Genomic DNA, 102962 nt, shown 5'->3' on the forward strand with positions numbered 1-102962 from the left:
GCCCTGGAGCACGCGGGCCGGGGGGGGGGCCCCCCCCCCCCCCCCCCCCGCCCCCCCCCCCCCCCCCCCCCCCGCACCGAGCGCCCCCCCGCGGGGGGGGGGGGAGCCCGCCCCCGGGCCCCCCCCCCCCGCTGGCGGCGCCCGTATAGACGATCGTCTCCGGGCGCCGGCTGCTGTGCGGTACGGGTCAGGCCGCCAGGGCGGGCTCGGCGGGCAGCAGGACGAGGGGTTCGGTGGAGCCGATGATGCGCAGTTCCTGGCTCCACAGCTCGTGCACCAGCAGCGCCCACACGGCGCTCGCGCCCTCGGGGGTGGAGGCGCGCACCTGGTCGGCCAGGAGCCGCCGCACCGCCGCCGGATCCAGCCGGCCGTCGTAGGGCTGCTCCGAGGAGAGGGTGTCGTAGGCCAGTTGCAGCAGCGGGGTGCCGGGGGCGAGGAGCATCTGTGCGGGCGTGAGCCCGTCCGGCCGCGGCTCCGACCGCGGTCCGGCGGGTACCGGGGCCTTGCCGGCACGGATCTGCCTGGCGTACGCCAGCACCCCGGAGCGCAGATACGGCATACGGGCCTGCACGGCCCAGGCGGCGCTGAGGTGGTCGACCGGGCGCAGCCGGTGGGCGGGCAGCCGGTGGCGGGTCTCGAAGTCGGCGAGCGTCTCGCGGCGCCCGCCGTCGGCTGCGAGCAGGGACGCGGCGACCCGGTCGGACTCGGAGCCCTGGGTGCGCAGATGGGCCCGGTAGTCCTCCGCGTACAGGCTCTCGCGCAGCCACTGGGGTACGGCCGCGACGGCGTCGACGTACGGGGCGATCCAGCCGTTGCCGCGCGGGTCCTGTTCGGCGCGGACGACGCGCGGGTGGCCGGCGAAGATCTCGCTGCCGCCCTCGCCGGACAGGGCGACGGAGAACCCGGCGCCGCGCACCTCCCGGAACAGCGCGTACATGCTGAGGGCGGCCGGGTCGGCGTTGGGCTGGCCCAGGTGCCAGACGGTGCGGGGCAGCAGGTCGGCCAACTCGGCGCCGTCGAGGGCGATCTCATGGTGTGTGGTGCCGCTGCGGCGGGCCGCGGCGCGGGCCGATCCCTGTCGGCCGCCCGGCCTGCGGCCCCGGTAGGAGACGTGGAAGGTGTGCAGCGGCGGCTCCCCCGCCTCCCTCAGCTGCCGGGCGGCCAGCGCGGTGACGAGCTGGGAGTCGGTGCCCTCGGTCATGACGGCGCAGACCCGGGCGTCCGTCCCGGTCAGCCGCAGGACCTCCCGCTGGAGCGGGGTGTCGCCGTCCGGCCCGTCGGGATCCGGTGCGGCCTCGGGGGTGCGCTCGGCGCGGCGGCGTACGACGAGTCCCTGGCTGCCGGTGGCCGACGCGGTGGTGGCGGGAGGCAGGACCCGGATGCCTTCGAGGAGCGTCCGGTTGCCGAGGCAGGCACCGTTGGTCAGGTAGTCGTCGAGGCCCGTGTCGCGCCGCACGGCGGGGACCTGGGAGAAGGCGAGCAGCGCGGACAGCTCGGAGGCGAAGCGGACGGCCCCCGACGGCGCTGTGTGGCAGTACAGGGTCTTGATGCCGTACTCGTCCGTGGCGAGGACGAGTGAGGGCTCGGCCGTCCGCTGGTCGATCACGGCGATCGCGAACATGCCGTCCAGGTGCCGGGCGAAGCCCAGCCCGTACTCGGCGTAGAGGGCCGGCAGCAGGGAGCCGTCGGAGCGGTCGGGGAAGACGTACCCGCGGGCCCGCAGGCGGCGGCGGAGTTCGCGGTGGTTGTACAGCTCGCCGTCGAGAGCGGCGACGACACCTGGGACCTGCGGCGACCGGTAGGGCTGGCCCGCGTGTGCGGCCTCCGTCACGGCGAGCCGGTTGCATCCGAGGGACCAGCCGGGCCCCCGCAGCACCCCCCGCCCGTCGCGCCCTCCGTGGGCCTGGCGGCTGGCGGCTGCGGCCAGTTCCGCGCTGGTCACCTCGCCGGCGAGAGAACCGAACAGTCGGGACACGGACAACACCCCCAGAACCGTCCGCCGCCGAGGAGGCGAGCCGCACCGTGCCCGGCCGGGTGACGGTGGTGCGCGTGTGCCGGGGCGGCGGTCATTTCCCGCCCTCCGTGCCACTCGCGGCCGCGAGGGCGCCGGCCAGTGCCGTGCGGATCTCCGCCACGGACAGGTCCACGTCCTCGGCGGTGGTCCGCCAGGAGGTGACGGAGATCCGCATCGCGGCCCGGCCGCCCCAGGTCGTCCCGCCGAACCAGCAGGTGCCGCAGTCCTGGAGGCGGGCGATCACGTCCCGGGTGACGGCGTCGTCGTCGCCGAACCGGACGAGCACCTGGTTCAGCACGGCCTCGTTGAGCACCTCGACGCCCTCGCAGCCGCCGAGCAGCTCGGCGAAGCGGCCGGCATGGGCGCAGCAGCCGTCGATCATGTCGGCGACGCCGGACCGGCCGAGGCTGCGCAGCGCCGCCCAGACCGGCAGGCTGCGCGCCCGGCGGGACAGCTCGGGCACCCACTCGATGGCGTCGCGCTCACCGGGGGTACCGGCGGGCAGGTAGTCGGTGCGGGTCCGCAGCATCGCGGAGCTGTGGGCCTCGGGGCGTGAGACGAAGACGAGTCCGCAGTCGTAGGGCACGTTCAGCCATTTGTGGGCGTCGGTGGCCCAGGAGTCGGCCTTCTCGACCCCGGCGACCAGGTGGCGCAGCGTGGGGCTGACCGCGGCCCAGAGCCCGAAGGCGCCGTCCACATGGACCCAGGCGGAGCGCCGGTGGGCGAGGTCGCAGATCTCGGAGACCGGGTCGACGGCACCGGAGTTGACGTCCCCGATCTGGGCGCAGACGATCGTGGGTCCCTCGCACGCGTCGAGCACCTCCGCCAGCGCCTCGACCCGCATCCGGCCCTCGCCGTCGGCGGGTACGACGCGGAGCTGGTCGGAGCCGAACCCGAGGTAGCGCAGGGCCAGGTCGATGGTGAGGTGGCGTTGTTCGCCGACCACCACCTGGACCGTGGGCGCGCCCTGGAGTCCCTGCCGCTCGACGTCCCAGCCGGCCTCGGCGAGGACGTGGTGGCGGGCGGCGGCCAGCGCGGTCAGGTGGGCCATGGCGCAGCCGGTCGGGAAGCCGACCGAGGTGCCCGCGGGCAGTCCGAACAGGTCCAGGAGCCAGCCGGCGGCGATGTGTTCCGCGGTGGCGACCGCGGGCCCGAGGTCGAAGATGCCGCTGTTCTGGTCCCAGGCGGTGGCGATCCAGTCGGTGGCGACCGCCACGGGCAGGGTGCCCCCGACGACGTATCCGAAGTAACGGGGGCCGGAGCTGGCGACGACTCCGCCCTCGGCGGCGGCCCGGCCGAGCAGGTCGATCGTCTCGGTGGGCTCGGTGGGCCCGGCGGGCATCGGTCCGCCGAGCAGTTTCATCAGTTCGTCGGCTCCGGCGGTGGCCCCGGCCGGGCGCTCGCAGACCCCGGCGACATAGTCGGCGGCCTGGCCGGCCGCGTGCGCGAGAAATTCCCTTTCCGCAAGATTCATTTCACCGAAGGTAAGGCACGTTGCTGACTCCACGCTGACATCCATAACCGTCGGACACAGGTGTTTCGAGGGTCAGTTGAGTGTCAGCAGGACGTCAGTCGAGTGCTGACATACTCGATTTTCGTCGGCGACAGCCTCACATCCATGGCTACACCGTTCTAGGAGGTACAGCGATGCGATTCCTGGCTTCTGCACGCGCCGCGTCCGAGAAGTTCCATCCGGGTCTGATCGCGGCTCTCGAAGCCATTCCACTGACCGAACGCGAATCGGCCGACAGCCAGGTCGTGGAGATCTTCCGCGCCCATGCGGGCGCCGGTCTGCTCGTCCCGGAGGAATTCGGCGGTCACGGCTCGGGACCCCTCGACGCCGTGCGCGTGCAGCGTGCCCTGGGCGCGCTGTCCCCCTCCCTGGGCGTGGCGACGGTCATGCACCACTTCACGGTCGCGATGCTCTTCAGCCTCGCGGCCTCCGCCGACCGTCTCACCTCGGCACAGTCGAAGCTGCTCTCCTCGGTCGCGACGGACGGGCTGCTGCTCTCGTCGGCCTGGGCGGAGGGCAGGACGGACCAGAACATCCTGCTGCCGGCGGTCGTCGCGGAGCGCGACGGCGACGGCTACCTGGTCAACGGCGAGAAGAAGCCGTGCAGTCTGTCCCGCTCGATGGACCTGCTGACCGCGAGTGTCACGGTCACCGACGACGCGGGCCGTCCGAGTCTCGCGCTGCTGCTGATCCCGGCCGACTCGCCCGGGATCAGCGTCGAGCCGTTCTGGTCCACGCCCGTGCTCGCCGCCGCGCAGAGCGATCTGGTGCGGCTGGAGAACGTACGGGTGCCCCAGGAGCTGGTCATCAGCAGTACGCCGGAGGACCAGCAGCGTCTGGACGACCTCCAGACCTCCGGTTTCACCTGGTTCGAGCTGCTGGTCACGTCCGCCTACACGGGCGTCGCCGCGCAGCTGGTCGGTCAGGTGCTGGAGCGCAAGCGCGGCAGTGTGAGCGACCGGGCGGCGCTGTCGGTGCGGCTCCAGGCCGCCGTGGACCTCCAGGAGGGCGCGGCGCGCGCCATCGCGGACGGGGTCGAGGGCGACGAGGCGGTGGCCCTGGTGCTGGTGGCCCGGTACGCGACCCAGGACCTGCTCGCCGCCGCGGTGGACGCGGCTACGGAGATGCTCGGCGGAATGTCGTTCGTCGGCTCGCCGGACGTGGCCTATCTGGCGTCGGCGGTCCGTGCGCTGGCCTTTCACCCCCCGTCGCGCGGAAGTCTCGCAACGGAATTGGTCGACTATTTCGAGGGAGGTCCGCTCCACCTGTCCTGACCCACCTGTGCACGGGCCGCACGACCCATTCTGCGGAGGAAATCGTGGACCAGAAGAACCCGTTCGAGACGCCCAACACATTCAAGCTGCACCGGGCCGAATATCTCGTGGGCTTCGTACTCTCGATCGTACTGATCATCATCCACTTCGGCGAGATCCGGTGGATCCCGTTCATCGCGCTGTTCGCCTACATCGACCTGATCGGCTACATACCCGGGGCGATCGCCTTCCGTCGGAGCTCCGACGGGCGCATCCCCAAGGTGTTCTACGTGCTCTACAACAGCATGCACAGCCTGATCACCCAGGCCGCCGTCGTCGGACTGTGGCTCTGGCTGATCGGCCCCGAGTGGGCGCTGCTCGCCATCCCGTTCCACGTCCTCGGTGACCGCGGGGTGTTCGGGAACTTCCTCAAGCCCTTCGGTCTGCCCTTCGAGCCGGTCTCCGAGCCGCTCTACCAGCGTCTGGTGGACCACGTGCGGGCCCGGGCGGGGGCGGCCGGGCTGTCCGAGCGCGTGCCCGCGGTCCCGGTGCCCGACGACGCGTCGCACATCACGCAGGGAGCCGGGCTTTGACCTCCCTCTCCTCAGGTACGGCGGCGGCCTCTCAGGAGGAGCTGGGCTCCGAGAGCGGCCGTCGCGCCCTGCGGCGGGTGGCCGCCGGCGTCACCGTACTGACCGTCAACAACGACGGCCTGCGGCACGGCACGACAGTGAGCGCCGTGGTGGCGCTCTCCCGCACGCCTCTGGTGGTCGGTGTGTGCCTGCGGGCCTCGTCCACGTTTACCGCGATGGTGCGCAAGGCAGGCGTGTTTTCGGTCAACGTGCTCAGCGACCAACAGGGGCACCTGGCGCGGCAGTTCGCCGCTCCGGGCCGGGGCCATGGCGACGCCCAGTTCGAGGGCGTCGAGTGGACGGCCGATGCCCTGACCGGGGCGCCGCTGATCGGCGGCAGCCTCGCCCACCTGGCCTGCGCGCTCTCCGACTGCCGGCAGATCGGCGACCACGACCTGCTGACGGCGGACGTGCTCGACGGGGAGCCGGGGAGCGGAAGCCCGCTGCTCACCTTCGCCGGACGTCTGCACCCCGAGGGCGTACCCGACCTCGGCGCGAGTACCCGGGCCGGCCAGTCCGCCCGGACCACCAACTAGACATGGAGTGATCCGAGATGGCCGTTGACATACCGATCGAGGCCGACTGGGAGAACGCGCCGGGGCTGCTGGACGGAGCCGGTTCGCTGTCCCTGACGGTCGACCAGTGCGACCTGGCGTACTGGTTCTCGGCGGTGGCCCAGGGCACCCTGCGGGGGCGTCCGCTGGGGTACGCCCCCGAGGTGACCACGCCCGCCCACATGCGCGAGCCCGGCCCGCTGCGGGAGGCGCTGAGCCTGGAGCTGGCCTACCGTGCGCTGGACGAGGAGGCGGCCACCCGTGTGCTGGCCGACTACGTCGCCACCGCGCCCGGCATCCCCGAGCTGGAGTTCTTCTCCACCCAGCTGCTGGACGAGGCCCGCCACCACATGATCTTCCGCAACCACATCCTCGACCTGGAGGTGGTGTCCGCCGACCGGCTGATGCCGTGGGTCCGGGAGGTCGGCGGGGAGTACGAGAAGACGGTCCTCACCCCGATCAAGGAGTTCGCGCAGACGGTGACGCGCGAGGAGGGCGACTTCATCGGCGGGGTCGTGGCGTTCGCCGTCATCATCGAGGGCGTGCTCGCCGCCTCCACCGAGCTCAGCGAGCGCAAGTGGGGGGTCCTGGACCCGGTCGCCGGCGAGATCGCCCGGGGTGCGGCGATCGACGAGATCCGCCACCTCGCGGTCGGCAGCTCGATCGTCAGGGAACACCTGATCAGCCACCCCGAGGACCGTGCGCACGTGCTGCACATCCTGGGCCGCGGACGCGAGCTGTGGGGCGAGATCAACGACCGTGAATTCGTCATGCACCGCGAGGAGCTGTTCCAGGAGGGCATGCTCCAGCACCGGGATCTGCTCACCGATTTCGAGCTGTTCCCCGGCTGCCGAATGCTCGACACCACTCCGCAGTCCCGATGGGATCTCGCGGCCCGGTGGAACGACGAACTGGCCGAATCTCGCCTGAGGTACATGGGCATCCCGGAGGCAATCGATCTTCTGCGTGCACGGGCACCCCGAATCCTGTAGAACTGTCCGTCGGGTTACGCGCCGTCAGAAATAGCGGCGTTCGCACATTTCGCACCAGGAGGAATACATGGCCGTCTCCATCGGCAACGTATGCATCGACACGAACGACCTGAAGAAGGCGTCGAAATTCTGGCAGGAGGTGACCGGATACACGGTCTCGTCCTCCGACGAGAGCACCATGTACTTCGAGGCCCCGCAGAAGGACGCGGTCGGTTTCTCGCTGCAGCTCGTCCCGGAGAAGCTGGAAGGGAAGAACCGCCTGCACCTGGACCTCTTCACGGGTGACCTGGAGGGTGAGACCAAGCGGGCCAAGAGCCTCGGCGCCACCGAGGTCGCGTCCTACGACGGCTGGGTCGTCCTGAAGGACCTGGACGGCAACGAGTTCTGTATCTGCGCGTCCTGATTTCGGGCGCCTGAACGACAGCGGGGGCGGGTCGGCACTCATGCCGGCCCGCCCCCGCCGCCCGTTGCGGGCATGAGGCAGAGGTGAGAGAGAACGGTGGACGGATGAACCCTGGATTCGCGTTGTTCGACTCGGCCGTGGGCCGGTGCGGGATCGCGTGGAGCGACCGCGGCGTCACCTGCGTGCAGTTGCCCGAGCCGGACGAGGAGGGCACCCGGGCCCGCCTGGCACTGGCGGCGCCCGACGGGGTGGAGGGGGAACCGCCGCCCGCCGTGCGGACCGCCGTCGACGCACTCGTACGGCACTTCGGCGGGGCGTCGGCGGACCTCGGCTCGATCGTGCTGGACCTGTCCGCGGTGCCGCCCTTCCGCCGGCGGGTGTACGAGGAGGCGCGGCGGATCCCCGCAGGTACGACCCTCACCTACGGGCTGCTGGCGGAGCGGCTCGGGCAGCCCGGCGGCGCGCGGGCCGTGGGGCAGGCGCTCGCGCGCAATCCGTTCGCGTTGGTGGTGCCCTGTCACCGGGTGGTCGCGGCGGGCGGGAAGCCGGGCGGTTTCTCGGCGAACGGCGGGGTGACCACCAAGCTGGGGCTGCTGGCCGTCGAGCGCGCGGCCGGGACCGGCGGGACACGGCCCGTGGGCGGCCACGCCTTTCCCTTCGACCCGGACACGGCCCTCGCCTATCTGCGCGGGTCCGACCCGGGTCTCGGTGCCCTCATCGACGAGATCGGCCCGTTCGCCATGCGGGTGAACGAGGCGGCCACCGTCTTCGGGGCGCTCGCCGAGGCGGTCGTCTACCAGCAGCTGTCCAACAAGGCCGCGGCCACCATCTTCGGCCGGCTGCGTGCGCTGTTCCCCGAGACGAGCGAGGGACTGCTCCCCGAGCAGATCCTGAGCGCCTCCGAGGAACGGCTGCGCTCGGCGGGCCTCTCCCGGGCCAAGGCGGCCTCGCTCCACGACCTGGCCGCCCGGGTGGAGTCGGGCCGGCTGCCGGAGCTGGACGTCATCGCGGGCATGGCCGACGAGGACGTCGTGGACTGCCTCGCCGCCGTACGGGGCATCGGGCGGTGGACCGCGCAGATGTTCCTCATGTTCCGGCTGGGCCGCCCCGACGTGCTGCCCCTGGACGACTACGGCGTCCGCAACGGCTTCTCGCTGGCCTTCGGCCTGCGGGAGCTGGCCGGGCGCGCCGAGATCGAGGAGCGGGGTGTCCTGTGGCGCCCGTACCGCACGGTGGCCTGCTGGTACCTGTGGGAAGCGGTGGAACGCGCGAAGCAGGGGCCGTCGGCCTGAGCTGAGCCCGAGCCGACGGCCCCTGCCGGATGACGTGTCCGGTGGGGGTGTCCCTCACCGGTCCCCGGCCGGGCCGCCCGCCTCGACCAGCAGCGCTTCGAGTGCGGCCAGCGCGGCGTCGGCCTCCTGGCCCGCCGCCACGTCGTCCGGGGCGCCGGCGACGGCGCCGAACATCTCGAAGACCCGCTGCCCCGCCGCGTCGATCTGTTCCGACATCTGCGTTCCTCCTGATTTCTGTCCGGGTGGACGTCCAGGGCCTCGTCCGGATCGCCCGATCCGGACGAGGGCTCCTAGACGGCGTTGCAGGCGCGGAAGATGTGGACCAGTCCCGGGATGCTCGCCCCGTCCTGGAAGGCCAGGTACTCGGGCGTGATGCGGTCGGGGGCCCACTTCTCCTTGTACGCCAGCTGCGTCTGGGCCGGGTAGACACCCTCGCCGTGCTTCCACAGGTGGCCCATGAACCAGTGGAACGCGCGGTTGTGCCCCGGCAGCGGCGGCCTGGCCTCCAGCGCGGTGAACGGCGTGAAGCCGAAGTGGAGCCAGTGCACGCCCTCCGCCTTGAAGGTGTCGATGGCGGCCTTGTTGATCGCCTCCATCACCCCGGGCGGGGAGTCGGGGTGGCGCCGGGTCAGGTCGTGGAGCCAGCCGGCCTGCTGCCCGTAGACCGGGGAGTACGTGATGTAGCCGGTGAGCCGGCCGTCCAGGACGCCGACGAACAGCCGCCGCAGGTGCTGGTAGCGGCCGCCGTACTGGCCTATGAGGAACTCCAGCTGCTTGACCTCCTCGCCCTTGGTGCCCAGCCAGAGCTTGTCCAGCGCGCGCATCTCCTCGTACCAGGAGTCGAGCGGGACTTCCTTGATCTCCAGGCCGCTGCGCAGCGACCGGGAGATCTTGTTGCGCAGCTGCATGAACGCGGTGCCGCGCAGGGTGAAGTCGTCGAGGCCGACCGCGAACGACGACCCCATCTGGTTGATCGTGAATCCCTGCTCCACGTACGGGGCGGTGTCGCCGGCCTGGACCTGCACCGCGACGATCTTCCGGTCCTGTGCGCGGGCGAACTCGGTGAACTCCCGCAGCAGCCGCGAGCGGGTCTCCTCAGGGGCGAAAGGCCCGGCGAACTGCACCAGATACCGGCCGGTGGTGCGATAGACGATCACACCCGGGGAGTTCTCGGATGTGAAATAGCTGTTGCCGCTGTTCAGTGCGAGAAATGCGCTGGGATTATCCGCGACCGTATACCGCTGGATCGCATCCAGCACGCTGTCGGTTTCTTCCATGACGTCAGTCATGTTCACTTCCGTTCACGCCGGATCAACACCTTCAGTTTTCCATCAGTTATCGCACAGCCGCGGATACGCTCGCAAGACTTTCCGGTCCCGAACATGGTCAGGTATGCGTCAGCGGCATGTCAGGCCGCGACGCCTATTGTTGGTGCCTGCCGACCGGATCGAAATCAGGTGTGAATATCACCCGGACCGGCCGGTTTCACGTACGAAAAAGACCTGCGAAATGCACGGCATCCCGCAGAAGGCAGGAGTACATGAGCCCGGACGCGTTCGATCCCACCTCCGCACACCCCGCGGACCTCGACCCGGTGGTGCTGGCGGCCGAGGCCCGGCAGATCGCGGGGGTGGACGAGGACACTCCGCTGCGTTTCCTGACGGACCTGGCGGAGCTCACCGCCGGCATCGACGCCGAGGCCCGGCTGCACGAGGCGGGCCGGGTCCGCACCCGGGCGGCGCTCAGATCGGCCCTGGTGACCCAGCTCCGGGTCGGCCGGATGACCGCCGCCGACCCCGCCGTACGCGAGGTCCCGGTGCGGCCGGTCTTCATCACCGGTCTGCTGCGCACCGGGACGACGTTCCTCCAGCACCTGCTGGCCCAGCACCCGGATCTGCGCGCGCCCCGGCTGTGGGAGACCATGGCGCCGGCCTCGGAAGCCGCGCCCGAGCAGCTGGTCCGGGAGTGCGAGACGTACATCGAGGAGTACTACCGGGCGGCCCCCGAATTCCGGTCGATCCATCTGCTGAAGGCCGAACTGCCGGAGGAGTGCCACCGGTTGACCGCCAACTCCTTCCGGCACTCGATCTACGCGCTGCGCTACCGGATACCGGGCTACGCCCGCCGGCTCGACGGGCTCTCGATGCGCGAGTCCTACGCCTTCCACCGGGAGCAGCTGCAGTGCGTGCTGCGCCGCGACCCGGGCGCCCCCGTGCTGCTGAAGTGCCCCTCGCACCTGTGGCACGCCGAGGACCTGGCCGCGGTGTATCCGGACGCCAAGGTCGTCCGGCTGCACCGCTCCCCGACGGTGGCGGTGCCCAGCGTGTGCAGCCTGACCGCCGCCGTACGCTCCGCCCGGTCCGACCGGGTGGACCGGGAGGAGATCGGCCGGTACTGGCTGGACCACGCCTCCCGGGCGCTCAACGGGCTGCGGCCCGGCGCCGGTCCGATGTCCACGCCTCCGCTCGACCTCGGCTTCCGCGAGGTCGTCAAGGATCCGCTCGGTGCCGCGGAGAAGGTGTGCGACTACATCGGTGTACCCCTGACCGCCGAGGCCCGTGCGCGCATGACCGCGTTCATGGCGGCCGAGAACGACGCGACGACCGGCCACCACGCGTACACGCCGGAGAGCTTCGGCCTGACCGAACGTCTCATCGAGGAGCGTTTCGCCCCCTATCTCGCCACGTTCGAACTCTGAATGCGCCATCTATCAGGAGGAGCTGCGATGACCACCGCCCCGACCACCTTCGAAGAGCGCGCCCGGGCCGGCGTCGACGAGGTCAACAAGCTGGCGGGCGAGAACCCCGTCCGCATCGGCATCGTCACCCCGCTGAACGAGCCCGGCGACCCCACGGCCGGTGAGCTGGTGACCCGGGGCGCCTGCCTGGGTGCCGAGTACGTCCGTGAGCGCGGCGGGATCCGTGGCGGCCGGCAGGTCGAGTTCGTGCTCTACGACGACCAGGCGACGGCGAAGCAGGAGGGCATGGCCCGGTCCTCGGCCGCCCAGATGGTCAAGCTGGCCCTCGTGGACGACGTGGTGGCGGCCATCGGCCAGTGGCACCTGCGCACCACCCCTTCGGTGGTGGACGTCGCGACCCGGTACGGCGTACCGATCTTCGTGGAGAACGGGCACAGCCTGATCACCGCGGAGAAGCGGCGCAACGTCTTCCGCTCCTACTTCTCGATCGCCGACCGGGTGCCGGTGATGCTCGACTTCGCCGAGTCCGCCGGGATGCGCCGCATCGGGCTGATCGCCGCCGACACCGTCTTCGGCCAGCAGATGGCCGACACCCTCGTCGAGTACGGCACCCAGCGGTACGGCATGGAGTTCCTGCGCTTCGACTTCCCGCAGGACGACACCACCGACTTCCGCGAACAGCTCAGCGCCATCCGGGACTTCGAGCCGGACCTGTTCATCAACGGCGCCGTCATCAAGACCAACTACATGATCGTCGAGCAGGCGGCGGAGGTCGGGCTGCGGCCGCACACGCCGATGATGGTCACCTTCGGATTCCCGCTGCGCTCCGACGACTTCTGGCGGCTGTCGGGCAAGGACGGCGTCGGCACGATGTGGCCGGGCATGCGCTACCGGCCGTCGTGGGAGGGCCTGACCGACACCGGCCGCTGGTTCATCGACCGCTACGTGGAGCGCTACGGCACCTTCCCGCCGGACACCGCGCTGACCCACTTCACCGATGTCACCATCATCGCCGCCGCCCTGGACGCGGCCCGCTCGGACAGCCGGGAGGACCTGCTGGACGCGCTGGAGGCCATGGAGTTCGACACCTGGTGCGGTCCGCTGCGCTTCGGCCGCGGCCCGGCCCACTGGCACCACAACACCCCGGAGCTGGCACTCCTGCAGTACCAGGAGTACCAGCAGAGCTTCGACGACTCGGCGATCATCTACCCGCCGCAGACCGCCACCGCCGCCTATCTGCCGCCGTCGTCCGCCTCCGCGGGCTGACCGACCCTCTGCTGCCGAGGAGACTCAGCGTGTCGACAGTGACCACAGGCCCCCTGGGCCGGCCCCCGACGGTGGCGCACACCGTGGTGGCGAGCCTGCGCGGCCATGGCGTGGACCGGGTGTTCTGCGTGGCCGGGGAGAGCTATCTGCCCGCGCTCGACGCCTTGTACGACACCCCGTCGATCGATGTGGTGACCTGCCGGCACGAAGGCTCGGCGGCCTTCATGGCCCTGGCCGACGCCAAGCTGACCGGGCGGGCGGGTATCTGCCTGGTCAGCCGCGGTCCGGGTGCGGCGAACGCCGCCGTGGGCGTGCACGCGGCGGCCGAGGACGGCTCGCCACTCGTCCTGGTCGTCGGCCAGGTGCCGGTGGACGAGACGGACCGGGAGCCGTTCCAGGGCATGGACCTGGGGCGGCAGTTCGGCGGCACGGCCAAGGCGGTCTGGACGCTCCAGGACCCGTCGTCCGCCGCCGAGTTCGTCGCCCGCGCGATCCGGGTCGCCGAGTCCGGCACCCCGGGCCCGGTCGTCCTCGGGGTGCCGGAGGACGTGTGGGCGGCGGCCGACCCGGTGGGCGTGCCCTCACGGGCCCGGACCGTCGGTCCGGCCGTGCCGGACGCGGAGGGGCTCGGCAGGATCCGCGAGCTGCTGGCGGCGGCCCGCCGCCCGCTGCTGCTGGCCGGGGCGGGGCTGGAGGGCGCCGAGGGGCGCGCGTTGCTGCGGGCGGCGGCGGAGCGGCACCACCTGCCGGTCGTCACGAGCAACAAGAACCAGCACCTGCTGTCCAACCGGCATCCCTCCTACGCCGGCCATCTGCACAACTCCACCCAGGGCGCCCAGCTGGCGGCCCTGGACCGGGCGGATCTCGTCCTGGCGGTCGGCACCCGGCTGGACACCAGCACCACCAAGGGGCGGCGGTTCCCGGCGCCCGGCCCGGCGCACCGGCAGCCGCTGGTGCACATCCACCCGGACCCGGGCCGGATCGGACTCTTCCACCGGCCCGAGGCGGGCTTCGCCGCCGACCCGGTGTCCTTCCTGCGGGAGCTGGCCACCTGGCCCGCCTCCGGCGCGGACCGGACGGCCTGGCGGGACGAGCTGCACTCCATCGAGGTGCGCAAGGCGGTCTGGGAGCCGGTCGAGGCCGAGGACGGGGTGGTGTTCGGTGCCGTGCCCGCGGCCCTGGACGAGCTGACGGACGGCGACGTCACCGTGGTCGTCGACTCCGGGACCTTCACCAGCTGGGTCTACCGCTATCTGCGCTTCGGGGATCGCGGCCGGCTGCTCGGCATCAGCTCCAGCTCGATGGGCTTCTCCGTGGGGGGCGCGGTGAGCGCCGCCCTGCGGGCCGAGGGCACCCCGGTGGTGGCCGTGGTCGGCGACGGCGGCTTCCTGATGAACGGCGGTGAGCTGATGACCGCGTGCAGCCTGGAGCTGCCGGTCGTCTACATCGTCTCGAACAACGGCAGTTACGGGACCATCCGGGCCCACCAGAACCGGGCCTTCCCGGACCGGACGATCGCCACCGATCTCGCGAACCCGGACTTCGCCCGGCTGGCCGAGTCGTTCGGCGCCCTGGGGCTGACCGCCCGCACCCCGGCGGACGTACGCCCCGTACTGGCCAAGGCGTTGGCCCATGGAGGACCGGCGGTGGTGGAGGTGCGCACGAGTCTGCGGCACCTCAGCCCGTACCGCCGCCCGACGGAGAGCGAGGACCGAGCGTGACTGCGGCGACGGACGGCACCAAGGACCCCGGAGGCCCCGGAGGCCCCGGACAGTGGCACGAATCCGTCATCGATCTGATCGGTGACACCCCGATGGTGCGGCTGGGGCGGGTGGCCGAGGGCCTCGCCCCGGCCGTCGTGGCGAAGCTGGAGTACTTCAACCCGGGCGGCTCGTCCAAGGACCGCATCGCCCTGCGGATGATCATCGACGCCGAGGAGGCGGGCCTGCTGCGCCCCGGCGGCACCGTGGTGGAGCCCACCTCGGGCAACACCGGTGTCGGGCTCGCCCTGGTGGCCCAGCAGCGGGGCTACCGCTGCCTGTTCACCTGTCCGGACAAGGTGTCGACGGACAAGATCGCGGTCCTGCGGGCGTACGGCGCCGAGGTGCGGATCTGTCCCTCCTCGGTCCCGATGGACCACCCGGACTCCTACCGCAGCACGGCCGCCCGGCTGGCTGCCGAGATCCCCGGCGCCTTCTCGCCGAACCAGTACGCCAACGCGGCCAACCCCGAGTCCCACTACCGCACCACCGGTCCGGAGATCTGGTCCCGGAGCCGGGGCGGCGTCACCCACTTCGTCGCGGGCGTCGGCACGGGCGGCACCATCTCGGGCACCGGGCGCTATCTCAAGGAGGTGTCGGGCGGCCGCGTGCGGGTGATCGGCGCCGACCCGGACGGCTCGGTCTACTCCGGTGGCACCGGGCGCCCGTACGTCGTGGAGGGGGTCGGGCAGCCGTCGCTGCCGGGCTCCTACGACCCGGCGGTACCGGACCGGATCATCAAGGTCTCGGACGCCGACTCCATCGCCATGACCCGCCGGCTGGCCCGCGAGGAGGGCATCCTCACCGGGGGTTCGGGCGGCATGGCGGTGGCGGCGGCCCTGGAGGCGGCCCGTGACGCGGGCCCCGACGACGTGGTGGTCGTACTCGTTCCGGACTCCGGGCGCGGCTACCTCTCGAAGATCTTCGACGAGTCCTGGACGGAGCGCTTCGGCTTCGCCGACCAGCCGGGCGAGGGCCCCCGGGTCAGCGACCTGCTGGAGCGTCAGACAGCGCGCCGTGAACTGGTGTTCGTGGATCCGCACGAGTCCGTGACGGCCGCCGTGAAGCTGATGCGCGAGCGGGACCTGACCCATCTGCTGGTCGCCTCCGCCCCGCCGCCGGTGCGGCTCCCCGAGATCCAGGGCGTACTGACGCCCGCCGCCCTCGCCCGGAGCCTGGCCCGGGGCGCGATCGGCCCGGACGACGAGGTCGCGGACCACATGGATCCGCCGCCGCCGCCCGCGGGCACCGGCCGGCTGGCGGCGGGCGTGCTGGCCACGCTCGCCGAGGCCGGGGCCACCGCCGCCGTCGCGGTGGCCGGAGGCCTGCCCGAGGGCCTGGTCACCGAGGCGGACGTGCTGGCCCTCCTCGGGTGACGGCGACCGACCGAAAGCTTCCTGACGCGACGAAGGCGAGAAGAGGCAGACATGGCACAGATCCTCTCCTACGAGGACCCCGCGGGCCGGGTGCGGGGCTGGCTGGCGTACGACGGTGACACCGCCCCGCTGGCAGCCGGCGGCTGCCGGATGCGGCCGGGCCTGGGCGCGGCCGAACTGGCCGGACTGGCAGGGCGCATGACGCTCAAGCAGCGGGTGCTGGGCCTCAACGTCGACGGCGCCAAGTGCGGCGTCGACCACGACCCGAGGGCCGCCGACGCCGAGGAGGCGATGAGCGGCTTCCTGGCCTTCCTGCACGACGAGCTGCACCGGCGGTTCAGCATGGGCTCGGACATGGGGACCCGGTGGGACGACCTCCAGCGGCTCGCCGCCGCCCAGCAGATCCCCTCCGTCAAGTACGCGGTGAAGACCGCACAGCGCCTCAGTGACCAGGACTTCTTCGCCCGCATGGCCAGCCTGGACGAACAGGCCGGGCTGCTCACTCTGAGCGGACGGCGGGCGGGCCACGTCCTGGCGCACGCGGCGATCGGCGCCGCCCGGGCGGCCGGCGGCTCCGGGAACCTCTCGGTCGCCCTCCAGGGCTTCGGCACCCTGGGACGGGCCGCCGCCTGCACCTTCCTGGAGGAGGGCGTACGGGTCACGGCGGTCTCCGACGAGTACGGCTGTGCGGCCGACCCGGCCGGCCTCGACCTGGAGCGGCTGCTGCGCAGCGCCCCGGGCACGCCCGTCCCGGAGCTGGCCCCCGGGCGCACCCTGCCGGGGAACGCGTCGCTGTTCGGGGTGTCCGCCGACGTCCTGGTGCTGGCCGCCGGTGCCGACGCCATCGACGCTGAGCAGGCCGCGACGCTCGGCTGCCCGGCTGTCGCGGTCGGCGCCAACCACGGGCTGACCGACGCGACGGAGGACGCCCTGCACGCCCGGGGGGTCCTGGTCGTACCGGACTTCATCGGCGGGATCGGCGGTTCGGCGTCCATGGAGGCGCTGTTCGGTGCCCGTACGGTGCCGAGCGCCGCCCAGGTGCTGTCCCGGTCCGCGCATCTGACCCGCCAGCTGGTGGACGAGCTGTTCACGGTGGCCCGCCGGCACGCCGAGAGCCCGCGCTCGGCCGCGCTGCGCCTGGCGGAGCGCACCCGGATCGACGCCTCGGCCCCGCCGTACGGCACCTGCCCGTATCTCAAGCCGAGCGACCTCTGAACCACCCCGTTCCAGCCTCTGACGCCCGTCCTGAGGGGATGCCATGACCACCCACACCCACCTGGATTCCGCGACCGAGCCGTGTCGGCACGAACGCGGCCACATCACCGACTCCCGCTTCTACGGCAACCGCTACGCCTCACCGGACAGCCGCCGCATCTTCTGCGACGTCTGCCGCAAGCAGCGGTGGCTCGACATCGAGGCCGCGCTCGCCCTTGCGCAGGCCGAGATAGGCATGATCCCGCAGGACATGGCGGACACCATCGCGGCCACCGCCCACCTGGAGCACGTCGACCTGGACGACGTGCAGCGGGAGATCGAGCGCTCGGGCCACTCGCTGGTCGGGCTGCTGCGCGTCTTCGAGGAGGCCTGCGGCCCGGACGCCGGGCAGTACATCCACTACGGGGCCACCACCCAGGACATCCAGGACACCGGGCAGAGCCTGGAGATCCGCGACGTGCTGGACGTGCTCCAGGCCCGGCTGTCGTCACTCGTCGCGACCTTCGCCACGCTGGCGGAGCGGCACGCCGAGACCCTGGCCCTGGGCCGCACCCACGCCCAGCCCGCCCTCCCGATGAGCTTCGGCCTGAAGGTGGCCGGCTGGACGGACGAGCTGCTGCGCCACTACGAGCGCGTCGAGCAGCTGCGTGAACGTGTTCTGGTGGCCCAGCTGTTCGGTGGCGCGGGCACCATGGCGGGCTTCGGTGACCAGGGTCCCGACCTGCTGGAGCGCTTCGCCCGCCGCCTCGGTCTGGACACCCCGACGATCGGCTGGCACGCGGCCCGTGACCGGCCCACCGAGTTCGTCAGCACCCTGGCGATGGTCACCGGCACGCTCGGCCGGATCGCGGACGAGGTGCGTACGCTGGTGCGTCCCGAGTTCGGGGAGCTGTCCGAGGCATGGCGGCCCGGCAAGGTCGGCAGCAGCACCATGCCGCACAAGCGCAACCCCGAGCGCCTGGAGCAGGTCGTCGTGATGGCCCGGCTGACGGGTGCGCAGGCGAGCGCCTCCTTCGCCGCGCTGATCGGCGACCACGAGCGGGACGCCCGCGCCCTGCGGATCGAGTGGTCCTGTGTGCCCGATGTGTCGCACTACTGCCTGGCCGCCTGCGACATGATGCTGGAGAGCGCCACCGGCCTCCAGGTGCACGTGGACCGGCTGCGGGACAACACCGAGGTCGCCGCCGACCGGGTTATGTCGGAGCGGCTCATGCTGTCGCTGGGCCGCCAGATGGGCAAGCAGCGGGCGCACGAGCTGGTCTACGACATCACGCAGCAGGCGCAGACGCAGAGCCGGCCGGTCCGGGAGGTCCTGGAGGAGCACACGCAGGCGGCCTCGATGCTGACCTCCGCGGAGCTGGACGAGATCTTCGACGCGTCCGGCTACATGGGGTCCTCCGCGGTGCTGACCCTGCGCGCGGTGGCCGACGCCCGTAAACGACTGGCCGTCATGGACACCGTGTGAGCCGGGCGGAGCCGCGGGCCCGCCGGGCGCGCGGCTCCGTCGTGTCAGCCGCGCCCGGCCATGGCGGCTCCGTTGATCTGGACGATCTGCCCGGTGAGGTATCCGGCGTCCGGTCCGGCCAGGTGGGCCACGGTCGCGGCGACCTCGTCGACGGTGCCGCCCCGGCCCATCGGGGCCTGCGCGGCACGCCCGGCGTGGAAGTCAGGCGACATCCGGTCGCCGTAGAACTCGGTGTCCTGGATGTAGCCGGGCGCCACGATGTTCGAGGTGATCCCCTCCGGCGCCAGGCGCAGGGCCAGCTCCCAGGACCACGGGTGCAGGGCCGCCTTGGCCGCTCCGTACGATCCCGAGCCCCGCAGCGCGGCGATCGACCCGACGGTGACGATCCGGCCGCCGGGGCGCCGCAGCGCGGGCAGCAGCGCCTGGGTCAGCAGGACCACGGGGAGCACGTTGCCGGTGAAGTTGGCCGTCCAGTCCCGGCGTACTCCGTCCAGGTCGGTGGCCGGGGACGCCGCGAGGTTACCGCCCGCGTTGTTGACCAGCACGTCCACGGGCCGTCCCGGCGCGGTGATCTCGCGGGCGGCCCGCTCCACGTCCTCGGGCACGCTCAGGTCGGCGACCACGACCTGGGTCCGCCCGGGTCCGAAGGACTTGTCCAGGGCGTCCGCGGTCTCCCGCAGCCGGTCGGCGCGCCGGCCGATCAGCACCAGGTCCGCTCCCGCCGCTCCGAGGCGCTCCGCCACCGCCCGCCCGATACCGGTCGCGCCACCGGAGACAACCGCGAGTGTGCCCACGTCGAACCTCCCCCGCCCGCCCTGGAGCGGACCTCGTGCGGTCGCGGCCACTTCCGCGACCGCGCACAGCTGTTCCCGCAATCTACGGCCAACTCCCTGAGAGGCGCTCGAGTATGAAGAGATATTTCAGTGTGTACGCGCTCGCGGTGATCGTGCCCGGTGCGCTCGCCGCCTGGCTGCTGGTCCGGCTCACGGACGGTTCGGGCGGCACCGCGCCAGAGGCCGGTTCGTCGGCCGAGGCCGCCTACCGGCTGCTGCTGGCCGCCGCGGCCGTCGTCGCGGTGGCGGCGCTGGGAGGCTGGCTGGCGCGCCGGGTCGGGCAGCCGGCGGTGGTCGGCGAGCTGGCGGCCGGTATCGCGCTGGGCCCGTCGGTGCTGGGCGCGCTGGCCCGGGGGCCGCAGGAGTGGCTCTTCCCGGACACGGTCCTGCCGCACCTGGACACCCTGGCGCAGTTCGGCGTCGTCTTCTTCATGTTCCTGGTCGGGGCGGAGCTGCCCTCGGGATCGCTGCGCACCAGCGGACGGGTCGGGATCCTCATCGGGCACGCGTCCATCGCCGTGCCCTTCGCGATGGGCACGGCCATGGGGCTGTGGCTGATCGACCGGTATCCGCCGGTGCACTCCAGCCGGACGGCGTACGTGCTGTTCATCGGGCTGGCCGTGTCGATCACCGCGTTCCCCGTCCTGGCCCGGATCCTGGCCGAACAAGGGCTCCTCGGCACCCGGCTGGGGGCGACGGGCATGACGTCCGCCGGGATCAGCGACGTGACCGCCTGGGTGCTGCTGGCCGCGGTGATCTCGACCGTGCGCGGTACCTCGCTGACGGCGGCGGCGCTCTCCATCGTCTACGTCACCCTCTTCGCCGTCCTCATGCTGGGGGTGGTGCAGCCCTTGGTGGCCAAGGCGGTGGCCCGGGCCGACGCCGGTGAGCTGTCCAGGGACGCGGTCTGCGCCGGGCTGGTCTTCCTCGTGCTGATGAGCGCGTTCGCCACCGACCGGATGGGACTGCACGCGATCTTCGGGCCGTTCATGGCGGGGGCGATCATGCCGCGCGGCTCCCGGGTGATCGAGGACCTGACCCACCGGATCCAGGGCGTCACCGTGTGGTTCCTGCTGCCGCTGTTCTTCGTGACGGTGGGGCTCCGCACCGACCTGGGGAGCCTGAGCGGCGCCGGCACCTGGCTGGTGTGCCTGCTGATCATCGCCGTGGCCGTTCTCGGGAAGGTCGCGAGTGCGACCGTGGCGGCCGCCGCCACGGGTGAGTTCACGAGACGGGAGTCGCTCGCGATCGGCGCGATGATGAACTGCCGGGGGCTGACCGAACTGATCGTGCTGAGCGTGGGTGTCCAATTGGGGGTGCTGAACGGCGAGCTGTTCTCCATGTTCGTCTTCATGGCCCTGGTCACCACCGCCATGACCGGGCCGCTGCTGCGCCGGCTGCTGCCCCCCACGCCCGTCCCGGACACCCCGCCGACGGCCCCGGCTGTGCCCACCGGAGCACGGCGCAAAATTATCTGACGGTGCGTCAGCCCGCTGTCAGCGCGGTGGCAGCGGGCTCTGTCATAGTTGTTCTCGGGAGCAGGAGGAAAGCGGAAATTGCTTCCGGGAGAGGTTCTCGTAGCGGCCCAACGAGTTCCCTATTTCATAGGGAAAGGCTTCACGGCCTCCGCAGGTTCGAATCCTGCCCTCTCCGCCGTGGCGGTGCCGAATTGGTGAGGTGTCACTCATGCACGACGCGAACGCGTTGATCGGTACGGCCGAGGAATCGGTGCGCCGACTCGGGCGCCGGGGTTACGCACTCGACGTACCCCTGCTGGAGAAGCTGGTCCAGGAGCGGGCGCGCGGCATCACCCGCGCCGACGAGCTGCGCGCCCGGATGAACCGGCTGACCCGGTCCATCCAGGACGCCCCCGCCGCGGACCGCCCGCGCCTCGCCCAGGAGGCACGTGCGGGCAAGGCGGAGGTGCGCGAGGCGGACCGGGCGCGGCTGGAGCACGAGACGGCCCTGCACACGCATCTGCTCACCGTCCCGAACCTCCCGCTCGACCGGGTGCCGGACGGCGGCCCGCAGGACGAACCCCATGAGGTACGGCGCTGGGGCAGTGTCCCCGACTTCGCCTTCACCCCCCGCGACCACGTCGAACTCGCCCGTTCCCAGGGCCTCTTCGACCCGGACCGGGCCGGCAAGCTCTCCGGGGCGCGCTTCGCGGTGCTGCGCGGGGCGGGGGCCGCGCTGGAACGCGCGCTGGCCGCGTTCCTCCTGGATCTGCACACCCGCGAGCACGGCTACCGCGAGTACAGCCTGCCGCACCTGGTGACCCGGGAGACGATGACGGGCACCGGGCAGCTCCCCAAGTTCGAGGAGGACCTCTTCCGGACGTCGGTCGGTGAGCGCGAGCTCTTCCTGATCCCGACCGCCGAGGTGCCGCTGGTCAACCTGTTCCGTGAGGAGACCCTGCCGGCGGCCGAGCTGCCGATGGGGCTGACCGCGCACACCACGTGCTACCGCTCGGAGGCCGGTTCCTACGGCAGGGACACCCGGGGCCTGATCCGGCTGCACCAGTTCTCCAAGGTCGAGCTCGTCCGGCTCTGCCACCCGGACGACGCCGAGGCCCAGCTGGACCTGATCCTCGGCCATGCCGAGGAGTGCCTGCGCCGCCTGGGCCTGCACTACCGCGTGGTGGAGCTGCGCGCGGGAGACCTGGGCTTCTCGGCCCGCCGCACCTTCGACCTGGAGGTGTGGCTGCCGGGCCAGCAGGCGTACCGGGAGATCTCCTCCGTCTCCGACTGCGGCACGTTCCAGGCGCGCAGGTCCCGGATCTCGGTCCGTACGGGCGCGGCCAAGGAACCCCTGGTCACCCTCAACGGTTCGGGCCTCCCCCTGGGCCGCACCCTGGTGGCCCTGCTGGAGCAGCACCAGGGCGAGGACGGTTCGCTCACCGTGCCGCCCGCCCTGGTCCCGTACACCGGCTTCACCGCGATCGCGCCCGACGGCACACCGGTCCCCGTTTGACCCGTCGCCGGGCCGGGTCGCCCGGCCTCAGGAGGACTCGCGCACCACCAGCTCGGTGGGCAGCACGATCCTCGGGCGTTCCACCGCCCGGTCCTCCGAGCGGTTCGCGATCTCCTGGAGCAGGACCCGCGTCATCGTGCGGCCCATCTCCTCGATCGGCTGGCGGACGCTCGTCAGCGGGGGGTCCATGTGACGGGCCACCGCGGAGTCGTCGAAGCCGATCAGGGCCACGTCGTCCGGGATCCGCCGGCCGGACTCGCGCAGGACCTGGCGGGCACCGGCGGCCATCACGTCGGAGGCGGCGAAGACCGCGTCCACGTCGGGGCGGCGGACCAGGAGCTCACGCATGGCGCGGGCACCGCCCTCCTCGCTGAAGTCGGCCGGGGCGATGAGCCGTTCGTCCGGGTCGAGCCCGGCGGCGGCGATGGCCTTGCGGTACCCGTCGAGGCGGCGCTGCGCGCCGTACACGTCGAGGCGTCCGGTGATCGTGGCGATGGAGCGGCGGCCCCGCGATATGAGGTGGTCGACCGCGGCGCGGGCACCCTCGAAGTTGTCGGAGTCGACCGAGGGCAGCGTCTCCGCCGCGTGCCTCCGGCCGCTGATCACCGAGGGCATGCCCAGCTGCTCCAGCAGGTCGGGCAGCGGGTCGTCGGCGTGCACGGAGACGAGCAGGACACCGTCGACGCGGTGCGCGGTCAGGTACTGGGCCAGCCGGCGGCGCTCGCGGTCGTTGCCCGCGAGGGTGAGCAGCAGCTGCATCTCGGTGTCCGCGAGGGCGGCCCCGACCCCGCGCACGATGTCGGAGAAGTACGGTTCGGCGAAGAACCGCGTCTCGGACTCGGGGACGACGAGCGCGATGGCGTCCGTCCGGTTCCCGGCGAGCGCGCGAGCCGCCCGGTTGGGTACGTATCCCAGCTCCGCGACGGCCGCCTCGACGGCCTCCCGGGTCTGTGCGCTGACCCGCGGCGAGCCGTTGATGACGCGTGAGGCCGTACCACGCCCCACTCCGGCCCGAGCCGCCACTTCTTCGAGCGTGGGCCGCCCGCCACTCCGTACTCGCGCTGCCGCCATGGCTGCCTCCCGTTCGCGGTCAATTTCTCACAGCGGGACGAGGCAAACCAAGTCCCTCCGTACGATCCCTGACACTTGTCAGGACCGACCGGTCCCTTCGCAGCGCCACCCCTCTTGGGAGCGCTCCCAAGCCTACGGGGTCACTGTGACGGACAGGTAAGGCGGGCACACGGAAGCGGGGCCCGGCCGACGGCCGGGCCCCGCGATCCGTCCAGGTCAGACGGTGCCTTCGCCCTGGGGCAGGGCGTGGCGGCGGATCACGTCGGAGTACCAGTGGGCGCTCGCCTTGGGGATGCGGCGCTGGGACGCGTAGTCGACGTACACGGCGCCGAATCGCTTCGAGTAGCCGTACGCCCATTCGAAGTTGTCCATCAGCGACCACAGGAAGTAGCCGCGGACGTCCGCGCCGTCGGCGATCGCGCGCTGTACGGCGTCGAGGTGCCCGTGCAGGTAGGAGATCCGCTCGGGGTCCTCGACCTTGCCCTCGGGCGAGACGTAGTCGTCGAAGGCAGCGCCGTTCTCGGTGACCATCAGCGGGAGGCCGGGGTGGTCCCGGTGGGTGTCCATGAGGAGGGCGTACAGCCCTTCGGGGTCGATCGACCAGTCCATCGCGGTGCGCTCCTTCCCCTCGGCGAGGTGGAAGGCGACGTGCTCCGAACCGGGCCACGGGGAGTGGTCGCTGGCGCCGTGGGCGTCGCTGCGCGCGTAGCCCTCCCCCTCCACGGGGGTGGTGACCAGCGTCGGCGTGTAGTAGTTGACGCCGAGGGTGTCGAACGGGCGCGAGATGGTGGCGAGGTCGCCGTCCTTGACCAGCCTGGACCAGTCCACCAGGTGCGAGGTGTCGGCGATCAGGTCCTCGGGGTACTCGCCGCGCAGCATCGGACCGGTGAAGACACGGTTGCCGACGGCGTCGATCCGGCGGGCGGCGTCCACGTCGCCCGCGCTGTCGGTCAGCGGGCGGACCTGGTGGAGATTGAGGGTGACCGAGGTCTGCGCGGCAGCGGGGAGTTGGGCGCGCAGAACCTCGATCGCCCGTCCATGGGCGAGGTTGAGGTGATGGGCCGCCTGCAGCGCCGCTGCGGGCTCGGTGCGGCCGGGGGCGTGCACACCGGATCCGTAACCGAGGAAGGCCGAGCACCACGGCTCGTTGAGGGTGGTCCACATGCCGACGCGGTCGCCGAGGGCGCCGGAGACGATGGCGGCGTAGTCGGCGAAGCGCCCGGCGGTCGCGCGCTCGGGCCAGCCGCCCGCGTCCTCGAGCTCCTGGGGCAGGTCCCAGTGGTAGAGGGTGGCGACGGGCATGATGCCGGCGTCGAGCAGCTCGTCGACGAGCTTGCGGTAGAAGTCCAGGCCGCGCTCGACCGCGGGGCCGCGTCCGGTGGGCTGGACCCGGGACCAGGAGACGGAGAAGCGGTAGGCCTTGAGGCCGAGCTGCTTCATCATCGCGACGTCGTCGCGGTAGCGGTGGTAGTGGTCGGCGGCGATGTCACCGGTGTCGCCGTTGCGGACCTTGCCGGGGGTGCGGCTGAAGGTGTCCCAGATGGACGGCGTGCGGCCGCCCTCGGCGGCGGCGCCCTCCACCTGGTAGGAGGCGGTGGCCGCACCCCAGAGGAAACCCGTGGGGAAGTTCGTTGCCTCAGGCGCCTGCTTCGGGGTGATGTCGGGTCGTACTGCAGTCATGCGGGAGCGCTCCCAAGAATGGACGAACAAGGACAGGGAAGTGCGGGGACCCCGGGACCCGTACGGCCTGTGGTCAGGTACAGGCCGTACGGGACGGGCGGGGTCGGACCAGGGGTGGAACGGCGGACGGAACGGGAGCCCGGCTCAGCCCTTGACCGCGCCGGCCATGATGCCGCCGACGATCTGCTTACCGAAGATCACGAAGACGATGAGCAGCGGCAGTGTGCTGATCAGCGCACCCGCCATGACGATGCTCTGGTCGGGCACGTAGGAGGCGCTCAGCTGGCCGAGGGCCACCTGGAGCGTCGGGTTCTGCTGGTTCAGCGCGAGGTACGGCCAGAAGAAGTCGTTCCAGGACTGCACGAAGGTGAGCATGCCGAGCACCATCATGGCCGGGCGGGCCACCGGGAGCACGATGCTCCAGACGATGCGGAGGTTGTTCGCCCCGTCCATCCTGCCCGCCTCGATGAGTTCGTACGGCAGCGCCTCGATGAGGTACTGGCGCATGAAGAACACACCGAACGCGCTCACCAGGGTCGGGAAGATCACCGACTCCAGCTGACCGCCCCAGCCGATGTCCGACATCATCATGAACAGCGGTACGACGCTGAGCTGCGGGGGGATCGTCAGCGTGGCGATGACCGCCGTCATCAGCGCGCCACGGCCCTTGAAACGCATCTTGGCGAAGGCGTAACCGGCAAGCGTGCAGAAGAACAGGGTCGCCAGCGTGATGCTGGAGGACACGATCACCGTGTTGACGATGGCCTTGCCCAGGCTGGCCTGCTCCCAGGCCGCCTCGAGGTTGTGGAACAGGTTGCCGCCCGGGATGAGGGGCGGGGTGGTGTCCAGGATCTCGTCCTGGGTACGGGACGCGGCCACGAGCGTCCAGTACAGCGGGAACAGCGAGCCGAGGCCGACGACGACGAGGGCGAGGTAGGCGAAGGGGCCGGCGTGGTGCTGGCGGCCGGCGCCGGGCTTGAATCGGCTGCGGCGCGGGGGTTCGTCCCGGGCGGTGGCCTTGGCGACACGCCGGTGGTCCGAAGCGGGGACGGTGCTTGTGGTGGTCATGGAATTCGCTCCCCGTCAGGCCGCGGTCTTGCGCCCGAGGCGCCCGATGAGCCAGTTGATCGCGGCAATGAGCAGCAGCAGGACGAGCATGGCCCAGGCGACGGCGGCAGCCGTACCGAGGTGCCCGAGGTTCCAGCCGTAGTTGTAGAGGTAGATGCTGAGCGTCTCGTACTGGTGCTCGGTGCCGCCCTGCGCACCGTTGGTGCCTCCCTCGAGCAGGAGGGGCTCGCCGAACAGCTGCATGGAACCGATGGTCGAGATGACGATCGTGAAGAGGATCGTCGGTCGCAGCGCCGGGATCGTCACGTTGCGGAACTGCTGCCAGCGCGAGGCGCCGTCGAGCGAGGCGGCCTCGTACAGGTCGGACGGCACGGCCTGCATCGCGGCCAGGTAGATCAGGGTGTTGTAACCCGTCCAGCGCCAGATCACGATGACGGCGATGGCGATGTTGGACGTCCAGTGGCCGTTGACCCAGTTGGTCTCGCCGACGCCGAAGAAGCCGAGGAACCAGTTCAGCAGGCCGCCGTCGGCCCGGAACACCAGGGCGAAGACGAGGGCCGCGGAGGCCACCGAGGTGGCGTACGGGGTGAGGATCACCGTGCGCCAGAAGGTGCTGGCCCGCAGTTTGTAGTTCAGCAGGTGGGCCAGGCCGAGCGCGATCATCAGCTGCGGGACGGTCGAGATGACACCGATGACGAAGGTGTTGGTGACCGCGGTCCAGAACTCGGAGTCCTGCAGGATGGTGCTGAAGTTCTCCCAGCCGACCCACTCCATCTGGTCGAGACCGGTCATCTCCACCTTGTGGAGGGCGATCCAGCCTGTGTAGACGAGCGGGTAGAGCCCGAAGGCTCCGAAGACGAGGAAGAAGGGCGCGATGTAGGCGTACGGCGAGGCCTTGTCGTCCCAGCGCCACAGCCGACTGCGCCATGCCTGGCGGCTGGGAGTCATGGGCTTCGGGGAGCGGCGGCTGGGCCGCGAGCCTTGTGCGCCCCGCGTGGGGGTCGTGGTTGCCACAGGTGGGAGTCCTTCCCTGGGGTGTGCCGACACCGCAGGGGCAGGCCGGGCCCCTGATCAGGTCCGGCGGAGGTGTCGGGAGGGTGCACGGTGCCGGTGGAGGAACCGGCACCGGTGCGGCCGGCCGGGACACGTGGTCCGGCCGGCCGCACCGGCGAGGATCAGCCGACCACCTTGTCGATGTCCTTGATGGCGGCGTCCCAGGCGGCGTCCGGCTTGGTGCCGCGCTGCTCCATGTTGTTGATCTGCTTGGAGAAGGTGTCCTTGATCACGCCGTCCTTCGGGCCGAGCACCGCGGCCGGGATGATCTGCGCCTCCTCGGCGTAGATCTCACCGATGGGGGCGTTGTTGAAGTACTCCAGCTTGGCGGTCTTCACGTCGGGGAGCTGGTAGGCGCCCTTGTTCGACGGGAAGAGACCGGCGGCCTTGAACACGGCGGCCTGCTGCTCGGGCGCGGTCAGCCACTTGACGAGCTCACCGGCCTCCTTGACGTGCTTGCCCTTCGCGGGGACGGCGAGGAAGGAGCCGCCCCAGTTGGCAGCGGTCTCACCCGGGGTGCGGGCGATGTCCCACTTGCCCTTGTACTCGTCACCGGCGTAGGTGGCGATCTGCGCGGCCATCCACGCGGGGCAGGCCACGGTGGCCATGCTGCCCTGACGCAGGGCGGCCTTCCACGGGTCCTGGAACTGCGCCAGGCCCTGGGTCAGCCCCTTGTCGACCGCCTCGGCGGCGAGCTTCCAGCCCTCCTTGACGCCGGCGCTCTCCTTGTAGATCGGGTCGCCGTTCTTCGCGTAGTACTGCTCCGAGCCGGAGCTCACCACGCCGTTGTACATGGCGCTCGCGGAGTCCATGAAGAAAGTGCCCTTGGGAGCCTTCTTCTTGTACTCCTCACCGAGCTTGAGGTAGTCCCCCCAGCCGCCGGCCAGCTTGGCGGCGACTTCCTCGCGGTCGGCCGGCAGACCGGCCTGCTCGAACAGGTCACGGCGGTAGCAGATCGACATCGGGCCGATGTCGGTGCCCGCACCGATGACCTTGCCCTCGTCGGTGGTCGCCTGCAGCGCCTTCCAGTTCACCCACTGGCTGGTGTCGATGACCTTGGAAAGGTCGGCGAAGGCGTCCGCCTTGGTGTCGACGAGTTCCTTGGCGCGGCCGACCTCGATGCCCTGGATGTCGGCCAGGCCGCTGCCCGTGTTGAGCTGCTGGAGGAGCTTGGTGTAGTAGACCGGCTCTTCGGCGGCGGTGTTCGCCTTGACCGTGATGTTCGGGTGGAGCTCGTGGTACTTCTCGAAGAGCCCCGCCTCCTTGTATCCGAACTGTCCGAAGTCGGCGAGGGTCAGGGTGATGTTCCCGTTCGCGTCGGCCTCGTCGGACTCCGAACCGGAATCGCTGCAGCCGGTCAGCAGCAGGGCGGTGGCCGTGAGGCCCGTGGTGGCCATGACGGCGGTTCTGCGGCTTCGACCTGCGACGGTGCGGGTGATGCGCATTCCACTACTCCTTGTTCCAGGGTGGGACTGGCGTTCAATCTGCTCGGCATACGCGCTGGTGGTGCGGTGCCAGTGGTACGGAGAGGACATGGGCTGTGCCGTCCCCGTACGAGCGAAAAACCTCGTTCGATATGGGAGCGCTCCCATGCGCTGATGCCGGAACATTGCTGCCTCAAGGGGGTGGGTGTCAAGAGTTGAAGACGCTTCCGTTGCCTGAGTGTGTCCTGCAAGTCACGCGAACGTGTCCGACCGAGGGCTTGCATTAACCCCGGCGCCCTGCATGCGGGAAACGTCGGACTGTGAATTCGCCCTGGCCACAGGGCAGTTGGGAGCGAAAAACGCCTTCCGCGCGGCGATTCGGCCGACCGCGGGCGGAATTTCGGCGAGGGGGTCGGACGGGCTCCCGAGGCCGCCACCGCCGGGAAAGCGCCCGCCGGAAAATGAACGGGGCACGGCGCCGTGAGGGTGCTCAGGGGGGTCCGGGGGCGGTTCCGCGTTCTTTCCCCGAACTCCGGTGCGCGGCGGGCGGGTTCCGCTTGGGCGGGTTTGCGTACCGGAGGGCAGTGCGGGGACGGAAGCACCCACGGGCGGAAAAGGGGCGCACCCCGGCCGGGTGTGGGGGTGTGGGGCCGGCCGGGGTGCGCGCGGGGGAGGGTGGTCCGGGAGGTGCGGGAGGGGTGTGGAGTGCGGGGTGCCGATGGTCCGAGGCGTACGGGGGCGGGGCGGAGGTGGTCGGTCCGGTGCGTACGGGGGCTACTTGAAGGCGCCGAACGCCTTGGTGAAGGCCAGCGGTTCCTGGAGGATGGAGCTGCAGGTCGCGTCGGCGGCCGGCTTCGTGCCGCCCGCGCACTCCTTGTCCCGCGTGCCGGACCACATCGCGAGCCGGCCGATACCCTTCTCTTGAGCGAACTTCACCAGCTGTGCGGCGTCCTCCACCGTGAAGATCTCGGTGACGACATCGTTCACTCCGATCATCGGGGTGACCGCCACCGCTTCCCAGGCCGCCGCGTCGGAGAGCCCCAGCACACCCTTGATCTGGGCCTGTGTGGCGGTGGCCGCCCGGGTCGCGTAGTCACCCATGTCGCCGCTGTACGAGGCCCCGTAGTCCATGGCCATGATGTTGACCGCGTCGACCGTGACACCGTTCTTCTTCGCGTCCGCTATCAGGTCGACACCCGGCTGGGTCAGCCCCTCGGGCATCACCGGCAGGGTGAAGGAGACGTCCAGGCCGGGGTGGGACTTCTGGAGCTGGGCGATGGCCTGCGAGCGGCGTGAGTTGGCCGCCGTGTCGGGCAGTGCGCCGCCCTCGATGTCGAAGTCGACCTTGGTGAGCCCGTACGTGTCGATGACCTTGCCGTACGCCGTGGCGAGCTCCGCGGGGGTGGAGCAGTGCAGGGCCAGCTCCGCGCCCGCCGCACCGCCGAAGGAGACCCGGACGTCGCCGCCCTGGGCCCGCAGCGCGCCGATCTGGGCGGCCACCTTGTCGTCGCCGAGTCCGGTCACCCCGCCCCACAGCGGGGTACAGCTGCCGCCCGAGGTGATGAACGCGAGGTTGAACTCCTTGACGCCCGTCGCACCGGCGGTGTCCAGCAGGTCGTACGCCGGATGGAGGGAGGTGTCGATGTACGGGGCGAATCCGGCACCGGTGGCCGTGCCGCCACCGCCGCCGGACGTCTCCGAGGGCTCCGGCGTCGGTCCGGCCGTCTCGGACTCCGTGGGGGTGGGCGCCGCCGTGGCCGTCGGGGCCCCGGTGGGCCGCCCGCCGGGCTCCGGGGTCGCCCCGGTGCCGGCGGAGCACGTCACGTCGTCGATGAGGCAGCCGGCCGGGTCGCCGGCGGTGCCGGACGAGGCGGCGACGAAGCCGATCGTCACGGACGCCCCGGGGGCCAGGTCCTTGTTCCAGCTCGCGGGCTTCACGGTGACGTGGTCGCCGCTGACGGTGTGCTCACCGTTCCAGAGCGAGTCGATCTCCGTACCCGCGGGGAGGTCGAATTCGAGCGTCCACCCCGACCTGGCCTTGTCCGTCTCGTTGGTGACGACGTACTGCCCGGTGTAACCGCCGGTCCAGCCGCTGGTCCTGGTGTACGTGGCACCGACCGCCGCCGCCTGCGCCGTGCCGGTGAGGGCGAAGACCGTGCCGCCGATGACCGCTGCGGCGACGACGGCGCCGACCGCCTTGGTGCGGGTGCTCGCCGTGCGGCGGTGCGTGCTGGTGCCCATCGCGTTCCTGCCTCTGTCGTACGGGGGGTGGTGGTCGCGTCTGCACGCTAGCCGCCCCGAATCGGGCAAAAGGCGCTCTTGGGACCTGGGTCGATGTTCTTAGGGTTGGCTTAAGGAGTGCATCGGTGCTGGTTAAAGGTTCGGCCCGGCCCCGGGAGTTCCCTGGGCCCCGCGCTCCGGTCCCTCACTCCGCGTCGCCGCTCCCTCGGCGACGCGACGGCCGAACCGCCTCCCGCTCCGCTTCCCCACCCGGTGCCCCCGGCGTGCCCGCTCGGACGGGCCGCCGTCGAGCCCGATCCAGATGCGTACCTCCGTACCGCCGAGCACCGAGCGTCCGATCCGCAGGTCGCCGCCGGTGGCTTCGGCGACGCGGCGGACGATGTCCAGGCCGAGTCCGGTCGAGCCCACGGTGCCGTCGGCGCCCCGTCCGCTGGCCCCCCGTGCCAGGGCGGCCTTCGGGTCGGGGATGCCGGGTCCGGCGTCCGAGACCAGGACGAGCACCGCGTCACCGCTGTGGTGCACGTCGACGGAGAAGGCGGTGCCCTCGGGGGTGTGCCGGAACACGTTGCCGAGCAACGCATCGAGTGCGGCGACCAGTTCGGGCCTGGCGACCGGGATCCGTACCGTGCGGTCCACTCCCGCGAGCCGGACCGTGCGCCCCTCGTCCTCGGCCAGGGCGGACCAGAAGCCCATGCGTTCGCGGATCACCTCGGAGGCGTCGCAGCCGGCGCCCGCGCCCGTCTGCAGGCCCTGGGTCCGGGGCCGCTGCTCACGGGCGGTACGGATGATCGTGTCGACCTCGCGCTCCAGCTGCTCGACCGCCGCCCGGGTCTGATCGGCGGCGGGCCCCTCGCCCAGGGAGGCGGCGTTGAGGCGGAGCACGGTCAGCGGGGTGCGCAGCCGGTGCGAGAGGTCGGCGGCCAGTTCGCGTTCGTTGGCGAGCAGTTGGACGACCTGGTCGGCCATGGAGTTGAACGCCACGGCAGCGGACCGGAGTTCGGTCGGCCCTTCCTCCGGGACCCTGGTCCCCAGCCGCCCCTCCCCCAGGTCCTGGGCGGCGCCGGCGAGGCGCTGGGCGGGCTCCACCATGCGTACGCCGAGCCGGTCGGCGACCGCCACCGAGCCCACGATCAGCGCGACGCCGACACCCGCCAGCACCAGCCAGGCGGTGTCGACGCCGTTGGAGACCTCGGCCTCGGGGACGAACACCTCGACGACCGCGATGTCCCCGGAGCCCAGGGCGGTCGGCTGGAGCAGCGCGTGGCCGCCCGCGACCTCGGTGATGGAGGCGCGCCCCGACTCCCGTACGGTCTCCAGGTCCTGGCGGGTGGCGCGCCGGGTGCCGATCTCCAGGCGCCGGCCGGCCGGCTCGCCCGCGGCGGCGGGGACGTGGACGGCGAGCCGTCCCCTGCCGCCCGGCTCGGTGGACAGGACCGCGCGGGTCAGCTCCTCGCGGTCGGTGGTGACGGTGAGGGTCGGGCCGATGGTGGCGGCCTGCCGCTCGGCGTCGGAGAAGGCACGGTCGCGGGCCATTTCCCTGATGACGAGCCCGAGGGGCACGGCGAACGCGATCACGACCATGGCGGTGACGGCCAGGCAGACCTTGACCAGAGCCCATCTCATGCGGGCGGCTCCGGCGCCGCCCGGGGGGCGGGCTCCGGGGGTTCGAGTTTCACGCCGACGCCGCGCAGGGTGTGCAGGTAGCGGGGCCGGGCCGCGGTCTCGCCCAGTTTGCGGCGCAGCCAGGAGAGGTGGACGTCGATGGTCTGGTCGTCGCCGTAGGACTGCTGCCAGACCTCGGCCAGCAGTTCCCGGCGCGCGACGACGACTCCGGGGCGTCCGGCGAGGAAGGCGAGGAGGTCGAATTCCCGGCGGGTCAGGTCCAGTGCCGTGCCGTCGAGTTCGGCCTGGCGGCGCAGCGGGTCGATACAGAGCCCGCCGACCTGGATGACGCGTGGGGGCGGCGCCTGGGCACCGGCGCCCGTGCGGCGCAGGACGGCGGCCATGCGGGCGGAGAGGTGCTCCACCGAGAAGGGCTTGGTCAGGTAGTCGTCGGCCCCGTCGTTGAGCAGCCTGACAATCTCGGCCTCGTCGTCGCGCGCGGTGGCGATGATCACGGGTACGTCGGTGATGGACCGCAGCATCTTGAGGGCCTCGGCACCGTCGAGATCGGGCAGCCCGAGGTCGAGTATGACGACGTCGAAGCGGAAGTGGGCCACTTCGCGCAGCGCTTCGAGCGCGGTACCGACACTCCGCACCGTGTGGGAGGCCTCGGTCAGGTGCCGGATGAGGGCGGAACGTACGAACTGGTCGTCCTCGACCACGAGCACACTTGGCATGGGCGGCACCGTAGCTCATACGGAGGGACCCGGTTCCCTCCGGGACGGCGACGGGCCGGGTGGGGCAGGATGTCCCCGATGCAACGAGGATTCGTACACGCGATCGCGTGGTCGCTCGCCACGGGGGCGGCGGTCACCCTGTCGTGGTGGGGTGTGCACACGGTGATGTCCGGGACGGTGTACGAACCTCCGCGCGCTCTGCCGATCTCCGTGGGCGCACCGGACGGCGGGACCACGGACGTGCCGGTGTCCTCGTCGACGCACCGTGCCCTGCCGTCGCCCTCGTCCGGTGCGACCGCCCCACGCACCACTCCGCCGCCCTCGCCACGGCCGTCGAAGAAGCCTTCCGCCCGTCCCTCGTCGAGCGGTCGGACCCCGCCGGGATCCTCGGCGCCCGCTGCGGCTCCGGGTGAGGTGCGGAGTTATCCGACGCGCGGCGGCCGGGTGGTCCTGGAGCTGGCGGGCGACGCGGCGAAGCTGGTCTCGGCCACGCCGGAACAGAGCTGGTCGATGCAGGTGTGGACGACCGCGGAGTGGATCCGGGTGGACTTCGGCGACGGGGCCGGGGCGACGGTCTCCATCTTCTGCACGTGGAACGGCCATCCGCCGACGGTGCAGGTCGTCGACCAGTAGGCCGTGGGCTGCCTCGTCCGCCACCCGTCGCGCACCGGGCCGTGCGGCGAGTCGTCAACCGGGTAGTGAACCGGGCCGTGCACCGGGCCTTTACGAGAAGGCGCCGGGCGGCGGGGCGGGTGAGGGCCGGGCGCCCTCGTCGGTGACGACCGCGGCGCCGCCGGTGAAGTCGGCGAGGGCCCGGCCGTGTTCGACCCGGCCGGGGTGCGGGTCGCTCGCGACCCGCCGGGTCAGCTCGGCGACGGCGATCGGCAGGTCGGAGGCGACCAGGACCGCGTTGCCGAAGCGGCGGCCCCGCCAGACGGTCGGGTCTGCGGCCAGGGCCAGTTCGGGGAAGAGCGAGGCGGCCGTGGCGACCTGGCCGCGGAGGTGGGCGAGCGGCGGCCCGTCGGCGAGGTTGGCCGCGTACTGGCCGCCCGGCCTCAGCACCCGGCGCACCTCCCTGAGGAATTCCGCGGAGGTGAGGTGGGCGGGGGTGCGGGCGCCGCTGAAGACGTCCGCGACGACGAGGTCCGCCCAGCCGTCCTGGATCCTGCCGAGCCCGGCGCGGGCGTCCACGGAGCGCACCCGTATCCGGGCCTGCGGGTCCAACGGGAGCTCGCGCCGGACCAGTTGGACCAGTGCCGCGTCGATCTCGACGATCTGCTGGGTGGAACGGGGCCGGGTCGCCGCGATGTACCGGGCGAGGGTGAAGGCCCCGCCGCCCAGGTGCAGGACCTGGAGGGGCTGGTTCGGGGGCGCGGCGAGGTCGATGACATGACCGAGCCTGCGCTGGTATTCGAACGAGAGGTACGAGGGGTCGTCCAGGTCCACGTGCGACTGCGGGGCGCCGTCCAGCAGCAGGGTCCAGGCGTGCGGGCGTTCACGGTCGGGGACGAGCTCGGCCAGACCGCCGTCCACCGTCTCGGCGACGGGCTCCTGATGGCGCTCGGACCGCTTCCGGGCGCTCGCACCCTTGGCCGGCGCTCCTCGACGTGCCACGCGCCCTCGTCCTCGCTCGCCTGTACGGGGCCGGTTCCTGGGGTGGACCGGCGACGGCGGGAGATCCGCCTACCAGGCCATTATGGCCTCAGCGGCAGTTGTCGGCCGCCTCGATGAGCCGGGCCGCCTGGTCGAGGGCGGCGCGGAGTACGGCCGGGTCGGTGACCTGGGAGTCCTCGGCGGGCGGCAGGAGCCAGCCCCCGCCGGTGACGGGCGGCTCGGCGGGGAGGCGGAGTCCACGGCCGTCCGTCCGCGTACAGGCGCTGCCGGGTACGTCCCAGGCGTCGGCCGTACCGGGCGGGACCAGGAAGCCGAGGGTGGCGCAGGCCCCGTCGTGCAGGACCGGGCCGACGGCGTCGTGGTCGGCCCCCCGGCGCAGGATGTCCACGGCCTCCAGGCCCTGACGTGCCGGGACGGTCACCAGGTCGCACGGTGCGGTTTCCGGGCCGATGTGCAGCAAGGGAACCCCTCCTCTCGTCGCCGAACGGAGCTACGCCCCGTTTCCTCATGGACCAACGCGCCGACGGCGTCAACGGCTACGGCGCCATGCCGCCGCAAAGGGTGGCAGTTCATGGCGAATCACGGACGAGATGTCTGCTTTGTAGGGAAACACCGCATGCGTGTCCCGTCACAGCAGGTACGTTCTTGCTCCGCCGGGACACCGGAAGCAGGCGCCCGGTTGCACCAGAGAGGGCCCCGCCATGGTGACACGGGCAGTTCCCAACCTCGTCTTCCGTCGGCTGCGCGGACAGCGCTCCGCCGGTGAGTTCGCGGCGGCCGTCCGCAGGGCCGCCCGTGAGATCGGTGAACAGGTCTCGTGCGACGCCCGGTACATCGGACGCGTGGAGTCCGGCGAGATCCGCTGCCCCAACTACGCGTACGAACGGGTGTTCCTGCACATGTTCCCCGGGGCGACCCTGGCGGATCTGGGCTTCTCGGCCCGCGAGAGCGTGCGCGGCCGGGGGGCACGCCGGACACCCCGTCCAGCCCCTGACCCCCTTTCCCCCACGCTCGACAGTGACATCGACGAGGAGTGCGACGTGCTGCGTCGCGTGTTCATGACGAGCGGCACCGCCACGGTGGCGGCCGCGTCCCTGGGCCTGGGCGGCGGAGCGTCCGCCGCCGGCCCGATCACCGTTCCCGCGCAGCGCCGGGTCGGCGAGGCCGAGGTGAGTGCCGTCGAGGAGGCGGTGCGGCAGATCCGGCTGCTCGACGACCGGCACGGTGCGGACGGGCTCTACCGGCGGGCCGCCGAGCCCCTCCGGGCCGCGTACGCCCTCCTCGACGCGGGGACCTGGACCCGGCGCGGCACCGCTGACCGGCTGCACGCGGGCGCCGGGGAGCTGGCCATCTCCGTGGGCTGGCTGGCGCACGACTCGGGCCGCTTCGAGGACGCGCGCTCGCACTACGCGGAGGCGCTCGCCATGGCGCGGCTGGCCGGGGACGCCGCCCTGGAGGCGCACGCCTTCTGCAACGCGTCGTTCCTGGCCAGGGACATGGGCAAGGCCCGGGAGGCGGTCCGCGCCGCGGAGGCGGGCGGCCGTGCCGCGCGCCCGCTCGGCTCCCCGCGGCTGCTGGCGCTGCTGGCGCTGCGGGAGGCGGGCGGGCGGGCCTGGCTCGGGGACCGTACGGGGTGCGAGCAGGCGATCGGGCGGGCGCGTACGGCGTTCGAGCGGGGCCCGTGCCCGGCCGACCCGGAGTGGATGAGCTTCTTCCGGGAGGCGGAACTGGAGATACTGGAGGCGCAGTGCTGGTCGGCGCTGGGCGACTGGTCGAGGGCGGCCCGGCACGCCCGCCGGGCCACCCGGCTGCAGGACCCGCACTTCACCCGGAACCTCGCGCTGTACCGGGCGCAGCTGGCCGGTGACCTGGCGCGGGCGGGGACGGCCGACGAGGCGTCCGCGGCGGGCCACCAGGTGCTCGACCTCCTGGACCGGGTCCAGTCCTCCCGCATCCGGGGGATGCTGGCGAGCGCCGTACGGGTGCTCAGGCCCCGGGGCGGCCCGGAGGTCGCGGCGCTCCTGGACCGCTACGAGGAGCTGCCGCCCGGCGTGTGAGCACGCGGCCGGCCCCCCGGGTCAGCGCTCCAGGTGTCCCGTGTCGTTCCAGCGTTCCAGGGCGGGCATCCCGTACGCCCACCCCAGCACCGACAGCGACGTCGGTTCCAGCCGGATCCGGGCGGCGAAGGAGATGTCCTCGCCGAGCCACCGCGCTGCCAGCGTCCGCAGGATGTGGCCGTGGGCGAAGACCAGGACGTCCCGGTCCGAGGAGCGCGCCCATTCGACGACCTCGTCGGCGCGGGCCGAGACCTCGGCCAGGGACTCGCCCCCGGGGACGCCGTCCCGCCAGATCAGCCAGTCCGGCCGGTCCGCCTTGATCTGTGCCGGGGTCAGACCTTCGTAGTCCCCGTAGTCCCACTCCATGAGCGCGTCCCACGGCTCGGCCCGCTCACCGAACCCGGCGATCGCGCACGTCTCGGCCGCCCGGACGAGCGGGCTGGTCCGCACCTCGGCTCCTGGCAGCCCGCCCCAGGGGTCCCGGTGCAGGCGCTCACCGAGCAGTTTCGCGCCCTCGCGGCCGGTGTCGAGGAGGGGGATGTCGGTCCTGCCGGTGTGATTGCCCTGGACGGACCACTGTGTCTGGCCGTGCCGGGCGAGCAGGATTCGCGGTGCCATGACGGCTCTCCCTGAAAATACTGAGATCCGATGATCCGGGGACCCTAGGATCTGATGGGTCCGGGACAGCGGTGTCCGGGACAGCGACGGGCGGCAAGGTCGGCACGCCGGGGGACGGTGCGGACGAAGCCCCGCTCCATCATCTCCCACGCCCCCCGAAGGCAACCTGCGGGGCACTGCCGGCGTCCCTCCCACCGCACGGCCAGGAGCCCCCGCGGGGAAACGCCCCCGGGGAAGTCCGGGCCGGAAGACCGCCGTACGGTTGAACGGCCGCCGTCGACCGCATGAACATGGGGAGAGCCATCGGATGCCGCACGCCACCGCCGGGACACCCGCCCTCGGCCACCGGCCCCGCTGGTGGACGGAGCTGCCTCTGATAGCGGTGGTGTACGGGCTGTACTCGGCGGGCCGGCTGCTGGTCCGGGAGGACATACCGGCGGCCGTGGAGCACGGGCTCGCGATACTCCGCCTGGAGAAGGCGCTGTTCCTCAACGCCGAGCACCCGCTCAACCGGCTGCTGACCGCCCACCCCCACCTGGGGATACCCGCCGACTTCGCGTACGCCTCCCTGCACTACCTGGTCACCCCGGCCGTGCTCATCTGGATCTTCCGGCGCCGGGCGGCCGCCTACCGGGCGGCCCGCACCTGGCTGATGACCTCCACCCTCATCGGGCTGATCGGCTTCACGCTGATGCCGACCTGCCCGCCCCGGCTCCTGGACGCCCACCACGGGTTCGTCGACACGATGGCCCAGTACAGCGCGTACGGCTGGTGGGGCGCGGGGGCGAGTGCTCCGCGCGGGCTCAGCGGGATGACGAACCAGTACGCCGCGATGCCGAGCCTCCATGTCGGCTGGGCGGTGTGGTGCGGGGTCCTGCTGTGGCGCCACGGACGCCACCCGCTGCTGCGGGCGGCGGGCATCGCGTACCCGCTGATCACCGTGCTCGTGGTGATGGGCACGGCGAACCACTACTTCCTGGACGCGGTCGCGGGCGCCGCCGTGATGGGTGTCGGAGCACTGCTGACCAGGCCGTTCATGCGGATCGCGGACCGCGTCAAGGACCGTGCGCGGGCCGCGTTCGCCCCGGCTCCCGCCCCGGCCTCGCCCGCGAGGTCCACGATTGTCAGTGACGGATGCAAGACTTCCGCAGGTGAGCGAATCCCCGGTCAGCGGACCCCCTCCGCAGATTCCAGCGACGCGGCCACCGGCACCGCCGCCGAGGCCGCCAGCGACGACGCTCCGGCAGCGGCTCGCTGAACTGCGCGGCCCGTCCGTCGCGCCGCATCCGCTGGACGCGCGTGCGCTGGCCGCCCTCGCCGCGAACCCCGGCTGCAAGCGGCGTGCCCTGCTCGACGGCGCGGGGGTCGACAAGGGGGTGCTCGCCGGCTCGCTGGGCTCCCCCGCCGCGTTCGGCCAGTCACAGTTCGCCTTCGTCCGGGGCAACGCCTTCGAGAAGAAGGTCAAGGCCGACGGCGGTACGGAGCTGCTGCGCCTGCTGTTCGAGCGGCTCGGCGGTGGGGCGGACGCACCGGGCGAGGCCGCCGTGCCCGATCTGTCGGCCGCCGGGCCGGAGGGCCGGGCGGCGCGCACGGCCCTGGCGCTGCGCGAGGCCACGGCGGCGGGCGGCTGGGCTCTGCTCGACCATCCGATGCTGGCCCTGGAGGTGGCGGGCTCCCCCGCCTATCTGGAGCCGGACGCCGTGGTGGTGCACCCCGACGGCACCTGGACCGTCGTCGAGATCAAGTCCTTCCCCATGATCGACAGTTCGGCGGACGCCGCGAAGGTCGGGGCGGCGGCCCGCCAGTCCGCGGTCTACGTCCTGGCGCTGGAGCGGATCGCCGACGTCACCGAGGGCGCCGAGGTCGGACACCGGATCCTGCTGGTCTGCCCGAAGGACTTCTCCAACCTGCCGACCGCGTCGGTCGTGGACGTCCGCAAGCAGCGCGCCGTCACCCGCCGCCAGCTGACCAGGCTGACCCGGATCGAGGACATCGCGGCGACCCTGCCCGAGGGCACGACGTTCGACCCGGGGTGCACCCCCCAGGAGCTGGGCAGCGCGGTCGACGCGGTCCCGGCGGCGTACGCCCCCGAGTGCCTGGCGGCGTGCGAGCTGGCCTTCCACTGCCGGGCGAAGGCCCGCGCGGAGGGCGCCGTGGAGACGCTCGGCCGGAGCGTGCGGGGCGAGCTGGGCGGCCTGACGACGGTCGCCGGGGTGCTGGCCGCCGCGGCCGGCAAGGAGGGCGACCCGGCGGACCCGACGGTGGCCGCGCTGCGGCGGGCAGCGGCGCTGCGCGCGGAGGCGCTGGAGACACGGAGCGACGGAGCGGCATGTCACTGATCACCACCCTGGCCCGGCTGGAGGCGGTGGACAGCGGGCGGGCCCAGCCGCTGACCACCGTGCGCCACCGGCATCTGACCGCCCGGCCGCTCGTCCTGGTGCCGCTGACCACCGCGGGCGAGGCGGGTGCCCCGCTCGGCGCGCTCGTCGGCACCGACCGCGAGGAGCCGAGGCTGCTCACGGTGTCCCAGCCCCGTGACCGGGACCTGCGGTTCGCCTTCCTGGCCGAGCTGGCGGAGGCGGTGCTGCCGCACATCGAGTCGTACGCGGACGCCGTCGAGCCCGCCGAGCGCAACGAGACCGATCCCGCGACCGGCAGGAAGACCAAGGTCGAGGTCGAGCTCTGCACGGACGCGGCCCAGCTGATCGTGCCGAGCCGGGCGGGCATCGACTTCGTACGGCTGCTGGGGCGGTCCATGCGGTTCCGGCGCACCGTCGAGGACGATCCGGACACCCCGTATCCGGCACCCGCCCGCGTTCCGCTGCTCGGCCGCTGGCTGACGCACTACGGGGAGCGGGCCAGGGTGCCGGGCTCCGCCCTGCTGCTCTCGGCGACGGATCTGCTGAACCGGCACTGGGCGACGGGCCAGAGCAGCCTGGAGGACCAGCATCTCGGTGCGCTGCTCGCCTGGATCGACCCGCCGGAGGGCGGGTCGGGGGCCGCCGCGGCGCTCCGCGCGGAGACGGGGCGGGACCGTGCCGGACAGCTGCTCTGCCCACCGGCCGGACCGGCGACGGACCCGGCGTTCGACAACCGGCTGCTGGCGCCCGCGATCGAGCGTTACGACCGGGCGCGCACGGCGCTGGCAGCCGCGGAGGACGGTCTGGCCGCCGATGCCGGGCTCGTCGAGCTGAGCGGCGCGGAGCGGGAGATCAGGTCCCGGCTCACCGGGGTGCTGCGGCCCACGTGGGACGCCGTGTGGCGTGGGCTCGACCTGCTGGCGGAGCTGCCGGAGGGACCGAGGGCGCAGGACCGCTGGACCAGGGACCGCTGGTCGTTCACCGCGCACCGGGACCGGGTGGGGGCGGGCGAGCCGCCGCAGCCGCGCCGGGACGACGCGGTGACGGCGGCGCAGAAGCTGGCCTCGCGGGAGACCGCGCAGGCCCAGCTCGATGCGCAGGAGGCACTGGACGATCCGCTGGTGCTGGCCGGCCGGCGGCTGGCGGGCGAGGCGTTCGTCGGGGTGGTGACGGAGGTGGAGATGGCGTACAGCGAGTCGAAGCGTCCCTCCCCCCGCCCGCTGGTCACGGTGCGGACGGACGAGCGCCCGCATCTCGGCGAGCGGACGAAGGTGTACCGCTCGCTGGACGGCAAGCCGCAGACGGCGGAGTTCGTGGCGCGCCTCTCCGAGGACGGCGGGGACGTGGGCGCGGATCCGGACGGGGAGGTCCTTCTCGTCCTGCGGATCACGGACCGGATGGGGCGCGGCAAGGAGCCGGCGCCCGGTTCGCTGCCGGAGCCCGGGGACCGGATCGCCTGGACGCTGTTCGAGCACGACCAGCGGGGCGGTCCGAAGCTGCCCGACCCCGAGGACACCCCGTGGACCCACGGCGGCCCGCCCGGAGCGGCGGCCGACGGACCCGCCGAGAAGCCCGATCCCGTGACGCCGGAGGACCTCCTGTGACAGCCGTTCTCGACCCGGGTGCCGCGGCCGCGCGGGCGACCGACGCGATCCTCGGCGACACCCTGCGCGGTACGGCGCGCGGCATCGTCGTGGACTCGCCGCCGGGCGCGGGCAAGTCGACGCTGGTGGTGCGCGCCGCGCTCGAACTGGCCGCCGCGGGACGTCCGCTGATGGTGGTCGCGCAGACCAACGCCCAGGTGGACGACCTGGTGATACGGCTGGCCGAGAAGGCTCCCGGGCTGCCCGTCGGCCGGCTGCACAGCAGCGACTCCGATCCGTACGACAAGGTCCTGGACGGCCTGGACCACGTACGGAAGTCGGCGAAGGCGTCGGATCTGGCCGGGCTGGACATCGTCATCTCCACGGCCGCCAAGTGGGCGCACGTGAAGAACGTGGAGCCGTGGGGCCACGCGATCGTCGACGAGGCGTACCAGATGCGGTCGGACGCGCTGCTGGCCGTGGCCGGACTGTTCGAGCGGGCCCTGTTCGTCGGGGATCCGGGGCAGCTGGACCCGTTCTCGATCGTGGGCGCGGACCAGTGGGCCGGGCTGTCGTACGACCCGTCGGCGAGCGCGGTATCCACCCTGCTCGCGCACAATCCGGAGCTGCCCCAGCACCGGCTGCCGGTGTCCTGGCGGCTGCCGGCGTCGGCGGCGCCGCTCGTCTCGGACGCGTTCTACCCGTTCACGCCGTTCCGCAGCGGGACGGACCACGGCGACCGTCGGATGTCGTTCGGCGTGCCCTCGGACGGCTCGGGTCCGGACCGGGTGCTGGACGAGGCGGCGGAGTCCGGTTGGGGGCTGCTGGAGCTCCCGGCGCGCCACACCCCGCGCACCGATCCGGAGGCGGTGCGGGCGGTGGCCCTGGTGGTCCGCAGGCTGCTCGACCGGGGCGGCGCCGCGACGAGCGAGCGGTCCCCGGATCCGGTTCCGGTGACGGCGGACCGGGTCGCGGTCGGTACGGCCCACCGCGACCAGGCCGCGGCGGTGCGGGCGGCGCTCGCGGAGCTGGGGGTGACGGGTGTGGCGGTGGACACGGCCAACAGGCTCCAGGGCCGTGAGTTCGACGTGACGGTGGTCCTGCATCCGCTGTCGGGCCGCCCGGACGCCACGGCCTTCCACCTGGAGACGGGACGCCTGTGCGTGCTGGCCTCGCGGCACCGGCACGCCTGCGTGGTGGTGTGCCGGGCGGGGGTGGCGGACCTGCTGGACGAGCACCCGTCGACGGAGCCCGTGCAGCTGGGCGTCACGGTGAAGTTCCCCGACGGGTGGGAGGCGAACCACGCGGTCCTGGCCCACCTCCGGGAGCACCGGGTGCCCTGGAATCCGTGAATTTGGGGCGCGCCGCACGCATCGCGTGGCCCGTTCGTGGGAAGCGCTCTTGCGCCGGGTCGGACAATGGAAGGTGGCCGTCCGGCCGTACGAGGAAGGAACACCACATGGCACACCCCGAGCGGAACGAGCGGCAGAGGCTGCGCCCCGCACCGCTGCTCTTCGAGCCGTCGGAGGCGGCGGCGGATCCGGAGCACTTCTTCGACCTGGAGTCGATGGACGACCCGAAGGAGCTGCTGGCCCGCGCGACGGAGCTGACGCTCGCCTTCCGGGCCGCGACCGACCGGGCCGTGGAGTTCCAGGCCGTGGCCGCCGCGCAGCTCGCCGATCCGCGCCGGTTCGACCGGCTCACGGCCGCGGACATAGCGGAGCGCGCGGAGTGGACCGAGGACTACGCCAAGAAGATGATCGAGTTCGGGCGGTCCCTGCTCAACGATCCCAAGCCCTGACGGCCCGCCCGGGATCTGCACCCCGCTCGGCCGGCCTGCACCCCGCTCGGACGGCCTGCCCCGACGACGACCTGGCCCGACGGACGGCCTGCCCCGACGACGACCTGGCCCGACGGACGACCCGCCCTGACGGCACCAGGCCCTGGCGTGCGTCCCTGCCCGGCCGCCCGCACGTTCCCGCACGGGCCTCGCGGCCGGCGGTGCGCCGAAGCCGCATCCGCCGTGGGTTCCGTCACTCCGGGTTTTGTCACTCCGGGTTCCGTCACTCCGGGTACAGCCTCTGGCATATGCCGTCGGGCAGGTTACCCCTTCGCGGCCCGCCACGTCCGGTTTTCGGCAACTCTCGGAAACAGCGGCGTCACTCCGGGTAGACCTGACGTCATGAGCGCATGGCTGAAAGACGAAACGACCCTGCACACCGGTGCCGCCCCGCACCACGGCGTCGACATCTTCGCCCTGCTGCGGGACCTCACCGAGAACCGCACGACCGACGACCGGGCCGCCCAGGTCACCGCTTCGGGAGCCGCCTGGCTGGCCGGAGCCACGCCCTACCCCCGCAGCACGCTCTCGCAGTGGGAGTCCCGCCCCGGCTCCCCGGGCGTCCTGCCGTGCGGCTCCTCGTTCGACGTGGTGAATGTGCCCGCCCTGTTCGGCCGGCGCATGCTGGAGCGGCTCTGGGCCGAGGGCCCCGGGTCCGGCCCGGTCGCCACGCACCGGGGGCGGATGCTGCTGTTCGCCGCGCCCGGCACCGCCCAGCGGCTGCCCTCCCTGCTGGCCTGGGAGGAGTGGGGCACGGGTTCCGCGGGCCGCCCCCGCGCCCACCAGACCTCCCTGCCCCCGCTGCTGTGTCACGGCACGGGGGACGCGGTCACCGTCCCCCCGCTGAGTGCCGGATCGAACACCGGCGGACCCCGCTGGGTGGTCGCCCCCGACACCCGCAACCCCTGGCTGCCGGGCCCCGACGTGCTGCTCTGGGCCTGCGTACGGGTGGGCAGGTCGGCGGCCCCCTCGACCACCGGGAATTCGATTTTTCCTCCGGCCGATCCGGGTGCTAATGTCTACGACGTCACCAGGCGCCGTTAGCTCAGTTGGTTAGAGCAGCTGACTCTTAATCAGCGGGTCCGGGGTTCGAGTCCCTGACGGCGCACAGACGGAAGAAGCCCCCTCGCGGAAGCGAGGGGGCTTCTTCGTGTGCCCGCGGGTCAGGCGCCGGTGGTGATCCGTACGGTCCAGGCGCCCGACCGGGTCCGGTCGGCGACCTCGATCCGGATGCGCTCCCCGGGCACGGTGTAGCGCTCGCCCTCGCGCAGCGGGGCGTCCGCGAGGGGCGGGTAGACCGACCGGTCCCAGCAGGCGTCGGAGTCGGGATGGGTGTCCAGCACCTCGACGGGGCCGCCGCCGGACGGTGTCGCGTTGCGGATCCGGTAGAGCAGGACGCCTTCGGTGCAGGTCGTCCGGTCGTTGCCGGTGGCGCTGCGGGCCTCGATGGCCAGCGCGCTGTCCGCACCGGTCCGGACGACCGCCAGCCGGGTGCCGAGGGACGCGCCGCGCACGGGCACCTCGGCCATGGGTTCCAGGGTGAGGTCGGCGCCGCCCTGCACGCAGACGACCTGGTCCCGGCCCAGCCAGCCGAGCTTCCACTTGTGCCAGCCGAAGAGGTCGGGCGCCAGTCCGAACTGGCTGCCCATCACGTCCCAGTCCCCGACGAAGGTGTCCCAGTCGCCCTTGCCGTCCTCCGGCCGGTGGTAGAGGTCTGCCAGGTCGAAGACGTGCCCGGTCTCGTGCGCGAGGACGTTCCGGTCCGGCGGGTGCTCCTCGAAGAGGGTGACCACCCGCCTGATGTCCGCACCGTCGGCCCGCAGCGGCCGGTCGAAGTTGACGACCTTCGTGGCGTCGGAGTCGACTCCCGGCGCGTCCGGGTCGGCGACGAGGTAGACGATGTCGTAGGCGGAGAAGTCGGTCTGCCCGTCGGCGGCCTCGATCGCGTCGCGGAGGTAGTCGCTGCGCCGCTCGGCACCCCAGTCACGCTGTATCCCGTACCGGGTGGAGGGGTGTGGCATCCGGGTCCACTGCCGCTGCGGGTGGGCGCGCAGGGTGAATTTCCCGTACGAGGCCCGCTGGAAGAAGCGGGTGGTCGAGGGGAAGTAGTCGGTGGCGAGCACGTCGGGGGACACGACGGGTTCGGAGTCCGGGAACGAGAGGAAGACCATGACCGCGTCGAGGCCGCGGTCGGGGCGCGGGTAGGCCTCGTTCCAGCTGTCGAGGCCGAGCGAGTGGTGGGCGCCGGTCCTGGGCAGGGCGCACGGGCCCGCGTCCCGCGAGGCTCCCACGGCGGGCCCGGCGACGAGTCCGGTGGCGGCGAGCGCCAGGAGGGAGGTGAGAGCGGCCGCCGCACTGCGCAGAGTCGGCCTCTCCGCCCCCCCGGGTCCGTGCTGACGCGGCACATCTACCTCCGGGTGGCGAATGCGGGACATCCCCCTCACCCTGGGCCGGTTCGGCCCCGTACGCCCTGTTGTGCTGCCCCACACGGGTCAGCGAGTCGCGGACTCTGTCAGATCTCGCTCACAGAAAGTCACAATCGATCACCCAAGCAACACAACAGAACAGATCAATACATAAGACAACATTCTTGGGCATAGAGAGGGGCGTCCTCCCCCCGTGGGCCATGCGCGTGCAGTGGGCCGGAATCGGCGGGCGCGCTGGAACGGCCGACGCGCCACCCTCTATGCTTCACCTCGCTTTCCCGCGTGGTTTCCGTCTCCGGCACGGCACTCCACCCGATGACCCCTGCCCGGCCAACCTGTTCATGACAATCTGCACAGCGGGAGCGAGCGGTGAGCGGAACCTCCGAAGGGCCTACGCCCCCGGCGGGCACGACCCCGGGCGCCGGGCGACCGACTGTCACGGAAAGTGATCATCAAGGCTCCGGCATCTCCGAGCTGCGTGACTACCGGGCGGCGTTCCGGGTGGCCGCCCTCCCGATGGCCGTCGTCGACCACCGGGGCGAGGTCGTCCGGGCGAACGACGCCCTGGGCGCGCTGCTCGGCGCCGACCCCGGGTCGCTGGTCCGCCGGCCCGCGGCCGACCTCGTCGACCTGGCGTCGGACCACCGCACCTGGGACGCCTACGGCGAGGTCCTGCTCGGCACCCGGTCCCGGCTGCGCTGCACCCGCCGGCTCAAGCACTCCGACGGCCGGTCCGTGTGGGTCGAGGTCACGGTCGTGCCGATGCGGGACGACACCCAGGCAGGCACGGAGCCCTCAGCCTGCGAAGGGCCACCCTCCACGGGTACAGGGGTCCCCACCGGCACGGGGGTCCCCACCGGCACGAGGGTCCCCACCGGTCAGGAGCCCTCCACCGGCGCCGGAAGCGTGCTCCTGACCGTGGCGGACATCAGCGACCGGCGTGAGCTGCAGCAGCGGCTGCGTCATCTCCGGATGCATGATCCGGTGACCCGGCTGGCCAACCGGACGCTGTTCTTCGAGCGGCTCTCCCTCGCCCTGGAGTCCCCGGCGTTCCAGGACGACTCGCCGCCCCGGCACGACCGGATCGGCCTCTGCTATCTGGATCTCGACGGTTTCAAGGCGGTCAACGACACCCTGGGGCACGGCACCGGCGACCGGCTGCTCGCCGCCGTCGCCGACCGGCTCTCCGACTGCGCGGAGGCCGACGGCCACCACCGGGCCGGCGGGCACCTGGTGGCGCGCCTGGGCGGTGACGAGTTCGCGATCCTGGTCGAGGACTCGGCGGGCACGCACCAGCTCACCGAGCTCGCGCGCTCGGTGCTGACCGCGCTCCAGAGGCCCTTCGACCTCGGCGGGCAGCGGCTCTCGGTCTCCGCCTCGATCGGGGTGGTGGAGCGGGCGTCCGCGGGCACCTCGCCCACCTGGCTGATGCAGGCGGCGGACACCACGCTGTACTGGGCGAAGGCCGACGGCCGGTCCCGCTGGACGCTCTTCGACCCCGAGCGCAACGCGCACCGGATGACCCGGCAGGCGCTGTCGGCCACGCTCAGGCCCGCCGTGGAGCGCGGCGAGTTCACGCTGGAGTACCAGCCGCTGGTCGGCATGGCCGACGAGGTCGTACGGGGTGTGGAGGCCCTGGTCCGGTGGAACCACCCGCAGTTCGGCACGCTGGCACCGAGCCGGTTCGTCCCGATCGCCGAGGAGGACGGCACGATCGTGCAGCTCGGCCGGTGGGTGCTGCGTACCGCCTGCCGTCAGGCCCGCCGCTGGCAGCTCGAACACCCGGACGAGCCACCGCTGTTCATCAGCGTCAACGTCGCGGTCCGCCAGGTCTGGGACTCCGACCTGGTCGCCGACGTGGCGGAGGTCCTGGCCGAGACCGGTCTCGAACCGGGCCTTTTGCAGCTGGAGTTGACCGAGTCCGCCGTGATGGGTTCGTCGGGCCGGCCGCTGCGGGTGCTGCAGTCGCTCAGCGACATGGGTGTCCGCATCGCGATCGACGACTTCGGCACCGGCTACTCCAACCTCGCCTACCTGAGCCGGCTGCCCGTCTCCGTGCTGAAGCTGGACGGCTCCTTCGTACGCGGCTTCCGCTACGAGGGCGGCGCGCACCCCAGCCCCGCCGACGAGACGATCGTCGAGGCCATGGTGCAGCTGGCGCACCGCCTGGGGCTGACGGTCACCGCGGAGTGCGTGGAGACCTCGGGCCAGGCGGAGCGGCTGCGGCGGATCGGCTGTGACACCGGGCAGGGCTGGCTGTACTCCCGCGCGGTGGCCCCGGAGCGCATCGCGGAACTGATCGGCACCAGGCCACCGGAGAGCTGAGCCGGCCGGACCACCGGGGTCCGGCCGTGCCGGGCCCTCGGGGTCAGGCCGCCCGCGGCAGCCCGTAAGCGTCCGCGATCAGCTCGTACGAGCGCAGCCGGGCCTCGCCGCCGTGCGCGTTGGCCGTGATCATCAGCTCGTCCGCACCGGTGCGCTTGGCCAGGTCGTCCAGGCCGCTGCGGACCTCGTCCGCCGTGCCGTGGACGATGTTGGTCAGCCAGCCGTCGACGAACTCGCGCTCCATGGGGCTGTAGTCGTGCGCCTCCGCCTCCTCGGGGCTCGGCACGAGTCCCGGGCGGCCCGTGCGGAGCTGGACCATCGACAGGGCACCGGTCAGCACCTGGCGGCGGGCCTCGCGCTCCTCGTCGGCGGCCAGCGCCGCGACGCCGATCAGGGCGTACGGGGCGTCGAGCACGGCGGACGGCTTGAAGGACTCGCGGTAGAGGTCGAGCGCGGGCACGGTGTTCTGGGCCGAGAAGTGGTGGGCGAAGGCGAAGGGCAGTCCGAGGACGCCGGCCAGCCTGGCGCTGAAGCCGGAGGAGCCCAGCAGCCAGATGGGCGGCCGGCCCGGCGACTGGACGCCGCCGGGCGAGGTGGCCTGCACCGGGCCGGGGACGGCGTGGATACGGGCGTAGGGGTGGCCGTCCGGGAAGTCGTCGTCCAGGAACCGGGTCAGCTCGGCGAGCTGCTGCGGGAAGTCGTCCGCACCCTCGTTGAGCCGGTCGGTGCGGCGCAGGGCCGCCGCCGTCGCGCCGTCCGTGCCGGGGGCGCGGCCGAGGCCGAGGTCGACCCGGCCGGGGGCCATCGCCTCCAGGGTGCCGAACTGCTCGGCGATCACCAGCGGGGCGTGGTTGGGAAGCATCACGCCGCCGGAGCCGAGCCTGATGCGCTCGGTGTGGGCGGCCAGGTGGGCCAGGATCACGGCCGGGGACGACGAGGCGACGCCGGGCATCGAGTGGTGCTCGGCGACCCAGAAGCGGTGGAAGCCGCGGTTCTCGGCGAGCTTCGCGATGTCCACGCTGGTGCGCAGGGCCTCGGTCGCGGTGCGGCCCTGGCCCACGGTCACCAGATCGAGCACGGACAGGGGCACGGATGCCGTCCCGCTCGCGGTGCCGCGAATCTCGTCGCCTCGGTTCTCGTCCACGTGTCCGGCCTCTCCCATGCTGTGGCTGCGTATGTTCGGAGAGTACGAACAGGAGGTTGACTCCGTTTATTCCCGGACGCCGTCCCTCGCCTCGGGTCCCGTAGCCCCGCTCCCGGTCACTCCCGCACCTCGATCCCCCGGTGTTCGGTGGCGCCGAGCGGGGGCTCGCGGGTGGCGAAGAGCGTGCCGAGCGTGGGCGCCCAGATCCGCCGGTCGGTGAGCCGGAGCCCTTCCCAGACCGCCACCTGGTTCGCCGTGAGCACGGGCTTGCCGAGAAGTTCCTCCAGCTCGGGGATGAACGCCGTGGTGTGCAGGGCGTTGTCCGGGAGCAGCACGACCTCCGCGTCGGGGTGGTCGCCTGCCACGGCCAGTTCCTTCACCCGCTCCGGCCCGCAGTCGGCGGCCTCGGCGGCGGTGATCATGCCGCTGCCCCGGGTGGCGGCCACCTCGACGCCGCCGGCCTCCAGGAATCCGGCGAAGAGCGCGGCGATGTCCTCGGGGTACGTGGCGGCGACCGCGACCCTGGTGGCGCCCAGCTCGCGTACCGCGTGCGTGAAGGCGAAGGACGTGCTGGACGCGGGCAGTCCCGCGGTCCGGGCCAGGGCCGCGTTCTGCGCCCGGGCCCCTTCCCAGCCGTGGACGAAACTGCCGCCGGTGCAGGCCCAGACCAGCGACTCGGCGCCCGCCATCCGCAGCTCCTCGACACCGGCGGCCAGGCGTTCGGGGGTGGCCACCCCGCGCAGCGCCTCGACGCTTCGGGAGTCCTCGTCGATGTCGGTGTGGAACAGCGGCAGTCTGATGTCGCTGTCGAGTACGACCTCCATCCTCGGGAAGTCGTCCTCCGCGGCGTGGCCCGGGTAGAGAAGTCCTACGGTCGTCATGTCCATCCCTCCTGCGCGTCCGGATGTCCCGCGTGTTCCGCCTGTCGCTTTCCCGTGCGACGTGTGTCACCGCTGCCCCTGCCTGGGACAAGTATTCCTCCGATGGCCGGATATCGCCGCCCGCAGCGGGTGTGACCTGGGGTTTCCCATGGCCGTGTTGACGGCCGGACGGCCGGGTGCGAGCGTGGGAAATCCTCATGGCCGAACCTGTCGGACCCGCCGAACCCGCCGAACCCTTCGGACCAGTGATCCCCGTGGCCCCCGTGATCCTCGTCCTGGACGCCGCCCCGTCACCGCGCCTGGGCCGGCTGACCGGGCGGGCCCGCGTCCGGTACGCCGACGGGCGGAATCTGGCCGAGCTGCTGCCCACCGCGGATGTGCTGCTGGTCTGGGACTTCACCTCCGACGCGGTCCGCGCCGCCTGGCCGGGCGACGGCCCGCGGCCCCGCTGGGTGCACACCGCGAGCGTGGGGGTGGACCGGCTGCTGTGTCCCGGGCTGGCGGCCTCCGGCACCGTGGTGACCAACGCCCGGGGCGTCTTCGAACTGCCGGTCGCCGAATACGTGGCGGGTCTGGTCCTCGCCTTCGCGAAGGACCTCCCCGGCACGCTGGAGCTCCAGCGGCAGCGGCGCCGGCGCCACCGGGAGACCCGGCAGCTCGCCGGCAGCCGTGCGGTCGTCGTCGGCGCGGGGCCGGTCGGCCGGGAGATCATGCGGCTGCTGCACGGCCTGGGCGTACAGGTGGCGCTCGTGGGGCGGACCACCCGGCGCTCGATCCACGGCCCCGAGGATCTGGACCGGCTGGCGGCCGGTGCCGACTGGGTGATCTGCGCGGCCCCGCTGACGGAGTCGACGCGCGGGATGTTCGACGCGCGGTTCTTCGGTCTGCTCCAGCCCTACGCCCGGTTCATCAATGTGGGACGCGGGCCGGTGGTGGTCGAGGACGATCTGGCGGAGGCGCTGCGCAGACGGTGGATCGCGGGTGCCGCCCTCGACGTGTTCCAGGAGGAACCGCTGGGCCGGGACAGTCCGCTGTGGGACGCGCCCGGCCTGCTCGTCTCGAGCGGGGACACGGCCGGCTGGCGGGACCGGCTGGGCGAGCAGTTCGTTTCGATGTACGAGCGCTGGGCATCCGGGGAGGCACTGCCCAACGTGGTGGACATACAGCGTGGTTACGTACCTTCGACGGACATTCCCATCTGACGTCTGCGCATAACGGACAGTCAGGGACCAGGTGTGCACGCCAGATACGCCCCGCACACCCCCGATCGCGCTCCGCCGCCGACGAGACACGGGAAGGTCACCCTCCGGCCACCGTTCGATTACATGGCAGGGCTTCCTGCATAGACGTACGGGATCGGGCAGGCGCTCACCCTGTCCGGACTGTCCGACGCCTCCAGGAGATCGCGAACCATGGCTGACTTCCCGAACCTGTCCCGCCGGGGTTTCCTCAACCGATCGGCAGCCGTGGGCGGACTGCTCGTCGTTCCCGGTCTGCTCTCGGCCTGCAGCAAGACCGACGCGGGCGCCGCGGACGGCGAGGGAGCCCTCGACAAGCTCCGCAAGCAGGGCTTCGTCAGGGTCGCGTACGCCAACGAGGCCCCGTACGGCTACCTGGAGGGCAAGGAGCTGAAGGGCGAGGCGCCCACCCTGCACCGGGAGATCTTCAAGGCGCTCGGCGTCGACGAGCTGAAGCCCACCCTCTCGGAGTGGGACGGACTGATCCCCGGTCTGCAGGCCGGGAAGTACGACGTGGTCAGCGCGGGCATGGCCATCACGCCCGAGCGCTGCGCCAACGCCATCTTCTCCGAACCGGAGTTCATCTCCCCCACGGCGCTGATGGTGAGGAAGGGCAACCCGAGGAAGCTCACCGACCTGGCGTCCGCGAAGGCCGCCGGAGTCACCGTCGGCGTGATGTCCGGTGCCGTCGAGGGCTCGTACGCCGAGGGCGCGGGCATCGCCGAGGGGAAGATCAAGACGCTGCAGAAGCCGCAGGACGGCGCCGACGCCGTCAAGGGCGGCCGGATCGACGCGTTCCTGCTCACCGGCATCTCGCTGCGCTGGCTCGCGAAGACCAACCCGGACACCGAGGTCACCGAGGCCTTCGTGCCGGAGCTGGACGGTAAGCAGCAGTTCTCCCCGGGCGGCGCGGTCTTCCGCACGGGCAACGAGGACCTGCGGGACTCCTTCAACCGCGAACTCAAGAAGATCGTCTCGGACCGGTCCCGCTACGTGGGTCTCCTCAGGGAGTACGGCTTCGGCGCGACGGAGATCCCGCCGGCCACCCTGAAGACCGCCGATCTGTGCAAGGGCTGACGGGGACGGACCACACCGTATGAGTGACTTCCTCTCCACACTCGTCGACGAGTTCCCACAGGTGAGGGCGGGGTTGTGGGTGACGCTCCAGGCCACCGTCCTGGGCTCCCTGCTCGCCCTGCTGCTGTCCTTCGCCCTCGGCCTGATGGCCGGCAGCAAGCTGCTCCTGGTGCGCGGGGTCTCCCGGACGGTCGTGGAGTTCTTCCGCGGCACCTCGCTCTACATCCAGCTGTTCTGGCTCTACTACGCGATGCCGCAGCTCACCGGGTACGAACTGACGCCGGTGCTCTGCGGGATCGTCGCCTTCGGCCTGAACTACGGCGCGTACGGCTCGGAGATCGTGCGCGGTGCGATCAACTCCGTGCCCCGCGCCCAGTACGAGGCGGCCGTGGCGCTGAACATGAGCCCCTTCCACCGGATGCGGAAGGTCGTCCTTCCGCAGGCATGGGTGCAGATGATCCCCTCCTTCACCAACCTGCTGATCCAGCTGCTGAAGTGCACCCCCCTGCTGTGGCTGATCTCCGCGGCCGACCTGATGACCGTGATCCAGCAGATCCGTGACCGCACGGGTGAGACCCTCACCGCCTACCTCACCCTGCTGGCCGCCTACTTCGTCCTCGCCTACGCCCTGACCCTGCTGATGAACCTGCTGGAGCGGAGCGCCAAGCGGCGGCTCGGACTGCACACCGGCGCGGGAAGCCTGCTCAGGACGCGCAGCGCGCAGCCCTCCACGACAGGAGGTGTCCGGTGAACACGTTCGACTGGGATGCCGTCGGGGAAGCCCTTCCCCTGCTGCTCGAGGGGTTCCGGGTCACCCTCCTCGCGACCGTGCTCGGCACGCTCGTCGCGGCGGTGCTCGGGCTCGCCATCGCGGTGGCCGGGCGGGCGCCGTCCCGCTTCGTCACGGTGCCCGTGAAGGCGGTGATGGAGTTCGTCCGTTCCACCCCGCTGCTGGTCCAGCTCGTCGGCGCGGCGGCCCTCTTCACGTCCGTGGAGCCGCTGACCATCGGCATCGTGGTGCTGGGCGTCCACTACGCCACGTACACCTCCGAGGTGTACCGGGCCGGCATCGACGGTGTGCCCAAGGGCCAGTGGGAGGCCTGCCGGGCGCTCTCGCTGTCGCCCCGGCGGACCTGGCAGGCCGTGATCCTGCCGCAGGCGGTGCGCAACGTACTGCCCGCCCTCGGGAACTACGCGATCTCCATGTTCAAGGAGACCCCCTTCCTCGCCGTGATCACGGTGCAGGAAATGGTCTTCGAGGCCCGGAAGTACGGGGCCGACCACTTCGCGTACACCGAGGCGTTCACGCTCGCGGGACTCGTCTTCCTGGTCGCGAGCTACCCCACCTCGCTGCTGATGAGAAAGCTGGAGAAGCGCCTTGGCCACTGACTCTGCCCCCCTGGAGGAACCCGCGGACGCGACACCGGCCACCATGCCGGCCGGCGTCGAGCCGCTGGTCCGCTTCGACAAGGTCGTCAAGCGGTACGGCGACCACGTGGTCCTGGACGAGCTCGACTTCACCGTGCGGCGCGGCGAGCACGTCACGCTGATCGGGCCGAGCGGCTCCGGCAAGACCACCATCCTGCGGCTGCTGATGACACTGGAGAAGGTCAGCGACGGGGTGATCTGGGTGGACGGCTCGCCGCTGTCGCACATGCGGACACCGGGCGGTTCGCTGAAGCCGGCGGGCGAGAAGCAGCTGCGGGAGTCCCGGAAGAAGATCGGGATGGTCTTCCAGCAGTTCAACCTCTTCCCGAACATGAGGGTGCTCCAGAACATCACCGAGGCACCGGTGAACGTGCTGGGCATGAACCGCGAGGAGGCCGAGGCGCGTGCCGTCGACCTGCTGGACCTGGTCGGGCTATCCGGGAAGGTCGACGCTCATCCCTCCCAGCTCTCCGGAGGCCAGCAGCAGCGGGTCGCCATCGCCCGCGCGCTGGCGATGCGGCCGGAGATCCTGCTGCTCGACGAGGTGACGTCCGCGCTGGACCCGGAGCTGGTGGCGGGCGTGCTGGAACTGCTCGGCGACATCGCCCGCAGCACCGACATCACGATGCTCTGTGTGACCCACGAGATGAACTTCGCCCGGGACGTATCCAAGAAGGTACTGATGTTCGACGCGGGCCGGGTCGTGGAGTCCGGTTCGCCGGAGAAGATCTTCACCGATCCGGAGCACGAACGTACGCGCGAGTTCCTGAACGCGGTGCTGTGACCTCGGCCTCGCCGCACGGATCGTGACTCTGACATATGCCAAGTGGATGCGCCCCAGCTGACGGGGACGGGGCGCGTCCACGAACTCCTCAACAGCCTCTTCTCACGGGCCCCTTGACGGCTATCGTGGGTCAAAAGCTGGCGGTCACAACCTTGTAGGGGGAAACCGTGGCGTTGAAGCCCGAGCCGAAGGCGTCGTTCCACTCGGTGCAGTACGCCCTGCGCGTCCTCGAGTCGGTGTCCACGCACGGTGACGGCGTGACCGAGGCGCAGCTGTCCCGCGAGACGGCACTGCCGCTGGGGCACCTCTCCTCCCTGCTGCTGACGCTGCGCCGCGAGGGGTACGTCGAGCAGGTCGCCGACGGTGTCTACGTCGCCGGGGCGTCGCTCCTGGACCTCGGTTCCGGCGCGTCCCGCAGGCAGGCCCTGGAGGCGAGGCTCCAGCAGACACTGGTGCGGCTGCGCGACTCGGTCGGCGCGGCTGTCTACGTCAGCCGGTACGTCGACGGGGAGATCCGGGTCACGCAGGTGGCCGACGGTCCCCGTACGCCCGCGGTCAACGAGTGGGTGGACTTCCGGTCGGCGGCGCACGCCAGCGCGATCGGGAAGTGCCTGCTGACGCAGCTCGACCACAACGGCCGGCGCGACCACCTCTCCCGGCACCGGACCGCACGGCTCACCTCCCGGACGATCACGAACGAGAAGGTGCTGTTCTCCAAGCTGGACAGCCAGCCGGCGACGGTGCCGATGCTCGACCTCCAGGAGTACGCCGTGGGCACGGTGTGCGCGGCGGTCCCGCTGACGGCGGGCTCGTCCGCGGGCTGCCTGGCCCTGTCCCTGCCGATCGAGGACGCGCACCGGCTGCGCGCGGCGGCGGCGACGCTGAACCGGCGGGCGGCGCCCGTCCTCCTCTCGCTGGCTCTCTGAGGCGCTCCGGGGCCCGGTCCGGGGGCCGCGCGGGCACGTGTCACCGGCACCCCCGGGGACCAGGTATTATTTTCGAGTCAGCAGGCGCCGTTAGCTCAGTTGGTTAGAGCAGCTGACTCTTAATCAGCGGGTCCGGGGTTCGAGTCCCTGACGGCGCACGACAACGCGGTGGGCGGTTTCCGGAAACGGAGACCGCCCACCGCGCTTTGTGCTGCCGGTCACCCGGCTATGCCTCAGAACTGGACATCGGAGCACGCGTAGAACGCGTTGGTGGTGTCCGCGACGTTCCAGACGGCCAGGATGATGTGCTTGCCGGTCTTCTGGGTGGGGATGGTGCCCTGGTGGGTCAGCGTGGCCGGGGGCTGCTGGTTCCCGTACGGCACCGTCATGAAGGGCTGCGACTCCAGCGCGGCCCTGGTGAGCGGCTGGCTGGAGTTCCAGCCGTTCTTGGTGATGTAGTACCGGAAGTCGGACGTGGAGTGGCGTGCGGTGAACTGCCAGCGGAAGCTGTAGCCCTGCCCGCCGGTGACCTTGGTGGCGGGCCAGCCGCCGCCGCGGGGGTCGTCGAGCTGGGCGAACTGACCGTTCCCGCCGGAACAGATCTTGCCGTCCGCCGGTCCTGCCGCCGGGAAGCCCTTGGGACCCTCGACGCTCTGCGGCTCCCACTGGATGTTGCCGCAACCGGTGACGGTGCCGTTGGCGCAGAGCTTCTGCCGGCTGATGGGGGAATCCGTGTAGCCGTGGCTACTGGCACTGCCGGTCGCGAACATGGAGACGCCCGCTATCGCGAGGCCGATGACGGCCGCGCTTGCCCTTTTCCGCATAGGTGTCGCTCCTAGAGAACGTGGGGGAAGTTCCGGGGGCTCTGCTGCGCGCAGGTTGTGCGGTCTAGACCAAGTCCCAGATTATTGACGGGGCATGAACATGTCCAGACCAATGTGGGAACCGTTACGAGTCGTCGCCGCCCGGCCCCCGAGGGCCTTCAGGCCCCTTCCCCACTGCCGCGACCGGTGTAGAAGGCCACGGTCAGGTCCCTCACCAGGGCCTTGTGCTCGTAGTCGTCGAGCTCGACGATGCCGCGCGCGGTCAGCCGGCCGACGGTGTCGTCGACCGCGTCGACCACGGAGGTGAGCACGCCGTCCCGGTGTCTGGCGTCGATGGCCGCCACCCGCAGCCGCTGCATCGCCGCCGCGACCTCGGGTGCGTACTCGATGCCGGTCGGCTGCGCGGAGTAGACCTCGACGCCCACCGGCGCGCAGTCCGCCTTCAGCATCCGGGTCAGCGCGTCGCCGACGGTCTCGGCGTCGCGCAGGGTGCTGGTTTCCTCGTGGAAGGCGTCGGCGGGCAGCTGCGAGAGCACCCGCGCCAGTGCCGCCTCCACCTGGTCGCGCAGATACCGCTCGTGGTCCGCGACGCCGAGCGTGGCCCGCGCCGTGTCCCTGACCCGCCAGACGACGAGGACGACGACGCGCAGGGCGGTGCCGCTCGCGTCCACGGCGGGCAGCGGCTCGCTGCGCCAGTGCCGAAGCCGTACGTCCACGCGCCGCCGCAGCAGGAGTGGGGAGACCCAGAGCAGGCCGGTGCGCCGGACACTGCCCCGGTAGTCACCGAAGAGCGTGAGGACCGAGGCGTACCCGGCCCGTCCGCGTCCGATGCCGCCGAGCGCGAGGAGCACCACGACCGCGAGGAGCGCGAGCGGCGCCCAGGCCTCGACGCCGAGGCCGTCGTACGGGCGTGGGCCGAGCCCGATCCGCCCGGTCACGGCGGCGGGCAGGGCGCCCTGCCATCCCAGCACCGCGAGCCCGGCGGCGGTGGCGGCCCCGGCGGTGAGCAGCGCGGCCCAGCCGGGCAGGACGGGTCCGGGCCGCTCGGTGAGCCGGGGGTCGGCGAGGGGCGCGGGCCGGGTGGGCGTCCGCTGCGCCCCGGGCGACCGGGGCAGGGGCGGCCGCCGGACGGCGGGCCGCCGTTCCGGGCCGCCGGGGCCGGGGGCTCCGCCGCCGTGCCCGTGCGGGCGGTCGCGGTTTTCGTCGTCACGGAAGAGCAGGTGCACGGGGATGGGGGCGGTGGTCTCGTTGGCGATGACGGGCTGCCGGCGCCCGGTCCCCCACCAGGCGACCGGGTCCCCGACGGAGACGGTGACCGCGGCGTGCGCCCCGGCGTCCGGCTGCCCGGCGTCCAGGTCCGGCGGGAACACCGGGGCAGCGGTCCCCCGGCCGACCGCGGCCACCGCGTCCACCACGTCGAGGTCCAGGTCCAGGCGCAGGTCAACCGGGTCGTCCGCACCGACGACCACGGACCGCCGCACCAGGCCGTGCCCGCCCTCACCGGAGTCCGCCGTCCCCGCCTCGACCACCCCCGGGTCCGTACCCGCTTCCGCGTCCGTACCCGTTTCCCGGGCCCGTACCTTCTTGAGGTCGACGCCACCTCCCCCGGACCGGGCGTCCGGTTCCGGTCCCGACCCCCACTCCAGCGAGAGGGAGGGCAGGAGCGGGGGAGGCGGCGTCCCGCCGGACGCCTCCGCCGGCGCCGCGTCGACCGGCGCCGGGACCGGCGCGTCCACCGCACCGCCCGGCCCGGCAACCCCCTCGTCCCGCCTGTCGTGTCCGTGCCACCGGTCCTGCCCGTCCCACCTGTCCCGCGTGCGTCCGCCCCGCCCGTTCGGCCCGTCCCACTCGTCCCGCTGGTTCTCCGTGGATCGCATTCCCGCCTCCGTCATGTCCGTTCCGTCACCACAGCCGTCACGCGAAGAGCCGGCGCCATGTCTCCGGCCCCGGGTATCCGTCCGCCGCACCTCCGCGCCAGCCCTGGGCCCGCTGGAAGGCTTCGACATTGCGGCGGTCCGCCTCCGTCCACCGCGGGCCGGGCCCCGTCACGTAGTGCTTGCCGTATCCCTTCTTCACCAACTGGGCGCCGAGCCTTCGGACATGGCTGTTGGACTGCCCCGGCTTGAAGACGGCCTTCCCCGGGTATGCCGAAGTCTCGGATCCGCCCGTCCCGCCGGCCGGGATCTTCCGGCCGGTGCCCTTGACCAGCAGGCTCCAGGTGTCGGGGCCGGGGATGCCGTCCGCCTCCTTGCCCCGCCATCCCTGGGCCAGCTGGAACGCCTGGGTCGCGCGTCTGTCCGCGGCGGTCCAGCGCGGCCCCGCACCCGTCGTGTAGAAGCGTTTGCCGCCCTGCGCGACGAGCAGCTTCCCGAGCCGGGTCACGTGCGCGTTGTTCGCGCCGGGACCGAATTTCCCCGCTCCCGGGAACGCCGTGGCCGATCCGCTGCCGCCCGTACCGCTGACGAGGCCGTTGTAGCGGTACGCCACGTACTTGGAGGAGTCGCTCCAGTAGGCCATGGGCGTCGTCGCCGCGCGCGTGTTCGGGCGGGTCTGCTCGTAGGCGAGGTAGTGACTGTGCGTGGCGTCGGTCCAGCCGCCGAAGATCGTGACGTGCGACCCCACCGCCGGGTCGGCCAGGTTGTGGAAGAGCAGCATGTCGCCGGGCTGCAGGTCCGCCCGCGCGATCTTCGTCCCGTACGCGGCGAGACTGCCGGTCCACTCGTTGCTGCCGAGGTTCCACGCCATCGACACATAGCCGGAGCAGTCCTGCCGGTATCCGTCCGACCAGTACGTCGACATGCTGTAGGGCACCTTCGCGGACACCCATTTCCTGGCGCGGTCGATGATGTCGGCCCGGGTCGTCGTGCGGGGTGCCGTGCCCGGGGTGGCTGGCGGCACGGAGGCTCCGTCGCCGCTCAGGGGCCCGACGGCACCCTGCGGGTGGACCGGCTGCGGGTCGGCGGCGGTGTCCGCCCGGGCACCCCGGCCGGCCGCGGCGGCGGCCTCGGCCGCCCCGCAGGACAGGACCACCCCCGCCGCGGTGACCAGCACCAGTGCCCGCCGCGCACCGTGGGCGGCCGGGTGTCCTCCGTACCGGACGGGCAGCGCGGCAGCCGTGCGACGCCGGTGGGCGCATCCCGCACAGCCGCAGTCGGCGGCGGGTTCGTACTCCTCGAAGACCGGCACAGTCATGCGGCTCCTCTTCCCTTCGGCAGTCGTCAAGATCTTTCGTATCTCAACTTTCCCGGCATATCCCATGGTGACGGACTAAAGGTAAAAAACGACCATCCGACAGGCCGGGCCCGGAGGGAATTGGTTGGGAGCACCCTTGACCATCGGGTAAAGTTCTCCAGGTCAGCAGGCGCCGTTAGCTCAGTTGGTTAGAGCAGCTGACTCTTAATCAGCGGGTCCGGGGTTCGAGTCCCTGACGGCGCACGCAACAGCAAGGCCCCCTCACCGAGCGTGAGGGGGCCTTGTTCGTGTGCGTACCGGCGCTCACGCCGTCGACGGAACGCGCGCGGCCCGCCGCCGGGAACAGCGCGAACCACGACCTGTGCTACGGCGAGGAAGGCGACCTGACCGGCGCCGACAGGGAGTCCCAGGAGGTCTCGATGCTCGCCCTGCACCTGCTCCAGTCCGCGCTGGTACACGTCAGCACCCTGCTGCTCCGGGACATCCTGAGCGAGGAGAAGTAGCAGAAGCGGCTCACCGACGCCGACCGGCGAGCCCTGTCCCCGCTGTCCTGGACGCACGTGAACCCGTACGGCCGCTTCGAGCCAGACATGACCCACCGCCTGGACCTGGACCTTGCGGCCACCTGGGCCACGGTGCCTGGCCCGCGCAACCCACACGGCGAGTTGGTCGGCACTCCGAGCTGAGCTCGCAAGGACGGGCAGCCCTCTCGGGGCCACCCGACGGTTTGGCCGCAGTCGACGACCATGGCGTGGCCGGTGGTGAAGGGGGCAGCATCCGAGCAGAGCCACAGGATGGCGGCGGCGATCTCCTCGGGTCGGCCGAGGCGTCCGATCGGCTGGCCGGCTGGTCGGCGATGAGTGCGTCGCGTCCTCTTGCGCCGGGGGCAGCGACAGCAGAGGTGGTGGTTACCGGGCGGTGTAGCCGCCGTCGACGGGCAGGGCGATACCGGTGACGTAGCCGGCGCCGGGGCTGCACAGCCACAGGACGGCCTGGGCGATCTCGTCGGCGGTTCCGAGCCGGTCGATGGCCTGGCCCCCTTCGGCCTGGCCGCGGTCGAGTTCTCCGCCTTCGACCATGGCGTCGACCATCGGGGTGCTGATCGTGCCGGGACAGACGGCCTTGATACGGACACCGCGGGAGCCGTACTCGAGGGCGGCGCTCTTGGTCAGGCCGATCACGCCGTGCTTGGTGGCGTGGTAGGCGGCGCGGCCGGGGTTTCCGACGAGGCCGCCGAGGGAGGAGCAGTTGACGATCGCGCCGCTGCCCTGACGATCCGCGAGGAGCCGGCGGTGCCGCGCAGCGCGAGGGCGATCAGCGGCAGCATGGTGAGCGCGGCGAAGACGGCGCCGACCAGGGCCGGACCGGTCAGGCCGAGCGAGGAGTCCAGGGCCCGGCCCGCTGCGAGGGAACCGGCGGCGATGCCGGTGTTGTAGCCGGAGGTGGTCAGCGCCGAGGTGAGGGTGGGGGCGTCCCCGGCGAAGCGGACGGCGAGGGAGGTGACGACCGGGTTGACGGTGAACCCGGCCAGGGCCATGCCGAACACCAGAACCACAGCGACCACGGGACTGCTTGAGGCGGGGATCAAGGCCAGCAGGATGAGGGAGGTGGCCGCCGACGCGGTGATCGTCGTGACCATCGGGCGGTTGTCCCCGAGACGGCCGCCGATCGCGGTGCCGCCCAGCGCACCGATACCGAAGGCGATCAGCACCAGCGGCACGGCACCGGCCGGGATGCCCGCCCGGTCGGTCAGCAGCGGCGTGATGTACGTGTACGTCGCCATTACCCCGCCCATGATCAGCACGGCCGCGCCGAGCGCCAGCCACAGCCGCCCCTGCTTGAGGGCCCGGACCTCGGCTCGCACCGACACCTCGGCCCGCTGTCCGGTGCGGGGGATGAACCGGCCGACGAACGCGGCGGCCAGCGCGGCGAGGACGGCCAGCGCCCAGAACGGGCCGCGCCAGCCGGTGTACTGCCCGACGAACGAGCCGATCGGCACGCCGATGACGTTGGCCAGGGTGAGGCCGCCCATCATGACGCCGACCGCTCGCGTGGACAGCGCCGGGCCCGCCGCGGTGGTGGCGATGACGAAGCCGACGGCCCAGAACGCTCCGGTGGCCAGCGCTGTCACCACCCGGGCGGTCAGCACGACGGTGAACGAGGTACTCAGGGCGGCAACCGCGTGGCCGAGGGCGAAGACCGCGAGGGCGCCGACGAGGGTGTGGCGCTGGGGCAGGCGCAGGGTGGCCATGGCCATCGTGGGCCCGCCGACGATCATCCCGACGGCGAACGCGGTGATCAGCAGACCGGCCTGCGACACGCTCACGTTCAGGTCGGCGGCCATCTCGGGCAGGAGCCCGGCGATGACGAACTCGGTGGTGCCCATCAGGAACGTGCCGGCGGCGAGCACCCGGACGACGAAGGGCAGTCGGCCGGGGGCGGACCCGGTGGCGGAGGGCATGCGAAAACTTCTCCCGTACGAGGGGATGGGTGGACTCGGGTGGTGGGCGAGGTCAGGAGGCGGCCTCGATGGTGATCCGCTCTGCCCCGGACAGCTGGTCGGCGTCGGCGTCGATGTGGCCGAGGACCAGCAGGTCTGCGGAGGCGGCGGGGCCGTCCTTGTAGAAGACGGCGAGGTTGCCCCACGGGGCGTAGTAGGCGATGTCCCCGGCCTTCGGTGCCTGCGGCTCGGGGGCGTCCTCGGTTGTCAGCTTCCTCGGCGGGTCCGCGATCCGCTCGGTCCCGTGGAAGTCCTCCAGGTCCAGCGTGAGCGGGAGCAGGGAGGCCAGGTCGCGGGCGGCGGGGCTGTCGTCCAAGGTCGCGTCGACGCTCTGGTCGTCGAGGGTGACGCGGATGTCCATCGGAGTGCTCCTGTCTGATCCGGACGGGCTCGCCGCCGCCGAGGTCGGCTGCCCGGATGCCGGAGCAGACGACCAGGCGGAGGCGGTGGCGGTGGCGGTGGCGGGCGTCTGCTCGGCGGGTGACTCGTCGGAACAGGCGGTCGCGGCCAGCAGCAGCAGACCGGTGGTGGCGGTGGCAGTCAGGGCCCGGCGAACGGGGAGGGTCATGGGGTGCCGCCCTGCGGCTCGGGCATGGGCTCGGCGTAGTGCCGGAACCCCTCCCGGTCGGTGTGCAGGCCGTACAGCAGCTCGGCCAGTACCTCTGGGCTGGAGGTCGCGGAGTCGGGGCTGATCGCCCCAGGCACGATGAGCTGGGCTGTGTGGATGTTCTCGTCGGCGAGCGCGGTGTGGAGCATCGCCGCATACGCGCTCTCGGCGGCGAACGCGATCGAGGTGCCGGCCACGCTGGCGTTCGGGCGTACCGCGCTGCCGCCGTTGACGAACAGCAGCGTGCCCCGCCCGAGCTCCCGCATCCCGGGCAGAACCGTGTTCACACAGGTGAGGGGCCCCTTGACGGAGAACGCCAGCGGATCGTCCAGGTCGGTTGCGGTGGTGTCCAGGACCGGCTTCATGAAGTCACCGCGGGGCACCGGGCTGAACTGAAGGACCTCGACGGGCCCCAGCTTCTCCGCGGCCTCCTGCAGGGCTGCGGTGAGGGAGGCGGGGTCGAGGACGTCGGCGATGAAGCCGCGGGCGCGGATGTTCTCCCTCGCCAGTTCGGCGGCCAGGTCGTCCTGGTGCTGGGCGCTGCGCGAGAGGAGGGCGACGCTGTGGCCCGCGTTCCCGAAGCGGCGGGCGGCGGCGAGCCCCAGGCCGGGGCCGGCGCCGACGATGGCGAAGGTGGTCACGGGCGTTCTCCTCAGCGATATGGGGGGCCGCATCGGGGCCCCGGGGGAAGAGCGGTGTGGTTCACGGGAAGGGCCGCGACAGCGCGGGGTTCGTCCGTGGGCCGTGCGGCCCGCGGCGAACCTGAGCCAGGGAGCCCCGGGTTTTAGCCGGTGGCCGGGGTTCGGGCGTACTCCTCGTCGGTGACGGGGTTGAGCCAGTGCACGACGTCGTGGCTGTCGTCGCCCTCGTTGATGGCCAGGTGGACCATCAGCCGGTTCGGCGCCGCACCGTGCCAGTGCTCCTCATCGGCCTCGAACAGCACGCGGTCGCCGGGCCGGATGACCTCCACCGGTCCGCCCCGGCGCTGGCACAGGCCGATCCCTTCGGTGACGAAGACGCTCTGGCCCAGCGGGTGGCGGTGCCAGTGGGTGCGGGCACCGGGCATGAAGTGCACCAGGTTGGCGGTGACCCGGGACGGGGCGGGGGCCGCGGCGACGGCGTCGATGTAGACGTCGCCGGTGAACCGGTCCGCCGGCCCCTTGGCGGTGTCGATCGAGCTGCGGGTGATCTGCACGGATGCTCCTCGTACGAGAGTGCGGCGGGGCGGATCAGGGGGTGAGGAGGGTCTTGATGGCGCGGCGTTCGTCCATGGCCCTGTAGCCCTCGGCGACCTGGTCCAGGGGCAGGGTGAGGTCGAAGACCTTGCCCGGGTCGATCCGGCGGGTGAGTACGCGGTCGATGAGATCGGGCAGGTAGCGGCGTACGGGGGCGGGGCCGCCGCGCAGGCCGACGTGGGAGAAGAACAGCTCCTGCCCGTCGACCGCGACCTCGTGCGGGACACCGACGAAGCCGACGTTGCCGCCCGGGCGGGCGGAGTGCAGGGCCTGGCTCATGGACTGGGCGGTTCCGACGCACTCCAGGACGCTGTCCGCGCCGATCCCGCCGGTCATCTCCTTGATCCGGGCCACACCATCGTCCCCGCGCTCGGCGACGATGTCGGTCGCGCCGAACTCCCGGGCGAGCTTCTGCCGGGACTCGTGACGGGACATGGCGATGATCCGCTCTGCCCCCAGCTCCTTCGCGGCGATCACCGCACACAGGCCGACCGCGCCGTCACCGACGACCACGGCCGTCGAGCCGGGCTCGACCTCGGCGGCGTCCGCGGCCCACCAGCCGGTGCCCATCACGTCCGACACGGCCAGCAGACCCGGCCAGAACTTCTCGTCGGGCACACCGTCGGTGGCCACGAGGGTGCCTTGGGCGTTGGGGATGCGGACGTGGTCGGCCTGGCAGGTGGACATGAACTCGCGGTTCAGGCAGCTGGACTGGAACCCGTTGCGGCAGTTCGCACAGGTGTTGTCCGAGGTGGCGAACGAGCCGATGACGAACTGGCCGGGCTTGACCGAGGTGACCTCAGACCCGACCTCTTCCACGAAGCCGACGTACTCGTGGCCCATCGGGTGCGCGTGGTCGGTGGGCTCCGCGCCGCGGTAGGGCCACAGGTCCGACCCGCACACGCACGTCACCGCCGTGCGGATGATCGCGTCCGTCGGGTGCTCGATCTTCGGGTCTTCCAGAGTCTCGAAGCGGATGTCGCCGGGGGCGTGGATCACTGCGCCGCGCATGAGAGGTTCCTTTGCGTTGCCGGGTACAGGTGCGGACCCCGGAGCTTCGGGCGGAGGACCGCCCGAGCCGAGCCGGGCGCGGAACTGCGCCTCCGCCGCCTTCGCGGCCGGAAGGAGAAGCACCACGCCTTCCAGATAACGCCCTCTTCACGCGCGTAGCGAGTCACTGACAAGGGGTGTACCGGCAGTGCATCCCTATAGCCGTGTGCGGGACGTACCGTCGAAGGCATGGACAACCGTGAGGAGGTCCGCGAGTTCCTCACCTCGCGGCGCGCCAAGATCACCCCCGACCAGGCCGGACTGCCCTCCGGATCCCGCCGCCGCGTGCCCGGCCTGCGCCGCAGCGAGGTCGCGGCCCTCGCCGACATGAGCGTCGAGTACTACTCGAAACTGGAGCGCGGCAACCTTTCCGGAGTTTCCCCGGCCGTCCTGGAAGCCCTCGCCCGCGCCCTACGGCTTGATGACGCCGAACGCGCCCACCTGCTGAACCTGGCCCAGGCCGCCGACGGCTCCGACGCCCTCACCCGTCCCCACCGCCGTACCGCCACCCGGCGGTGGACACCCCACCGCAGCCTGCAATGGACCCTGGACGCGATCACCGCCGGACCGGCGTTCGTCCGGAACGGCCGGATGGACATCCTCGCCGCCAACCAGCTCTTCCGCGCCTTCTACACCGACCTCTACGCCACGCCCGGCAACCAGCAGAACCTGGCCCGCTTCACCTTCCTCGACCCCGCCGCCCGCCGCTTCTACCCCGACTGGGACGCCTTCGCCGACATCACCGTCGCCATCGTGCGTACGGAAGCCGGCCGCAACCCCCACGACAAGGACCTCCACGACCTGGTCGGAGAGCTGTGCACCCGCAGCGACGAGTTCCGTACCCGGTGGGGCGCGCACAACGTCCGCCACCACGGCACCGGCACCAAGCACTTCCACCACCACGCCGTCGGCGACCTCACCCTCGCCTTCGAGGGCCTGGAAATGGCCGCCGCCCCCGGCCTCACCCTCACCATCTACACCGCCGAACCCGGCTCACCCTCCGAAGAAGGACTGCGCCTCCTCGCCACCTGGGCCGCCACCCATGAAGCCGCAGCATCCGCCCCGCGGAGATCACCGGTCGGCTGAAGCGCTCCGCGCCCACCGGGCGCCCGTCTCGCACAAACGGTCCCCTGCGCGAGCAGGATCAATCCGGGGCTCCGGACCCCCGCTGATCCCGGATCATTCTCAGAACCCGTTCTCACTCAAAAGCGGGACGCACCCCCTCCTGAGACTTGCGTCGCAGCGCGTCCCGGGCGGGGGACCGTTCCGCCCGGATCCGGACATCTTGCTAAAAACCCTCTGGGCCGCACCGCCGGTCCGCCCTAGAGTGTGCCTTCGCGTCAGGACCGACCACTCGACCTCCCGTGCCGTGCCGGGCTACTCCCGCAGCCCGTACACCGCGGTCGAGGACCGGCCCGGCCGGCGGCTCCGAGGGGGAGCGGGCTTCCGGCCGGGCCAGGTGTCAGACGGAGTTCTTCCCGCCGCTCTTCTCGCCCGTCAGATAGGCGGAGACGACGACGTTCGCCGTGTACGCCCGGGACTTGTGGTCGTACGTACCGCCGCAGGTGATGAGCCGGAGCTCGGCCCGCCCGTCCTTCCGGGGCCCGTACGCCTTCTGCGCGTCGAAGCGTTCCCGGGTGAAGACCTGGACGTCGTCGATGGTGAACTCGGCGATCGTGCCGTCGGAACGGCTCACCCGGACCTTCGCGCCGGGCTGTGCCGTACTGAGCCCGTAGAACACGGCCGGTTTCGTCTCCGTGTCGACGTGGCCGACGAAGAGCGCGGCACCTTCCGTGCCGGGTTCGGTGCCGCTGCCGTACCAGCCGACGGTTCCCGGCCTCGCGTACGGCGGCGGGTCGACGGCCCCCTCGGAGTCCAGACCGCGCGGGACGACGGGCGCCTCGATCCCGATCGAGGGGATCTCGACGCGCTCCGGCGCGGCCCCGTCGAGCGGGGCGTGCGCCGGGGGCAGCGGTACGCCCAGGGGGCGCCCGACCGCCGCGACGTCGCCGGTCGTCGGGGCCGAGTTGCCGCCGGTGGCCTCGCGGCCCCACAGCCACAGTCCCAGCAGGAGGACGGCCCAGGCGACTCCGGTCAGCAGCCGCCCGGTTCCGGCGGGTCGGTCCGGGGCCGGCATGTCAGTCCAGCGCCGAGCGGCGGCGGCGTGCGCTGCGGAGCGCGACGGCGACGGCCGCGACGGCACCCAGGGCCAGTCCGGTCACCGCGTGCTCGGCACCGGGGCCGGTCCGCTCCGCGGACGCGGTGGTGGCCCGGTCCGCGGCGAGGGTGGCGGTGCCTCCGCCACCGGCCCGGACGGGGGCGACGGGCGAGGGGCGGCTGTGGTGGACGACGGTGACCGTGCCGGTGGCCCGGCCGTGGCCGTCCTTGCAGGTCACCCAGATCTCGTAGTCGTCGGGTGCGGCGTCCGGGCGGATCCGGGCCTCGGCGTGGAGGCCTTTGCCGTAGGCGGGGGCGAAGCGCGCTTCGGAGACGAAGGCTTCGGAATTCCCCCTGGCCGACTTGCCCTTGCCGCAGGCATCGACCCGGAGTTCCACCTCCCCGCCCGGGGAGACGCGGGAAGGGCTGACCGAGACCGATCCCGAACCCTTCCTGTCGGATTCGGAATCGGCCAGTGCGGCGGACGCGGGAAGGGCTATGGTCGCGGCCGCCACTGCGGCACAGAACGTGATGGGCAGTGAACGCATCGTAAACCTCCTGATAGGAAGGTTCACGCGCCCGGGGAGCCGCCGCACGTGCTGACGGCTGTTCGGGTGAGGGCCGGGAGGCCCTACTCCACAGGCAGGTCCACAAGGTCGACCAGGTCGGCGATCGAGTCGACGACCGTGGACGGCCGGAAGGGGTAGCGGTCCATGTCGGCGGTCGTGGTGAGGCCCGTGAGGACGAGGAACGTCTGCATCCCGGCCTCCAGTCCGGCGAGCACGTCCGTGTCCATCCGGTCGCCGATCATGGCGGAGGTCTCGGAGTGGGCCCCGATGGCGTTCAGCCCGGTCCGCATCATCAGCGGGTTGGGCTTGCCGGCGAAGTACGGGGACTTGCCGGTGGCCTTGGTGATCAGCGCGGCGACGGAGCCGGTGGCGGGCAGCGGCCCCTCGGCGGACGGGCCGGTCTCGTCCGGGTTGGTGCAGATGAAGCGGGCACCGCCGTTGATCAGCCGGATGGCCTTGGTGAGCGCCTCGAAGCTGTACGTACGCGTCTCGCCGAGGACCACGTAGTCGGGCTCGTGGTCGGTGAGGACGTAGCCGATGTCGTGCAGGGCGGTGGTGAGGCCGGCCTCGCCGATGACGTACGCCGTGCCGCGCGGCCGCTGGTCGTCCAGGAACTGGGCGGTGGCCAGGGCGGAGGTCCAGATGTTCTCCACGGGCACGTCCAGGCCCATGCGCTTCAGGCGCGCGTGCAGGTCCCGGGCCGTGTAGATGGAGTTGTTGGTGAGGACCAGGAACGGCAGACCGGAGTCCCGCAGCCGCTTGATGAAGACGTCGGCCCCGGGGATCGGGGTGCCTTCGTGGATGAGAACCCCGTCCATGTCGGTCAGCCAGGATTCGATCGGCTTGCGCTCTGCCATGTTGACGGGCTCCTGCCGTACGCGCTGTGCACTCGGGGTGCCGGACGCCGGCGGCACCGCGCTGTGCAGCGCCGACGCCCCGATTTTAGGCTGCCCGCCCATCCGTACGGAACCGCCCGGTCACCGGCGGCCGATCTTCACCGGACGGCGGCGGGCGCCGGCACGGCGGGCTTCGGGTATCGGCCGCGAAGGCGTTCGGGCATCGGCGTGACGGCGCTCGGGTATCGGCGCGACGGCGCTTCGGGCCAGGTCAGTCGCGTACCCGGCGGATCCTCCGGGCGCCGGCCAGTGCGGCCACCCCGCCGAGGAGCAGTGCGCCGGCCGTGAGCCCGGCCGCGGCCGCCCGGTCCGTTCCGGTACGGGCCAGCTCGGGGAGGGGGTTGCCCGCCGCGTCGCGGCGGGGGGTGCCCGTACCGGTGCCGGAGTCCCCGGCCTCCTCGGTCCCGGGTTCCAGGTCGGTGCCGCCGTCGGCGTTCCCCTCGACGACGGCGAAGGTGTAGCCGGCCGACTCCCCCACCCAGTCCCCGTCGCCGCCCTTCGCCTTCCCGGACAGCCGCTGGACGACGGCCGCGTTGGCCGTGACCGGGCCCGGTTCGGTGTCCGAGGTGAAGGCCATCCGGACCTGGACGGTGACCGTGTCCGCCGCAGGGACGGTGAAGCCGGGGAAGTCGTCGCCCTCGCCGCTGCCGAACACCCCGATCTGCTCGTGCCGTTCGGTGGTCTCCCAGGTCACGCGGTGCCGGGTGTCAGGGTCGGAGCCCTCGGAGAACTCCAGCTGGATCTGGGAGGGGGTGAGCGTGCCGCCGCGGTCGGTGAGCACCAGTACGGGGTGGATGGCGCGGCACGTCTCGGCCGTGGTGTTGGTCAGGTCGAGGTACCAGGTGCCGTATCCGCCGCCGGAGGCGTAGGTGTCGGGGCCGCCGTGGATCCGGGTCTCGATCGGGAAGTCCGCGGCGTCCGGTTCACCGCAGGCGGGCTGCCGGACGCCGACGGCGGAGGCCGGGGCATCCGGTGCGGCATTCGCCTGGGTACCGCCGAGGAGGACCGCGGGTACGGCGAATCCGGCCGCGAGGCCGAACGTCCCGAGGGTGGAGAAGACACGGCCGTCGCGCAGTCGTGCCGGGGGTTTGGGGGGCATGGGGGGACACCTCTTCGCTGCTCGCGAACGACCGGCACGGAGGGTGCCGGATGCCGCGGACGACGCTGCCAGGCGGGTACGCGGGATGCCACCGGCCGGCGGGGAACTCCGCCCGTTCGGGCGGAGAAGTCCGCCCGAACAGCCGCGCCCGCGCCGAGGTCGAGCCCGGCCCTGACGCGGCTGCTTGAGCCGGTCCGTGGACCGGGCCCGGCCCTGCCCCGGTCCGTGCCGGAGCCGAGGCCGAGCCGCCCACCGCCCCGGCCGGGCCCGTGGACCGGGCCCGGCCCTGACGCGGCTGCTCGGGCCCGAGCAGCCGAGGTCGCCCCCGCCCCCGCCCCCGCTCAGTCCTGTTCGCCGCCCTCGCCCGCCCGGCCGAAGACCGGTGCCAGGACCAGTTGGGCGGCGCCCTCGGCGACCGGGCGGTCGCCGCCGACCGCGACGGTGACCGGCACGGGGGCGCCGGTGCCGTCCCGGCGGGCGCGCTCCTCGATCACGGCGCGCACCCCGCTGACGTACGCGTCCTCGTCGGCGGCGACCGTACGGCCGCCGAGGACCACCCGGTCGATGTCCAGCAGCCCCACGAGGTTGGCGGCGCCCGTACCGAGGACCCTGGCCGCCTCCGCGATGTCGCCGCGGGCGGCGGCGGCCAGGCAGAGCGCCTCGATGCAGCCGCGTCCTCCGCAGCCGCACGGCGGGCCGTCCATCTGGAGGGTCTGGTGGCCGAACTCTCCGGCGCCGGTACGGGCTCCGCGGTGCAGGGTGCCGCCGAGGACGAGCCCGGCGCCGAGGCCGGTGCCCAGGTGGAGGTACGCGAAGTCGGCCTCGCCGCACTCGCGCAGGGCGAGGCCGAGGGTCGCGGCGTTGGTGTCCTTGTCGACGACGACGGGCAGCCCGGTGGCCTCGGCGAGGGCGTCCCGCAGCGGGTAGCCGTCCCACTGCGGGAAGCCGGTGACCCGGTGGAGCACCCCGCTGCGGTGGTCCAGCGGGCCGGGCAGTGCGACGCCCACGCCGAAGACCCGGTGGTCCTCGGTCCGGGGGGCGGCGGCCCGTACCGTCTGCACCGCGTGGGCCGCCGTGGCGACGACCTCGGCGGCGGGGGCGCCGAGGTCGAGCGGGGCGGCCCGGGTCACGACGGGGGTGCCGGCGAGGTCGGCCAGGACGGCGGTCAGCTCGTCGCGGTCCAGGTGGAGCCCGACCGCGTATCCGGCGTCCGGGACGAGGCGCAGCACGGTGCGGGGCTTGCCTCCCGTGGAGGCGAGCCGGCCGGCCTCGGCGGCGAGGCCCTCGGCCCGCAGCCGGGTGGTGATCTTGCTGACGGCCTGCGGGGTGAGTCCGGTGCGCTCGGCGAGCTCCAGCCGGCTGATCCCCCGCTCACCGGCCGCCCGGAGCAGGTCGAGCACGAGCGAGGCGTTGTGGTGGCGCAGGGCAGGCAGGTTGGCCCCGCCGCCGCTCCAGCTGTTGCTCCTGTTCACCACACCATTGTCCCCATCGCTTGCACTTTGGCAACAGCGTTGCTTAAGTGGTTGGCATGACTGCCAACGCTCCTCTTCGCGTCGGGCTCGTCGGCTACGGCCTGGCGGGCTCCGTATTCCACGCCCCGCTGATCTCGGCGACCGAGGGCCTCGTCCTCGACACGGTCGCCACGTCGAACGAGGAGCGTCGGGCGCAGGCCCGCTCCGAGTTCCCCGACGTGCGCTTCGCGGACTCGCCCGACGACCTCCTCGCGCGCGCGGACGAGCTGGACCTGGTCGTGATCGCCTCGCCGAACAAGACCCATGTCCCGATCGCGAAGGCCGCGCTGCGGGCCGGACTGCCGGTGGTCGTGGACAAGCCGCTGGCCGGTACGGCGGCCGGGGCGCGCGAGCTGGCCGCGCTGGCGGACGAGCGGGGGCTGCTGCTCTCGGTCTTCCAGAACCGCCGGTGGGACAACGACTTCCTGACGCTGGCCCGTCTCGTCGAGGACGGCGAGCTCGGTGACGTACTGCGCTTCGAGTCCCGTTTCGAGCGGTGGCGGCCGGAGCTCAAGGGCGGCTGGCGCGAGTCGGGCGACCCGGAGGAGATCGGCGGCCTGCTGTACGACCTGGGAAGCCATGTCGTCGACCAGGCGCTCACCCTGTTCGGCCCCGCGGTCCAGGTGTACGCGGAGTCCGACGTACGCCGTCCGGGTGCGGCGGCCGACGACGACACCTTCATCGCGATCACGCACGCGAACGGGGTCCGTTCGCATCTGTACGCCAGTGCCACCACGGCCCAGCTCGGCCCGCGCTTCCGGGTGCTCGGCTCGAAGGCGGGCTATGTGAAGTACGGCCTGGATCCGCAGGAGGCCGTCCTGCGTGAGGGCGGACGGCCGGCGGCCGGCACGCCCTGGGGCGAGGAGCCGGAGGAACTGTGGGGGCGTCTCGGCGCAGGTGAGTCGCCGCTGACCGGTGGCGGCGACCCGGTCCGCACGCTGCCGGGCGACTACCCGGCGTACTACACGGCCGTGGCCGCCGCCCTGCGCGGCACGGGCGGGAACCCGGTGACGGCCCTGCAGGCCGCCGCCGCGCTGGACGTCCTGGAGGCCGCGCGCCGCTCGGCCCGTGAAGGTGTGTCCGTCACCCTTCTTCCGCACCACGACGAGGAGGAGCGGGCATGAGCCCCGTCGCTCCGACCATCTCCGAGCTGATCGCGCAGGAGCGGCGTCTGACGCTGCCGCGCTTCAGCTACGACGACGCGTACGCGCTGGGCGGTCTGCTGGTCGCGCTGGCCCGTGACCGGCACGCTCCGGTCGCGATCGACATCCGGCGTGGGGCGCAGCAGTTGTTCCATGCCGCGCTGCCCGGTTCGAGCGCGGACAACGACGCCTGGATCGACCGCAAGCGCAAGGTCGTGGAGCGGTACGGCGAGAGTTCCTACCTGGTCGGTACGCGCTTCCGGTCGAAGGGCACCACGTTCGAGGAGTCGTCCCGCCTGGACCCGGACACGTACGCGGCACACGGTGGTTCGTTCCCGATCGCTGTGGAGGGTGCGGGAGTGATCGGCACGGTCACCGTGTCGGGCCTCCCCCAGGCGGAGGACCACGCGCTGGTGGTCGAGGCCCTGGAGCAGTTCGCGACGCGCCGCCCGTCCTGACCGGGCACCGCCACGTGCGGCGGCGGGCTGCCGTGCGGCGTGATTCCTCGCGCCGCACGGCAGTCGGGGGCCCGGCCGGACAGGGGCCGGCGAGTGCTCCCCTTACGCGTCCTTGAGCTCCTGGCGCTGCCGCCCCAGCCCCTCGATCTCCAGCTCGACGACGTCACCGGCCCGCAGGTACGGCTTCGGTTCGGGGTGGCCCATGGCCACCCCGGCCGGCGTGCCCGTGTTGATCACGTCGCCGGGGTAGAGCGTCATGAAGTGGCTGAGGTAGCGCACGACCTCCCCCACCGGGAAGATCTGGTCGGCCGTCGTGCCGTCCTGCTTCAGCTCGCCGTTGACCCACAGTTTCAGCGGCAGCGCCTGCGGGTCCAGCACCTCGTCCGCCGTCACGAGCCACGGCCCCAGCGGGTTGAACGTCTCGCAGTTCTTGCCCTTGTCCCAGGTGCCGCCGCGCTCCAGCTGGAACTCCCGCTCGGAGACGTCGTGCGCCGTCGCGTATCCGGCGACGTGTCCGAGCGCCTCCTCGGCTGATTCGAGGTAGCGGGCGGTGCGGCCGATGACGACCGCGAGCTCGACCTCCCAGTCGGTCTTACGGCTGCCGCGCGGCACCAGCACGGCGTCCTCGGGGCCCACGACCGTGTCGGGGGCCTTGAGGAACAGGATCGGCTCCTGGGGGATCGCCGCCCCGGTCTCGGCCGCGTGGTCGTGGTAGTTCAGCCCGATGCACACGATCTTGCCGATCCGGGCGACCGGCGGCCCGATCCGCAGCCCGTCCGCGTCGATCGGCGGCAGCACCTCGGGTGTCTGTGCCGCCTCCCGCACGCGGGCCAGTGCCGACGCGTCGGCGAGCAGGTCACCGTCGATATCGGTGACGAGGCCCGAGAGGTCACGCAAGGTCCCGTTACGGTCAAGCAGTGCAGGGCGTTCCGCGCCCGCCGTACCGACTCGAAGCAGCTTCAACGGTCCATCTCCCCTTGGTCGAGATCGAGCCCGTCGGTGGGTTGCGGCCAGCGAAGGGCTTGGTCGATCGTCCAAGACATCGGATCACTCCGCAATACCTTGTTCACCTACTGGACCGGCTCGCCGCACGGCCGACCCACGGGGCGGTGCGGTGCCGCAGGGCCGTCCGGGTGAGGAGGAACGGTTTCTCCTGCGGCCGTTCGAGTGGTGGTGCGCATCGCACCACCACGAGTCGGGGCAGCGTGGGACCGACCCGCCCCCTTCCTCCAGAGGACTGTTCCATGCGCCTTCGCCACACCGTCGTCGCCGCCCTCGGCGCCCTCGCCCTCGTAGTCACCCTGCCGACCTCGGCCTCCGCGGCTTCGGGCCAGTTCAGGTACACGTACGAGACCGACGAGGGCTACGAGGCGGTCGGCTTCCTGAACGGCCCGCAGAGTGGCGCGTGCGTCAACCTTCCCGGCGCCGGCTCCGACGAGCTGCCGCCTGCGTACGCCCCGAAGAACCTGACGGACGCGTCGGCCACGGTCTTCCTCTCCGCGGACTGCGAGGGCGACATCTACTACACGCTGCGTCCCGGCGGCGGCGCCTCGGACCGCCTGGAGGTCCGCTCCGTGGTCTTCAGCTGACCGCGCCCGCCCCGGTACGGGCCGGCCTCGGCCGGTACCGGGGCGGGGCCGGGCCCTCCCGCGCGTCACACCTCAGAGTGCGGGTGCCAGGGCGGCGTCCGCGGCCGGGGTGTCCCGGTAGAGACAGGCCCGCTCGATCGCGGTCCAGGTGGTGCTGGTGACGATGTACAGCGCCGCGGCCAGCGGCACGAAGGCCACGGAGAACAGTGTGAGGAAGGACATCAGCGGCATGACCTTGGTCATCGCCCCCATGCCGGGCACCGGCTGTCCGTCCGGACCGGTGGCCGGGGTCATCGGGTTCGCCGCCATCTGACGCTTCGTACGACCGTAGTTGAACGTGGCGACGGCGGTGACGATCACGAAGAGTCCCAGGTAGACCAGGCCCTGCGCGCCGAACGGTCCGCCGTCGGCCAGCGCGTCGTGCCAGCGCTCGCCGAGCGGGGCAGAGAACAGCTCGTGGCCGAGCAGTGAGTTGGGTTCGCCGCCGATCCTCTGGCTGGAGAACAGGTGGTAGAGCAGGAAGAAGGCCGGCATCTGGAGCAGGCTGGGCAGGCACCCGGAGAGCGGCGAGACCTTCTCCTTCGCGTGCAGCTCCATGAGCGCCTTCTGCATCCGCTCGGGGTTCTTGCCGTGCTTCTTGCGCAGCTCGGCGATCTGCGGCTGGAGCTTGGTGCGGGCTTTCTGCCCGCGTGCCGCCGCCCGCGACAGGGGGTGCACGGCGAGCCGTACGAGGGCGGTGAACAGGACGATCGCGGCGGCCGTGGACGCGGTCTGGAAGAACGGCTGGAGCAGATCGGCCAGCGAGCCGACCAGGCTCGCGAAGGCGGACATGAAAGCGGACATGGGTGAGCCCTCCGGGGGTCTCGTCGTGCCGGGATGAGTGGAACTCGGCAGGACGACCCGCGCGGGGAGTACGAGGAGGTGCTGGTCCCTACGCGGCCGTCAGGAGGACGGATCCGGGCGCTCGGGGCCTGGTGCGGCCCCTGGCGTCGGGGTCGCGTTGGGGCAGGAACGCGGTGCGCTTCTCCCGGTCGCGCATGGCGGTCCGCACCTTGGTGCGGGGCACGGGGGCCGCGCAGCGGGCGCTGATCACGGAGCAGACGAGGAGTGCCGATCCGGCGGCCGCGGTGGCGGCGAGGGCGACGGCGGCGGAGAGGCTGCCGCCTTCGGCGAGCAGGACCTCGGTGAGGAACAGGACGAGGAACGCGGCGGGGCGGAGCACGGGCCGGAGCAGCTGGGCGACTCCGCGGCGTACACGATCCGTACCGCTCATCGGTGCCCCCCTCCGTGGTGTGCGACGCGTACGCGCCCGCGATATGTCCTTCAGCCGTTATACACGATCGGTCTCCAGCGGCTGGAGGAGCCGATGGGGGCGCTCAGCGCCCGGGCGACCGGCTCGGCCGGGTCGGGGCCCTGTCCGGGGCCGAGCCGGGCCTCACCGGGCTCGCGGTCACCGGCCTGTTCGGCTGTCTGCCGACGCCGCTCCGGCACGCGCTCTCCTTCTCCGCGCTCTCCTTGTCCGCGCTCTCCTTGTCCGCGCTCGACCCCGGCGTGACTGTTCCTTCTCTGGTCCGGTACGTCGTTCGTCACGGCCCTCCAGCCGCCCCGGGTGGAGCTCCGGGTGTCGGGCCCTGGTGGCGGGCCCGGGTGGCGGTCCGCCCCCAGCCGCGCCGCGCGGGTGCGGGCCGTTCTCCCGACCGTCCCGTGGCCTCCACCACCGCTCCACCCCGCGCTCTCTCACCTCGCCCCCGTACCGCAGTACGGTGTGTTTCATGCGCCCCGACACGCCTGCCGACCACACCACCGAAGCCGAGCGCCTGCTGCGCACCGCGGCGCAGTACCCCGAGGACCACGAGCCGCTGTTCCTCCAGGCCGCGGCCCACCTGGAGCTCGCCGGAGACCGCGCCCGCGCCACCACCCTCTACGACGAACTGCTCGGATCCCCCGAGACGACCGTCGAGAACCCGTACCTGGTCAAAGCACTCAAAGCGGCCAACCTCTGGGAGTACGGCCACGAGGCGGAGGCCCGCGCGATCATCGACGGCCTCCGCGCGGCGGCCCCGCTCGACGCGGCTCCGTGGGAGATCGCCGCGGAGACCCTGGAGGGTCATGACGAGCTGGAGTCGGCCCACGACTTCTTCTCGACGGCGCTGACACTCCTCCTGACACCGGGCGAGGAAGTCCCGTACGCCACCCAGTCGTTGCTGATCGGACGGCACCGGGTGCGCAGGCTGCTCGGTGTCGGCCATGACGCGTGGGACGAGCTGGCCGACACCCTGCACACGGCCGCCGTCCCCCTCGACGAGCTGCACGATCCGAAGCGCCTGTGGTCGCTGGGCTCGTCGGATCCGGGCGAGCTCCAGGCTGAGATCACCCGCCTGCGCGCCGAACTGGGCACGTACCGCACGGCGTTGTCGCGGCCCTTCCCGGTGGCTGTGCTGCACTGGCCCGAGGACGAGCTGCGTGAACTCCTGACCGCGTACCCGGAGTTGAATCAGGAGTACACCGGCCACGCGGACCATCTGGGCCGCCTGGAGGCGGCGTTGCGCGACCTGCACGCCACGGGCACCCCGAATCTCGGCATCGTCACGGGCACGGTCCCCTCCTACGAGGCGTTCGCCGCGTCGGAGGCCGCGTCCCCCTCGGACCCGGACCTGCTCCCCCAGTACGCCACCACCCTGGCAGCCCGCGGCCGTGCCGTCCCGTGGCCGCCGGCGCGCAGTGCGGCGTGCTGGTGCGGCTCGGAGCGCGCGTACCGGGAGTGCCACGGGCGCGCGTAGGAGGCTCGGCCTCCCGGGGCGCCGAGCCCCCCAGCCTGTCCGCACCGCCACTCGTCCGCCCGCCCGCCTGTCCGTCCGATCCGCCCGCCCGGGGAATCCGGCGGGCGGATCGGACGTGCATCGCCGATCACTTTCGGAAGCGCCCGCGGTCATAAGCGCAACAGGACTCGACCTGACCGGACAGTCATCCGGCGATGACGAACGACAACAGACAGGACGCGACGACATGGCCGAACCGGTAAAGGGCCCCGCGAGCTACTTCCCCTCGATCGAGAAGAAGCACGGCCGCCCGATCGCGGAGTGGAAGGACCTGATCCGCGCCTCGCCCCTGACCAAGCACATGGAGCTGGTCTCCTGGCTCAAGACGGAACACGACCTGGGCCACGGCCACGCCAACGCCCTGGTCGCGCACACACTCGCCGAGGGCAGGTCCGAGTAGGGCGTCGGTGCCGGTGATGACCGCCTGTCTCGTGTCCGTCACGATTCCGGATCCTGCCGGGTCGCGGGAGTGATCCACGCCAGGATGGACCCGTGGAGATCGCGGAGCTGGTGCTGAAGTACGTCGAGGCCCTCGTCTGGCCGCTGGTCACCGTGGCGTTGGTCTGGGGCCTTCGCGCGCACATCAAGGAAGCCATCGGGCGCCTGACCCGGCTCGAAACACCGGCGGGAAGCATGGAGTTCGCCCAGGAGGCACGCGAACTACTGGATGAGGCGCAGCAGCTGACGGAACCTCGGCCTGATTGGCCAGCCGAGGCGAGGCGCACCCCGCCCGACCCCGCACCGCTGCCGACACCGCTCCCGGAACCCGTCCCCGTACCACTGCCGGATCCGGACCCCGCACCGGAGACGGACACGGACGTACCCCCGCCGCCGGAGTCCCGGCCGGGCGGGGAACCGGGCTCCGGGCAGCCGCAGCCCGATCCCGGGCAGCCGGCGCCCCGCTGGGTGTACGCGGAGCCCCCGTCCGAGCCCCGGGGGGCTCCGGATCCTTGGGCGGTCGCGGGGGACGAGCGGGGCGCGTCGATGCGCATGCTGCCCCACGGCCGCGGGGAACGGATCCTGTCGGGGGAACGGTTCGCGGATGCCACGGCCATGGCATCCGCCTCCCCCGTCGGAGCCGTGATCACCGCGTGGACCACGCTCGGAGACCTCGGCGCGGACATCCTGGGGCAGTACGGCGTCCAGGTGGACCGGAGCACCTTCGGCGCCCACCACATCCCGCGGCTGATGGACGGCCTCACCGGTGTGAGCATGTCGAGGCGCATCGACGAGGTGCTGTCCGGACTCCGCCGGCTGCGCAACACCGCTGTGCACCGGCCGGACTCGGTCACGCCCGAGGCGGCCCGGGACTTCGTGGACAGCTGCCGGCAGGTCGCCGCGGAGCTGCGGCTGTACGCACCGGCCCTCCCCCACGGCCCGACGAGCCGTGGGAGCCGGACCCCGTCGCCCGGCGATGTCGGTGGTCGCGCCTAATCTGCGCACATGACCGAGACGACCGGCACCGACGACGACCGCCGCTTCCCACCCGCGCTGACCGAGGTGGCCCGGACGGAGTTCCCCTACGAGGACGACCACAGCATCGACTTCGAGCCGTACGAGGCCTTCGACTCCGCCGAGGAGACCACCGACTGGCTCCGCCACTGGACCGGTAACCACGAGCTCGACGGCTCCGCCTACCGCGTCTTCGGCCAGGACGGTACGGGCGGCCTCGCCGCCCTGTGGCTCGCCCGCCCCGGGCTGCCGCTCGTCGACCAGCCAGTGGTGTTCATGGGCTCGGAGGGGCAGAACGGAGTGGTGGCGGGCTGCCTCTCCGACTTCCTGTGGGTCCTGGCCGACGGCCTCGGCCCGTGCGAGGTCGTCGTGCTGGAGGACGACTCGTCATACCCCGACGCCGCCCTGCCGGCCCTGGCCGACATCGCCGCCCGCCACGCGACGACCCCACGCCGACCGGCCCGGGAGATCATCGCGGCGGCGCAGGCGGAGTTCCCGACGTTCGAGGAGGACCTCGAGAAGCTGTGCCGGTGAGTCCGCGGGCGGGCACGCCGGATCAGCGTGCCGACACCAGTCGGGCGTTCGAACTGGCCGGGTGCTGGACGGGGTGGCGGTGCTGGTGGCGGGGGCGGAGGGGGACTGATGCGGCGGGGCGGGCGGCTGGTCTCGGGCCTGCATCGGCCGGATCCCGAATTTACCGAGGGATCCCCTCATGTCACACCTTTGCAATACGATCACATTCAACCAATTGTCCCGGGCCGCACGTCCCCACGGAGGCCCGGTTCCGTCTGTGCGAGGAAGTTTCTCCATGCCGCCCTACCAGCCTTCCGCGGACTGGCAGTACGAGGTCCCGACGACAGGCAGCAAGCGGCTCCCGCCCGCTGCGCGTTACGTCGAATCACTGACGCACCAGGGGTACGGCTTCGAGGCCGCGATAGCCGACCTCGTCGACAACTCCATCGACGCGGGTGCCCGCAACGTCGTCATCAGTTTCCTGCGGGACGTGGACCGCCTCGTCAGCCTCCTGGTGGTGGACGACGGCTCCGGCATGAACGACGAGTCGCTCGACACCGCGATGACCGTCGGCGGCCGGCAGGACTACGCGGAGAAGTCACTTGGCCACTTCGGCGCCGGCCTCAAGGCCGCCTCGCTCTCCCACGCCGATTCGCTTACCGTGATCAGCCGCACCAAGCGCAGCCCGGCGACCGGCCGCCGGTGGCTGACGGCCCGCGCCCAGGCCGACTTCACCTGCGACATCGTGGATCCCGGTTACTGCCAGGAGCTCGTGGACCGTTATGACGGGCTGATCGAGTGGCACGGCACCATCGTCCGCTGGGACCGGGTCCGCGCCTTCGACACGGTCACCGCCGGGCAGGCGGACCGCTATCTCGACGACGCGATCGAGAAGCTGGAAACCCACCTGGGACTCCATCTGCACCGCTTCCTGGCCGACGACGACTTCCACGTCGACATCGTGGTCGAGGACGTGACGACCAAAGAGGAGCTGGACCACCGGGGCGTCGAGCCGATCGACCCGTTCGGCTACCGCATCCCGGGCCGGGCCGGCTATCCGCGTACGTACACCGCTCCCGTCGAGGGTGTCGGCGAGGTGGCACTGACCGCCCACATCTGGTCCCCGAAGTCCCCGCTAGTCAGCTTCCGGGGTATCGGACCGCTCGCGGATCGCCAGGGTTTCTACATCTACCGCAACGACCGTCTCGTCCAGGCGGGCGGCTGGAACAGCACCCGCAGCGCCGAGGGACACCTCGCCCTCGCCCGTATCGCGATCGACCTTCCGGCCCGGCCGAACGAGGTCTTCAGCCTCACAGTCAAGAAGGACGGCGTGACGGTCACCCCGGCCTTCGCACGCGGGCTGGAACAGGCCGTAGACGACGCGGGGCACACCTTCGCCGAGTACGTCCTGGAGGCGCAGACGACGTACCGGGAAGCGGCCAAGCGTGCTTCCGAGCCGCAGCGCAAGGCAGTGATTCCCGCAGGCAAGGGGCTCGACCCGCGCCTGAAGCGCACGTTGCGTGACGAGCTGCCGGAGCTGGAAGGCGAGGACCCCGTGACGTTCCGGTGGGACACGCTGCCGACCGAGGTGTTCTTCGAACTCGACCGTGACGAGCGGGTGATCAGGCTCAACAAGGATTACCGGCAGGCCTTCACCGGCGGCCGTCGTGGAGGGCTGAACGACGCCCCGGTCGTGAAGAGCATGCTCTATCTGATGGCCAACGAGATCTTCCAGAAGGAGCGCGTCCGCGCGGTGCACACCGACAACGTCGCCCTTTGGAACAGCGTCCTGGTGACGGCCGCCCGCTGCGAACTGGCTCGCTGAGACCTGAACCGCCCGTACTCCGCCACGCCTCCGAGAAAGCCGCGCCCGCCATGACCGACCACCTGTTCAACCTGCACGGCGACGTCCTGGCGGCGATGCGCCGGGGCCCCAAGGCCTTCTCGAAGCTGGCCTTCGCACTGTCCGAGGCGGAGGAGCCGACCGACACAGCGCTCGGTCACTTCCAGGACCGGATAGTCGCGGCGGGCCCTGGCGACGAGCTCACCGCGCTCTGGCATCGCACGCTGACGGCTTGGGACCTCACCGAACAGGCCGACTGGTCCACCGCCCCGGCACGCACGGACGCCCGCCGCTCGGACGCGTACGACCGTCTCGGTTTCGGCGCCGACCTGCGCAAGGCGCTCGACCACGCGGTCCCTGTCTTCAAGGAGCCCGGCGCGACGGTCATCAGCAAGGAGTTCACGCCCTGGTACTCCAGGGACACGGCGGCGGCGCGCGCGTTCTACTGGAACTCGTACGAGCAGACGCTGCGCCGCAAGGGCTGGTCGGACGCGGCCGTATCGAGCCTCGACGAGGCGAGCCACGCCGTGGTCGAGCGCCTGTCCGACCCGACGCGCGCCGAGGCGTACGGCGCCCGCGGCCTGGTCGTCGGCTACGTCCAGTCGGGCAAGACCGCCAACTTCACGGGTGTCACGGCCAAGGCCATCGACGCGGGATACCGGCTGGTCATCATTCTCGGTGGCACGCTGAATCTCCTGCGGGGCCAGACCCAACGCCGTCTGGACATGGAGCTGATCGGCCAGGAGAACATCCTGCGCGGCGCCGATCCGGCGGACACGGACGCCCTCGTCGGCGTCGACTACCAGGACGACGAGGACTGGCCGGCGAAGTTCGTCAGCCATGGCGGCCGTCCGTCGACGCGCGGCTCCTTCGACATCGAGCGCCTCACCAGGCGCAGCAAGGACTACCAAAGCCTGGAGACAGGAATCCGGGCCCTCGAAATCGACAAGCTGGACCGCGCCCAGCCCCTGTACGTCCCGGTCAACCTGCACCACGCCGCCGCGCGCGTGATGGTCGTGAAGAAGAACCAGTCCGTGCTGAAGAAACTGATAACGGACCTGAAGAAGATCGGCCCGATCCTCTCCGAGATCCCCGCCCTGATCATCGACGACGAGTCCGACCAGGCGTCGGTGAACACGACGGACCCGAAGAAGTGGGAGGACGGCAAAGTCACGCGTAAGGCCATTAACGGCCAGATCACCCAGCTGCTCGGTCTTCTCCCGCGCGCCCAGTACGTCGGGTACACGGCGACACCCTTCGCCAACGTCTTCGTCGACCCCGGCGACGCGGAGGACATTTTCCCGCGCGATTTTCTCATCTCCCTGCCCCGGCCGACCGGTTACATGGGCGTTCAGGACTTCCACGACCTGGAAACCGAAGGCTCGGCAGAGGAAACGCACGTACGCGGCATCTACGACGATACTGGGGACCGCCTCCAGGAAGCTCTGGACGCCTTCATCCTCACGGGCGCGATGAAGCTGTACCGCGCAGCCCACGGCGTCCCCGAAGACCCGTTCCGCCACCACACCATGCTTGTCCACGAGTCGATACGGATGGCTGAGCACGCCGCCCTTGCCCTGCGCATCAACTCCATGTGGCACCAGTCCGCCTACACCGGCCACGAGGGCCACGCCCGCCTCGCCGCGCTCCTCGTCGCCGATTTCCAGCGCTTCGTGGACGACGACCTGCCCACCCCGACGTCGTACGACGAACTCAAACCGTACGTTTTCGAGGCACGCCGTCTGATCAACTCGGGCGGCGAACCGGTGATCGTCGTCAACGGTGACACCGAGCGGGACTACGAGCAGCCGGAACTGGACTTCGACCGCACACCGAACGTGTGGAAGATCCTGGTCGGCGGCACCAAGCTTTCCCGCGGCTTCACGATCGAGGGCCTCACAGTCACGTACTACCGCCGCACCACCCAGCAGGCCGACACCCTCATGCAGATGGGCCGCTGGTTCGGCTTCCGCCCCGGCTACCGCGACCTGGTGCGCCTCTACATCGGCCGCGAGGAACCGCTGGGAAAGAAGAAGACCGTCGACCTGTATGAGGCCTTCGAGGCGATCTGCCGCGACGAGGAAACCTTCCGCGCCCAGCTCACCCGCTACGCCACCCTGGTCGACGGCAAACCGCAGGTCACCCCGGCCCAGATCCCGCCACTGGTCTCACAGCACCTGTCCTGGCTCAAGCCGGCGGCCCGCAACAAGATGTTCAACGCGGAGCTGATGGAGATCCGGTCCCCGGGACAGTGGGTGGAGCCCACCGCGTATCCGACGGGCGCTGCGGATCTGCGGCACAACGCGGAAATGTGGCTGCCGGCCCTTGAGGCGCTGAGCCAGGACATCTCCGTGTTCGTGACCCTCTCCGAGGACGACCGGGGAAGCTACGTCCGCTATCAGGCCAGAACTGCGGTCCTCAGCCATGAACAGCTTCTAGGCATCATGAGCAGCCTGGCATGGGGCCGTCCCGAGCTCTTCGAACCGCACCTCACCTATCTGAAGGACAACAGTGACGGTGGCTGTGCCACCGACGACTGGGCCTTGATCCTTCCGCAGACGTCGGGCCTTACGAGCACCACAGCGGGCATCCTCGGGTCGCAGCCGCTCACCCTTGTACAGCGCCGGCGCAATGCCCGTGGCGTCTTCAACCGCATCTCCGGTGTGTCCCACCGCCAGTCCGCCGAGCGCATCGCTGGCGTCCGCCCGGCGTGCGAAGACGATCCCTTCGCCTCCCAGTTCCACCAGCCCCGCCGCGGAGCCGTACTTCTCTATCCCGTGGTAGACCCCAGCCTGGGCAACCCCGCAGATCTCGTGGTCGCCGGAAGTATCGATCCAGCCAAGGTCGTCCTGGCGGCCGCGTTCATCCCAGCGTCTGACCCGCTGAGCAAGCCTGTTCCTTACGTTCGCTTCCGGGCAATCGACTCGACTCGCGGTGAAGAGCCAACTATCGGTTCGAAGTAACGCCTTCAACGGCGGGCAGTGATCTACGGGGCTAGACATTGGAGACATTCCATGGCGCGTCTTATTCTTCAGAAACCAGGAGAGGTCTGCACAAACACAGACGTGCCCGAGCATGTATTGGCCGGACCTGACGACGACACGGAGCTGCAGGCCGTACTTTCCTGGTTCAGCAGTCACCCTGTCGCCCATCTGTACACCGAGGCGATCCGGAATTCGATCGATTATGTTCTCGATGGCGGACGAACTGGACGGTTCGACCTAATGTCGCCTGACGTGCATCCCGGTGAACGCGCGTCCGTCGGAGCTAAACTGGAATATGAGGTCCTGCGGATTTTCGGCCTGCCGAAGGCCAAGCCACTCGACACTCTGATCGCTAATGTCCCCGTTGACATCAAAGCAACTATCGGAGACAACTGGACAATTCCAACGGAGGCGCACTGCCATCTCTGCATTTGCACTCAGATACAACTCAAGAAGAACCGCCACAGGTCATGGCTCGTCCGCACCCATCGGTCTTGGCTCTATCGCGGAAAGGGCAATGGGGACGGCAAACGCGGAATAGCAGTCGACGCTCGCAACAACTGGAGCGTCCCGCTGTACGACTGGGCAGAACTACCTGTTAACCCATTGCGTCACTTGAGCGAAGACCAAGCAGCGCGGGTTCTGGCAAGGAAGCCAGGACAGGTGAAACGCCTCCTCATGATGTTTCGTTTTCTTGAGGGACACGTCATCCCGCGAAACGTCATCCTCACCGTTGGGGCGGGCAGGTACGATCCCATGCGCCGGGCCAGGCAGGCGCGGGACGCGGCGGCTAAGGAAGGACTCATGCTCCTGTGTGGTGACCGGGTCGAGTCCCGCGACCAGGCTGCAGCCAGGGGTATCACCCTTCAGAACAGCGAGTGGATCGCACTGCGCGATGGCACAGACGGAGAGGGCGAATAGCCCCGCTCTGGGGGCAAGCACAGGCGGAGAAGTGGAGTGGATGAGAGTGCCTAACTCAGAAGCCTGGATCCCACCGGAGGGTTCGTGGGCTTCCTCTGCCGCACGGCGCAGGAACATGCAAGCCATCCGGAGCCGCGATACAAAACCCGAGCAGTTGATCCGCCGGATCGTGCACGCCAACGGACTCCGCTACCGTGTCGCGGCCAAACCACTCCCGGGCCTTCGCCGGACGGCAGACCTGGTCTTCCGTCCGGCGAAGGTTGCTGTGTTCATCGACGGCTGCTACTGGCACGGCTGTCCTGAGCACTACGTCCCACCTAAGACCAACTCCCGTTACTGGTCAGACAAGGTGGCACGGAACATGGCCCGTGATCGCGACACGAATGAGCGCCTCACTCAGGCCGGCTGGCTCGTCCTGCGCTTCTGGGAGCACCAGGACTCAGACGCCTGCGCCCTGTCGATCGTCAGCGCTGTCCGCGGGCGACGGCGAGAGCTGCTCGGGTAGACGGCCCAGCGGCTGGACCTTGGCCCGCTCATCTCTCTCATGGGCAGCCCGCAGAACGTCGGCGACCGCCCTGCCGACAGCCTCCGCGACAGGAGGGGGAAAGGCATTCCCCACCTGGCGATACTGTGCGGTCTTGCCCCCAGTGAACGTCCACTCGGGCGGGAACCCCTGAATGATCGCTGCCTGCTCTACCGTCAGCATCGGACCGCCCGCCCCGAACAAGTCGCGGTCTTGGCTCTTCTTTTTCTCGCCCTGCTCATGGTTATTGGCCACGCCCATGCCAGACACACCCAGATGCTTCCAGGCCGCCTTTGCTCGACTCGGCCCCAGGTCAGCTCCGCCATGCTTCTTGGACCCGCCAACCAGAGTGGGGGCAACGCCCCCGTCCTTCTTGGTCGAGGCAGCCAAAGACGCATCATTCTTCCACTTACCCAAGCAGCGCTGAGCTTTCTCGGCTACCTCGCCACCTGCGGACAGGTACGGCTCGTAACGCTCATCCATGGATTTCTCAAGCGCATCGAAAACACTACGAGGGCTTCCGATCGGCGTCGGCCACACGAACTTGATATCGCCGAGGACATCCTCCTTGATGGCGACAAGTACTGCGCGCGGCCGCAACTGAGGAACACCGAAGTCACTGGCTTCGAGAACTTCCCATTCGCACACTTTGTAACCGAATCCGGTGAAATCTTCCTCCGCACCGGTCTCCGGGCGCTTGGCCCGGCCCCCCTGAAGGCGCGCCTCGATATAGGTACGGTAGTCTACGAATTTTGCATCTTTGATTCCGCGAACATTTTCGATCATCACGGCCTTGGGTTCCAGCTCTTCAACAAGCTGCAGCATGCGAGGGAAGAGATCGCGCTCATCATCCTTCCCCAGCTGCTTTCCTGCATGTGAAAACGGAGGGCACGGGACACCACCGGCCAAGAGGTCAAGATCACCCTTCTTAAGGGGGCGACCCAGGAATTTCACTGGATTCTTCAGGCCGGATTCTGGATTTTCCTTGACGGGAAGCGGGAGGAACTCATTGACGTCACCAGAAATGACATCGCAGTACTCACGCTCCCATTTCCACTCGTCCAGGAGCCTGATGTTCTCTCTGAGTGTCGCAACGGCGTGCTGATCAATCTCGACAAGCGCCAGGTGCTTGAAGCCAGCCTTGTGAAGGCCGATGGCTTGCCCTCCCGCCCCCGCACAAATCTCGATCGAGGTCAGCGTGTGATCGCTAGGACCCATCGGATCCTCCTGGCGAGACTGCGGGCCCATCGGCTTCGGCTCCTCTTCGTAATGGCTGGCAGAAAGAGCAAGTGTCGCACTTGGGTACGACACAGCCTCACCAATCTCAGCAGCCACAGCCGCCCAGCCGAGCCTCAGCAGCGCCTCTAGGTTCTGCGACAGCTACGTCTCGCGGCGGTACCGACAGCTGAAGGCTCCACCAGCGCGCGCTAGGCATGGCCAGAGAGCCTCAATTTGCCTCGGCTCCCTGCGGGAGCCTACCCGGGGATGAGCCAGCCGAGAGTGACACCTAGCCCTTGCCGCCTCAGCCGCCTGGCAGCCTGCGTCCAGTCCAGCGGACCCACCGGATCCACGACGGCATAGGCCCGGACGTTCACTGGGCTCGCCAAGCCACCAGAACAAATATCCGAGCCATAAGCGGTTTGAGTGGCCTTGCCAGATCTCCGCCTCTAGCTGTTGCTGAAGCCGACAGGCTGCAACCCCTGGCAATTGCCAGGGGCAAGCCGCAGGAGGTACCAGAATGATCTCGCCCACCCCCGCCGCACGGTGGCCCGTGACCCTCACGTGCGTCGAGATCTGTGCCGGCGCTGGAGGCCAGTCTCTAGGGCTGGAGCAGGCCGGCTTCACCCACACGGCGCTTGTCGAGGTGGATGACGATGCCGTCCGCACCCTCAGCGTCAACCGCCCCGGCTGGGAGGTTCTGCACGCGGACGTACGCCATCTGTCCGCCGCAGATCTCCAGCCAGGACACCAGGAACCGGACGTGGCGCTCCTCGCCGCCGGCGTACCGTGCCCGCCGTTCTCCCTTGCGGGCCAGCAGCTCGGTGCTGCCGACGAACGAGATCTCTTCCCTGACGTGCTCAGGCTCGCGGCCGGGCTGAAGCCGCAGGCGATTCTCATCGAGAACGTCAAAGGGATCCTGCAAACAAGGTTCGACGACTACCGCACGCACGTGCTCCGCCGCCTCACAGACCTCGGATACGTCGCCAGCTGGCGTCTTCTCCGCTCCTGCGACTTCGGCGTACCGCAACTGCGTCCCCGCGCTGTCCTCGTCGCAATGCGGCCCGAGTCTTTCACCCACTTTGCCTGGCCGACGCCGACGAGCTGCCCGGACACAGCTCCCTCAGTGGGCAGCGTTCTCTATCCGTCAATGGTCTCGCATGGCTGGGAGCTCGCCCGGGAGTGGGCCGACTCCGCAGCGCGCATCGCTCCCACTCTCTGCGGCGGATCCCGTAAACACGGCGGAGCCGATCTCGGACCTTCCCGGGCCCGACGCGCCTGGGCTGTGCTGGGCGTGAACGGCTCCAGCGTTGCCGACACTCCGCCGCTCCCAGGCACGCCTTTGCCAGTGAGGCTCACGGTGGCCCAGATGGCGCTGCTCCAGGGCTTCCCCGCGGACTGGGTCATCACCGGGCGCAAGACCGCGGCCTACCGACAAGTGGGGAATTCCTTCCCCCCGCCCGTGGCCACAGCTGTCGGCCGCAGCATCGCCGCTGCTCTGACTCACGCCGACTGCGACACCAAAGGGCGCGATGCCCACACAGGCTGGATCGGCAGCAGTGCGTCTGGGACCAGCCTCCATGTATCTGTAGCAAGCCCTGGCGCGATGGCGTGAGACGGAACTTCCAATCGGACCGACTCCCATCGCCCGTTCTCCACCTGGTCCAGCGGAGCAGCCGAGTGGAGCCACCTTCTGCTCACGGTGGCCACACTCACGGCGCTTCCGTCGCCACCGACGAGTACCGCGGCCAGACACCATTCGGCATCGCTCACCATCACCTCGTACTCGTGACGCGTCAGATGGACCACCAAGCGGGTGGGGTCAGTGGTGGCCTTGACCTCAACATGCGCACGTTCGGTGAGTGACCGAGCCTCTATGTCGTAGCCGTAGGCGTCCGACTGCGCAGCCACGTGTCTGACCTGCGACACGCCTCCATGCTTCAGGAGCCGCAGTAGCGCCTGCTCGCCAGCTAGGCCGACAGCCCTCCTCGTCTCCTCCGCAGCCCGGCTCCACCGGACCTGGGGAACCGCGGATGCGGCCTCCATAGTGCCCAGCTCGGTGTCACAGATCTCCACGACGGGACGCCCAGACCCGGTGAGCATGCCTGTACGTCGGAGCCAGGCAAGACCTTCCGCGTACTGAGCTGGAGTGAGGTCCGCGTACCGCGGATGGTGCGTGAACAACACCCGTACACGCGATACGTCGGCGACGCGCAGCTCATCCAGCCAGCGAAGCGCTGCGCGGCGCGTGGCCTCAGTGAGCCGCGACGGCATCGACGTGCCTCAGCAGCGCACGGACATCGGCCATATCCATGCCGGCGGACCCAGACGGCTCATCCTCAAGATCAGCCAGTTGCTGAACGGATGGATCGTCCAGGATGCGGCCCATGAATTCAAGCTTCTCCTCCAGTCTCATGGCCACCACCTCGTCGATCGTGCCTTCAACCGCCAGGACCGTGACCCTCGTCTGCGTGTCGGGGGCGAGACCGAGGCGGTGAATGCGGTCCAGGCTCTGGAGGAATCGTCCTGCCATGAAGTCCCGGTCTACATAGACCGCGTCGTGGCAGACGTGGTGCAGGCTGATGCCTTCGCCCAGGGTGGCAGGGTTGGACAGCAGCACGTAACAGTCCGGATCCTCCCGGAATCGTCTGATCTGCTCCTCACGATCGGGGGTCCCTCCATGCACGACAGCGGGTTGATAGCCCGCGAACAGGCTCTCCATCGTGGTGATGCTGCGCACAAAGGTCGTCCAGACCAGGGTCTTGCGGCCCAGCGAGGCATTCGTCGCGACGATGTTGAGTGCCTCCTTGTACTTAGGCGAGAGCTCATGCGCTGGCAGGTTCCGCATGAGCGAGTACAGCGATTCGTTCTGCGGCACATCAAGCGGCGGCACTTGATAGGCCAAAGGTTCATAGCGACTACCGCCCTCGACGAGCAATGCGGGGCTGGTAGCAGCCATGAGAAGGCGCAGCATCGCCTTGCCGAGTGCGTCGAAGTCGGCTCGGGACGCCTCAGCCCTCGATGTGAATCGTCCGACGAGTGCGTCGTACACCTCTCGGTGCAGCTCTGGCATCTGAAGGCGCCGGATACGCGTCTCGAAGGGAGGAAGTCCAAGTTCGTTCTTCGTCGTCCGTGTAAAGAGGGGCCGCAACACCGAACTGGCATGCGCCAGATTGCCGCCGGCGACCGCCTGGGTCACGACCCTTCGGCCATGTCCAGGCCAGACAAAGGACAACAGGTTCTCCAGATCTCGTGCACCGTTTGGTGCCGGAGTGCCCGTGAGAATGAGCCTGCGACGGCTGAGGGGCCCCAGTGCCATGCACGCGCTTCCATACGTCCCCTGGGCCCCCAGCTTCATGCGATGCGCCTCATCGAGGATGATCATGGATGGGGCGCCGCGCAGCCAGGACGCCAACGCCGCCAGCGACTTGTCGAGACGCTCGTAGTTGACGATGAGAATCTCTGCTCTGAAGTCCGGGGTCTTCCCCATGACCGTGGTAAATGGCGCCTCCTTGAAGCAGAGCTCGCTCTCCGTCAGCCAGGACTCGTACGCGGACTTCGGACTGACAACCAACAGTCGGCGCACAGCGTCGCGCTCGCGCATCGCAGCGTAGACCGCCAGCCCCACGCGGGTCTTCCCGGCACCGGGGACGCTGAAGTTGGCCCCATGCTGAAGGGACAGCAACTGGGCGATGTCACGGCGTTGGAACTCTGTGAGGTTGGCGCGCCAGGTGACGCCAAGCGCCGCCTCCACAGTGCCGTCGTCCCAGACTGGAGCAGGGCTGGGAGCCTGGATCTGCTGTTCCGCCTGGTCGGCGTCGTCGAGGACTTCACCGACCAGGGCACTGAGCTCATCCGCCCAGACGACCGACTCCGGGTAGGGCCAGTCCGCGAGAACGTCGATGCTGACCAGGAAGTCGTCGAGAGACAGCTCCAGGTTGAGCCGACCGCGCAGACCGCCGCCCGGAAACCTGGCAGCCAGGCGGGCGAGATCTCCGCGGTACGGCTCAGCGGCACGGAGCACGGCCTTGGTCCGCGAGGCATCAAAGCCGATATGCAGGGACGATTCCTCTGCCGCTGCCGTCACGACTGATCCTGTCGCACCGCGTCGCGCAGCCACTCAACACCTTCACCGGGCACTGTGATGCTCCCCGCGGTGGCACGGGCCAGCTTCGTAAGAGTGGTCCTCAGCTTGAGAACTGCCTCATCCAGAGCTTCTTCGTCCAGGCTCCGGGAACCACTCGCGAGGATCATGTCCGTAATGCACTGTTCAATGTCCTGGCAGGCGTCGTAGAGCCTGTCAGGAGCCGCCTGCTTCCGCTTGCGTACACGGGCGTCCTTGCCTGCCGGCTCAAGGGCATCCTCAACAGCCCTGTGGGCTACGTCAAAGACAGCGGCAGCCTGTTCCAGCCGTGCTGCGGGTACCTTGTCCTTAGACCGGACGACAGCCTTCGCGCGGAGAACCGAGTCCGTGAACGCACGAGCAGCGGCCACCTCTGGCGCCTCGGCCTTGACCGCACGGTTGATCCCAGGAATGACCCGGGCGGGAGCTGCCACGGGGGCTGACTTCAGCTCCTCCGGAAGCCGCTGATCCAGGTACCGGGAACGGAAATTCGCTTCGATAAGGCGGACATCGGTCTTCGAGAAGTCCATAACAATGGCCGCGAGACGGTTTTCCTTCAGCAGCTCCGCGCTCCTGGGATCAGCCTTCGACTCCTTAGCGTAGGCGCGATGCACTTCGCGAAGCTTCTCCTGAGCATCCTCGAAGTCCAGCAACCTCAGATGGACGTCCCCGTTCGCGGACCTGTCACTCAGGTCCCTGAGGCAGGAGAGCACCCAGAGATCCTGTTCAGCCGTCGACTCCCTGATACGGAAGTCACGCGCGACCTCCTTCAGCGGCCTGCCGGCCTCAACCTGCTCATCGATCGTGAGCAGCCGGTTGATGTATGAGTAAGGGCGGCGGGTGTCATGCCGAAGCTGCAGTGAGAGTTCGACCTTGTTGATATCCGCCCACGTGCAGGAATCAGGCAGTACGGCCACCCGGATCTCTGCGACGCCGAGCTCGCGCAGCGCAGCCGCCCGAGTGTTGCCGTTGACCAGAATGCCCTCTCGGGTGATGAGCCCCGGCTCGTTCTGACGAAAGTCCTTCAGGCTCTGCTGCAGCTCATCGAAGTCCTTGTCCCGCTTCGCCGGATCAGAGGGTTCGGCCTTGAGGAGCTGGTCAAGGTAGGACTGGCTCTCATCGCTCCACGGATCCTCGTCCAGCCTGCGGTCCTGCGCGGCGTCGAAGCTGCGTTGCGCCCGAATCCGATGGGTCCCCGGGTTGTAGTACAGCGAACCCACAGGCATGTCGATGACCTGCACCACCTGCGGCTTCGTGCGCCACTCAATTGTCAAGGTCTCCTGGAGCCCCGCGCCGACGGCGACGTCGCGAAGGCGCTGCTCCACGATCTCCTTGTTCCTGGCGGCGTGAGGCGGCATTCCGAAATCCCCAACGACCTTGCTCACGTTTCGTTCTCCTCTGGTTCGCGACGAAAGCTGAATCTCTGTCCGCTGGTGGGGTCACTCCCGGGAGCGACCCCACCACGGCCTCGCGGAAGTAGCTCAGGCTGGGCGCAGCCCGAGTGCGGCCCTGACCTTGTCCCGGGACTCCGCCGGCAGCGTACGGAAGTCCCCCCAGAGCAGTTCCACCGCTCCGAACTCCCGCTCGTCCGCAGCGACCCAGTCCGCCAGCATCTGCCGCTGCAGGCCTCCGAGCTTGGACACGCCGTCAAGCACGTCGTCCAGGTCTGCTTCCAGACCACGGCCACCGACGCGACAGCGGTTGCACTCCGCGACGAGCTCCACCCGACTGCTGCCGCCGTGCTTCACCTTGCGCCGGGCAATGTCGATCTGGGCCGTCTCAAACGAGCCGGCGTAGGCCTGACCGGGGGTGATCCCGCAAGACCGGCAGCGGTGGCCGTCGCTGGCCAGGATCTTCCGCCGCTGCGTATCAGTGATGGACGAGCTGTCCTTCGTGGCCTTCACCCAGACAGGCTGTCCCTGGGCGACGAACCGCTGCTCGCTCTGGCCCAACTGCCCGTCTTCCCTGTGCGTATCAATCTGCCAGCCGTAGTCGCGCAGGTCACGCACTCGCCGGTCAGCCTGACTGATCCCCGGGAATGCGTTCTTCACGTCTTCCTTGGTGAAGACGTTCCCCTCCCCCACTACCGATACCAGCCACAGCGCGGCGCGCTTCATGGTCCCGAACTTCTCATCCCGCCACGACGGCAGAGTCATTCCACGTCCCCTCATGTCAGGTGCACGGCAGCCTGCATGTGCTGCCAGAAGCGATCCTGCTGGCACCCCTTGCGGCTATGGCCAGTCTTCTCGTGTGACGTCCCATCACGCCAGGCTCTGCAAGCTTTCGAGGGGGTAATGAAAACTTCCGCACACACTGAAAAGGGACCGCGTCCGACACAATTGGGTGTTCACCGCCGCATCAGTAGACGATCGGGAGACCCGCGTGACAGCCAAGCCGAAGAAGTGGAAACCGCTGCCAGATGGCACCTCTGCGGCTCATCGCACCCTGGTGGCGGCACTGCGGGAGACCCGGGAACGCAGCGCCCGGACCCAGGCGGAGATCGCCAAGGATGCCCATCAAGCGCCTACGACCCTCTCGAATCACCTCAACGGCGGCCGCATCCCGGACATAGATCTCCTGCGGGACTTCTACATGGTCATAGAGAAGGACGCCGCGGGGCGTGAGCCACTGCCGCACACCTTGGGCGCCCTGCTGGATATGCGCACCCACGCCGTAAAAAAGCACTGCGACTGCTGCAGAGTCGGGTATCCGTCCGCCCCCGACGAGGCTGACCTGCCGGGGCCGGGGCAGCCGGCTTCACACACCGTCCGGCGCTCCGGCGTGAGTCGAGCGCGGCGTCTTCGCCGCCAGGCACGTCGACGCGAACTTTCGGTGCCTCAAGAACACATGAGGGTGCCGGTCCCCCTGACCGAGGGGTACCGGCACCCTGCGGGCGCCGCCGAGCTCGCATGGGCGGAGACCGGAGTAGTGGCCCGCTACCTCGCCGACGGCCGAACCCGTGACGCGGACCTCCTTCTCTGGCGGGCAGGAACGTCCTACTCCGCCGACAGCCTCCTGGAGGCCGTCGAGTCGTGCCGCTCGGCAGGCTTGCGTGCAGCCGCCGAGACGATACTGTCCACGGCGGCCGAACGAACGGACAAACAGGCAGTTCTGAACATCGCGGCAGCCTTCAGCGGCGCCGGCCGGCACGAAGACCTCACCTTCATGCTGACCGCCGCAGCCCGGGCGGCCATCTGAACGGGCCACACGGCCTCACGGTCAAGCCGCCTTGGCCAGCGACTCCTCCGCCTCTGCCTCGAAATGCATCTGCGCCCGGTCCAGCAGACCGTCCGGGTCACCACCTCGGGCATTGACCCAGTGAAGAAGATCCGCGATGAGGTCCGTGGCGGACTCCTCAAGAAGCTGAGCAGAACGGCCCTCCAGCAACGGCGGTGCCCCGACGGCCTTCCGGTAGCCCGTCAGGGCGAGTTCCGCCCTCCGCGCCCGCCGGCAGTGCGGTTGCGGGCTCGTCGACAGCTCACACCAGACGGCCTTGCCCGTCGCCGTCAGGACAGTGCCCCAGTCCGCGGCCATGCCGGCGAGAAGATACAGACCACGCCCGCATTCGTCGTCACACACAGCAGAACCAAGGACCGGCACCTGATAGCTCTTGTCGTGCAGTTCGATCCGCAAGTGCTCTCCCGCCCTTTCGAGTACGAGCGTGGCGACGGCCCCCGCGCCCACGTGCTTGATCACGTTGGTCGCCAGCTCGCTCACGGCAAGCTCGGCCTCGTTGATCACCGCCACCAGGCCCCACTCCGCGAGCTGACTCCTGACCGCTCTCCGTAGCTCCCGAACCGCTGCTGGCTTGGCCACGAATGGCAGCACGCCGCGCGGTTGAGGGTTGCCATCGTGTCCGGACATGCGTTCTCCTTCCGGCGCCATCTCATTTCCTGCACGTGCCGTATCTGAACGACTCCGTTGAGTGGCCATGGAGGCGAGTATGACATCGGAACATCTCGCCATGTAACTTCTCACGCGCCACGATGGGGTGAATCCGGTAGTGCCTTAATTCGCTCCAGCTCTAGCCTCATTGATGCGGCCGGAGTGCATCCGGCGCAATGGGAGGGATTCACATGCCAGCCAGGGCCACTACCCGTCGTCGCCATCTGGGCGCGACGATGCGCAAGCTGCGCGCCCGCACAGGGATGACCCTGGAAGAGGCTGGGCAACTTGTCGGCGTCTCGAAGGCGACAGTCAGCCGCTACGAGACAACAGAAGGCCCGGTCAAGTGGCTCGTCATCGAAGCTCTCTGCCGCGAGTACGGAGCAAGTGATTCTGAACGTAAGGCCGTTGTCGCGCTGGCCAGAGATGCCAGGCAGCAAGGCTGGTGGAGCTCATTCGTCGATCACATCCCTGAGACGATGAACCTCTTGCTCACCCTCGAAGACGAGGCCGTGCGTGAGGACCACTTCTCCTGCGTGTACGTTCCGGGACTGCTCCAGACCCGGAACTACACGACCGCCCTCCAGCAGGCCAACGAGATGCGCAGGTCCCCCGATGAGATCGGGCGCCTCGTGGACATTCGTATGCGCCGCCAGGAAATCCTCAGCCGTCCCAGTGCCCCACACCTCTGGGCAATCCTCGACGAGTCCGTCGTCCGACGGGTGATGGGCTCACCCGCCATCATGCGGGAGCAGCTCGATCAGCTTCTCGCCAGCAGCGAGTCCGGAAACGTGACCCTGCAGATCCTCCCCTTCTCCCGAGGGGCGCACAGCGCCGCCCTGGGCAGTTTCGTCATTCTCGGCGGCCCTGAGCCCTCCCTCGATGTGGTGTACGTCGACCTCCACATCGGTTCGGTCTTCATGGAGAAGCAGGCGGAACTGGACCGCTACCGACTAGCGTTCGAATACCTACGCGCACAAGCGCTGGACATCGAAGCGTCTCGGGAGCTGATCAGCCGTGCCAAGGAGGACCTCAAGGATGCCAAGGACTCACATTGATGTTCCGGATGCTGGCTGGTTTAGATCGTCGTACAGCGGCGGCAACGAGACGGAGTGCGTAGAGACGGCATTCACTCCTTTCGGCACCTCAGTGCGCGACAGCAAGAGGCCTCACGACGACCGGCTCCAGGTGGGCTCTGCGGCATGGGTGGCGTTCGTTGACTCGCTCCGAGACGGTCAACTACGCGTTTGAATAACTGTGGTCCGCCCAGCGCCTTCAGAGAAGTACACCGCGCGTCCAACCATCGCTCTGAAGGAGATCGGTGTCCGGGCGGCTTGGCGGAAGACCGGCGCCGCCCGCCGTTTCCATGACACCCTCCTCGCCGCACGCGACGAACCGTTCGTCACCCTCATGGTCAACCCGGCAGCCGGGGGCGGAAGGGTCCACGTGCTCTACGAATCGTGGGGCTACGAGGACATCGGACGCAGTCAGCCGTCACCGGCCTCGCCGGTGCTCACCGCGATGATCCGCGCCACCCGCTGACTGGCCCAGCTCAGCAGGTCCGCTGCGGAACGGTCGAGGAGGCCGGGCAGTCGCCGGCGGCCGTGCCCGGCGCTCGGAGCCCGAGCCCCGGAGCCCGAGCCCCGGGATCCGAGCCCCGGACAGGCCGTTCACTCCTTCGTGGGGTGACGTGGGGGGTGAAACGGGGGCCCGACCCGGCGCTTGAGCTTCGGGGTTCGGGGGGCTGGATTCGGGGGTCGGGGTTCGAGTGGTGTCTGTTCCCGGTTAGGAAAGGAAGGGGTTCAGGAAAACAGTCCCGCCAACCCTGACCCGTCACGGCCAGCAAGTATGACTAATCGTGACCAGCTTGCGGCGCGGAGTCGCGACTGCTTACGGTGCCCACAACTGAACGACCCCGACGCGGTGTTGGAAGCACCAGGCCGGGGTCTCACCCCAAGATCGATACCCTAGAAAGACGATCTCGTGGCTACCCAGCACCCTAGCTCCGCCCTCCACGCACCCGCATCCTCACGCCCGTACCGGAAAGCCCCGCGCGGTTACGGCAAGCGGTCCGCGCCCGGACAACGCCCGTCCGGTGCTGCGGACTTCGCCTTCCTTCCGGTGCGCGAGCGGTACATCGCCGGTTACGTCGACCGGCTTCCCGAGGGCGCCGCCATGGACATCAAGTCCCTCGCCAAGGACCTGCCGCTTTACGGGCAGATGGCGATCGGCAGCGCCCTGCGCGCCCTGGGCGTGGCCGGGCACCTCCGTCACGTGCGGTGCCGCGTCGAGCATCTCGGTCAGAGCCGCTGGGTCACCCTCACCTACTGGTCCCGCGCCGCCCACGACAACGAGTGGTGGGCCACCCATCTGTCAGGTGAGGAGGGGAGCAAGGCCGCCGTGGGTGTCGAGGCCGGTCCCCCGCCGACCGATGCCGACATCGACACGGCCACCACAGCGGCCGTCGAAGCGCCGTCGCCCACCCAGGAACCGGCGCCCGCACCCGTCCTGGAGCCGGCCCCGGGACCGGCCCCCGCACCGGCCGCCCGGCCCGCCCCCGCCTCGCCCGCCTACCTCGTCCTCGCCCGGCTCGGGCAGCGCGAACCCCGGCTCGGTCTCTCCGCCGCCGACTGCCGGGTCCTGGAGGACCTGGCCGAGCGGTGGTTCGCACGCGGCGTGACCGCCGAGCACCTCATCCACGCCCTCACCTCCGGCCTCCCCGAAACGGTCGGCTCCCCCGTCGGGTTCCTACGCCGTCGCCTCCTCGACAAGCTCCCGCCGGACCTTCCCGCCGCCCCGGAACCCTCTGTCGTCCCGAGCCGCCGTCTGCTGGTCGAATGCACCGACTGCGGAGCCCCCGGGGCCCATGAAGCGATCCTCGACGGGCTCTGCCGCCGCTGCCGCCCGAGCCCTCGGAACGAAGCACCCGAAGCAACCGGAGGGCCCGAGCCCTTCGAAGCCCCGGCAGTCTCTTCGGCACCCGCCGAGCGCGATGTCCACGCGCTGGTCGGCAGCCTCCGCGACATGCTCCGCGCGCCGTGACATACCGCGTCGCGCCCGGCCGGAAACAGGCCCCGGGACGGCGCCGGCCTGGCGGGCAGAGGGTGGAGACCGTGGACGGTCTGGAGATCTTCGCGTCGGCGCTGCGGGGTGACGACGTACGGGGGGCCACGCGTGACCGGCGGCCCCACCCGTGACCGGCCCCCACGCATGACCGCCGCTGCGGACGGCATGCCCGTGAACGCGCGTACCCGTGCGTACCACCCGGGAACCGCCGTGCTCCCTCCGGCCGTCCTCACGCGCGAACCTCCGTGCGAGTCACCCCGAGTGCCGTGCGGGCTCCACGTCACGTACCCGAGGAGAAGCATGAGCGCCCAAGGCAGCACACGACCACGGACCAGCGGCACGGGAAGCACGGGCGACCCGTCGCGGCGTGGCGCCCGTACCGTTCTGTCGGCCGGCTCGCGGGCGGCGGTGCTCGTCGCGGTCGTCCTGGCGGCCACGACCGCCTGCAGCCAGCTCTCCTCCTCCTCGTCCGGTGGCAGCCAGAAGGCCAAGGACTGGGCGGTCGGCGACTGTGCCGGGCCGGACACGAGCAAGTCCAAGGACGGTTTCCAGGCCCTCGACTGCGACGACCCCAAGGCGACGCTCAAGGCGTTGGAGGTCCAGGACGGTGCCATGTTCGCCCAGTCCGTCCAGTGCCCGGCCGGCACGGACGAGATCATCTCGGTGAAGGTCTCCTTCGGCGGCGGCGACGCCTCGACCAGCGGCATACCCACCAAGACCGTCTGCGGGCGCAACCTGTCCGGCGAGCATCCCGGTGACGCCGGCGCGGGCGGCGGCCAGCTGGTGGTCGGCGACTGTGTCGACGACCAGGCGAAGGAGATCGCCTGCGCCGGTGCGAGTGGCGCCGTGAACAAGGTCCTCGCCCTGACCAAGACCTCCGAGGAATGCCCTGCGGCGGCGAACAGCCCCATCGACCTCTTCCCGAGCCCGGGCCGCCCGTACGACACGATCTGCGCCTCGGCCGCCTGACGGCCCCAGGGCTGCGGCTGCGGCTTCGGCTTCGGCTTCGGCTTCGGCCAGGGACGACGAGGCCCACCACCCGGGGACGGGGAGGGGATTGGGACAGGGACGACATGCCGTTCCCGTTCCCGTTCCCGTCCCTGGGCCCGGCGCCGCCCGCCGCCCCGCGCATCACCCAACTCACGCGCCTCACCCCCTCACCCACCGCACCCGCCCCACGAAGTGCCGCGCGACATCTTGACCTGTCCCTGACGAGGTGGCTTTATGGGAGCGCTCCCATTCCCCACTCCATTCCCCCACTCCTTACCGATGCTCAGGTCCCTTGGCGCTCACTCATCTGGAGTCGCAGTGAGAACAGCAAGAGGTACGGCACGCAGCAGTAACCCCGTCATCGCCCTGTTGGCCGCCCTGGCCACCTTCCTCGGGCTGGTGGCCCTCGGCGCCCTCGGTCCGGCCACCGCCCAGGCCCAGGAACGGGCCGGTGAACGGGCCGGTGAACAGACGCAGGCCCGGCCGGCCGCCACCGGCCTGCACATCAGCGACGGCCGCCTGCTCGAAGGCAACGGCAACGACTTCGTCATGCGCGGCGTCAACCACGCCCACACCTGGTACCCGGGTGAGACACAGTCGCTGGCCGACATCAAGGCGACGGGCGCCAACACCGTCCGCGTCGTCCTGTCCGACGGTCATCGCTGGACCGAGAACGGCCCCGCGGAGGTGGCCGGGATCGTCGACCAGTGCAAGGCCAACCGGCTGATCTGCGTCCTTGAGGTGCACGACACCACCGGCTACGGGGAGGACGCCGCGGCCGGAACGCTCGACCACGCCGCCGACTACTGGATCAGCCTTCAGGACGTCCTGACCGGCGAAGAGAACTACGTCATCATCAACATCGGCAACGAGCCCTGGGGCAACACCGACCCCGCGGGCTGGACCGCGCCGACCACCGCCGCCGTCCAGAAGCTGCGGACCGCCGGCTTCGAGCACACGATCATGGTGGACGCGCCGAACTGGGGCCAGGACTGGCAGGGCGTCATGCGCGCCAACGCCCAGGCCGTCTACGACGCCGACACCACCGGCAACTTGATCTTCTCGATCCACATGTACAGCGTCTACAACACCGCCCAGAAGGTCACCGAGTACCTGAACGGCTTCGTGGACGCCGGACTGCCCCTCCTCATCGGCGAGTTCGGCGGCCCTGCCGACCAGTGGGGCGACCCGGACGAGGACACCATGATGGCCGTCGCCGAGCAGCTCGACCTCGGCTACCTCGCCTGGTCCTGGAGCGGCAACACCGACCCGATCCTCGACCTGGTGATCGACTTCGACCCGAGCCGGCTCAGCTCCTGGGGCGAGCGCATCTTCCACGGCGTCAACGGCATCGCCCAGACCTCCCGGGAGGCCACGGTCTTCGGCGGCGGCAACCCGGGCGACACCGAGGCCCCGACCGCCCCCGGCACTCCGACCGCCTCCGCGGTGACGGCGACGTCCGCCGCCCTCACCTGGGCAGCGGCCACCGACAACGTTGCCGTCGCCGGTTACGACGTCGTCCGCGTCAGCGGCGGATCCGAGACCACGGTCGCGGCCTCCGCGACCAACAGCGCCACCGTGAGCGGCCTGACCGCCGACACCGCCTACGCCTTCGCCGTCTACGCCCGGGACGCGGCCGGGAACCGCTCCACCCGCTCGGCCACGGTGAGCGTCACCACCGACGAGGACGGCGGCACGCCGGGCGTGGGCTGCTCCGTCGGATACCGCGTGGTCGGCGACTGGTCGGCCGGGTTCCAGGGCGAGATCGTCATCCGTAACACCGGCACCACCACCATCGACGGCTGGACGCTCGGCTTCGCCTTCGCCAACGGCCAGACCATCAGCAACATGTGGGGCGGAACCCCCGCCCAGAGCGGCGGCACGGTGAGCGTCACCCCCGCCTCGTACACCGCGTCCATCGCGGCCGGTGGGTCGGTCACCGTCGGCTTCACCGCCGCGCGCGGCGCCGCGAACACCGCTCCGACCGCGTTCACCCTCAGCGGCGCCACCTGCGCCACCACCTGATCCGGACCGTACGCCGACCGGTCGGCCTCGGGCGTACGCGTCCGAGCCGGCCGGCACGGTGGCCCCCGACTGCTGCCCCGCTCATCCCTTCGGTGAGCGGGGCAGCCCCAGCTCACCGGCCCGCAGCCCCGCCTGGAAGCGGGAGCCCGCCTCCAGCTCTGCCATCAGCTGGGCCACCCGCCGCCGGTACGTACGCAGCGAGACGCCGAGCCGTCTGGCCGCCGCCTCGTCGGTGAGTCCCGAGCCGAGGGCCTCCAGGATCATGCGGCCGTCGGCGTCGAGGGGCCGGGCGTCACCGCGCAGATAGGTGTCGAGGTCCGCGGAGTTGTCCCAGATCGCGCGGATCAGCGAGTGCACGCCGTCGACCAGGTTCGGCGACGTCGTCACCGTGTACTCACGGCCGGTGGGGGTCTCCCGGCCTGCCAGGATCATCACCCGTCGGTCGATGATGATCGTCTCGTGCGGCAGCGGCGAGCCGCTGATCCGGACGATCGCCCCCTTGCTCTGCACCAGCCGCAGATGCGCGCGGTCGTCCTCGTCGACGAGCGCCACCGGGCTGAGCAGCTTGTGCGAGGAGAATCCCGGGGAGTCCGTCGCACTCACCCGGCTCTGGACCGACGCCCTGGCCTCCGGCTGCGACCACGTCTTGAGGTCCCGCGCCGCGCACAGGAACTCCGTGAACGCCGACTCGAAGAGATGACCGGCGCGTGCCACCAGCTCCGCGTCCCCCTGGACCGAGAACACCTGTTCATTCCGCACCCCACCAGTCTGGCAGCAAGCTGCCACGAGCTCGCCGGGATTCGCGGTCGCCGACAGCATGAGGCCATGACGATCAAGACATTCCCCCTCGGCGGAGACCTGACCGTCAACCGGCTCGGCTTCGGCGCGATGCGCCTGGCGCAGGGCACCTTCCACGGTCCGACGCGAGACCCCGAGACCGGCATCGCGGTACTCCGGCGCGCCGTGGAACTGGGCGTGAACCACATCGACACGGCCGCGTTCTACGCCGGCGGCGCCGTGCGGGCCAACGAACTGATCCGTACGGCGCTGGCCCCCTACCGTGACGACCTGGTGATCGCTACGAAGGTGGGGCCGCTGCCCGGACCGGACGGTTTTCCGAGCGGACAGGCGACGCCCGACCAGCTGCGCGGCCTGGTCGAGACGGATCTGCGAGACCTCGGCCTGGACCGTTTCGACCTCGTCTACCTCCGGGTGGGCGGGATGACCGGACCGGGTGGCGAGTCGATCGCGGAACGCTTCGCCGTGCTGGCCGAGCTCCGCGCGGAAGGGCTGATCCGGCACCTGGGCGTCAGCAATGTCGACGCCGCCCAGTTCGCCGAGGCCCGGACGATCGCGCCCGTCACGGCGGTGCAGAACCAGCACTCCGACGACCTGGGGCTGCGCACGGAATGCGAGGCGGCGGGCATCGCGTACGTCCCGTACTTCCCGCTCGGCGGTGGCGGCAACCCGCTCGACACCGAACGGCTCGGCAAGATCGCGGCCCGCCTGGGCGCGACCACCGCGCAGGTGCAGATCGCCTCGCTCCTGGCGTCGTCCCCCTCGGTGCTGGCGATCCCGGGCACCGGAAGCCTCGCCCACCTGGAGGAGAACCTCGCGGCGGGCGACCTCACCCTCGACGAAGGGGACCTGGCCGCGCTGCGAGGCTGACCCGGACTCCCTTATCCGTACGCCGACTTCACCGGCCGACCTCGGGGACCTCCGGCTCCGGGAGGCCGGCGGCAGCGGCTCGGACGTCGGCTCATACGGGCACGCAGCCGGGTATGTGATCCTGGTTCCATGGCTGAGCAGCGTGAGGTCGTCATCGCCCGGTGGCCCGGTCCGGGGCCGGTCACCGAGGGCGGGCCGGCCGGTCTGCTCGCCGCCTATCACCTGGCCACGGAGGCCGAGAAGGGCGCGCCCGTCGGCGCCGCGGCCGGGCTGCCGGGGCGCTACCGTGCCGAGGTCCTGGACCCGCGGGCCGCGTTCGCCGGCGATGTCGTGCTGGTGGCGTCGAGCGGGGAGACCGCCGTGGGCTGCGTGGTCGTGACCGCGGCCGACGGAGAGCGGTCGGAGGTCAAGCGGCTCTGGACCGACCCCGCGTTCCGCGGCCGACGCGTGGCCTCCGGCCTGATCGAGGCCGCGCTCGCCCACTGTGCCGAGAGAGGTGTCGGCTGGGTCCGGCTGTCGGTGTGGGACTGGCGGGCGGGCGCCATCGCCCTGTACGAGCGGCTCGGTTTCACCGTCACCGAACCGTGGGACGAGCGGGACCGGCTCGTCTGCATGGAGCGCACCGTGTGACCGGGCGCCGCCCCGCTCCCGCCGTGTGACCGGGCGCCGCCCCGCTCGCACCGGTGC

At 70.9% G+C, this 102962-nt stretch carries 94 protein-coding genes, 4 tRNA genes and 3 pseudogenes; 56 read left to right on the top strand and 45 right to left on the bottom strand.

Annotation, left to right across the window (positions count from 1 at the left end):
* Window positions 1-187: 187 nt before the first annotated feature.
* On the bottom strand, window positions 188-1975 hold the full coding sequence (locus ACFWVP_RS24510; protein ID WP_384499711.1) for an asparagine synthetase B family protein: 1788 nt from the start codon (window positions 1973-1975) through the stop codon (window positions 188-190).
* 91 nt (window positions 1976-2066) lie between these two features.
* Window positions 2067-3488 (bottom strand): pyridoxal phosphate-dependent decarboxylase family protein, encoded by a 1422-nt coding sequence (locus ACFWVP_RS24515; RefSeq protein WP_384499713.1) that lies wholly within the window; start codon window positions 3486-3488, stop codon window positions 2067-2069.
* 173 nt (window positions 3489-3661) lie between these two features.
* Between ACFWVP_RS24515 and ACFWVP_RS24520 the strand changes: the two genes are divergently transcribed.
* The 6 genes from ACFWVP_RS24520 to ACFWVP_RS24545 all read left to right on the top strand — a co-directional run bounded on the left by ACFWVP_RS24520 (window position 3662) and on the right by ACFWVP_RS24545 (window position 8653).
* On the top strand, window positions 3662-4801 hold the full coding sequence (locus ACFWVP_RS24520) for an acyl-CoA dehydrogenase (RefSeq protein ID WP_384499715.1): 1140 nt from the start codon (window positions 3662-3664) through the stop codon (window positions 4799-4801).
* A gap of 44 nt (window positions 4802-4845) precedes the next feature.
* Entirely contained in the window at window positions 4846-5373 is a 528-nt protein-coding gene (locus ACFWVP_RS24525) for a hypothetical protein (protein WP_384499716.1), read from the top strand.
* The gene (locus tag ACFWVP_RS24530; protein WP_384499718.1) at window positions 5370-5948 is read left to right on the top strand and encodes a flavin reductase family protein; all 579 of its coding nucleotides are present in this window, start codon (window positions 5370-5372) and stop codon (window positions 5946-5948) included. Before ACFWVP_RS24525 ends, ACFWVP_RS24530 begins: the two co-directional genes overlap by 4 nt.
* A 17-nt stretch (window positions 5949-5965) precedes the next feature.
* Window positions 5966-6958, top strand: a complete 993-nt coding sequence (locus ACFWVP_RS24535; protein ID WP_384499720.1) for a VlmB-like protein — start codon at window positions 5966-5968, stop codon at window positions 6956-6958.
* A gap of 67 nt (window positions 6959-7025) precedes the next feature.
* Window positions 7026-7361, top strand: coding sequence for a VOC family protein (locus ACFWVP_RS24540; protein ID WP_384499722.1), 336 nt, complete (start codon window positions 7026-7028; stop codon window positions 7359-7361).
* Between the two features lie 104 nt (window positions 7362-7465).
* A complete protein-coding gene (locus ACFWVP_RS24545) occupies window positions 7466-8653 on the top strand; it encodes a methylated-DNA--[protein]-cysteine S-methyltransferase (RefSeq protein ID WP_384499723.1) in 1188 nt (395 codons plus the stop codon).
* Window positions 8654-8707: 54 nt separating this feature from the next.
* On the opposite strand, the gene ACFWVP_RS24550 is transcribed toward ACFWVP_RS24545, so the two are convergent.
* Window positions 8708-8869 (bottom strand): hypothetical protein, encoded by a 162-nt coding sequence (locus ACFWVP_RS24550; protein ID WP_384499724.1) that lies wholly within the window; start codon window positions 8867-8869, stop codon window positions 8708-8710.
* A 74-nt stretch (window positions 8870-8943) separates the two neighbouring features.
* Window positions 8944-9942, bottom strand: coding sequence for a bifunctional lysylphosphatidylglycerol flippase/synthetase MprF (locus ACFWVP_RS24555; protein ID WP_384499726.1), 999 nt, complete (start codon window positions 9940-9942; stop codon window positions 8944-8946).
* 251 nt (window positions 9943-10193) lie between these two features.
* On the opposite strand from ACFWVP_RS24555, the gene ACFWVP_RS24560 reads away from it, so the two are divergent.
* From ACFWVP_RS24560 to ACFWVP_RS24585, 6 genes are read left to right on the top strand one after another with little or no spacing between them, the layout of a single operon-like run.
* A complete protein-coding gene (locus tag ACFWVP_RS24560; protein ID WP_384499727.1) occupies window positions 10194-11351 on the top strand; it encodes a sulfotransferase family protein in 1158 nt (385 codons plus the stop codon).
* Window positions 11352-11378: 27 nt separating this feature from the next.
* A complete protein-coding gene (locus ACFWVP_RS24565) occupies window positions 11379-12617 on the top strand; it encodes an ABC transporter substrate-binding protein (protein ID WP_384499729.1) in 1239 nt (412 codons plus the stop codon).
* Between the two features lie 29 nt (window positions 12618-12646).
* The gene (locus tag ACFWVP_RS24570) at window positions 12647-14338 is read left to right on the top strand and encodes a thiamine pyrophosphate-dependent enzyme (protein ID WP_384499730.1); all 1692 of its coding nucleotides are present in this window, start codon (window positions 12647-12649) and stop codon (window positions 14336-14338) included.
* A complete protein-coding gene (locus ACFWVP_RS24575; RefSeq protein ID WP_384499732.1) occupies window positions 14335-15753 on the top strand; it encodes a pyridoxal-phosphate dependent enzyme in 1419 nt (472 codons plus the stop codon). The genes ACFWVP_RS24570 and ACFWVP_RS24575 overlap by 4 nt, the downstream gene beginning before the upstream one ends.
* A gap of 51 nt (window positions 15754-15804) precedes the next feature.
* Window positions 15805-16968: a Glu/Leu/Phe/Val dehydrogenase dimerization domain-containing protein gene (locus ACFWVP_RS24580; RefSeq protein ID WP_384499734.1), complete on the top strand. Its 1164-nt coding sequence runs from the start codon at window positions 15805-15807 to the stop codon at window positions 16966-16968.
* 43 nt (window positions 16969-17011) lie between these two features.
* Window positions 17012-18433 carry an adenylosuccinate lyase family protein gene (locus ACFWVP_RS24585; protein WP_384499735.1) on the top strand — a complete coding sequence of 474 codons (1422 nt, stop codon included), beginning with the start codon at window positions 17012-17014 and terminating at the stop codon, window positions 18431-18433.
* Between the two features lie 44 nt (window positions 18434-18477).
* On the opposite strand, the gene ACFWVP_RS24590 is transcribed toward ACFWVP_RS24585, so the two are convergent.
* Window positions 18478-19227, bottom strand: coding sequence for an SDR family NAD(P)-dependent oxidoreductase (locus ACFWVP_RS24590; protein ID WP_384499737.1), 750 nt, complete (start codon window positions 19225-19227; stop codon window positions 18478-18480).
* Window positions 19228-19340: 113 nt separating this feature from the next.
* Here ACFWVP_RS24590 and ACFWVP_RS24595 point away from each other — a divergent pair, with 113 nt between their 5' ends.
* The 3 genes from ACFWVP_RS24595 to serS all read left to right on the top strand — a co-directional run bounded on the left by ACFWVP_RS24595 (window position 19341) and on the right by serS (window position 22239).
* Window positions 19341-20744 carry a cation:proton antiporter gene (locus ACFWVP_RS24595; RefSeq protein WP_384499738.1) on the top strand — a complete coding sequence of 468 codons (1404 nt, stop codon included), beginning with the start codon at window positions 19341-19343 and terminating at the stop codon, window positions 20742-20744.
* A gap of 87 nt (window positions 20745-20831) precedes the next feature.
* Window positions 20832-20919, top strand: a tRNA-Glu gene (locus ACFWVP_RS24600).
* A 33-nt stretch (window positions 20920-20952) separates the two neighbouring features.
* Window positions 20953-22239 (top strand): serine--tRNA ligase, encoded by a 1287-nt coding sequence (serS, locus tag ACFWVP_RS24605; RefSeq protein WP_384499740.1) that lies wholly within the window; start codon window positions 20953-20955, stop codon window positions 22237-22239.
* 27 nt (window positions 22240-22266) lie between these two features.
* On the opposite strand, the gene ACFWVP_RS24610 is transcribed toward serS, so the two are convergent.
* From ACFWVP_RS24610 to ACFWVP_RS24645, 8 genes are all read right to left on the bottom strand, one after another.
* Complete coding sequence (locus ACFWVP_RS24610; protein WP_384499741.1) at window positions 22267-23310, bottom strand: LacI family DNA-binding transcriptional regulator; 1044 nt, start codon at window positions 23308-23310, stop codon at window positions 22267-22269.
* Between the two features lie 216 nt (window positions 23311-23526).
* Complete coding sequence (locus tag ACFWVP_RS24615; protein WP_384499742.1) at window positions 23527-24990, bottom strand: GH1 family beta-glucosidase; 1464 nt, start codon at window positions 24988-24990, stop codon at window positions 23527-23529.
* A gap of 144 nt (window positions 24991-25134) precedes the next feature.
* Window positions 25135-26058 (bottom strand): carbohydrate ABC transporter permease, encoded by a 924-nt coding sequence (locus ACFWVP_RS24620; RefSeq protein ID WP_384499743.1) that lies wholly within the window; start codon window positions 26056-26058, stop codon window positions 25135-25137.
* Window positions 26059-26073: 15 nt separating this feature from the next.
* Window positions 26074-27072, bottom strand: a complete 999-nt coding sequence (locus ACFWVP_RS24625; RefSeq protein ID WP_384499745.1) for a carbohydrate ABC transporter permease — start codon at window positions 27070-27072, stop codon at window positions 26074-26076.
* 161 nt (window positions 27073-27233) lie between these two features.
* Window positions 27234-28556 carry an ABC transporter substrate-binding protein gene (locus tag ACFWVP_RS24630; RefSeq protein WP_384499747.1) on the bottom strand — a complete coding sequence of 441 codons (1323 nt, stop codon included), beginning with the start codon at window positions 28554-28556 and terminating at the stop codon, window positions 27234-27236.
* A 753-nt stretch (window positions 28557-29309) separates the two neighbouring features.
* Complete coding sequence (locus ACFWVP_RS24635; RefSeq protein ID WP_384499749.1) at window positions 29310-30776, bottom strand: cellulose binding domain-containing protein; 1467 nt, start codon at window positions 30774-30776, stop codon at window positions 29310-29312.
* A 132-nt stretch (window positions 30777-30908) separates the two neighbouring features.
* Window positions 30909-32399, bottom strand: a complete 1491-nt coding sequence (locus ACFWVP_RS24640) for an ATP-binding protein (RefSeq protein ID WP_384499751.1) — start codon at window positions 32397-32399, stop codon at window positions 30909-30911.
* Window positions 32396-33115, bottom strand: coding sequence for a response regulator transcription factor (locus tag ACFWVP_RS24645; RefSeq protein WP_384499753.1), 720 nt, complete (start codon window positions 33113-33115; stop codon window positions 32396-32398). The genes ACFWVP_RS24640 and ACFWVP_RS24645 overlap by 4 nt, the downstream gene beginning before the upstream one ends.
* A 78-nt stretch (window positions 33116-33193) precedes the next feature.
* On the opposite strand from ACFWVP_RS24645, the gene ACFWVP_RS24650 reads away from it, so the two are divergent.
* Window positions 33194-33748, top strand: coding sequence for a hypothetical protein (locus ACFWVP_RS24650; protein WP_384499754.1), 555 nt, complete (start codon window positions 33194-33196; stop codon window positions 33746-33748).
* 90 nt (window positions 33749-33838) lie between these two features.
* Here the strand turns inward: ACFWVP_RS24650 and ACFWVP_RS24655 are convergent, their stop codons facing one another.
* Complete coding sequence (locus ACFWVP_RS24655) at window positions 33839-34729, bottom strand: spermidine synthase (RefSeq protein WP_384499756.1); 891 nt, start codon at window positions 34727-34729, stop codon at window positions 33839-33841.
* 88 nt (window positions 34730-34817) lie between these two features.
* The gene (locus tag ACFWVP_RS24660) at window positions 34818-35189 is read right to left on the bottom strand and encodes a hypothetical protein (protein ID WP_384499758.1); all 372 of its coding nucleotides are present in this window, start codon (window positions 35187-35189) and stop codon (window positions 34818-34820) included.
* A 241-nt stretch (window positions 35190-35430) separates the two neighbouring features.
* Between ACFWVP_RS24660 and ACFWVP_RS24665 the strand changes: the two genes are divergently transcribed.
* Entirely contained in the window at window positions 35431-36786 is a 1356-nt protein-coding gene (locus ACFWVP_RS24665) for a tetratricopeptide repeat protein (protein ID WP_384499759.1), read from the top strand.
* 21 nt (window positions 36787-36807) lie between these two features.
* On the opposite strand, the gene ACFWVP_RS24670 is transcribed toward ACFWVP_RS24665, so the two are convergent.
* Window positions 36808-37404, bottom strand: a complete 597-nt coding sequence (locus ACFWVP_RS24670; RefSeq protein WP_384499761.1) for a histidine phosphatase family protein — start codon at window positions 37402-37404, stop codon at window positions 36808-36810.
* Between the two features lie 307 nt (window positions 37405-37711).
* On the opposite strand from ACFWVP_RS24670, the gene ACFWVP_RS24675 reads away from it, so the two are divergent.
* The 7 genes from ACFWVP_RS24675 to ACFWVP_RS24705 all read left to right on the top strand — a co-directional run bounded on the left by ACFWVP_RS24675 (window position 37712) and on the right by ACFWVP_RS24705 (window position 44295).
* Entirely contained in the window at window positions 37712-38662 is a 951-nt protein-coding gene (locus tag ACFWVP_RS24675; protein WP_384499763.1) for a phosphatase PAP2 family protein, read from the top strand.
* Window positions 38556-39743, top strand: a complete 1188-nt coding sequence (locus ACFWVP_RS24680) for a hypothetical protein (protein WP_384499765.1) — start codon at window positions 38556-38558, stop codon at window positions 39741-39743. Before ACFWVP_RS24675 ends, ACFWVP_RS24680 begins: the two co-directional genes overlap by 107 nt.
* Complete coding sequence (locus ACFWVP_RS24685) at window positions 39734-41368, top strand: hypothetical protein (protein WP_384499767.1); 1635 nt, start codon at window positions 39734-39736, stop codon at window positions 41366-41368. Before ACFWVP_RS24680 ends, ACFWVP_RS24685 begins: the two co-directional genes overlap by 10 nt.
* Window positions 41365-42699, top strand: a complete 1335-nt coding sequence (locus tag ACFWVP_RS24690) for an AAA domain-containing protein (RefSeq protein ID WP_384499769.1) — start codon at window positions 41365-41367, stop codon at window positions 42697-42699. The genes ACFWVP_RS24685 and ACFWVP_RS24690 overlap by 4 nt, the downstream gene beginning before the upstream one ends.
* 107 nt (window positions 42700-42806) lie before the next feature.
* Window positions 42807-43148, top strand: a complete 342-nt coding sequence (locus tag ACFWVP_RS24695; protein WP_384499770.1) for a hypothetical protein — start codon at window positions 42807-42809, stop codon at window positions 43146-43148.
* A gap of 381 nt (window positions 43149-43529) precedes the next feature.
* Window positions 43530-44231, top strand: coding sequence for a hypothetical protein (locus ACFWVP_RS24700; protein ID WP_384499771.1), 702 nt, complete (start codon window positions 43530-43532; stop codon window positions 44229-44231).
* Window positions 44222-44295, top strand: a tRNA-Lys gene (locus ACFWVP_RS24705). Before ACFWVP_RS24700 ends, ACFWVP_RS24705 begins: the two co-directional genes overlap by 10 nt.
* Before the next feature lie 55 nt (window positions 44296-44350).
* Here ACFWVP_RS24705 and ACFWVP_RS24710 read toward each other — a convergent pair.
* The gene (locus ACFWVP_RS24710; protein ID WP_384499858.1) at window positions 44351-45592 is read right to left on the bottom strand and encodes a M6 family metalloprotease domain-containing protein; all 1242 of its coding nucleotides are present in this window, start codon (window positions 45590-45592) and stop codon (window positions 44351-44353) included.
* Window positions 45593-45982: 390 nt separating this feature from the next.
* On the opposite strand from ACFWVP_RS24710, the gene ACFWVP_RS24715 reads away from it, so the two are divergent.
* Window positions 45983-47938 (top strand): putative bifunctional diguanylate cyclase/phosphodiesterase, encoded by a 1956-nt coding sequence (locus tag ACFWVP_RS24715; protein WP_384499773.1) that lies wholly within the window; start codon window positions 45983-45985, stop codon window positions 47936-47938.
* A gap of 43 nt (window positions 47939-47981) precedes the next feature.
* On the opposite strand, the gene ACFWVP_RS24720 is transcribed toward ACFWVP_RS24715, so the two are convergent.
* The gene (locus ACFWVP_RS24720; RefSeq protein ID WP_384499774.1) at window positions 47982-49082 is read right to left on the bottom strand and encodes an LLM class flavin-dependent oxidoreductase; all 1101 of its coding nucleotides are present in this window, start codon (window positions 49080-49082) and stop codon (window positions 47982-47984) included.
* Between the two features lie 116 nt (window positions 49083-49198).
* A complete protein-coding gene (locus ACFWVP_RS24725; protein ID WP_384499776.1) occupies window positions 49199-49963 on the bottom strand; it encodes a decarboxylase in 765 nt (254 codons plus the stop codon).
* Between the two features lie 197 nt (window positions 49964-50160).
* On the opposite strand from ACFWVP_RS24725, the gene ACFWVP_RS24730 reads away from it, so the two are divergent.
* The 7 genes from ACFWVP_RS24730 to ACFWVP_RS24760 all read left to right on the top strand — a co-directional run bounded on the left by ACFWVP_RS24730 (window position 50161) and on the right by ACFWVP_RS24760 (window position 55574).
* Entirely contained in the window at window positions 50161-51165 is a 1005-nt protein-coding gene (locus ACFWVP_RS24730; RefSeq protein WP_384499778.1) for a D-2-hydroxyacid dehydrogenase, read from the top strand.
* A gap of 210 nt (window positions 51166-51375) precedes the next feature.
* Window positions 51376-52278, top strand: a complete 903-nt coding sequence (gene ehuB, locus ACFWVP_RS24735) for an ectoine/hydroxyectoine ABC transporter substrate-binding protein EhuB (protein WP_384499779.1) — start codon at window positions 51376-51378, stop codon at window positions 52276-52278.
* Between the two features lie 19 nt (window positions 52279-52297).
* The gene (gene ehuC, locus ACFWVP_RS24740; protein ID WP_384499781.1) at window positions 52298-53029 is read left to right on the top strand and encodes an ectoine/hydroxyectoine ABC transporter permease subunit EhuC; all 732 of its coding nucleotides are present in this window, start codon (window positions 52298-52300) and stop codon (window positions 53027-53029) included.
* Window positions 53026-53667, top strand: a complete 642-nt coding sequence (gene ehuD / locus ACFWVP_RS24745) for an ectoine/hydroxyectoine ABC transporter permease subunit EhuD (protein ID WP_384499782.1) — start codon at window positions 53026-53028, stop codon at window positions 53665-53667. Before ehuC ends, ehuD begins: the two co-directional genes overlap by 4 nt.
* Complete coding sequence (gene ehuA, locus ACFWVP_RS24750; protein WP_384499784.1) at window positions 53657-54490, top strand: ectoine/hydroxyectoine ABC transporter ATP-binding protein EhuA; 834 nt, start codon at window positions 53657-53659, stop codon at window positions 54488-54490. Before ehuD ends, ehuA begins: the two co-directional genes overlap by 11 nt.
* 167 nt (window positions 54491-54657) lie before the next feature.
* Window positions 54658-55416, top strand: coding sequence for an IclR family transcriptional regulator C-terminal domain-containing protein (locus ACFWVP_RS24755; protein WP_384499785.1), 759 nt, complete (start codon window positions 54658-54660; stop codon window positions 55414-55416).
* Window positions 55417-55500: 84 nt separating this feature from the next.
* Window positions 55501-55574 (top strand) — tRNA-Lys (locus tag ACFWVP_RS24760).
* 75 nt (window positions 55575-55649) lie between these two features.
* Here the strand turns inward: ACFWVP_RS24760 and ACFWVP_RS24765 are convergent.
* The 3 genes from ACFWVP_RS24765 to ACFWVP_RS24775 all read right to left on the bottom strand — a co-directional run bounded on the left by ACFWVP_RS24765 (window position 55650) and on the right by ACFWVP_RS24775 (window position 59432).
* Window positions 55650-56240, bottom strand: coding sequence for a lytic polysaccharide monooxygenase (locus ACFWVP_RS24765; RefSeq protein WP_384499786.1), 591 nt, complete (start codon window positions 56238-56240; stop codon window positions 55650-55652).
* A 158-nt stretch (window positions 56241-56398) separates the two neighbouring features.
* Entirely contained in the window at window positions 56399-58117 is a 1719-nt protein-coding gene (locus tag ACFWVP_RS24770) for an SPFH domain-containing protein (protein WP_384499788.1), read from the bottom strand.
* 37 nt (window positions 58118-58154) lie between these two features.
* Window positions 58155-59432, bottom strand: coding sequence for a peptidoglycan-binding protein (locus ACFWVP_RS24775; RefSeq protein WP_384499789.1), 1278 nt, complete (start codon window positions 59430-59432; stop codon window positions 58155-58157).
* A gap of 169 nt (window positions 59433-59601) precedes the next feature.
* Here ACFWVP_RS24775 and ACFWVP_RS24780 point away from each other — a divergent pair.
* Both ACFWVP_RS24780 and ACFWVP_RS24785 read left to right on the top strand, forming a co-directional pair.
* Window positions 59602-59675, top strand: a tRNA-Lys gene (locus ACFWVP_RS24780).
* A gap of 44 nt (window positions 59676-59719) precedes the next feature.
* Window positions 59720-59935, top strand: coding sequence for a Tn3 family transposase (locus tag ACFWVP_RS24785; protein ID WP_384499791.1), 216 nt, complete (start codon window positions 59720-59722; stop codon window positions 59933-59935).
* A 278-nt stretch (window positions 59936-60213) separates the two neighbouring features.
* Here ACFWVP_RS24785 and ACFWVP_RS24790 read toward each other — a convergent pair.
* From ACFWVP_RS24790 to ACFWVP_RS24820, 7 genes and pseudogenes are all read right to left on the bottom strand, one after another.
* Window positions 60214-60267, bottom strand: a pseudogene (locus tag ACFWVP_RS24790) (hypothetical protein); the annotation flags it as partial.
* A gap of 73 nt (window positions 60268-60340) precedes the next feature.
* Window positions 60341-60706: pseudogene (locus ACFWVP_RS24795) on the bottom strand (SDR family oxidoreductase); the annotation flags it as partial.
* Complete coding sequence (locus tag ACFWVP_RS24800; protein ID WP_384499792.1) at window positions 60610-61893, bottom strand: MFS transporter; 1284 nt, start codon at window positions 61891-61893, stop codon at window positions 60610-60612. The pseudogene ACFWVP_RS24795 and the gene ACFWVP_RS24800, both read right to left, overlap by 97 nt.
* A 52-nt stretch (window positions 61894-61945) precedes the next feature.
* Window positions 61946-62500, bottom strand: a complete 555-nt coding sequence (locus ACFWVP_RS24805) for a cyclophilin-like fold protein (protein ID WP_384499794.1) — start codon at window positions 62498-62500, stop codon at window positions 61946-61948.
* The gene (locus ACFWVP_RS24810; protein WP_384499796.1) at window positions 62497-63180 is read right to left on the bottom strand and encodes an SDR family NAD(P)-dependent oxidoreductase; all 684 of its coding nucleotides are present in this window, start codon (window positions 63178-63180) and stop codon (window positions 62497-62499) included. The genes ACFWVP_RS24805 and ACFWVP_RS24810 overlap by 4 nt, the downstream gene beginning before the upstream one ends.
* A gap of 143 nt (window positions 63181-63323) precedes the next feature.
* On the bottom strand, window positions 63324-63734 hold the full coding sequence (locus ACFWVP_RS24815) for a cupin domain-containing protein (RefSeq protein WP_384499798.1): 411 nt from the start codon (window positions 63732-63734) through the stop codon (window positions 63324-63326).
* A gap of 34 nt (window positions 63735-63768) precedes the next feature.
* Window positions 63769-64785: a zinc-dependent alcohol dehydrogenase family protein gene (locus ACFWVP_RS24820; protein WP_384499799.1), complete on the bottom strand. Its 1017-nt coding sequence runs from the start codon at window positions 64783-64785 to the stop codon at window positions 63769-63771.
* 228 nt (window positions 64786-65013) lie between these two features.
* On the opposite strand from ACFWVP_RS24820, the gene ACFWVP_RS24825 reads away from it, so the two are divergent.
* Window positions 65014-65910: a helix-turn-helix transcriptional regulator gene (locus tag ACFWVP_RS24825; RefSeq protein ID WP_384499801.1), complete on the top strand. Its 897-nt coding sequence runs from the start codon at window positions 65014-65016 to the stop codon at window positions 65908-65910.
* A gap of 376 nt (window positions 65911-66286) precedes the next feature.
* Here the strand turns inward: ACFWVP_RS24825 and ACFWVP_RS24830 are convergent, their stop codons facing one another.
* The 5 genes from ACFWVP_RS24830 to ACFWVP_RS24850 all read right to left on the bottom strand — a co-directional run bounded on the left by ACFWVP_RS24830 (window position 66287) and on the right by ACFWVP_RS24850 (window position 71017).
* Complete coding sequence (locus ACFWVP_RS24830; protein WP_384499803.1) at window positions 66287-66961, bottom strand: class F sortase; 675 nt, start codon at window positions 66959-66961, stop codon at window positions 66287-66289.
* A gap of 1 nt (window position 66962) precedes the next feature.
* Window positions 66963-67529 (bottom strand): hypothetical protein, encoded by a 567-nt coding sequence (locus ACFWVP_RS24835; RefSeq protein ID WP_384499804.1) that lies wholly within the window; start codon window positions 67527-67529, stop codon window positions 66963-66965.
* A gap of 83 nt (window positions 67530-67612) precedes the next feature.
* Window positions 67613-68407: an HAD-IIA family hydrolase gene (locus ACFWVP_RS24840; RefSeq protein WP_384499806.1), complete on the bottom strand. Its 795-nt coding sequence runs from the start codon at window positions 68405-68407 to the stop codon at window positions 67613-67615.
* Between the two features lie 250 nt (window positions 68408-68657).
* The gene (locus ACFWVP_RS24845; RefSeq protein WP_384499808.1) at window positions 68658-69545 is read right to left on the bottom strand and encodes a hypothetical protein; all 888 of its coding nucleotides are present in this window, start codon (window positions 69543-69545) and stop codon (window positions 68658-68660) included.
* 341 nt (window positions 69546-69886) lie between these two features.
* Window positions 69887-71017, bottom strand: coding sequence for an ROK family protein (locus ACFWVP_RS24850; RefSeq protein WP_384499810.1), 1131 nt, complete (start codon window positions 71015-71017; stop codon window positions 69887-69889).
* A 56-nt stretch (window positions 71018-71073) separates the two neighbouring features.
* Between ACFWVP_RS24850 and ACFWVP_RS24855 the strand changes: the two genes are divergently transcribed.
* Together ACFWVP_RS24855 and ACFWVP_RS24860 are read left to right on the top strand one after the other, a co-directional pair.
* A complete protein-coding gene (locus ACFWVP_RS24855; RefSeq protein WP_384499811.1) occupies window positions 71074-72180 on the top strand; it encodes a Gfo/Idh/MocA family oxidoreductase in 1107 nt (368 codons plus the stop codon).
* Window positions 72177-72656, top strand: coding sequence for a heme-degrading domain-containing protein (locus tag ACFWVP_RS24860; protein WP_384499812.1), 480 nt, complete (start codon window positions 72177-72179; stop codon window positions 72654-72656). Before ACFWVP_RS24855 ends, ACFWVP_RS24860 begins: the two co-directional genes overlap by 4 nt.
* A gap of 102 nt (window positions 72657-72758) precedes the next feature.
* On the opposite strand, the gene ACFWVP_RS24865 is transcribed toward ACFWVP_RS24860, so the two are convergent.
* Window positions 72759-73619: a fumarylacetoacetate hydrolase family protein gene (locus ACFWVP_RS24865; protein ID WP_384499813.1), complete on the bottom strand. Its 861-nt coding sequence runs from the start codon at window positions 73617-73619 to the stop codon at window positions 72759-72761.
* Between the two features lie 281 nt (window positions 73620-73900).
* Here ACFWVP_RS24865 and ACFWVP_RS24870 point away from each other — a divergent pair, with 281 nt between their 5' ends.
* Complete coding sequence (locus ACFWVP_RS24870) at window positions 73901-74245, top strand: hypothetical protein (protein WP_384499814.1); 345 nt, start codon at window positions 73901-73903, stop codon at window positions 74243-74245.
* A gap of 72 nt (window positions 74246-74317) precedes the next feature.
* Here the strand turns inward: ACFWVP_RS24870 and ACFWVP_RS24875 are convergent, their stop codons facing one another.
* The 3 genes from ACFWVP_RS24875 to ACFWVP_RS24885 all read right to left on the bottom strand — a co-directional run bounded on the left by ACFWVP_RS24875 (window position 74318) and on the right by ACFWVP_RS24885 (window position 75736).
* Window positions 74318-75088 carry a YidC/Oxa1 family membrane protein insertase gene (locus ACFWVP_RS24875; protein WP_384499815.1) on the bottom strand — a complete coding sequence of 257 codons (771 nt, stop codon included), beginning with the start codon at window positions 75086-75088 and terminating at the stop codon, window positions 74318-74320.
* Between the two features lie 88 nt (window positions 75089-75176).
* Window positions 75177-75518: a DUF6412 domain-containing protein gene (locus ACFWVP_RS24880; protein ID WP_384499817.1), complete on the bottom strand. Its 342-nt coding sequence runs from the start codon at window positions 75516-75518 to the stop codon at window positions 75177-75179.
* Window positions 75519-75568: 50 nt separating this feature from the next.
* Window positions 75569-75736: a hypothetical protein gene (locus ACFWVP_RS24885; RefSeq protein WP_384499819.1), complete on the bottom strand. Its 168-nt coding sequence runs from the start codon at window positions 75734-75736 to the stop codon at window positions 75569-75571.
* A 281-nt stretch (window positions 75737-76017) separates the two neighbouring features.
* Between ACFWVP_RS24885 and ACFWVP_RS24890 the strand changes: the two genes are divergently transcribed.
* From ACFWVP_RS24890 to ACFWVP_RS24925, 8 genes are all read left to right on the top strand, one after another.
* Complete coding sequence (locus tag ACFWVP_RS24890; RefSeq protein WP_384499820.1) at window positions 76018-77025, top strand: SEC-C domain-containing protein; 1008 nt, start codon at window positions 76018-76020, stop codon at window positions 77023-77025.
* A gap of 226 nt (window positions 77026-77251) precedes the next feature.
* The gene (locus ACFWVP_RS24895; RefSeq protein WP_384499822.1) at window positions 77252-77464 is read left to right on the top strand and encodes a DUF4287 domain-containing protein; all 213 of its coding nucleotides are present in this window, start codon (window positions 77252-77254) and stop codon (window positions 77462-77464) included.
* A 92-nt stretch (window positions 77465-77556) separates the two neighbouring features.
* On the top strand, window positions 77557-78498 hold the full coding sequence (locus ACFWVP_RS24900) for a hypothetical protein (RefSeq protein WP_384499824.1): 942 nt from the start codon (window positions 77557-77559) through the stop codon (window positions 78496-78498).
* 9 nt (window positions 78499-78507) lie between these two features.
* Window positions 78508-79050, top strand: a complete 543-nt coding sequence (locus tag ACFWVP_RS24905) for an SMI1/KNR4 family protein (RefSeq protein WP_384499826.1) — start codon at window positions 78508-78510, stop codon at window positions 79048-79050.
* Between the two features lie 274 nt (window positions 79051-79324).
* A complete protein-coding gene (locus tag ACFWVP_RS24910; protein ID WP_384499828.1) occupies window positions 79325-80854 on the top strand; it encodes an ATP-binding protein in 1530 nt (509 codons plus the stop codon).
* Between the two features lie 50 nt (window positions 80855-80904).
* Complete coding sequence (locus tag ACFWVP_RS24915) at window positions 80905-83835, top strand: Z1 domain-containing protein (RefSeq protein WP_384499830.1); 2931 nt, start codon at window positions 80905-80907, stop codon at window positions 83833-83835.
* 102 nt (window positions 83836-83937) lie between these two features.
* Complete coding sequence (locus ACFWVP_RS24920) at window positions 83938-84777, top strand: NaeI family type II restriction endonuclease (protein WP_384499832.1); 840 nt, start codon at window positions 83938-83940, stop codon at window positions 84775-84777.
* Window positions 84778-84817: 40 nt separating this feature from the next.
* Window positions 84818-85282, top strand: a complete 465-nt coding sequence (locus ACFWVP_RS24925) for a very short patch repair endonuclease (RefSeq protein ID WP_384499834.1) — start codon at window positions 84818-84820, stop codon at window positions 85280-85282.
* Here ACFWVP_RS24925 and ACFWVP_RS24930 read toward each other — a convergent pair.
* Entirely contained in the window at window positions 85217-86518 is a 1302-nt protein-coding gene (locus tag ACFWVP_RS24930; RefSeq protein WP_384499860.1) for a DNA cytosine methyltransferase, read from the bottom strand. The two genes, ACFWVP_RS24925 and ACFWVP_RS24930, sit on opposite strands and share 66 nt — an antisense overlap.
* Before the next feature lie 520 nt (window positions 86519-87038).
* On the opposite strand from ACFWVP_RS24930, the gene ACFWVP_RS24935 reads away from it, so the two are divergent.
* The gene (locus tag ACFWVP_RS24935) at window positions 87039-88133 is read left to right on the top strand and encodes a DNA cytosine methyltransferase (RefSeq protein ID WP_384499836.1); all 1095 of its coding nucleotides are present in this window, start codon (window positions 87039-87041) and stop codon (window positions 88131-88133) included.
* Here the strand turns inward: ACFWVP_RS24935 and ACFWVP_RS24940 are convergent.
* From ACFWVP_RS24940 to ACFWVP_RS24955, 4 genes are all read right to left on the bottom strand, one after another.
* A complete protein-coding gene (locus ACFWVP_RS24940; RefSeq protein WP_384499838.1) occupies window positions 88022-88792 on the bottom strand; it encodes a protein NO VEIN domain-containing protein in 771 nt (256 codons plus the stop codon). The genes ACFWVP_RS24935 and ACFWVP_RS24940 overlap by 112 nt on opposite strands.
* The gene (locus ACFWVP_RS24945; protein ID WP_384499839.1) at window positions 88773-90605 is read right to left on the bottom strand and encodes a DEAD/DEAH box helicase; all 1833 of its coding nucleotides are present in this window, start codon (window positions 90603-90605) and stop codon (window positions 88773-88775) included. The genes ACFWVP_RS24940 and ACFWVP_RS24945 overlap by 20 nt, the downstream gene beginning before the upstream one ends.
* The gene (locus ACFWVP_RS24950) at window positions 90602-91999 is read right to left on the bottom strand and encodes a transcriptional regulator (RefSeq protein WP_384499863.1); all 1398 of its coding nucleotides are present in this window, start codon (window positions 91997-91999) and stop codon (window positions 90602-90604) included. The genes ACFWVP_RS24945 and ACFWVP_RS24950 overlap by 4 nt, the downstream gene beginning before the upstream one ends.
* A 123-nt stretch (window positions 92000-92122) precedes the next feature.
* On the bottom strand, window positions 92123-92797 hold the full coding sequence (locus ACFWVP_RS24955; protein ID WP_384499841.1) for an HNH endonuclease: 675 nt from the start codon (window positions 92795-92797) through the stop codon (window positions 92123-92125).
* 226 nt (window positions 92798-93023) lie between these two features.
* Between ACFWVP_RS24955 and ACFWVP_RS24960 the strand changes: the two genes are divergently transcribed.
* Window positions 93024-93839: a helix-turn-helix domain-containing protein gene (locus ACFWVP_RS24960; protein ID WP_384499843.1), complete on the top strand. Its 816-nt coding sequence runs from the start codon at window positions 93024-93026 to the stop codon at window positions 93837-93839.
* 21 nt (window positions 93840-93860) lie between these two features.
* Here the strand turns inward: ACFWVP_RS24960 and ACFWVP_RS24965 are convergent, their stop codons facing one another.
* Window positions 93861-94505 (bottom strand): ATP-binding protein, encoded by a 645-nt coding sequence (locus ACFWVP_RS24965; RefSeq protein WP_384499845.1) that lies wholly within the window; start codon window positions 94503-94505, stop codon window positions 93861-93863.
* A 212-nt stretch (window positions 94506-94717) separates the two neighbouring features.
* Between ACFWVP_RS24965 and ACFWVP_RS24970 the strand changes: the two genes are divergently transcribed.
* The 6 genes and pseudogenes from ACFWVP_RS24970 to ACFWVP_RS24995 all read left to right on the top strand — a co-directional run bounded on the left by ACFWVP_RS24970 (window position 94718) and on the right by ACFWVP_RS24995 (window position 100607).
* Complete coding sequence (locus ACFWVP_RS24970) at window positions 94718-95584, top strand: helix-turn-helix domain-containing protein (protein WP_384499846.1); 867 nt, start codon at window positions 94718-94720, stop codon at window positions 95582-95584.
* On the top strand, window positions 95565-95777 hold the full coding sequence (locus ACFWVP_RS24975) for a DUF397 domain-containing protein (protein ID WP_384499848.1): 213 nt from the start codon (window positions 95565-95567) through the stop codon (window positions 95775-95777). The genes ACFWVP_RS24970 and ACFWVP_RS24975 overlap by 20 nt, the downstream gene beginning before the upstream one ends.
* Before the next feature lie 15 nt (window positions 95778-95792).
* Window positions 95793-96068, top strand: a pseudogene (locus ACFWVP_RS24980) (GNAT family N-acetyltransferase); the annotation flags it as partial.
* A gap of 441 nt (window positions 96069-96509) precedes the next feature.
* Window positions 96510-97568: a MarR family transcriptional regulator gene (locus ACFWVP_RS24985; RefSeq protein WP_384499849.1), complete on the top strand. Its 1059-nt coding sequence runs from the start codon at window positions 96510-96512 to the stop codon at window positions 97566-97568.
* A gap of 324 nt (window positions 97569-97892) precedes the next feature.
* Window positions 97893-98561 carry a hypothetical protein gene (locus ACFWVP_RS24990; RefSeq protein ID WP_384499850.1) on the top strand — a complete coding sequence of 223 codons (669 nt, stop codon included), beginning with the start codon at window positions 97893-97895 and terminating at the stop codon, window positions 98559-98561.
* Window positions 98562-98900: 339 nt separating this feature from the next.
* Window positions 98901-100607, top strand: a complete 1707-nt coding sequence (locus ACFWVP_RS24995) for a cellulase family glycosylhydrolase (RefSeq protein WP_384499852.1) — start codon at window positions 98901-98903, stop codon at window positions 100605-100607.
* An 81-nt stretch (window positions 100608-100688) separates the two neighbouring features.
* Here ACFWVP_RS24995 and ACFWVP_RS25000 read toward each other — a convergent pair whose 3' ends face one another.
* The gene (locus ACFWVP_RS25000; protein ID WP_384499853.1) at window positions 100689-101366 is read right to left on the bottom strand and encodes a DNA-binding response regulator; all 678 of its coding nucleotides are present in this window, start codon (window positions 101364-101366) and stop codon (window positions 100689-100691) included.
* Window positions 101367-101432: 66 nt separating this feature from the next.
* On the opposite strand from ACFWVP_RS25000, the gene ACFWVP_RS25005 reads away from it, so the two are divergent.
* Both ACFWVP_RS25005 and ACFWVP_RS25010 read left to right on the top strand, forming a co-directional pair.
* Entirely contained in the window at window positions 101433-102275 is an 843-nt protein-coding gene (locus tag ACFWVP_RS25005; protein ID WP_384499855.1) for an oxidoreductase, read from the top strand.
* A gap of 129 nt (window positions 102276-102404) precedes the next feature.
* A complete protein-coding gene (locus ACFWVP_RS25010; RefSeq protein WP_384499857.1) occupies window positions 102405-102905 on the top strand; it encodes a GNAT family N-acetyltransferase in 501 nt (166 codons plus the stop codon).
* Window positions 102906-102962: the final 57 nt, after the last annotated feature.

It is taken from the genome of Streptomyces sp. NPDC058637, assembly GCF_042717325.1.
Lineage (GTDB): Bacteria > Actinomycetota > Actinomycetes > Streptomycetales > Streptomycetaceae > Streptomyces.

What these genes read in the sequence shown, in the direction of transcription:
- ACFWVP_RS24820 (WP_384499799.1), bottom strand. Translation starts at nt 64,785, where the DNA reads ATGCGCGGCGCAGTGATCCACGCCCCCGGCGACATCCGCTTCGAGACT.
- ACFWVP_RS24925 (WP_384499834.1), top strand. Translation starts at nt 84,818, where the DNA reads ATGAGAGTGCCTAACTCAGAAGCCTGGATCCCACCGGAGGGTTCGTGG.
- ACFWVP_RS24935 (WP_384499836.1), top strand. Translation starts at nt 87,039, where the DNA reads ATGATCTCGCCCACCCCCGCCGCACGGTGGCCCGTGACCCTCACGTGC.
- ACFWVP_RS24840 (WP_384499806.1), bottom strand. Translation starts at nt 68,407, where the DNA reads ATGGCAGAGCGCAAGCCGATCGAATCCTGGCTGACCGACATGGACGGG.
- ACFWVP_RS24615 (WP_384499742.1), bottom strand. Translation starts at nt 24,990, where the DNA reads ATGACTGCAGTACGACCCGACATCACCCCGAAGCAGGCGCCTGAGGCA.
- serS (WP_384499740.1), top strand. Translation starts at nt 20,953, where the DNA reads ATGCACGACGCGAACGCGTTGATCGGTACGGCCGAGGAATCGGTGCGC.
- ACFWVP_RS24855 (WP_384499811.1), top strand. Translation starts at nt 71,074, where the DNA reads ATGACTGCCAACGCTCCTCTTCGCGTCGGGCTCGTCGGCTACGGCCTG.
- ACFWVP_RS24965 (WP_384499845.1), bottom strand. Translation starts at nt 94,505, where the DNA reads ATGTCCGGACACGATGGCAACCCTCAACCGCGCGGCGTGCTGCCATTC.
- ACFWVP_RS24595 (WP_384499738.1), top strand. Translation starts at nt 19,341, where the DNA reads ATGAAGAGATATTTCAGTGTGTACGCGCTCGCGGTGATCGTGCCCGGT.
- ACFWVP_RS24905 (WP_384499826.1), top strand. Translation starts at nt 78,508, where the DNA reads ATGACCGAGACGACCGGCACCGACGACGACCGCCGCTTCCCACCCGCG.
- ACFWVP_RS24550 (WP_384499724.1), bottom strand. Translation starts at nt 8,869, where the DNA reads ATGTCGGAACAGATCGACGCGGCGGGGCAGCGGGTCTTCGAGATGTTC.
- ACFWVP_RS24990 (WP_384499850.1), top strand. Translation starts at nt 97,893, where the DNA reads ATGAGCGCCCAAGGCAGCACACGACCACGGACCAGCGGCACGGGAAGC.
- ACFWVP_RS24585 (WP_384499735.1), top strand. Translation starts at nt 17,012, where the DNA reads ATGACCACCCACACCCACCTGGATTCCGCGACCGAGCCGTGTCGGCAC.
- ACFWVP_RS24875 (WP_384499815.1), bottom strand. Translation starts at nt 75,088, where the DNA reads ATGTCCGCTTTCATGTCCGCCTTCGCGAGCCTGGTCGGCTCGCTGGCC.
- ACFWVP_RS24700 (WP_384499771.1), top strand. Translation starts at nt 43,530, where the DNA reads ATGAGCGCATGGCTGAAAGACGAAACGACCCTGCACACCGGTGCCGCC.
- ACFWVP_RS24725 (WP_384499776.1), bottom strand. Translation starts at nt 49,963, where the DNA reads ATGACGACCGTAGGACTTCTCTACCCGGGCCACGCCGCGGAGGACGAC.
- ACFWVP_RS24955 (WP_384499841.1), bottom strand. Translation starts at nt 92,797, where the DNA reads ATGACTCTGCCGTCGTGGCGGGATGAGAAGTTCGGGACCATGAAGCGC.
- ACFWVP_RS24800 (WP_384499792.1), bottom strand. Translation starts at nt 61,893, where the DNA reads ATGCCCTCCGCCACCGGGTCCGCCCCCGGCCGACTGCCCTTCGTCGTC.
- ACFWVP_RS24630 (WP_384499747.1), bottom strand. Translation starts at nt 28,556, where the DNA reads ATGCGCATCACCCGCACCGTCGCAGGTCGAAGCCGCAGAACCGCCGTC.
- ACFWVP_RS25005 (WP_384499855.1), top strand. Translation starts at nt 101,433, where the DNA reads ATGACGATCAAGACATTCCCCCTCGGCGGAGACCTGACCGTCAACCGG.
- ACFWVP_RS24565 (WP_384499729.1), top strand. Translation starts at nt 11,379, where the DNA reads ATGACCACCGCCCCGACCACCTTCGAAGAGCGCGCCCGGGCCGGCGTC.
- ACFWVP_RS24975 (WP_384499848.1), top strand. Translation starts at nt 95,565, where the DNA reads ATGCCAAGGACTCACATTGATGTTCCGGATGCTGGCTGGTTTAGATCG.
- ACFWVP_RS24650 (WP_384499754.1), top strand. Translation starts at nt 33,194, where the DNA reads ATGCAACGAGGATTCGTACACGCGATCGCGTGGTCGCTCGCCACGGGG.
- ehuB (WP_384499779.1), top strand. Translation starts at nt 51,376, where the DNA reads ATGGCTGACTTCCCGAACCTGTCCCGCCGGGGTTTCCTCAACCGATCG.
- ACFWVP_RS24685 (WP_384499767.1), top strand. Translation starts at nt 39,734, where the DNA reads ATGTCACTGATCACCACCCTGGCCCGGCTGGAGGCGGTGGACAGCGGG.
- ACFWVP_RS24555 (WP_384499726.1), bottom strand. Translation starts at nt 9,942, where the DNA reads ATGACTGACGTCATGGAAGAAACCGACAGCGTGCTGGATGCGATCCAG.
- ACFWVP_RS24880 (WP_384499817.1), bottom strand. Translation starts at nt 75,518, where the DNA reads ATGAGCGGTACGGATCGTGTACGCCGCGGAGTCGCCCAGCTGCTCCGG.
- ACFWVP_RS24535 (WP_384499720.1), top strand. Translation starts at nt 5,966, where the DNA reads ATGGCCGTTGACATACCGATCGAGGCCGACTGGGAGAACGCGCCGGGG.
- ACFWVP_RS24520 (WP_384499715.1), top strand. Translation starts at nt 3,662, where the DNA reads ATGCGATTCCTGGCTTCTGCACGCGCCGCGTCCGAGAAGTTCCATCCG.
- ACFWVP_RS24545 (WP_384499723.1), top strand. Translation starts at nt 7,466, where the DNA reads ATGAACCCTGGATTCGCGTTGTTCGACTCGGCCGTGGGCCGGTGCGGG.
- ACFWVP_RS24635 (WP_384499749.1), bottom strand. Translation starts at nt 30,776, where the DNA reads ATGGGCACCAGCACGCACCGCCGCACGGCGAGCACCCGCACCAAGGCG.
- ACFWVP_RS24830 (WP_384499803.1), bottom strand. Translation starts at nt 66,961, where the DNA reads ATGCCGGCCCCGGACCGACCCGCCGGAACCGGGCGGCTGCTGACCGGA.
- ACFWVP_RS24515 (WP_384499713.1), bottom strand. Translation starts at nt 3,488, where the DNA reads ATGAATCTTGCGGAAAGGGAATTTCTCGCGCACGCGGCCGGCCAGGCC.
- ACFWVP_RS24940 (WP_384499838.1), bottom strand. Translation starts at nt 88,792, where the DNA reads ATGCCGTCGCGGCTCACTGAGGCCACGCGCCGCGCAGCGCTTCGCTGG.
- ACFWVP_RS24910 (WP_384499828.1), top strand. Translation starts at nt 79,325, where the DNA reads ATGCCGCCCTACCAGCCTTCCGCGGACTGGCAGTACGAGGTCCCGACG.
- ACFWVP_RS24620 (WP_384499743.1), bottom strand. Translation starts at nt 26,058, where the DNA reads ATGACCACCACAAGCACCGTCCCCGCTTCGGACCACCGGCGTGTCGCC.
- ACFWVP_RS24665 (WP_384499759.1), top strand. Translation starts at nt 35,431, where the DNA reads ATGGTGACACGGGCAGTTCCCAACCTCGTCTTCCGTCGGCTGCGCGGA.
- ehuC (WP_384499781.1), top strand. Translation starts at nt 52,298, where the DNA reads ATGAGTGACTTCCTCTCCACACTCGTCGACGAGTTCCCACAGGTGAGG.
- ACFWVP_RS24765 (WP_384499786.1), bottom strand. Translation starts at nt 56,240, where the DNA reads ATGCGGAAAAGGGCAAGCGCGGCCGTCATCGGCCTCGCGATAGCGGGC.
- ACFWVP_RS24860 (WP_384499812.1), top strand. Translation starts at nt 72,177, where the DNA reads ATGAGCCCCGTCGCTCCGACCATCTCCGAGCTGATCGCGCAGGAGCGG.
- ACFWVP_RS24580 (WP_384499734.1), top strand. Translation starts at nt 15,805, where the DNA reads ATGGCACAGATCCTCTCCTACGAGGACCCCGCGGGCCGGGTGCGGGGC.
- ACFWVP_RS24835 (WP_384499804.1), bottom strand. Translation starts at nt 67,529, where the DNA reads ATGCGTTCACTGCCCATCACGTTCTGTGCCGCAGTGGCGGCCGCGACC.
- ACFWVP_RS24930 (WP_384499860.1), bottom strand. Translation starts at nt 86,518, where the DNA reads ATGGGTCCTAGCGATCACACGCTGACCTCGATCGAGATTTGTGCGGGG.
- ACFWVP_RS24610 (WP_384499741.1), bottom strand. Translation starts at nt 23,310, where the DNA reads ATGGCGGCAGCGCGAGTACGGAGTGGCGGGCGGCCCACGCTCGAAGAA.
- ACFWVP_RS24770 (WP_384499788.1), bottom strand. Translation starts at nt 58,117, where the DNA reads ATGCGATCCACGGAGAACCAGCGGGACGAGTGGGACGGGCCGAACGGG.
- ACFWVP_RS24560 (WP_384499727.1), top strand. Translation starts at nt 10,194, where the DNA reads ATGAGCCCGGACGCGTTCGATCCCACCTCCGCACACCCCGCGGACCTC.
- ACFWVP_RS24675 (WP_384499763.1), top strand. Translation starts at nt 37,712, where the DNA reads ATGCCGCACGCCACCGCCGGGACACCCGCCCTCGGCCACCGGCCCCGC.
- ACFWVP_RS24895 (WP_384499822.1), top strand. Translation starts at nt 77,252, where the DNA reads ATGGCCGAACCGGTAAAGGGCCCCGCGAGCTACTTCCCCTCGATCGAG.
- ACFWVP_RS24890 (WP_384499820.1), top strand. Translation starts at nt 76,018, where the DNA reads ATGCGCCCCGACACGCCTGCCGACCACACCACCGAAGCCGAGCGCCTG.
- ACFWVP_RS24695 (WP_384499770.1), top strand. Translation starts at nt 42,807, where the DNA reads ATGGCACACCCCGAGCGGAACGAGCGGCAGAGGCTGCGCCCCGCACCG.
- ACFWVP_RS24845 (WP_384499808.1), bottom strand. Translation starts at nt 69,545, where the DNA reads ATGCCCCCCAAACCCCCGGCACGACTGCGCGACGGCCGTGTCTTCTCC.
- ACFWVP_RS24825 (WP_384499801.1), top strand. Translation starts at nt 65,014, where the DNA reads ATGGACAACCGTGAGGAGGTCCGCGAGTTCCTCACCTCGCGGCGCGCC.
- ACFWVP_RS24775 (WP_384499789.1), bottom strand. Translation starts at nt 59,432, where the DNA reads ATGACTGTGCCGGTCTTCGAGGAGTACGAACCCGCCGCCGACTGCGGC.
- ACFWVP_RS25010 (WP_384499857.1), top strand. Translation starts at nt 102,405, where the DNA reads ATGGCTGAGCAGCGTGAGGTCGTCATCGCCCGGTGGCCCGGTCCGGGG.
- ACFWVP_RS24645 (WP_384499753.1), bottom strand. Translation starts at nt 33,115, where the DNA reads ATGCCAAGTGTGCTCGTGGTCGAGGACGACCAGTTCGTACGTTCCGCC.
- ACFWVP_RS24540 (WP_384499722.1), top strand. Translation starts at nt 7,026, where the DNA reads ATGGCCGTCTCCATCGGCAACGTATGCATCGACACGAACGACCTGAAG.
- ACFWVP_RS24915 (WP_384499830.1), top strand. Translation starts at nt 80,905, where the DNA reads ATGACCGACCACCTGTTCAACCTGCACGGCGACGTCCTGGCGGCGATG.
- ACFWVP_RS24950 (WP_384499863.1), bottom strand. Translation starts at nt 91,999, where the DNA reads ATGCCGCCTCACGCCGCCAGGAACAAGGAGATCGTGGAGCAGCGCCTT.
- ACFWVP_RS24870 (WP_384499814.1), top strand. Translation starts at nt 73,901, where the DNA reads ATGCGCCTTCGCCACACCGTCGTCGCCGCCCTCGGCGCCCTCGCCCTC.
- ACFWVP_RS24730 (WP_384499778.1), top strand. Translation starts at nt 50,161, where the DNA reads ATGGCCGAACCTGTCGGACCCGCCGAACCCGCCGAACCCTTCGGACCA.
- ACFWVP_RS24640 (WP_384499751.1), bottom strand. Translation starts at nt 32,399, where the DNA reads ATGAGATGGGCTCTGGTCAAGGTCTGCCTGGCCGTCACCGCCATGGTC.
- ACFWVP_RS24970 (WP_384499846.1), top strand. Translation starts at nt 94,718, where the DNA reads ATGCCAGCCAGGGCCACTACCCGTCGTCGCCATCTGGGCGCGACGATG.
- ACFWVP_RS24805 (WP_384499794.1), bottom strand. Translation starts at nt 62,500, where the DNA reads ATGACCCTCCCCGTTCGCCGGGCCCTGACTGCCACCGCCACCACCGGT.
- ACFWVP_RS24670 (WP_384499761.1), bottom strand. Translation starts at nt 37,404, where the DNA reads ATGGCACCGCGAATCCTGCTCGCCCGGCACGGCCAGACACAGTGGTCC.